Origin of the sequence: Pseudomonas sp. LAIL14HWK12:I7 (genome assembly GCF_000483465.1) — a bacterium.
In the GTDB taxonomy this organism is placed as follows: Bacteria; Pseudomonadota; Gammaproteobacteria; order Pseudomonadales; family Pseudomonadaceae; genus Aquipseudomonas; species Aquipseudomonas kermanshahensis.
On record NZ_AXYZ01000005.1, the window covers coordinates 285,093 to 400,435 of the forward strand.

The following is a 115,343-nucleotide window of genomic DNA, read 5'->3' on the forward strand; positions in this document are numbered from 1 at the left end:
ACTCGGTAACGCCGGGCCACGCGCTGCTGGTGTATCGGGCCAGCGACGGCGACCGCGGCGCGATCACTACCGTCGATGGCGACCACTTGCTCACGGCACTGCGCCTGATCGGCCCGGACGAGACGCTGCAGATCCGCGTCGGTAACGATTGGATGGGCAAGGACGGTGCTGTTCACGAAGGCTCGCCGCCCACGGCAGCGACTGCCGCGGTGACGTTGAGCTCGACCCGCTACCCGTTCAGCGTGTACGGCGGCTATGGCGCCGACAAGCAAGGCCAACTGCTGCTCAGCCACTACCCCGCCTTGCTCAGCCTGCTGCTGATACTCGGTGCGGTGGCCGGGGCGGTGTGCCACTGGCAGGTCCGCCGCGCCACTTCGCCGCGTGCCGAACTGCAGCGCGCCCTGGAGGCCGACGAGTTTCTGCCGTACTTCCAGCCGGTGGTACGCAAGGGTGATTACCAGTGGGCCGGTGCCGAAGTGCTGATGCGCTGGAACCACCCCCGCGAAGGCCTGGTGCGCCCCGACCTGTTCATCCCCTACGCCGAGCACACCGGCCAGATCGTCGCCATGACCCGCGCATTGATGCTGCACACTGCGCAGAGCCTGGCACCGTATGCCGCGCTGCTGGAGGATGGCTTCCACATTGGCATCAACATCACCGCTGACCATTGCCGCGACCTGAGCCTGCTCGACGATTGCCGGACCTTTCTTCAGCACTTCCCGCCAGGCCGTGTGGCGCTGACCCTGGAACTGACCGAGCGCAAGCTGATCGAAGCCACGCCGGTGACCCTGGACCTGTTCGAGAAGCTGCATGAAATGGGCGTGATGATTGCGTTGGACGATTTCGGCACGGGCCAGTCGAGCCTCAACTACCTGCGCCAGTTCAAGGTCGATTACCTGAAGATCGACCAAAGCTTCGTTGCCATGGTCGGGGGTGACGCACTGTCGTTGCACATCCTCGACACCATTATCGAGCTGTCGGGCAAGCTGGGCCTGGGGATCGTCGCCGAAGGCGTCGAAACCGAGACCCAGCGCGACTACCTGGCCCGGCATAACGTCGACTTCCAGCAAGGCTACCTGTTCGCCAAGCCCATGCCGGCCGAGGCGTTCCTCGAAGCGCTGGCCGCTCGCCAAGGCGTCTCGCGGTTGCCGCAGGACGCGCCCCCTGAGATCATGCGCGGCTGATCCAGCCGCCCAACTCTCCCATTCGAGGCATTCGTGTCAAAAGGCATCCTTTCATCAGTCATGGCGTCGTGCTTGTTCGCCGTGATGTACTTCTATACCTCCCTGCTCACGCCGCTCGATGGTGAGGAAATCTTTGGCTGGCGTACGCTGCTGACGCTGCCTTGCCTGACGCTCTTCATGCTGGTTTCCAAGGACTGGCAGCGTGTTGGTGAGCTGCTGGGGCGGGTAAGGCGTACCCCGGTGCTGCTGCTGGGGATGGTCGGTACGTCCTGGCTGATGGGGGTGCAACTGTGGCTGTTCCTCTGGGCGCCGTTGCACGGGCGTAGCCTGGAGGTGTCGATGGGCTACTTCCTGCTGCCACTGACCATGGTCTTGACCGGGCGCCTGGTCTACGGCGAGCGCCTGTCGCACTTGCAGAAAATCGCCGTGTGCTGCGCTGCGCTGGGTGTCGGGCACGAGCTGTACCAACATGGCAGCTTCGCCTGGGAAACCTTGGTGGTGATGATCGGTTACCCGATCTACTTCGTGCTGCGCCGACGCTGCCGCACCGACCACCTGGGCGGTTTGTGGTGCGACATGTGCCTACTGTTGCCGTGGGCCCTGTACTTCGTGATCCAGGGGCCGTTGTCACCTGCGGACCTGCAGGCGCACCCCGGCCTTTACGCCTTGATCCCGGTGCTGGGGGCGATCAGCGCTTCGGCCCTGATCGCCTACGTGTTGGCCAGCCGTCTGTTGCCGTTCAGCCTGTTCGGCTTGCTCAGCTACGTCGAGCCGGTATTGCTGGTGGGCGTGGCCCTGCTGCTGGGTGAGAGCATCGGCCCGGATCAGTGGCTGACCTACCTGCCGATCTGGGCCGCAGTGCTGGTGCTGGTGCTCGAAGGCTTCAAGCACCTGCTGCGTCAGCGTCGCCGCTCGGTATAAGCCGCACCTGGCGCACACGCCGCTCCTCAACCGCCTCCACAGTCAGCGTCCAGCCATTCCAGGCCAAGCGATCCCCCACCATCGGCAGGCGGTCCAGCAAGCTCATCACCAGGCCCGCGAGGGTCTGGTAGTCCTCGGTGGCACGCGCGCTGAAACCGGTACGCGCCTGCACCTGGCTGAGGTTGAGGGCGCCACTGACGACAAAGCCATCCCCTTCTTCGACGATACCCGGCCCTTCTACCTCACTCGCATCCGGCAGTTCACCGGCGATCGACTCGAGAATATCGGTCATGGTCAGCAGGCCGGTGAAGTCACCGAATTCGTTGACCACGAAGGCAATATGGGTCGATTGACCGCGCATCTGCTCAAGGGCGTTGAGGATGCTGAAGCTTTCCAGCAGGTTCAACGGCGCCCGGGCCATGCGCTCCAGGTCTGGCTGGCTGCCTGACAGCAGTTCCTTGAGCAACTCCTTCTTGTGCACGAAGCCCAGCGGTTCATCGATGCGGCCGTCGCGGATCAGCGGCAGGCGCGAGTACGGCGAATTGGCCAAGGCTTCGGTAATGGCTGCGGCCGGCAGCGCCAGGTCAATCACATCGACCTCGGTGCGAGCGGTCATCACCGTGCGGATCGGCCGCTCGGCAAGGTTCAGCACACCGCTGATCATCACCCGCTCACGGCGGTCGAACAGCACCTCTTCGCCACCGCCCTCGACCAGGTCGGCGATTTCTTCCCCGACCTCGTCAGCCTCGACCCGACGGCCGCCCAACAGGCGCAATACCGCATGGGCCGTGCGCTCACGCAGTGGCTTGTGCTGCTGCAGGCTGCGCTTGCGGCGCGCACGGGCCAGCTGGTTGAACACTTCGATAAGGATCGAGAAGCCGATGGCCGCATACAGGTAGCCTTTCGGGATATGGAAGCCCAGGCCTTCGGCGGTCAGGCTGAAACCGATCATCATCAGGAAGCCCAGGCACAGCATGATCACCGTCGGGTGGGCGTTGACGAAGCGGGTCAGCGGCTTGCTGGCGACAATCATGATGCCGATCGAGAAGATCACCGCGATCATCATGATCGACAACTGCTCGACCATGCCCACGGCCGTGATCACAGCGTCCAGCGAGAACACCGCATCGAGCACCACGATCTGCGCGACGATCGGCCAGAACGCCGCGTGGCGGACCGCACCGCTGGCCTGGGTAACATGCCCTTCAAGCCGTTCGTGCAGTTCCATGGTGGCCTTGAACAGCAGGAACACACCGCCGAACAGCATGATCAGGTCACGGCCCGAGAAGCTCTTGCCGAATACCTCGAACAGCGGCGCGGTCAGCGTCACCATCCACGAGATACTCGCCAACAGGCCCAGGCGCATGATCAGCGCCAGGCTCAAACCGATGATCCGCGCACGGTCACGCTGATGCGGCGGCAGTTTGTCGGCCAGGATGGCGATGAACACGAGGTTGTCGATACCCAGCACCAGCTCGAGGACGATAAGCGTCAACAGGCCTAGCCAGGCCGTGGGGTCGGCTAGCCATTCCATTTGCGGGTACTCACGAGGGAAGCGTCACAAGGACAGGTAAGAGGTGGCCGAGAAGGCCAAGGACAGGGGGGTTCCGCGAAGGTGCTCATAGGTACCTGAATAGAAATTGGGTAAGAGATCCTACAATCACAGCCGGTTTTTCTGACAGTGAGAAACTATTACAAAACCTGTAACGGGGGACTTTTATTCAATACAGCTGACGCCCTGCGCCTGAAGAATAGCGTCAACTTCCACCACTTGGATTACCCCCATGAGCCTGTCTTTGTCCATGGCCGCCTTTGCGCTGGCCGCCTCGATTTCCCCTGGCCCAGTCAACATTGTCGCGCTGGGCAGCGGTGCCCGGCATGGCTTGCGCGCAAGCCTGGCCCACGTGGCCGGGGCCACGCTGGGGTTCTGCCTGTTGCTGGTACTGGTTGGGCTGGGCCTGCATGAACTGCTGTTGCGCTGGCCGCTTTTGGGTTTGCTGCTGCACGGGGGAGGTGTCGCGTTTTTGCTGTACATGGCGTGGAAGCTGGCCCGCGACGATGGCCGCTTGGGCAGCGATCATGCACAGCGCGCCCCGTCTGCCTGGCAGGGCGCGGCCATGCAGTGGCTCAACCCCAAGGCATGGTTGGCGGCGGTGGCAGGTGTCGGCGCCTACACAGGGGGCGACCAGCAACTGTTGTGGGTGTTCACCTGGATCTATGGGCCGATCTGTTTCGCCTCGGTGGCCAGTTGGGCATGGGCTGGCAGTGTGATTCGCCAATGCCTGGGCAACCCGGGGCGCATGCGTTTGTTGAACCGGGGGCTGGCCTTATTGCTGGTGGGCAGCGCGGTTTACCTGGTCATTTGATGCGGGTTCAAGCCTGTCAGTCAGGGCCAAAGGGGCCGCTGCGCGACCCATCGCCGGCAAGCCAGCTCCCACAGGTGTGAGTGAATCTCAAGAAATGCGCTACCTCTGTAGGAGCTGGCTTGCCGGCGATGGGTCGCGCAGCGGCCCTAAGTTATCGCTTGCGATAATGCCCCGGCGTCGCAGCCAAATGGCGCTTGAAGGCACGCTGCAGGTGCGCCTGGTCGGCGAAGCCCGCTGCCAGGGCTGCGTCGGCAATCGAGCTGCCCTGGCGCAGTTGCGCGCGCGCGCACTGCACACGCTGGTCAAGCAGGTAATCGTGGGGCGTTAGCCCAAAACGCTGGCGAAACGCGCGGATCAGGTAGGCGCGGGACAAGCCGCAGGCTTGGCAGATGTCTTCAAGGTCTAGCGGGTCGGTACGGTGTGCGCGGATGAAGGCCGCAGCGGCTTCCAGCCGAGGATGATCCGGCTTGGGTGCCCCAGGCTCGCCACCCACCACGCTCGACAGCCTCTGGAAGAACGCCGCAAGCCGCGCTTCGCGATCACCCGGGTTTTCGTCGAACAGGTCGGCAAACACCTGCAGCAAGGCGCTGTAGAGGGCCGGCGAGGTGCTGACAACCTGCGCGGGCAACTGGAACCCAAGCCTCTGCAACCACGCTACGTCAACGAACAGCATCAGGTAAGACCAGGCCTCGCCCTCGATGGGGTTGCACGTGTGCACCACCCCTGGGTTCATCAGCACCGTGGTGCCGGCGCTGACTTCGATCCGGCTGTCACCGCTCAGATAGGTGCTGCGCCCACCGGTGATGGCCCCGATGGAAAAGCTCTCATGGGAATGGGCGGCATAACACACCTGGCGCCCGTCCCCGACCCGCCGAGCCTCGACGAAGGGCAATGCCGGATCGCGCCAGAACCGCGACACCTCGATCATCGCCCTGCCCTCATTCGCCGTTGTCGTGTACCACCACCAGCAACTGCGCCGGGCGCGGCCCGACCGAACGCAAGCGGTGAGGTGTCTGGGCGTTGAAATGCAAGGCGTCGCCCTGCTCCAGCAGCACCCGTTCATTCACGAAATCGACCTCAACCTGCCCGGCATGGACGAACAGAAACTCCTCGCCCTGGTGCTCCTTGAACGTCGGGTCACTGAACTCGGTGGGCGGCTGAATCAGAAACGGCAGCAGGCTGCGCTGCCCTACCTGGCTGGTCAGCGCCGCATAGCCCGGCCCTTCGCCGTCGCCCACCAGCGCCTGGCGTTCCGCGTGGCGCACCAGGCTGTAACGGCTCTGCGCAGTGTGTTCTTCAGCGAACAGCTCTTCGACATTGACGTTCAGCGCCCGCGCCAGTTTCAGCGCGGCAGCGATCGACGGCGTGTTCAAGCCGCGCTCGACCTTGGACAGGTAGCTTTTGGTCATGCCGGTCTTGTCGGCCAGCACTTCCAGGGTGATACCCAGTTTCTTTCTCAGCAGTTTCAATCGGATCGACATGTGAAGCAGTTTCCCAGGCGAAGGCAGATGCAAGGCTCGCGCACACCGATGATACGTGGAGTGCGCGCGAAATGCTGGCCTTGACCGGGCAAATTCTCAAGGCATCACGGGCGGCACGTACTGCAAGGTTGTGCCCAGTGCCCACAGCAGCACCAGCACCAGGGGCGCATGCACCAGCAACTGCACGAACGAGAAGCCGATCAGGTCGCGCGCCTTGAGGCCCAGTACCCCCAACAACGGCAGCATGTAAAACGGGTTGATCAGGTTCGGCAGCGCCTCGGCGGCGTTGTAGATCTGCACTGCCCAGCCCAGGTGGTATTGCAGGTCGTTAGCCACCAGCATCACGTAGGGCGCCTCGATGATCCACTTGCCACCGCCCGAAGGGATGAAGAAGCCGAGCACAGCCGAGTACACCCCCATCAGCACCGCGTAGGTGTCGTGGGAGGCGATCTGCACGAAGAAGGTGGAGATGTGATGGGCCAGCGTCTGTTCGTCCACCCCTTTGACCTGGGTAAGGACCGCCGCAATCGAGCCATACAGCGGGAACTGGATCAGCACCCCGGTGGTGGTCGGCACCGCGCGGGCCACAGCATCAAGGAAGCTGCGCGGGCGCCAGTGCAACAAGGCACCCAGCATGATGAACAGGAAGTTGTAGGTGTTCAGCCCGGAGATGGCCGTGATGGCGGGCTTGGTGGCGAACTCCTGATACAGCCAGCCACCGGCCAGGGCCACCAGCAGCAAGGTCAGGATGGGGCTGTACTCCAGCCACTCACCGGGCCGGCTGCGCTGGGCCGGTGGCGGCGCGGTAAAGCTTGGGTCGACACCGCATTGTTGCGCGGTACGGGCACTGCTAGGGCCTGGCGCGGTGGCATAGGCCACCACCAGCGACACGACCACCAACGCCGCCAGCAGGACGCCGGACTGCCAGAGGAAGATGGTCTCGGTGAACGGAATCACCCCGGTGATCGACAGAATCGACGGTGGCAAACTGGCCGGGTTGGCCTGCAATTGCGCCGCCGAAGACGACAGGCCCAATGCCCATACCGCGCCAAGGCCCAGGTATGCCGCAGCACCGGCTGCACGGTAGTCCATGTTCAGGTCGCTGCGCCGAGCCAGGGCGCGCACCAGCAAGCCACCGAACACCAGCGACAGGCCCCAGTTGAGCAACGAGGCCAGCATCGAGATCAGCGCCACCCAGCACACGGCCGAGCGGCCGTTCTTGGGAATGCGTGCCAAACGGTCGATCAGCCGCGCGGCAGGCGGTGAGCTGGCCACCACGTAGCCACCGATGACCACGAATGCCATCTGCATGGTGAACGGGATCAAGCTCCAGAAGCCATCACCAAAGGCCTTGGCGGTGTCGGTCGGTTTGGCGCCCATGGCCAGGGCCCCCACGCACACCAGTACGACGGCCAGGGCAGCGAATACCCAGGAGTCAGGGAACCAGCGTTCGGCCCAGTTGGAGCAGCGCAGGGCAAAGCGGGCGGAGCGGCTGTCTTGGATTTCAGCGGCCACGATCAACTTCCTTTTATTGGTTTTATCGGACATTTCTACAGCAACGCAAAAAACCTGTAGGCGCAGCCTTGTGCTGCGACGAGACCAGTGGCAGCAGCGAAGAATCACTGTGTTGTCACTGGCCTCTTCGCAGCACAAGGCTGCTCCTACAGGTTGAATGACCCGCTTGCGGGTTAGAAGGTCATTTCTTTCACATCATCCGGCACGATCAGCTTGCCGGCGGTCTTCTCGATGATTTCTTCAACGCTCACCCCCGGCGCTGTCTCGCGCAGGATGAAGGCGCCATTGTCGATTTCCAGGTAGGCCAGGTCGGTCAGCACCTTGCGGATGCAACCGGCACCGGTCAGCGGCAGGCTGCAGCGCGGCAGCAGCTTGGACTCGCCGTCCTTGGACGCGTGGGTCATGGTCACGATGATGTTGTCGGCACCGGCCACCAGGTCCATGGCGCCGCCCATGCCCTTGACCAGCTTGCCGGGGATCATCCACGACGCGATGTTGCCTTGCACATCCACTTCGAAGGCGCCGAGCACGGTGAGGTCGACGTGGCCACCGCGGATCATGGCGAACGATTGCGCCGAATCGAAGATCGACGCGCCACGGCGGGCGGTGACGGTTTGCTTGCCGGCGTTGATCATGTCGGCATCGATCGTGCTCTCGGTAGGGAATTCGCCCATGCCGAGCAAGCCGTTTTCCGACTGCAACATCACATCCATGTCAGCGGGTACATAGTTGGCCACCAAGGTCGGGATGCCGATGCCGAGGTTGACGTAGTAGCCGTCCTTCAGTTCACGGGCGACGCGTTGCGCCATCTGTTCGCGGGTCAGTGCCATGGTCAGGATCTCTTTGTTGTTCTGAAGGATGGCGCTCAGGCCTTGACGGTGCGCTTTTCGATACGCTTTTCGAAGGTGCCGACAATCACGCGGTCAACGAAAATACCCGGGGTGTGGATCTCGCTGGGCAGCAGCACGCCTGGTTCGACGATCTCTTCCACTTCGACCACGGTGATCTTGCCGGCCGTGGCCGCCAGCGGGTTGAAGTTTTGCGCGGTGTTGCGGTACACCACGTTGCCGTAGTGGTCGGCCTTCCAGCCCTTGACGATGGCGAAGTCGCCGGTGATGGACTCTTCGAGAATGTAGTGGCGGCCCTTGAATTCACGCACCTCTTTGCCATCGGCGACCGGGGTGCCGTAGCCAGTGGCGGTGTAGAACGCCGGGATGCCAGCGCCACCGGCGCGCATTTTTTCGGCCAGGGTGCCTTGTGGGGTCAGTTCGACTTCCAGCTCACCACTGAGCAGTTGGCGTTCGAATTCCGCGTTTTCGCCGACATAGGAGGCGATCATCTTGCGGATCTGCCGGTCTTGCAGCAATACGCCGAGGCCGAAACCGTCGACACCGCAGTTGTTCGACACCACGGTCAGGCCCTTGACGCCACGGCGCTTGATCTCGTTGATAAGGTTTTCCGGGATGCCACACAGGCCAAAACCACCGGCCAATACCGTCATGTTGTCGGTCAGGCCGTCGAGGGCCTCTTCATACGTTGCTACGCGCTTGTCCAGTCCGGCCATGTTGATCCGCCTTTTGTAGTTGTTGAACCGACGAGGCTGTCGGTGAGCGTGTGCCCCCATCTTCACCTTAGTCGACTGATTTGTTAATTTTGTTTTCATCATCGATTGATAACTTTTTCAAAACAACGATCAGGGCCGTCATGAACGTCAAGCAACTCCGCGCCTTCGTCGCCGTGGCCAAGTACCAGAGCTTCGCCCAGGCCGGTGAACACCTGCATGTATCGCAACCGGCGTTGAGCCTGACCATCAAGGCGCTTGAGGAAAACCTCGGCGGCGCCCTGCTCAGCCGGACCACCCGCAGTGTCAGCCTGACTGCCGAAGGTGAGGTGCTGCTGCCGCTGGCCCGGCGCCTGCTGGCCGACTGGGACGACACCGAAGAAATGCTGCGCCAGCGTTTCACCCTGCAACTGGGGCGGGTTTCGGTGGCGGCCATACCAGCCTTCGCCGGTAACCTGCTGCCGCACGCGCTCAAGGTGTTTCGCCAGCGCTACCCGAAAGTCAACGTCACCGTGCATGACGTGATCAACGAGCAGGTACAGGAACTGGTGCGCCACCGTCGCGTCGAACTGGGCATCGGCTTCGAACCGGACAACACCGATGGCCTGGACTTCTACCCCCTGTACATGGACCGTTTCGTCGCCGTGGTGCCCGCCGACTCGCCACTGGCCGGGCTGCCCCAGGTCAGTTGGACGCAACTGCTGGCCGAAGACTTCATCGCCTTGCAGCGCCCGTCGGCGGTCCGCCTGTTGATGGAACAGAACGTCGCGGCCAGCCATGGCAAGCTGGCGGTGGCATTCGAGAGCCATCAACTGTCGACCGTTGGCCGCATGGTTGCCAGCGGCCTGGGCGTCAGCGCGGTGCCGGCGCTGTGCATCAACCAGATGCAGGAGCTCGGTGCCCGCTGCGTGCCGCTGGTCGAGCCCGCCGTGGAGCGGCGCATGGGGGTCATCGCGCTCAGTGAGCACAAACTGTCCACCGCAGCGCAAGCGCTGCTCGAGGTACTGCTTTCCCATACCCAGATCCCGGAGGTGACATGCGATACGTGAAACTGGCAGGTTCGAAGGTGCCGGCCATTGGCCAGGGCACGTGGTACATGGGTGAAGACCCTGGCCGCCGGGCCGCCGAAGTGGCAGCCCTGCAACAAGGTATCGAGCTGGGCCTGAGCCTGATCGATACGGCTGAAATGTATGCCGAGGGCGGCGCGGAGCAGGTGGTTGGCCACGCCATCGCCGGGCGCCGCGACCAGGTGTTTCTGGTCAGCAAGGTCTACCCGCACAATGCCAGCCAGCGCGGCATGCCTGCCGCCTGCGAGCGTAGCCTCAAACGCCTGGGCACTGACTGCATCGACCTGTACCTGCTGCACTGGCGTGGCCAGCATCCCTTGGAGGAAACCGTCGAAGCGTTCGAGCGTTTGCGCGAACAAGGCAAGATCAAACGCTGGGGGGTGTCCAATTTCGATGTCGATGACTTGCGCGAACTGCACAACCCCGATTGCGCCACTAACCAAGTGCTGTACAACCCAATGCAACGCGGCATCGAATTCGACCTGCTGCCGTGGAGCCAGAAGCGCGCCTTGCCGACCATGGCGTATTGCCCATTGGCCCAGGCCGGGCAGTTGTTGCAGCACCCCGTGCTGGCCGAAATTGCCGAGCGCCACGGTGCGACACCGGCCCAGGTCAGCCTGGCCTGGGTGACCCGTGATGAGGGGGTGATTGCCATTCCCAAGGCGGTAGACCCAAAGCATGTGCGACTGAATGCGGCGGCCGGCTTGCTGACCCTGAGCAGCGAAGACCTGCGAGCGATTGACCGGGCATTCCCAGCACCGACCCGCAAGCAACGCTTGGCGATGGTCTGAAGCCTTTGCCCGACCCTTGTAGGAGCAGCCTTGCGCTGCGAAGAGGCCGGCGATACCAGAGAAGATCTGCTGAGTTGTCACCGGCCTCTTCGCAGCGCAAGGCTGCTCCTACAACAGTTAACGCAACAGGCAACGCTGGCAGGCTAATGAAAATCGCGGCTGCGCACATCCAGCCCCTGCAGCAAGGGGCTGATATCCTCCAGCCGTTTTGCAATCAGGTGACGCACCCCGTTCTCCTGCTCCAGCCGCCCGCTCACCTTGAGCAATTGCGACCCCACCAACGCCCGCCTCTGCCGCTCGGCCAAGTCACGCCAGACCACCACGTTGACCATGCCGTACTCATCCTCCAGCGTCACGAACGTCACCCCACTGGCCGTCTGCGGGCGTTGCCTGCCCACCACCAGCCCGGCCACGGCAATGTTGTCGCCATGCTCGACAGCTGACAGCTCGTGCGAACTGCGGCAACCCAACGCTCGCAAACGAGGGCGCAGCAGCCGCAACGGGTGGGGCCCAAGCGTGGTGCCCAGGGTCTGGTAGTCGGCAACCAGGTCCTCGCCGACAGTCGGTGCAGGCAGCGCTACTACGGCCTCAGGCAACGCTTCGACCTCGGCGAACAAGGGCAACTGTGGCTGCACCGCCGCTACCTGCCAACGCGCCTGATGACGGTCACGTGCCAAAGCCCTCAGGGCCCCGGCGTCAGCCAGGCGGGCACGGGCGCGGTGGTCGAGGCCTGCACGCAGGCACAAATCTTCAACATCGCGCCAAGGCCGTTGCGCCCTCGCCTGCTCCAGGCGCCGGGCGTCAGCTTCAGCAAAACCACGGACCTGCCGCAGCCCCAAGCGTATGGCCAGCGCGTGTTCACCCACCGGTTCAAGCGTGCAATCCCATTCGCTGTGAAACACATCCACCGGCCGCACCTCGACGCCTTGGCGACGGGCGTCCTGCAGCAACTGGTCGGGGCTGTAAAAGCCCATCGGCCAACTGTTGACCAGCGCGCAGGTGAAAATGGCCGGCTCATGGCATTTGAGCCAACTGCTCGCGTAACACAGCAAGGCGAAACTGGCCGCGTGGGACTCGGGGAAGCCATAGCTGCCGAACCCCTTGATCTGCTCGAAGATGCGCTCGGCGAACGACCGTTCGTAACCATTGCGCAACATGCCTTGAATCAGCCGTTCGCGGTGCGGCTCCAGCCCGCCGTGGCGCTTCCAGGCCGCCATGCTGCGGCGTAGCTGGTCGGCCTCGCCCGGGCTGTAATCGGCTGCCACCATCGCCAGCTCCATCACCTGCTCCTGAAACAACGGCACACCCAGGGTGCGCTCGAACACTTCCTGCAATTTTGGCGAGGGGTACGTCACGGGCTCCTGCTTCAGGCGGCGGCGCAAATACGGATGCACCATGTCACCCTGAATCGGCCCGGGGCGCACGATGGCCACCTCGATGACCAGATCGTAGAACGTGTTGGGCTTGAGCCGCGGCAACATGGCCATCTGCGCCCGAGATTCGATCTGGAACACGCCCATGGTTTCGGCTCGGCTGATCATCGCGTAGGTGGCCGGGTCTTCAGCTGGGATGCTTGCCAGCGTCAATTGCCGGCCCCGGTGGCGCTGCAGCAGGTCGAAGCAACGGCGCAAGGCACTGAGCATGCCCAGCGCTAGCACATCGACCTTGAGCAAACCGACCATGTCCAGGTCGTCCTTGTCCCACTGGATCACGGTGCGGTCTTGCATCGCGGCGTTTTCCACTGGCACCAGTTGATCCAGCGGCTGCTGCGAGATGACGAACCCGCCGGGGTGTTGCGACAGGTGCCGGGGAAAACCGATCAGTTCACCGGCCAGAATCAGCACCCGCCGCAGCGACGGGCTGCTGGCCTCGAAACCGGCCTCGGCCAGGCGTTGCGCATCGGGGATGCGATCACTCCAGCGGCCACAGCACTTGGCCAGCGCATCCACCTGGTCGGCCGGCAGCCCCAGTACCCGCGCCACATCACGCACCGCACCGGCAGCATGATAGGTGTTGACCACGGCGGTGAGTGCGGCCCGGTGCCGGCCATAGCGCCGGAACACATACTGGATCACCTCTTCGCGGCGGTCGTGCTCGAAGTCCACGTCGATGTCGGGCGGCTCATTGCGTTCGCGTGACAGAAAGCGCTCGAACAGCAAACGGTGCTCCATGGGGTCGAGTTCGGTGATCCCCAGCACGAAACACACCACCGAGTTGGCGGCCGAGCCTCGGCCCTGGCAGAGGATATGCTGGCTGCGGGCAAAGGCGACGATATCGTGCACGGTCAAAAAATAGCTTTCGTAGGCCAGTTCCTCGATCAGCGCCAGCTCCTTTGCCAGCACCTCGCGCACCTTGTCGCTCGGCCCACCCGGCCAGCGCATCGGCAAGCCGCGCTCGCACAGCTCGCGCAGCCAGCTCGCCGGGGTGTGGCTGTCTGGCACCAATTCACGCGGGTACTGGTACTTCAGTTCGCTCAAGTCGAAACGGCAGCGCTCGGCGATGACCAGGGTCTCGGCTAGTAGGTCGGCCGGGTACAGTTCCTGCAACTGCTCAGGGCTGCGCAGGTGACGCTCGCCATTGGCGTACAGGTAGCGACCCGCTTCGGCCACCTGGCAATGCTGGCGGATGGCGGTCATGCAATCCTGCAGGGCACGGCGACCGCGTGCATGCATGTGCACGTCACCGCAGGCCACTGCACGGATACCGACCTTGCTCGCCAACTGGCGCAGTTTACCAAGCCGCACCTCGTCATCACTGCCACGGTGCAGGTGCACGGCCAGCCACAGCCGCTCGGCGAACAGCGTGCGCAAACCCTCACCGGGTGCAGGGTCGTCGGCATCCTCGGCAACCCACAGCGCCAGCAAGCCTTGATGATGCTCGCGCAGGTCCTCGCTGAACAGTTGATAGGCGCCCTTTTCCGCCCGCCGTCGCGCACGGGTAATCAGCGCGCACAGGCTCTGGTAGCCGGTGAGGTTTTCCGCCAGCAGCACCAGTTTCGGGCCATCCTGCAGGCGGACTTCGCTGCCGATAATCAGCCGCAGCTGGTGCGCCTTGGCGGCCTGCCAGGCGCGGACGATACCGGCCAAGGTGCACTCATCGGTGATCGCCAGTGCGTCATAACCCTGCTCGCGCGCACGCTTGAACAACTCATCGGCACTCGACGCACCCCGCTGGAAGCTGAAGTTCGACAGGCAGTGCAATTCGGCATACCCGAACCGGCTCATGCAAACCAGCCTTGCAACCACAAAGGGCCTGGCTGGCTGAGGTCGCGGTAGGCCCAGCCGCGCAGGCCGTCGCGGGTTTCGATGCGGTAGTAGTCACGGCGCACGTCGCCCCCGTCCCACCAGCCCGACTCAATGCGCTCGGCATGCCCCAGCACACGGTGGCCGGCTGCCTCCAGCGCCACGGGCGCCGGTAACAGCCAGCCGGGGCGGCTACCCGGCAACACCGGCAGGCTGCCTTGTGCGCCCTGCTCTGCCGCTTGCCAGGCACATTCGGGGCGGTGATCGGCCTCGGCGCTCAGCCCCTTGACGGCCTCGTCGCCCAACCGTGCGCGCAAGCGTTCACGCAACTGCTCCCAGGGCTGCGACTGCTGGGCGCGGGGGTCGAACAGCGCCTGGTGCTGGGGCACGAAGGGTGGCAGGTCATCGGCGACCAAGCGCAAGTTGCGTACCGGGGCGGGGATTTGCAGCGGCTCCAGGCGCCCTTTTGCCAGTTCGAAGAGCATGGCAGGGTCACGTTCGGCCGCCAGCAGGCCAACCTTGAGCAACGTGTCCGGCCCTTCGGCATGCTCCAGGTGCAGGCAAAAACGCTGCACGCCACAATCGCGCCCAGCCAGGAACGCGCCGAGGTCGTTGAGCATTCTGCGCAGCGGGAACAGCAACGCCTGGTGCGACTCCACGTCGAAGTTCAGCTCCAGGCGCGACTCGAAGCGGTCCGGCGGCTGGTAGAAGCCCAGCCCCAGGGTGCGCAGGCCGAGCAGTTGGTCCAGGTGCAGCTGGACCTGCGCAGAAAAGCGCTTGGCCAGGGCGTCGCGCGGCAAGGCCAGCACCTGGCCCAATTGGCGCAACCCCATGCGGGCAAAGGCCTCGGCGGCCTCCAGCGGCAAGCCGACACGGTCGATGGGCATCTGTGCCAGCACGGCGCGGGTGGCGTCGGCACAGGTTACCGCCAGGCCATCGTGGCCGTTGGCAAGCATGCGGGCCGCCACCGGGTTGCTGGCCAGCACGATGCGCTGCCGCAAGCCCAACGCGCTGAGCTCCTGGCGCAGGCGTGCCTCGAACAACGGCCAGGGGCCAAACAGCTGCAGGCTGGAGCCGACCTCCAACAACAAAGCCCTTGGGTAATGCAGGCTCACCTGGGCGCTGAAGCGATAGGCCCAGGCTGCCAGCAGCTGTTGCAACTGCTCGATGCGTTTGTCATCGGCCTCTACGCAGGTGAAGCCATCGGCCAAGGCACGCGCCGTGGTCAGGGTTTGCCCGGCACGCAGGCCGAGGGCTGCGGCAGCGGGGTTGACCGCCTGTAGCACACGGCGCTGCGTCGGGCCGCCAATCACTACCAGGGGCGTTTCAGGGTCGTCACGCTCGCGCAGAACAGTGTCCAGCGCCAGCTGTGGCAGCAGAATGCAGGCCCAGAGCATGGTGCCTCAGCCTCAGCCGGGCAGCGCGATGGGCAGCGCTGGCGGCATGCCGCCCCGGCTCTTGAGCACACGCCACTGTGCCGGCCGAGTGTCGATGGCAATACGCAGAGCGGCCGGCGACGGGTTGTGTGCCGCCTGCTGTGGGCGACAGGCGAACGCCAGCGCCTGGCCGGTCTCGGCGGCCACCTGCAGGCGCCGCAGTGCCCGGTCATCGGCGCGCTCTGGCCAGCACAACACGGCGGCGCAACTGCCTGAGCGCAGGCATTGTTCAGCCGCCCACAGTGCGTCGGCAGGCGTGGCGCTAACCTGGGCCAGCCAACGTAGATCCACCCCCGCTGCCTGCCAGGCCGGGGCATAGGGAATGAACGGCGGCGCGACCAGCACCACGCGGCCACCTTCTGCAGTCAGGCGCGCCAGTGAGGGCCACAGCAGTTGCAGCTCACCGCACCCCGGGCTGGCCAGCAACAGTTCGCTGAGCGCCGCGGCCGGCCAGCCGCCCTCGGGCAGGCGTTGGTCAAGCGCGGCATGCCCGGTCGGCTGCAACCCCAGGGGCCGGGCCTGAACCTGCCGCCCGCGCCAGACCTGACGCTGGTCGAGCAGCCTGTCGAGATCGACCACCGCGCCCATCAGTCGCGCCTCAGCAGGCCACAGAACACGCCTTCAATGAAGAATTCCTGCTCAGGGCCCACATCGATCGGCGCATAGGCCGGGTTGCGCGGCAACAGCCGGTAACCGCCAGGCTGACGCTGCAAGCGCTTGATGGTCACCTCGCCATCCAGGCGGGCGACCACGACCTGCCCGTCACGGGCCTCGCCCTGTTGCCGAATGCCGACCAGGTCACCGTCGAAGATGCCGTCATCGACCATCGAGTCGCCGCGCACTTTCAACAGGTAATCGGGCGTGCGCCGGAACAGGCTGGGGTCGAGCAGCAACTGCTCGTGGATGTCGAGGTCCGGGCCGATCGGGGCACCTGCCGCGACCTGGCCCAGCACCGGCACTTCGAGGATTTCCGGGCGGCGCAGCGGTTGAGCCAGGCGAATACCTCGCGCCTGGTTCGGCGTGACGTCGATATAGCCGGCCTGACACAGGGCGGTGATGTGTTTACGCGCGACGCTGCGCGAGGCGAAGCCGAAGCGCGTGGCGATGTCGGCAAGGCTCGGTGGCTGGCCGTGGTCAGCAATGCGCTCACGAATGAATTCGAGAATGGCGCGGCGTTTGGGGGTCAGATTGTCCATGGAGTACATTTGTACTCTTTTCGCCACACACTGAACAGCCCCCTTCGTCGTCCGCTTTGGTTATGATCGTCGGGCTTGTGTTTTTTCATACCTGGATACCTGATGCTGACTGCCCTGCTGTTCGACCTCGACGGAACCCTCACCGACACCGATACCCTGCACCTGCAGGCTTTCCGCCAGTTGCTGCGCGAGCATGACGGCCGTGAACTGAGCCAGGCCCAGTTCGATGCACAGGTCAGTGGCCGGGCCAACGGCGAACTGTTCGCCGAGTTGTTTGCCGATGCCAGCCCGCAGCAATGCCTGGCCCTGGCGGATCGCAAAGAGGCGTTGTTTCGCTCGCTGGCGCCGTCGCTTGCGCCCATGCCCGGCCTGTTGCGCTTGCTGGAGCATGGCCAAGCCTGTGGCCTGGGGATGTGCGTGGTGACCAACGCCCCCCGGCTCAATGCCGAGCACATGTTGCAGGCCATGGGGCTGGAGGCCCGCTTCGAGCATGTGTTGGTGGCCGAGGAGCTTGAGCGAGCCAAGCCGGACCCGCTGCCCTACCTCACCGGGCTACAGCGGCTCGGGGCCGAGGCCGGGCAGGCGCTGGCCTTCGAGGACTCGTTGCCCGGGGTCAAGGCTGCCAGTGGTGCGGGGATCTTTACGGTTGGGGTTGCGACTACACAGACTGCCGAACGCCTGATGGACGCGGGGGCTGGGCTGGTGATCGAGGACTTTGATGATGCTCGGTTGTGGGCGTTGATTGAATCGATGGGGTGAGGTGTGCATGCCTTGAGATCAATGGCGCCTGTGAGATCGAGCGCCGCCCGCGCGGCGCTTCGCAGCACAAGGCTGCTCCTACATCTGTTTCGGGCCAGTGAGGCCTGTGATATTTGCGCACGACCGCCTCAGGAATAATTGGCCCGAAAAATTGTAGGAGCAGCCTTGTGCTGCGAAGCGCCGCGCAGGCGGCGCTCGATCTCACAATCGCCACAACACTCAACCCCTACACCTCAACGCTCTAACCTTCAACCGCTGCCCCACCCATCAGGCCGCCCATGCTCATCGACGAAGAACTGACCCTCAAAAAGCTGGAAACCTTCCTCGCCTTCATGCGCAGTGGCAACCTCGGCCGCGCCGCCGCCGAGCTGTCCACCAGTGCCGTCAGCGTGCACCGCGCCATCCACTCGCTGGAAAGCGCCTTGCGTTGCCCCCTGTTCAAGCACGAAGGCCGGCAACTGATCCCGCTGGAAAGCGCCTACGTGCTGGAGAAAAAAGCCCGCCAGCTGATCCAGGACGCCGAGCAGATGGTCCGCCAGACCCGTGAGGCTGCGGGGTTCTATGCCGAACGTTTCCGCTTGGGCGCCCTGTACTCGCTAACAGTAAAGACCGTGCCAAAGCTGGTCATGGGCCTGAAACTGCGCCGCAGCGCGCTCAATATCGACCTGACCCTGGGCTCGAACGTCGACCTGCTGCAACGCCTGAAAAACCACGAACTGGAGGCCATCCTGGTGTCGCTGGACGAAAGCGTCAGCGACCCCGCCTGCGAGCAATTGCCGCTGTTCTCCGACGACATTTTCCTTGCCGTCCCCACCGATTCGCCCTTTGCCGAACACGCCGAGGTGGACCTGGCCGACCTCGCCGACTCCACCTTCATCACCCTGACCCAAGGCTTTGCCACCCACCGTGATGGTGCGCGGGTATTCGAGCAGGCAGGGTTCGAACCGAAGGTGGCCATGCAGGTGAACGATATCTTCACCCTGCTGAGCATGGTCAGCTCCGGCGTTGGCTTTGCCCTGCTGCCAGGGCGAATCGCTGCGGTCTACGAGAACCGGGTGAAGTTGATTGCCCTGCAACCACGCTATCGCCTGCAACAGCACATTGGCGTGGTGTTTTTGAAGGCGCGGGAACGAGAGCCGAACCTGCTGGCGTTGCTGGCTGAATGCAGAATGTACAGCCGCGAAAACTGAACGAAGGCCTGCAGGTGTTCATGTTCCAGCGACATTTACACCGCTTGCCGGGCGGCGCGCCGGCCTGAACCTGCATGGCGCCCTTGCAACAACACCGCCAGCGCAGCCAATACCGCCGGGATCAGCAACGACGCGAACACCTGTGCAAAGCTCCAGCCCATGGCCAGCATCTGGGCGCCGGCAAACGCACTGAGAATCGCGCCGAAGCGGCCGATGCCGCTCATCCAGCTGGCACCGGTCGCCCGCGCTTCGGTGGGGTAGAACGCCGCCGCCAAAGCATTCATGCCCACACTCGCGCCATTGAGGCCAAAGCCCACGGCCCAGGCAATCGCGCACAGCCAGGCAAAATCCTCAGCCACCTGGCCAATGGCGAAGATCACCGCACCGCTGAACAAGAAGGTCAGCATCAGTACCCGTTGCGGGTTGCAGCGGTCCATGGCCCAGCCCACCGAGATCGCCCCCAGCGGCCCGCCGATCTGGAAACAGGCGGTGACGATGGCCGCTTCGGCTACCGAGAAGCCGCCCCCCTCCTTGACCAAGGTGGGCAACCAGCCGCTGAACAGGTAAACCAGAAACAGCGCCAGCACGTAGCCAGCCCAAAGCATCAAGGTGCCAAAGCGGTAGCGCGGCGAGAGAATGGTCGCAATCGCCCCACCACTGCTGGGCGCGCTGGCCGGTACGATGAAGGTGCTGTCGGCGTTGACACGCTCCGGTGCCAGGCGGCTGACGATGGCGTGGATGCGACGCTTGTCAGCACCCTTGCTGACCAGGAAGGTGACCGACTCGGGCAACCGCCAGCACAGCAACGGCACTGTCAGCAGCGGCAGCACGCCGCCCAGCACCAGCACGCTGCGCCAGCCCAGGTTGGGGATCATCCAGGCACTGACAAAGCCGCCTGCCGCCGCACCCAGTGAGAAACCACAGAAGGCCAAGGTGATCAACAGCGAGCGGCTGCGCGCCGGCGCGTATTCACTGACCAGGGTGCTGGCATTGGGCATGGCAGCGCCCAAGCCCAGGCCGGTCAGAAAACGCAGGGCAACAAGGGTCTCGAGGTCGGGCGAAAATGCCGAGGCCAAGGTCCACACACCAAACAGCAGGACACTGCCCAGCAAGACCGCCTTGCGCCCATAGCGGTCGGCCAAGGGGCCGGCGATCAGTGCACCGAGCGCCAGGCCGATAAGGGCCGCGCTCAACACCGGGCCCAGGCTTTGTGCGCCCAGGCCCCAATCGCTTTTCAGTTGCGGTGCGATGAAACCGATGAGGGCGACGTCCAGCCCATCCAGGGCGATGATCAGAAAGCCCAGGAAGACTACCCATTTCTGGTAGCGGCCGATGGGTTGCTGGTCGATCAGTTGGCGCACATCAATGGCGTTGCTCATGGGGTATCACCTGTTGTTGTTGTTATGAAGGTGCATCGGCAGTGGGCCGCCATGCGGCCCAGGCAGCATTACCGGTTAACAAGGCTGGGCAGCCGCACAGGCCGGATGATCCGGGTCTCTTGGGCCACGACCAGATCGCGGGTGGCCTGCAGGTAGGCTGCGAAGTCCGGGTCAGCGTCCCGCGCGGCGCTGCGTTTTTCGAAGTCATCGAGGCTGTCATAGCCCCACAAGTGCACCACCTGGTTGAGCGGGCCGATGCTGCTGGTGTAGAACGCCAGCGGCGCACCGAGATGGCGCAGCAAAATTGGCATCGCCAGCTGGTCGAAGGCTTCGAGAAAGGCCGCCATGCCACGGGGGCGGATGGTGTAGACCCTGTGATCGACGACAGGCTTGTCCATCATGCAACCTCCCGCGCGTTGCCCGCTGTCGCCAGGCCTTGTTCGACGCCCGCCAGGTGGCGCCCGGTGATGTAGCCAAAGGTCATGATTGGCCCCAGGGTGATGCCCGCACCGGGGTAATTGCCGCCCATGATGCTGGCGCGGTCGTTGCCGACGGCGTACAGGCCGTCGATGGCCTGCTGATCGGCGCCCAGCACTTCGCCGACCACGCTGGTGCGGATGCCGTCGAAGGTGCCCAGGTCACCCATGATCACCTTCACGGCAAAGTAAGGCCCCTCGGCCACTGGCGCCACGCACGGGTTGGGCGTGTGCTGCGGGTCGGCCAGGTAGCGATTGAAACGCGTGGTACCTCGCCCAAACTGGCGGTCCTCACCCTGAACGGCGCCCAGGTTGTACTCACGTACGGTCTGCTCCAGCCCGGCGGCATCGATCCCGGCCTTGCGCGCCAGCTCGGTGAGGCTGCTGCCCTTGAGCAAGTAGCCGTTACGCAACAGCGGCCCCAGCGGCATCGGCGAGGGCTTGGCGAAACCCAGGCCGTACTTGGCCAGGGTGCGCCGGTCACAGACCAGCCACATGGCGGTTTCCGGTTGCTCGGCACACGCCTCGATCAAGGCGGCGCCCACGTCGTGGTAGGAATTGGATTCGTTGGTAAAGCGCTTGCCCGAGCGCAGCACGCCGATCACACCGGGCTTGTAACGGTCGAGCAAATGGGGGAACGCGACGAATCGCCCTGCCCCCATCGGCACCTTGGACACCGGCATCCACGCCGCCGCCGCTTGCAGGCAGATATCGACCTTGGCGCCCATCGTTTCAGCCATGCGCGCACCATCACCCGTGTTGCCTGCTGGCACCGGCGAAAAGTGCTCGCCACCCCGACGCACATGCGGGTAGGCCTGCTTCAACCGCTGCACGTCATGGGAAAACCCACCACAGGCCAGCACCACGCCACGCCGCGCCTCGATGCGCAGTTCGCTGTCGCCTTGTTTCGCCAACACGCCAGTGACCCGATTGCCTTCACGCAACAGGTGCCTGGCCGGGGTCCCGGTCAAAATCGGAATGCCCAGGTCCAGTGCCGACTTCACCAGCCGCGCCGCCAGGGCATTGCCGCTGGTCACCTGAGTGCCGCGCCCGTACAGCGCCAACTCCTTGAGGTGGGTCAGCAAGCGCTTGGCCACATACACGAACGACGTCAGCGAGCGGGTGGCATTGAAGAAGTGCTTGAGGTCGGCATTCGACGAATTGAACATCATGCCGATGAAGGTGATGGTCTTGAGCGGTGGCCGCAGGCGTGCCATGTCGGGCCCAAGGCCGCGAATGTCGTAGGGCGCCGCCAGTATCGAGCGCCCGACATCGACGCCACCTTCCACGTGTGGGTGATAGTCGGGGTACAGCGTGGGGACGAATTTGACGGCGGTTTCGCGCTCGAAGAACTCGACCATGTCTGGCCCGTGACGCAGAAACGCCTTGACCGCCACTTCGTCGAAACAGTCGCCGGTTTCGTTGCGCAGGTAGGTCAGCGCCGCCTCATCGCTGTCGTTCATCCCATGCCGGTTGCCCGGCACCCACAGCACCCCACCGGAGAACGCCGTGGTGCCGCCGAAGCAATCGTCCTTTTCGATGACGACCACATCCAGGCCGTTTTTTTTCGCAGTGATCGCCGTCGCCAGGCCGCCGGCTCCCGCCCCCACCACCAGTACATCGCAGGTGCGTGTGTTCATGCGCGTACGCCCTCGAAACCGGGGCGCGGGATCAACGCCATGGGCATGCTCTCCAGCCCACCATCGACCGTCAGCTCGGCGCCGTTGATGTAGTCGGCACGCGGGCTGGCAAGAAACAGCACCGCCTCGGCGATGTCCTGCGGCTCGCCGATGCGCTGGTTGGCGGTCATGGCGCTGCGCTGGCGTTCGATGTGCGGGTCCGCGTAAAACGCTGCCGACAGCGGCGTGCGGATCAACCCCGGGCACACCGCGTTGCTGCGTACCCCGCGCGGCCCCCATTCCACGGCAATCTGCCGGGACAGCATGCTGACCCCGGCCTTGGCCGCGCTGTAGGCACCACTGTTGGGTTGAGGGTAATGGGCCGCGATCGACGCTACATGCACGATGCGCCCCTGGCCTCGGGCAAGCATCAAGCTGCCGAAGGCCTGCGAACACAGCAGGTAGCCGCTGAGGTTGACCGCCAACACCTGGTTCCATTGCTCCAGGGTCAGCACGTCGAGCGAACCCGGGCGCAGCACACTGGCGTTGTTGATCAGTACATCGCAGCAGCCGTGCAGCGCCTGCACCTGTGCGGCGGCCTGGCTCACGCTATCGGGGTCGGCGATGTCGCACCCCAGCGCGCTGACCTCGCCGACACTGTGCTCGCCCAAGGTGGCCGCCAGCTCACGGCACTTGCCCAGGTCGCGGTCCAGCAACACCACATGGGCTTGCTGTTCGACCAACGCGGCAGCCAGTGCCGCGCCAATGCCGCCGGCCGCGCCGGTCACTACACAAACGGCTGAATCCAGGCCCAGCCAGTGAGCGCTAATCTTGTTGTTATGCATGCTGCTCTCCAGAGTGTCGCTTCATCTGGCGAACAGCCTAGGGCTGACAGGCACCCGGGCAGAATGGACAAAACCTGCAACCAGCCCCACATTCCCGACAATTTGCTGCACCGCCCCTGAACCTGCTCAGCGGCTGTGGCACAGTAGCCGGGTACCGATCAAAACAATTACAACACCATGAACAAGATTCCCAATTACGCCCTGTACGGTGAGACTGCTCAGCCGGTGTGGCACGAGTCGCTGCATGTGGAGTCGATCTCCAAACGCTCCGGTGCCCACAACTGGGAGATCGCCGCGCACCGTCACGAAGGTTTACTGCAGTTGCTGTACCTGCAAATCGGCAGCGGTGAAGTGCTGTTCGACAGTGACCGCGTGCAGGCCCAGGCGCCCTGCGTGGTGTACGTGCCGGCGCAGGTGGTGCATGGCTTCCACTGGGCCGGTGCGGTCGAGGGCCAGGTGATCACGGCGGCGCAGCACCCGCTGGAAAGCATCACCCAGGTACTGGCGCCGAACCTGCTGGCAACGGTCCGCAAACCCCAGGTGATCGCCCTGCCCCACTGGGAAACCGACGAAGACCCCCTGTTGCCGTTGTGCCGCGCCCTGCACGAGGAATACCACAACCGCGCTCGCGAGCATGTGGCCAGCAGCATGTCGCTGTTGCTGGCGCTGCTGATCCAGGTGCTGCGCCACGAACCACAGGCCAGTGGTAACGGGCGTCGCCCACCGTCCAGGCGCAGCCAGCAACTGACCGGGTTCCGCGAGCTGGTGGACATGCACTTTCGCGAGCATTGGTCGTTGGGGGCTTATGCCGCTGAACTCGGGCTGACGTTGGCCACGCTGGGGCGGCTGTGCCAGGAACATCTGGGCATGACCCCGATGAATGTCATCAATGCCCGGTTGGTGCTGGAGGCCAAACGGGCGCTGGGGCATTCAAGCCTCAGCGTGAAAGAGATTGCCCATGACCTGGGGTTTGTCGATGTGGGGTATTTCAGCCGGTTTTTTCGCAAGCACTCGGGGGTGAGCCCGAGCGGGTTTCGCGACGCTGCGTTGGCCTCTTCGCGGGCCAGTACAAGGCTTTCTTCAAGCCTCTAGCGCCTGCTGCACCTGGCCCACTGTCGCCGCCAATCGGTCCAGGTGCAGGCTCAACACTCGCTCCACCGGCGCCTGGTCCACCGGCCAATGCAAGGCGATGCTGCCCGCCAGTTGCCCCTCGACCCGGACCGGCAAGGCGATCGCCCGGATCAGAAATGGCAACCGCACCGGGTATTCCCAATGCCCCTCGGTACGCTGGCCAAAGCCCTTGTGCGCATCCTCCTCGATATCGCGCAACAGGCTGTCATCACCCAACCGTTGATGGCTGGCCAAGCGCTGCACTTCGTCGCCGTCCAACTCCCCCAGGCACGCGCGCCCCATCGCCGAATGAAACAGGCTGGCATGGTGGCCGACGATCTGGCAGTTGTTCGGGTAGCGCTTGCGCAACACCTGAGGGATGGCGCTTTCCATCACCTCCAGCCGCTCGCCATCGAAGCACGACAGGTCTGCCACCAGCCCGGTGCGTTCGCTCAGCTCAAGCAGCCAAGGCGCCGCCTGCTCCACCAGGCGCCGCTTGAAGCGCAGCTGGCGGTCGCCGAACAGGCGCCGGGCACACAGACGATAGCGCCGGTCGCTCAAGCCCCGGTAAACCCACCCCTGCTCCTGCAAGGTGGCGAGCATGCGCGAGACCGTGGCCTTGGGCAGCGCCGTCAGGTAATGCAGTTCTTCAAGCCCCAATGCCTGGTGTTCGCCCAGCAAATCGACGATGGCCAGCGCCCGCTCCACCGAGCGTACGCCGCCACTGTCTGTCATGTTGCCCATGTGTCTGACCTCCCTGTCACTTGGCGGGTTGGTCATCATGCACAGCAAGAACCGCGCCTGCCCAGGGCCTTTACGCAAGTTGCAAGCACGGCGGCGGCCGCCGTTCGACCCAGCGGGTCAGTTGCTCATGGGCATGGGCCAGTTGCAACACCGCGTGGTCCGCCTGGGCTGGGCCAATGATTTGCAGGCCCATCGGCAACCCCGTGGTACTGAAGCCCACCGGTACACTGATGCTCGGCAGCCCTGCCAAGGTCGGCCCGATTACCACCTCCATCCAGCGGTGATACGTGTCCATCGTTCGCCCTGCGACCGCCTTCGGCCACGCCTGCTGTGCATCGAAAGGGAACACTTGGGCCGAAGGCAACAGCAGGAAATCGTAACGTTCGAACAACCTGCCGAGGGCCTGGTACCACGCACTGCGGTCTATCGAAGCCTGGTACACCTGCGCCGCGCTCAGGTGCAAACCGCCCTCGACTTCCCACTGCGCCTCAGGCTTGAGCAGGGCACGTTTGCCGGGGTCGGCATAGGCCGCGCCGAGGGTGCCGTGCACCAGGAAGTGGCGGTGGGTCAACCAGCATTGCCACAGGCGCGCCAAGTCAAAGGCCGGCTGGCAGGCCTCGACCTGGCAGCCCAGCTCGGCAAAATCCGCCAGGGCCGACTCGCACAAGCTCAGCACCCCGTCTTCCATCGGCAGGTAGCCGTCATAATCGCCCAGCCAGCACAGCCGCGCGCCCTTGAAGTCGCGCTGCAACCCTTCAGCGAAATCAACCTTGCCGCCACTCAGCGACAACGGCACCCGTGCATCGAAGCCTGCCTGGGTCGTCAACAACCGCGCGACATCGACCACGCTGCGCCCCATCGGCCCTTCGGTGGCCAGTTGCTGCAGGAACACCTCCGGCGCCGGTCCATGCGGCACCCGCCCCTGGGACGGGCGCAGGCCGAACACGTTGTTGAACGCCGCCGGGTTGCGCAGCGAGCCCATCATGTCGCTGCCATCGGCCACCGGCAGCAATCGCAGGGCCAAGGCCGCCGCGGCCCCGCCACTGCTGCCACCGGCCACCCGGCTTGGGTCGTAAGCATTGAGGGTGGTGCCGAACAAGGTGTTGTAGCTCTGCGAGCCCAGGCCGAACTCCGGCACGTTGCTCTTGCCGACGATGATCGCCCCACTGGCCCTGACCCGCGCCACGCTGACCGCATCGTACTTGGGCACCTGCTCGGCGAACAGCGGCGAGCCCAACGTGGTGCGCAGCCCGGCCGTGGCAGCCAGGTCCTTGATTGCCTGGGGCATGCCATGCATCCAGCCCCTTGACTGCCCCCGCGCCAGCTCACCGTCGCGCTCATCGGCTTCGGCCAGCAGCGCCTCGGCCGAACGCAGCGACACCAGCGCATTGACCTGCGGGTTGAAACGCTCGATATGGGCGAGGTACGCCAGCATCGCCTCACGGCACGATACTTGGCGGGCATGAATCGCGCGGGACAACGCCTCGGCATCCAGCGCTACGATTGGGTCGATGGCTAGCGGCTTCACGGTTTCACTCCAAGGTTGAACGCGACAGCTTTACCCGCACGTGGCGCTTCTTTCAGGCAGTAAGTGCCCAACAGCGTCAGCAGGCAAGCGAACAGTACATAGAACGACGGCGCCACCGGCGTGTTCAGGGCTTTGCTCAGCCAGGTGACGATCAGCGGCGCAAAGCCGCCGAACACCATCACCGCCACGTTGTAGGCCACCGATACCCCGGTCGAACGCACCTCGACCGGGAACTGCTCGGCCAGGGCAGTCGGCGCCGGGCCAAAGAACCCGCCGATGGCGGTGCACAGCAGCAGCTGCATCACCAGCAGGCGCTCGATCGACGGCGCCGCCGCCACCCACACATACAGCGGATAGACCATCACGAAGAAGGCCAGGGTGAAGGCCATCAGTACCGGGCGCCGGCCCAACCGGTCAGACAAGGCCCCCGCCAGCGGGATGACCACGGTCATCAGCCCCACCGCAAGCATCTGCACCAGCAACACCTGGTCCAGCGGCAACCCGAGGTTCTTGTGGGCGAAGGTCGGCATGTTCACCAGCACCACGTAGAACGATACCGTGGCGCCACACGCCAGGCCCATCGACACCAGCAGGCTGCGGCGGTGTTCACGCAGTACCTGCCACAGGCCCGGCGCCTGGCCCTTGGCCTGTTTACGCGCCTCGAGGAACTCTTCGGGTTCTTCCATGTGCTTGCGAATCCACAGCCCCACCGGGCCAATCAGCAGGCCAAGCACGAACGGGATTCGCCAGCCCCAGCTGTCTAGCGCCTCTGGCGTGCACAGGTGCGTCACCAACGCCACCATCGCCGCCCCCGAGAACACCGCCAGGCACTGCCCCACCAGTTGCCAGGAGCCATACAGGCCTTTGCGATGGGCGGGTGCGCTTTCTACCAGAAACGCCGTTGCGCTGGCGTATTCGCCCCCTGTAGCGAAGCCCTGGAGCATGCGCGCCACCACGATCAGCAACGGTGCGCCCATGCCGATGGCGAGGTAGTTGGGCGCAAAGGCGATCATGGCGATGGACACGGTCATCAGGCGGATGATCATCTGCATGGCCGCCTTGCGGCCTTTGCGGTCGGCGTACATGCCCAGCAGCACGCCGCCCACCGGGCGCATGAAAAAGCCCACGCCGAAAGTGGCCAGGGCCATCAGCAGCGAGGCGTATTCATCGTCGGAGGGGAAGAACTGCCGGGCGATGATGCTCGCCAGAAAGCCGTACACGATAAAGTCATACCACTCCAGCGCATTGCCGATGACGGCAGCGACCACCTGCCGGGTACGCGACACGCCTGTGCTCGAAGTCTGCATAGGGAACACTCCATTCATCTGTTGGGTGATGACCCAGGCACAGCCGCGCCCAGGTTCCAGCGGCAGTCGTCAAAGAAAGGTCAGGCGGGTTCGAGCCAGCGCTCGGCAAGCGCGCCCCAATAAGCGGCGCCGGTCAGCAGGATGTCGTCGTTGAAATCATAGGCCGGGTTGTGCACCATCGGCCGCGACAGGCCATTGCCGATGAACAGGTAGGCGCCTGGGCAACGTTGCAGCATCCAGGCGAAATCCTCGCTGCCCATCAATTTGCGGGTGTTGCCGTCCACCGCGTCGGCACCGAGCAGTTCCTCGCCCACTTGTTGGGCGAAGGCGTTCTCTGCGGCATGGTTGACCAGTACCGGGTACGCCGGCCGGTGTTCGATGCTGGCGCTGCAGCCAAAACTCTCGGCTTGGCTAACGATGATCGCGCGTACCCGCGCCAGGGTCTGCGCCCGCACTTCGGCATTCAACGCCCGCAGGCTGAGGCGCAGCACTGCCTGCTGCGGAATCACGTTGGCCGCCTCGCCCGCCTGCAGTGCCCCCACAGTGACCACCGCGGCTTCCTGGGCATCGATATTGCGCGCCACCACCGTCTGCAACGCCATCACCACACTGGCCGCTGCCACCAGCGGGTCGACGGTCAGGTGCGGCATCGAGCCATGCCCGCCTACGCCTTCAAGGGTTACGCTGAGCAAATCCTGCGAGGCCATCATCGGCCCCTCGCGAAAGCCCAGGTGCCCTGCCGGCAGCCCCGGCATGTTGTGCATGCCGAACAGGGCATCACAGGGGAAGCGCTCCAGCAAGCCGTCGGCGAGCATCGCCTCGGCGCCGCCCTGGCCCTCTTCGGCGGGTTGGAAGATCAGCGTCAGCGTGCCATCGAACTGCCGGGTCGCCGCCAGGTAACGCGCAGCGCCCAGCAGCATGGTGGTGTGGCCGTCATGGCCGCAGGCGTGCATGCAGCCTTGGTGCCGGCTGCTGTAGGCCGCGCCGGTGGCCTCATGGATCGGCAGCGCGTCCATGTCGGCGCGCAGCCCCAGCTTGCGTGGGCTGCTGCCGTTGCGCAGCACCCCCACCACGCCGGTCTTGCCGATACCGGTGTGAACCTCGTAGCCCCAGGCTTGCAGCAGCCGGGCCACCAGCGCTGAGGTGCGGTTTTCTTCAAAACCCAGTTCCGGGTGTGCATGGATGTCGTGACGGATGGCGTGCAGGTCGCTGGCCACGTCGTTGAGCCAGGCCAGGATGTGTTGATGTCGGGACATGCGGAATCTCCTTGCGCGGGTAATTCCCGTTCTTGTTGTTCGCGTTGAGATCACGACGGGGAAGGCAGGTCGTGTTGGCTGACAGATAAACGCGAGTGATGGGGGGAGCACAATCGAATGTGGTTCCGCAGGGTGGAACTGGGCATGGGGGATTGCATGAGGGCCGCCAGGGGTACGGGTTGAGATCTTTAGCGCCTAGGCGATCGAGCGCCGCCCGCGCGGCGCTCGATCTGCCAGGCGCTGAAAACCTCAAGGCAAGCACCTACAAATCCCAAAACACTGCTACCGTGCCCCCTCCCCAGCCAAGGAGTGCCCAATGCCACAACGTCACCCAAGCCCTGCCGGTTTCGTCCGCGTCCGTGGCGCCCGCGAGCACAACCTCAAGAACATCGATGTCGATATCCCCCGCGACGCGCTGGTGGTGTTCACCGGCGTATCGGGCTCTGGCAAGTCTTCGCTGGCCTTCTCCACCCTGTATGCCGAAGCCCAGCGCCGCTACTTCGAATCCGTCGCGCCCTATGCCCGGCGCCTGATCGACCAGGTTGGCGTGCCCGATGTGGACGCCATCGAAGGCCTGCCGCCAGCGGTGGCCCTGCAACAGCAACGCGGCACGCCCAGCGCGCGGTCCTCAGTGGGCAGCGTGACGACGCTGTCCAGCTCGATCCGCATGCTTTACTCGCGCGCCGGCCATTACCCGGCCGGGCACGCGATGCTGTATGCCGAAGACTTCTCGCCCAACACCCCCCAGGGCGCCTGCCCCGAATGCCACGGCCTGGGCCGCGTCTATGAAGTGACCGAGGCAACCCTGGTCCCGGACCCTTCACTGACCATCCGCGAGCGCGCGGTGGCGGCCTGGCCCATGGCCTGGCAGGGCCAGAACCTGCGCGACATCCTGGTAACCCTGGGCTATGACGTCGATATTCCCTGGCGCGACTTGCCACAAGCGCAGCGCGACTGGATCTTGTTCACCGAAGAAACCCCCACCGCCCCGGTGTACGCCGGCCTGACCCCGGCGCAAACCCGCGCCGCTCTCAAGCGCAAGCAGGAACCCAGCTACCAGGGCACGTTCAGCGGCGCCCGGCGCTACGTACTGCACACCTTCATGCACTCGCAAAGCGCGCAGATGCGCAAGCGCGTGTCGCAGTTCATGCGGCCAAGCCCCTGCCCGCTGTGCGCGGGCAAACGCCTCAAGCGCGAAGCGCTGAGCGTAACCTTCGCAGGCCTGGACATCGCCGAGCTGTCGCACCTCTCGTTGCAGGCGCTGGCCGAGGTGTTCCGCACGGTGGCGGCGCCGGCCTACCTGAAGCAGCACCAGGACGACCTGACCCTGGAAAAACGCCTGGCCGCCCAACGTATCGCCCATGAGTTGCTGGCGCGCATCGACACCCTGCTCGACCTCGGGCTGGGCTACCTGGCCCTGGAGCGCAGTACCCCAAGCCTGTCCTCAGGTGAGCTGCAGCGGCTGCGCCTGGCCACCCAGCTCAACTCACAACTGTTCGGCGTGATCTATGTGCTCGACGAGCCTTCGGCCGGCTTGCATCCTGCCGACAGCGAGGCCTTGTTCGAGGCCTTGCAGCGCCTGAAACAGGCCGGCAACTCGGTCTATGTGGTGGAGCACGACCTCGACACCATGCGCCGCGCCGACTGGTTGGTGGATGTTGGCCCTGCCGCCGGCGAACACGGCGGCACCATCCTTTACAGCGGCCCGCCCGAGGGGCTCGCCCGGGTCGAGCAATCGTGCACACGCGCCTACCTGTTCGGCGAGCACGCCCAGGCCGTTCGCACACCGCGCCAGGCGCAGGATTGGCTAGCGCTGGAAGGCATCACCCGTAACAACCTCGACAACCTCAGCGCTCAGTTCCCGTTGGGGTGCTTCACCGCCGTGACGGGTATTTCCGGTTCGGGCAAATCCAGCCTGGTCAGCCAGGCGCTGCTGGAGCTGGTCGGCGCGCACCTGGGCCATGCCCAACAGCCTGCCGAGCGCGAAGAACAGAGCCTGGAGGACGACCCCGAACAAACCAGCAGCGGCCGGGTAAATGCAGGGCTGGGCAGCATCAAGCGCCTGGTGCAGGTCGATCAGAAACCTATCGGCCGTACACCCCGCTCCAACCTGGCCACCTACACCGGGCTGTTCGACGCCGTGCGCAAACTGTTTGCTGCCACCGACCACGCCAAGGCGCAAGGCTTCGATGCCGGGCGTTTCTCCTTCAACGTCGCCAAGGGCCGCTGTGCAACCTGCGAGGGCGAAGGGTTTGTCAGCGTCGAGCTGTTGTTCATGCCCAGTGTCTACGCGCCCTGCCCGACCTGCCACGGTGCCCGCTACAACCCCGAGACACTGGCGGTGACCTGGCAAGGGATGAACATCGCCCAGGTGCTGCAACTGACCGTTGAACACGCCCTGGCGGTGTTCGCCGAACAGCCGTCGGTACGGCGCAGCCTGCAAGTGCTGCAGGATATCGGCCTGGGTTACCTGCGCCTGGGCCAACCGGCTACGGAGCTGTCTGGCGGTGAAGCGCAACGCATCAAGCTGGCCACCGAGTTGCAGCGCACGGCGCGCGGGGCGACGTTGTATGTACTGGATGAACCCACTAACGGGCTGCATCCCCAGGATATCGACCGGTTCTTGGTACAACTCAACCGTCTGGTGGATGCCGGGCATAGCGTGGTGGTGGTCGAACATGACATGCGCGTGGTGGCGCAAAGCGACTGGGTGATCGATATCGGGCCGGGGGCTGGGGATGCGGGGGGCAAGGTCGTGGCCAGTGGCACACCGCAGGCCGTCGCCGGGTGCGTTGAAAGCCGTACCGCCAGCTTCCTGGCCAAGGCGTTGTAGCGGTGCTGGGCACCGGCCTCGCCGGTGCCCATGCCATTAGCCCGCCGACAGTTCCGCAATGCTGATCTCGCGCATGCGAAACTTCTGCACCTTGCCGGTCACCGTCATCGGGAACTCATCGACGAAGCGGAAATAGCGCGGCACCTTGAAGTGCGCAATCCGCGCCCGCGCCCAGTCACGCAGCTCGTCTTCGGTGGCTGCATGCCCCGGGTGCAAGCGCACCCAGGCGACGATCTCCTCGCCATACTTGCTGCAGGGCACACCAATCACCTGCACATCGGCCACCGCTGGATGGGTGAAGAAGAACTCTTCCAGCTCACGTGGGTAGATGTTCTCGCCGCCCCGAATGATCATGTCCTTGCTGCGCCCGACGATGCGCACATAACCCTGCTCGTCCATTACCGCCAGGTCACCGGTGTGCATCCAGCCCTCGGCATCGATGCTTTCGGCCGTGGCCTTGGGGTTGTTCCAGTACCCCAGCATTACGCTGTAGCCGCGGGTGCACAGTTCGCCGATTTCACCACGCGGCACTGTGCGGCCATCGGCATCGATGAGTTTGTTCTCCAACCGTGGCTGGGTGCGGCCGACGCTGGTCACGCGGCGCTCCAGGTCGTCATTGGCCCCGGTTTGCAAGGACACTGGGCTGGTTTCAGTCATGCCGTACGCGATCTGTACCTCGGCCATGTGCATCTCGTCGATGACCCGTCGCATCACTTCGATCGGGCAGGTGGCGCCGGCCATGATGCCGGTGCGCAGGCTCGACAGGTCGAAGGCACTGCGTTGCGGGTGGTCCAGTTCGGCGATGAACATGGTGGGCACGCCGTACAGCGCGGTGGCCTTTTCCTCGGCCACTGCGCGCAACGTGGCGAGTGGGTCGAAGGCGTCGTTGGGGTAAATCAACGTGCTGCCGTGAGTCATGCAACCCAGGTTGGCCATGACCATGCCGAAACAGTGGTACAGCGGCACCGGCACCACCAGCCGATCGTGCTCGGTCAAGCCCAGGCTTTCGCCCACCATGTAGCCGTTGTTGAGGATGTTGCTGTGGCTCAGCGTGGCGCCCTTGGGGAAGCCGGTGGTGCCGGAGGTGTACTGGATGTTGATCGGGTCATCGCTGTGCAGTTGCGCCTGGCGGGTGGCCAAGGCTTCGGCGCTGATGGCGTCGGCGCGGGCCTGCAGGGCATGCCAGGCGAGAAAACCCGGTGGCGGTGAGGCGGCCAGGCTCACGACCCCGCGCAATTCGGGGAACCGCTCACAGGCCAGCGCGCCCGGGTGGCCCTCGGCAAGGCCCGGGATCAGGCCCAGCAGCATGGCATGGTAGTCGGAGGTTTTGAAGGCATCTGCGCAGATCACCCAGCGGCAACCCGCCTGACCCAGGGCGTAGTCCAGCTCGCTTGCGCGGTAGGCTGGGTTGATGTTGACCAGGATCGCACCGACTTTGGCGCTGGCGAACTGGGTGATGCACCACTCGGCACAGTTGGGCGCCCAGATGCCCAGGCGGTCGCCGGCTTGCACGCCCAATGCCATGAGGGCGCGCGCGTGCTGGTCGACCGCCTCGGCCAGTTGCCGCCAGGTGTAGCGCAAGGCCTGGTGGCGGACCACCAGGGCTTCGCGGTCGGGAAAGCGGGCCACGGTGGTGTCGAAGGCGTCGCCGATGCAGTGGGTCAGCAGGGGTTTGTCCTGGTTGCCCTGGGAATAGCTTGGCTGGGGCATGGGCGTTCTCTTGTTGTTCTTGTGTTGTTTGAACCGGCCTCTTCGCAGCACAAGACTGCTCCTACAATGGAACGCGGTGGCCTGTAGGAGCAGCCTTGTGCTGCGAAGAGGCCGGTAAGTCCACCTTGTATCTAGCGGATAAACACCTGCGGCGTAGTGGTCGACATGTCCCCACCTGGCAGCTTGATGTTCTTCACCTTCTGCAGCGTTTCGGGGTCGAACACCGCCAGGTCATTGAAGGTGCCGCCCAGGTACAGCTTGTCGCCCTTCTTGTCGAAGGTCACGCAGTAGTAGGTGTGTTCAAGGTTAGCCGCCTTGATCAGCTTGCGTTCCTTGATGTCATACCGCGCCAGGCGGTTGAGCACGCCGTAGATCTGGTTCGGGTCCTTCGGCGAGCGCAACCCGGTGAAGTACAGCTCGGTCAGGTCGGCGAATTCCTGGGTGTGTGTCTTGCCGGTTTTCAGGTCGACACTCAGGTAACCGTAAAGCAGTTCGGCGGTATTCGGGTCCTGCTTTTCGTCCTTGAACTTGGCAATGGTGTAGAGCATCGAGAACTCGTGCCGAGGGCTCTGATGCGGCCAGAAATACAGCACATCCGGGGCGCTGTAGCCGGGCCGGTTCCAAGTACGCAGCGGCAATGCCACCTCGTACTTGCCGGTTTGCACGTCCATCTTGTAGATGTCCGGGCCCGCCACGAACAAGCTGCCATCGTCAGCAGCGCGCATCAGGTACACCTGGCGCGGCATCGGGAAGGTACGCGCCGGTTTCGCATCAAGGCCATCGGCCGTGCGGAACACCTCCAGGCGCGGCGGCTTGACCACATAGTGATCGTTCAGGCGCTGGGTCGGGTTGACGGTGGCATACACCTCTTTGCCATCAGGGCTGATGGCAAACGAATACATCGACTTGCCGACTTCCCCAGGCACGCTGGACAAGTTGGCGTGGAAGGTGGTCTTGCAGGTGTCCAGGTCGATGCCGTAGATGTCGGCGTAGTGGTTGTTGAGGATGTAGGCGGTACGGTTATCCGGCGCCATCATCGCGGTGCCGGGGCCGAACGCATCGGGCATGCGGCAGCTCTTGTACAGCGCATCGCTGGCCACATCCACCACATGCAGGTTGTTCGGGTAGTTGGTCACGATCAGGTATTCATGGCCAGCCTTCAAGGCCGGCCCGGTGTCGTCAGCCTGTACCGCCCAGGCGCTGGCCGTGGCGGCGACGGTGAGCGCGAGCTGCGCGCAGAGTCCAGGTTTCATGCGGTTTCCCCTTGTCATTCTTGTTGGGCCGGTCACTTGTCTTTCGGGAACACGGTGCCGAGGTTGCGCCAGTCGTCCTGTGAGTTGGTCGCCTGGGCGTTCCAGTCCTGGTAGGTGCTCATCATGTCCGGCACCTGCGCTGGCCACCAGCAAGGGTCGGAACAGCCGTAAAGGTCGGCTTCCATAGGCTGGCACAGCGAGCTCACGCCACCAAAGGCGTCCACTTCCCAACCCGGGTCGGTGGTGGCGGTACAGCCTGCCACCGCGCTCATCGCCATGACTTCTTCGACACGGTCTTCGGCAGCGGCCTGCTCAAGGATGCGCGCCTTGTTGTTCAGGGGCTTCAAGTGCTTCATGTCAGTGCGCCTTCCGCGGGGTGATGTAGCGGTCGATGAAGGCCGGGTTGGCGGCCATGATGCGGCTGTAGACCTCGATGCCGAAGTCGACCCAGTCGCGCATCAGCTCGCAGTAGTGGTAGGTCGGGTGCTGCGGGTCGCCGTAGCGGGCATAGCTCTCGTGGTAGCAGCCTCCGGAGCACAGGTTGCGAATACGGCAGCTCTCGCAGCCGGTGTTGCTGCGGTCCAGGCGTTGCGACAGGAAGTCATTGAGCTGGGCCTGTTTCACCCCTTGGTGCACGTTGCCGAACGTCGGCAGGCTGGAGCCGGTGAAGCGGTGGCACAGGTTCAATTCACCTTCATGGTCTACCGCCAGCATTTTCAGCCCGGCGCCGCACGGCAGGGCCTTCTTGTGGCCCTCGTGGATGTCGGTGATCAATTGGTGCAGGTTGGAAAAGCCGATGTTGCGGTGCTCGAGCGCGGCTTCCAGGTAGCGACGGCCCAGGGCCTTCATGTTGGCGAACACCTGCACCAGTTCGTCGCTGGTGAGGTTGAATGCCGACAGGTCGCCCGAGGTCACCGGGGCGAAGCCGACTTCGGCAAAGCCCATCTCGTTGAACAGGTGATTCCAGATGGTCTCGACATCGGTGATGCCACGGGTCAGGGTGACCCGTGCCCCCACCGGGCGACTAGTATAGCGTGACAGCAGCATCTCGGCCTTGCGCCGCACCACGTCATAGGTGCCCTGCCCGCCCACGGTGATGCGGTTGCGGTCGTGCACGGTCTTCGGCCCGTCGATGCTGATCGACAACCCGAAACGGTGGGCGTTGAGCCAGTCGATGATCTCTTCGGTGAGCAAGGTGGCGTTGGTGGTCATGATGAACTCCACCTGCTTGCCGGCCTCGGCGAAACGCCGCTCGCAGTAAGCGACCATGTGCTCGATCAAAGGCCGGTTGGACAACGGCTCGCCGCCGAAGAACACCACGCTGTAGCGTTGCTCGTCAGGGGACTCCTTGAGCAGCATCTCCACCGAGGCCTCGGCGGTAGCGGTGCTCATCTTCTTGCCGGCAGAGGGTTTGTCCAGGTCTTCCTTGTAGCAATAGGTGCAGCTGAGGTTGCAGCCGGTGTTGACGTTGAGCACCACCGTGTTCAAGGCCGTGCGCTCGACCTGCTTGAGGGCGATTTCCGGCGTCAGTGGTGAGCCGTCGCTGACCACTTCCAGGGCGATCAGCTCGCGCAGGGTGTCCTGGATGTCGGCGCCGGCAAACTGCTGACCGAGGCGCTGCATCAGCTCCTCGGCGGAGCAGCCTTGCTGGCGCAGGGTGTCGATGATGCCGCCGGTCACCGCGTCGGTGGCGAACAGCGAACTGCTAGGGATGTGAAACAGCATGCGGTCGGCATCCACCTGCACTTCATGCAGGTTGCGTTCGACCAGGTTCAATAGTGCGCCCATGGCGACCTCCGATAATCGATCCGTTGGAAAACGCGTTCACACCTGCCTTATGGCAAGGGCGGGTTGTTCCAGCGTTGGACGGTGACGATCATGTGGCCCTCGCCGGTCTGGCCGCCGTCAGCCAGGGTGGCGATGACTTTCAGGTTGCCAGCGTTGTTGGTCATCATCTTGCGTGCCGGGTTAGGCCCCGCACCGCCGGGTACGAAGACGCCGTCGGCCTGCATCTGCCCGGCGAACTTGACGTCCTCGTCCTCGACGGCACGCTCGTTGAACGGCTCGACCTTCCATTGGGCGGGCAGGTAACCGATGCGCAGCGGCTGGCCGCTGGCATCCTTGCCCCAGGCTTCGGCTTCGAAGCGCCCCTGCACCTTCGGCACGGACGCGCCGTTTTCGCCGATGCGGGCAATGGAGAACCCTGGCACCACCTTGACCTCGTCGACCTTGTCGTAAACCGCCAGGTTGACGCCCTTGAGTGCGCCCACTGCAACGTCTCGCTGGCCTGGCTTGGCGTCTGCCGCCGCGCGCGCCTTGACCCGCACCAGGGTCGGGGTGGCCTCCAGCACTTCTGTCACTTCAACACCTGCGCCCAGTTCCGGCTTGCCCGTCAGGCCGCTGCCGACCAGGGTGATCTCGCTTTCGCTGCCCACCTTGATGAAGGCCGGTTGCACTGCCAACAGGCGTGCCTTGCCGTCTTTCACCGCGCTGAAGTCCAGGCCGCGCTCGTCGTGATCGGCCTCGAACATGCGGCCTTTCATCTCGCCATCCAGCGCCGCGAATACCTGGCGCAGGTTGCTGTCGCCCACCTTCACGTTGCCGCGCCATTCATAGCCGTTGTAAAGGATCGCCGAGCCGCTGCCATTGAACGGCGTGCCGTCGGCGTAGCTGCCTTTGACCTCGACCTTGAAGGTGTCAGCCTCCCCTGCACTGACCGTCATCACCCCACGGACATCGCCTTTGGCCAGCATGTGACCGCTGAACGCCCACTGCCCTGGCAAGGCATCGGCCTTGGGCCTGGCCTGTTGCCATTCTGCCCAGGCCGGGCTGTCGAGCGGGAAGCGCTTGGCCAGGTCCGGCACCATTTGCTTGAGGGCGATTTCAAGCCAGTCACGGTCACGCGCCTGGGCCTGGTATTCGAGAGACGGCCATTGGCCGAGGTGGAAGTTGACCAGGTGTTCCCACTCCTGGGCCGGGCGACGCTGCAGGGCAACGCGGGCACCGGAGTGGCAACGGCCACAGGTTTCGCTGAGCTGTTGGTCGAAGTGTTCGACGGTGTTAAGCCGCCGCTCCATGGCGTAGCGCACGCCATCGGTCTCGCTGGGCGCCAGCCCCTGCTTGTCGGCCAGGTACTTGACCAGGGTACGCCGGTCATCGTCGCTGATCTGCAGGCCGTGCATGACCTGCATGCGGGCGATGCTCATCAGCCAGCCTTCCGGCGTTTTGCGCTGATGGCTGATACGGCTGTAGGTGTCGTTGCCTTCGGGGATATGGCACCCCATGCACTTGGTTTGCAACAGGTTAGGGCCCTGCTCGGCCGCCATGGCCTGGGTGCTCAGCAGCGCGGCGGCGACCAGCGCCAGTTTGCCCGCATGCCGGCGGAGTCGAGTCGTCTTCAAGGTCAGACCTCCACGGTTGTTGTTCTTATCGTTCTCGCACGCTTTGGTACAGCAGGTGTGCATGTGACAGTCGTGATACAGAAACTGTGCCACATGCTGAAAAGTTGTTGTATTTCAGCCTCTTAGTAGGTTTCGCGTGGTTGCGCAGGCACGCCGGGGTAGAGCCGAAGCGTGCCATTTCGCGACAGGGTGTTTCATCCTGAGACAGGGCCTGCTCTGCAGGCCATTCGCGGGGCAAGCCCGCTCCCACCGAAACGCCGCAGCGGCTGGGTTCGGCTCTATCCCTGTGGGAGCGGGCTTGCCCCGCGAAGAGGCCGGTATAGCCACTGTTTCACCACCGTCTCACACAGTCTCAATGTGCAACAGCGCAACCCTGCAATTACGCCCTTGCACTGTGGCAAACCCCAGTCGCCTCAAGGCCTTGCGGCCCATCAACGACCTTGGCACGCCCATTGCGCAAGCCTCGCTCACATTCCAATGACAAGAGGCACCGCCCCATGCTTTCCGAACTGCCCATCCTGCCCGCCACCCGCGCCTTCCTCGAACGCAAACTGAAAATGCGCATCGGCGCCGACTGGCAGGACGCCGCCAGCGGTCGCACCCTGTCGTTCCGCAACCCGGCCACCGGCGAGGTGCTGGGCGAAGTACCCGCCGCCGACGCCGACGATGTCGACCGCGCCGTGCGGGCCGCGCGCCAAGCCTTCGACGACTCGCCCTGGAGCCGCCTGCGCCCGCGTGAGCGGCAGAACATGCTGTGGCGCCTGGCCGACCTGATGGAGCGTGACGCGCAACAACTGGCGGAGCTTGAGTGCCTGAACAACGGCAAGAGCGCCGCAGTGGCCAAGGTCATGGACGTGCAATTGGCCATCGACTTCCTGCGCTACATGGCCGGCTGGGCCACCAAGATCGAGGGTAGCACCGTCGAAGCCTCGATGCCTTTGATGCCCAACGACCAGTTCCACGGCTTTGTCCGCCGCGAGGCGGTAGGCGTGGTAGGTGCCATTGTCGCCTGGAACTTCCCGCTGCTACTGGCCTGCTGGAAGCTGGGCCCAGCCTTGGCCACGGGCTGCACCGTGGTGCTCAAACCGGCCGACGAAACCCCTCTGACTGCACTGAAACTGGCCGAGCTGATCGAGGAAGCCGGCTACCCGGCAGGCGTGTTCAACGTGATCACCGGCACCGGCCTGAATGCCGGCGCAGCCCTGAGCCGCCACCCCGGCGTCGACAAGCTGACCTTCACCGGCTCTACCGAGGTCGGCAAGCTGATCGGCAAAGCGGCCATGGACAACATGACCCGCGTCACCCTGGAACTGGGCGGCAAGTCGCCGACCATCGTCATGCCCGACGCCAACCTGCAGGAAGCCGCTGCCGGCGCTGCCACAGCTATCTTCTTCAACCAGGGCCAAGTGTGCTGCGCAGGCTCCCGGCTGTATGTGCACCGCAAGCACTTCGACAACGTGATCGCCGACATCGCCGGTATCGCCAATGGCATGAAGCTGGGCAGCGGGCTGGACCCTTCGGTACAGATGGGCCCGTTGATCTCGGCCAAGCAGCAGGACCGTGTCACCGGCTACATCGAACTCGGCCGTGAGCTGGGCGCGACCATTGCCTGCGGCGGCGAAGGCTTCGGGCCGGGTTACTTCGTCAAGCCAACGGTGATCGTCGATGTCGACCAGCGTCATCGCCTGGTGCAGGAAGAAATCTTCGGGCCGGTGCTGGTGGCTATGCCCTTCGATGACCTCGACGAAGTGATTGGCATGGCCAACGACAACCCCTACGGGCTAGGGGCGAGTATCTGGTCGAACGACCTGGGGGCGGTGCACCGGATGATCCCGCGTATCAAGTCGGGCTCGGTGTGGGTCAACTGCCACAGCGCACTCGACCCGGCGTTGCCGTTTGGTGGCTACAAGATGTCAGGCGTCGGCCGCGAGATGGGCGCGTCGGCCATCGAGTATTACACCGAGCTGAAGTCAGTGTTGATCAAGCTCTGATCTTTTCCTAAACCGGCCTCCTCGCCGCACAAAGCTGCGCCTACAAAAGCACGCGGTCCCTGTAGGAGCAGCCTTGTGCTGCGAAAAGGCCGGCACAGGCAACCCAACACAACACAACACAACACAACACAACACAACACAACAACAAAAACATGGAGCACACCATGAAGCACACGCTCGCCTGCATGTTGGCACTTTTGTTCACCCCAACCCTCACCCAAGCCCACGAGCTCTACAACCAAAACGGCACCACCCTCAACGCCGACCTCGAAGCCCTGTTCGGCGTCTTCCACAGCGACGAAAGCTACAACCAGGCCGGCAACCGCCAACCCGGCAGCAGCAACTGGCGCGAGGGCTACGTCAAATACGGCCTAAGCGGCAGCCAGGCCCTGGCCGAGAGCGGCGCACTGTATGGCGCCGTCAACCTGCTCAGCTCCGCCACCTGGGGTGATGGCGACGCTGCAGGCCTGACCCTCGGCGACGAACGCCGCACCGCCCTCGAAGACCTGTACCTGGGCTGGCGCTCAGCCAACCTGTTCCCGGCCCTGGGCGAAGATGGCATCGACCTCTCCGGTGGCCGTCAGGTGGTGACCCTGGGCGATGGTTTCCTGATCCAGGGCGACCCGGTCAACCTGGGCAAGGTCGACCTGGGCGCCAACTTCGACCGCGGCGGCGCCTATTACCTGGCCGCACGCAAAGCTTTCGACCGCACCGCCGTGCTGCGCCTGGGCGGCAAGCAAGGCTGGCGTGGCGACCTGATGTGGCTCAAATCCGACAACCATTACCAGGCCGACACGTCGATGGCGGTGACCAACATCGAGCATGTCGCCGACGCTGGCACAGTCGGGCTCAGTTGGATCCGCGGCCTCGACGTCGACCAGCGCTACGCGCAGATCATGGGCCTGCAGCACCGCGACGGCATGGACACAGTCAGCCTGCGCGGGCGCGGTAACCTGGGGGTCAAGGACCTGGAACTGGCCGGCGAATACGTCACCCAAGACCGCACAGGCGGGCGCGAGAACGCTTGGTACCTGGAGGGTAACTGGACGTTTTCCGAACTGCCCTGGACGCCAACCGCCACCTACCGCTACAGCCGTTTTTCGGAAGACTTCGACCCGCTGTTCTATGGCCTGAGCCGCGGCTACGGCACCTGGTTTCAGGGCGAGGTGGCCGCCAACTATGCCGGGCCTTTCAACAAGAACAGCCAGGTGCACCACGTCGCGCTCAAAGGCAAGCCGCGTGACAACCTGACGGTGGGGGCGTTGTACTTCGACTTCGACACACTTGACACCGACCAGGGCAACCTGGGTGGGCGTGAGCTGGACCTGTATGTGGAATGGATGGTCAACGAGCACCTGCTGATCAGCCCGCTGGTGGGGTTCTACAAGCCGGAGCGCAGTGCGGCGAATGGCGGTACGCAGATGGGTAGCCGCGATACCGGGACGTATATGCAGTTGGTGGTCGGGACGTTCTTCTGACTGAGGATCTTGGGGCCGCTGTGCGGCCCCTGGGTCTCAGGGCCTGCCCTGCTCCGCCAGCCACCGCCGCAGCATCATCCGTTGCGCCTCGGAGTGGCTGCTCATGACCTCATCCAACGCCTGCCCAGCCAGCACCGCGCGCACCACCGGCGCCAGCTCCACCCCCTGCAAATGCCAAACCCCCAACGGCTGATCCGCCGTCACTACCACCTCGGCCTCATCCACAAAACCCTCACGCAACACCGGCCTGCGCGCTACCTGCACTGACTGCCAATCGGCCGCCAAATGCAGCGGCTGGGCATCGGGCCAACCCCGCCGACGCGCCCAGAACGGCAGCCCGGCGCGTGTCTGCTCCTGACCATAAAAATCCCGCCCAATACGGGCAAAGCGCATGAACAACTGCTCAACCCGCTGTTGATGAAATTGGCGCGCCAGCGCAGCCCGCTCGGGCCGTCGCAACAGGGTATTGATCACCACAGGCGCCTGCAGCGCCGACGACAGCGACTGGAAAATCCCGTTCCCCGAGAGTGGGTCAACCGCCATTGCAGCATCCCCCACCCGTATCCAGTCATCCCCCACACATTCGCCGGCCAGTATCGCGGTACTGCTACGGGCATGTACCTGTGCAGGTTCCATCGCCTGCGCCCCGAACAATTCGGCCACTAACGCCGAGTCACGGCGCCGTGTGGCGCAGTACTCAGGCAGGGCGGCCTTGGTCGGCACCCCTTGGGCATCGAGGGTAATCTGCCAATAACAGCGCCCATCGGCCAACCTGGCCATCCAGGCCCAACCGTCATCCAGGCTTTCCACCGCCGAAGCCGGTGCGCCAGGGGCGTCATGCCAGAGGTTGAGCAAACTGATCGTCTCAGGTCCGCGCATGCGGTCAGCTGCCAACGGTGCCTGGCGCCCACGCGCCTCAACCAGGAATTCAGCCTGCAGCGTTTGCCCGTCGTCCAGGCGCACCTGATGACCCTCGGCACGCGCCACCTCACGGATGCGCCCTTCAACCAGCGTCACTCCCGCCCGTGCAAGGTCAGCACGCAAGGCACGGTCGAAGCGTTGCCGGTCGAGCAGAAACTCCTGGTTCATCTGCAGGTGCTCGCCATTCCAGCGCACCTGACGTGTCGCTGGCATCGCCGCCTCGCTCAGGGCCCCGCCCAGGCCCGCGTGGCGCAGACCTTCCAGCACCCGCTGCGAAACGCCTTCCACGGCAGCAAAGCGGCGCCAGTCAGACACCACCGTGACCGGGTAGCCCAGGCGGCGCAGGCCGATTGCCGTGGCGGCCCCCGCAGGCCCGGCACCCAGCACCACGATGTGCGGCTCACTCATCCTCGGCACCTCGCCGCTCAGGGCCGCTGAATGCGGCATGGGCACGCAGCCAGTCGAACACCTGCTGCCGCCCCAGGCCGGGCCGCTCACGCAATAACGCTGCAACGCGCCCGCTCAGCGCAGCACAACCCAGGCTTGCCCCTGCCAGGCCACCGGCGCCGACATGGCCACCGAAGTCCGCCTGTGCAGTGCCCAGCCAGGACCACTGCCCCGGTGCACAACGCGCATCGCCGGTCATGCGAATCACGCCCGGGTAACTGGCCGGGTACACCGCCCCACCCTGCGCCGGGCTGGAGGCGCACAGCAGCACGCCAGCCGCCTGGGCCTCGGCGCAGGCCTGGTGCAGCACGGGCCGGTCCTGCAGCAGGCCGAGGCTAAGGTTGATCAGCGTCGCCCCCTCTTCCACCAGCCATAACAATGCGGCGGCCACCTGCAACGCACTGGTGCTCGCCTGCGCAGAAAACACCTGGGCCAGCAACAGCGGCACCGGGCCAGACTCACGCAGCAGGCCTGCAACAATGGCACTGCCGTGGCCTAGTTGGTCGGGCAACGCTTCGCCTTCGCGCAGCTGGCCGTCCTCAAGCCAGAAACGCCGTGCGCCCAGCAAATCCAGTGCTTGGTCCGACGAGCAACCGCTGTCGATGACCCCGACACGCAACTCATTGCCCATGCTTGATGGCCTCCTGGGGCAACACCTTCAGTTGCCCATCATGCAGGTGCAAATGCAAGTCGGCATCGGCGAGGGTCGAGGCTCGGTGGCTGATCAGAATGCGCGTGCGCCCGGCAAACAGCTGGTCGATGGCCGCGATCACTTCGCGCTCGGTCGCTTCGTCTACCGCCGACGTGGCCTCGTCCAGCACCAGGATCGCAGGGGCCTGCAACACCGCGCGGGCAATGGCGATACGTTGCTTCTGCCCGCCAGACAGCTGCTGGCCACGCTCGCCCAACAGCCCGTCCAGCCCCAAGGGCAGGCTTTCGACCAGGCTGTCCAGGCGCGCCAGGCGCACCACCCGCTCAAGCTCGGCACGGCTGGCTTCGGGCACCCCGTAGGCAAGGTTCTGCGCCAGGGTGCCACGGAACAGCACGATGTCCTGGCTGACCACGGCAATGCGCCGACGCAGCGCCGCCAGGTCGAGTTCGCGCAGGTCGGTGCCATCCAGCAGGATGCGCCCGGCGTCCGGGTCGTAGAACCGTTGCAACAGATCGATCAAGGTCGACTTGCCGACCCCAGAGGCGCCGCTGATGGCGACCTTCAGGCCACCCGGCACGCAGATATTCACGTCGCTCAGCACCGCGCCTTGGCGCCCGTCATGGGCGAAGTGCAAGGCCTCCAGGCGCAATTCACCTGGCCCGTCTGGTATCGGCTGCGGCGTGTCCGCCTGGCGCACGGCAACGGCTTCTTGCTTAAGCTCCATTACCCGGCCCAAGCTCACGGCCATGCGCTGCACCGCCACATACAAGCCCAACAGGCTTTGCACCGGCCCGACTGCCATGCCCATGTACGTGGAAAACGCGATCAGCGCGCCCAGTTGCCAGGTACCTTGAATCACCCACCAGCCGCCTACCAAAAAGGCGCAGGCGCGGCACCAGGAGGTCAGCGTGCCGGGTATCGCCTGGGTAAAGAACTCGGTCACCTGCACCTTGAGCAACTGGCTCATGTAGCCCTGACCCAACTGGTCCAGGCGCCCGGCTTCGCGCCCCTGCTGGCCCGCGGCCTGAATGAACTTCATGGCCGGCAGTGTCTCGACCAGAAACGACGACACATCGGCCGAGCGCTCACGCAGGCTGCGCACCTCGCGCTCGACCTTGCGCCGCATCCAGCGCAACCACAGCACCTCGATCGGGATCAGCAGCGCCAGCAACAGCGACAGCTGCCAAGACAACATCAGCATCAAGGCCACCGCCCCCATCAGCCCGATCACGGCAGACACCGCTGAAAACAGCGAGTCCACGGCAAAGCGCTGGATTTCGGCGACGTCGCCATCCAGCCGCGAAAGGATATCGCCGATGCGCCGCCGCCCGTAAAAAGTGGGCGACAACTGTTGCAGGTGGCGGTAAAGGTCATCACGCAGCGCGAACAGAATGCGCCCGGACAATCGCGTATGCAGGTAGCGGTTGACCCCGGCCAGCACGGTGCCCAGCAGGCCCGCAGTGATCATGATCGCCGCCATGTGCCAGAGGGTCTGGTAGTCCTTGGCCAACAGGCCTTCGTCGATCAGTGTCTTGACCAGCCAGGGTTGCGCCAGGGCCAGCAGTGACGCGCCCAAGGACAAGCCCAGCAGCACACCGATGGCGCGTCGATGGGGGCGGACGAAACCATACAGCCAGGCCAACGCCTGACGCATGAGGACAGGGTCGCTGGTCTCTACCAGCCTTGCGAACAAACCACCCATGTCAGCTACGCAACTGCTTGAGCTTGCGGTACAGCGTCGCCCGGCTGATACCCAGGGCCTCGGCGGCGGCCGAGACGTTGCCCTGGTGGCGGCCCAGGGCGCTGCGAATCAGCTCCAGTTCATTGTCCTTGAGGCTGCCGGACGGCGTCGTGCCGCTGGCCAGTTCATCGAGCAGGCAATCGGTGAGGTGATCGAGGGTCAGCACCTGCTCACCGTCCTCGCGCATGGCCAGCGCGGTGCGCACGACCATCTCCAGCTGGCGGATGTTGCCTGGCCAGTCGAAGCCTTCGAGCAAGGCGCTGAGCGCCGGGTCCAGGCTCACGCCCTTGGCACCGGACTTGTCCAGCAGCCCTTGGATGATCCCGGCCAGGTCGTCACGCTCGCGCAGGGCCGGCAGGCGCAGCGAGACGCCATTGACCCGGTAATAGAGGTCTTCGCGAAAATGCTGTTCAAGCACCAGGCGTTTGAGGTCGCGGTGGGTGGCGCAGATCAGCGCCACGTCGATGTCCTGCTCGTCACCCGCGCCCAGCGGCGCCACGCGGCGCTCTTGCAGCACCCGCAACAGCCTGGCCTGCAGGGCCAGCGGCATGTCGCCGATCTCGTCGAGGAACAGCGTGCCGCCATGGGCCTGCATCAGCCGCCCGACCATGCCGCCACGGCGTGAGCCGGTGAACGCCCCTTCGCGGTAGCCAAACAGTTCGGATTCGATCAGCCCTTCGGGAATGGCCGCGCAGTTAACCGCCACGAACGGCTTGTCGGCCCGCGGGCTGGCCTGGTGCAAGGCCCGGGCGACGACTTCCTTGCCGGTGCCGGTCTCACCCAGCAGCAGCACCGGCAGGCCGTTGCCCAGACCTTGGCGGGCCATGCGCAGGTTGCGCGCCAGGCGTGGGTCGCCACCGGCCAGTGCATCGAGCGCGGGTGACGTGTTGGCCAGCGTCGGCTTGCTCACCGCCACGCTGCCGTTCAGCTGGCCGTGACGTGGCAGTTGCAACGCGCGGAAGAAGAACTCGCCCTTGGCCGTCTGCACACTGCTGACACCGCCCTGCCACAGCCGGGCGATGAAGGCCGGCGAGCGCTCGCCGAGCAGGTCGCTGCTACGCCGGCCAATGAGGTCCTGGCGCGGCACCTGCAACAATTGGCAGGCACTGTCGTTGGCCGCCAGCACTTCGCCGTCCAGGCTCAATGCCAATAGACCGTGCCAGGCACTGTTGAGGTACTGCGGGCGGCTATGGAAGGCCAGCACCAGTTGCTCGGGATGGCACAGGCCGAACAGCCGGCCTTCGATGTTGCCGGCTGCCAGCATCAGCGTCGACAGGCTGTCCTGCGGCTGCGCCATCACGCCTTCGCGGGTGATGTCGAGCACACCGATCACCTCGCCCCGCGGGTCACGCAGCGGCACCGAGGTGCAAGAGAACGGGCTGAGGCGATCGAGGTAGTGTTCACCGCAGTTGATCAAGGTCGGCCGCCCTTCTACCACGGCCGTGCCGATGGCATTGGTGCCACGTAGGGATTCGCTCCAGCAACTGCCTGGGTGCAGGTCACGCAGGCCTTCGCGGCTGAGCACGTGGGTTTGGCCTTCGATGGCCAGCACGTTGGCCTGGGCATCACCGAGGATGATGATGCCCGCCTTGCCCTGGCGCGAGACCAGGTAATCCAGCTCGGGGGTGACGGCATCGACCAGCAAGCGGTTGCGCTCCAGCAGCATGCGCAGGTCATGGCCTTGCTCCAGGCCCAGGCCGACCTGCTCGCCTTGCAGGCAATCCAGGCCATGGCCCAGGCTGCGGCGCCAGGACGCGTCGATTTCATCGCGCAGCATGCCCAGTGGCAGCTCGCCTTCGCTGGCCAGCTTGAGCCGGGCCTGGCGGGATTCGTGTAGCGGGTCTTGGGCGTTTGTTATTAGTTGTCGCGCCATTTTCTACTCCGGCTGCGCCCCGCACGGTAGAGGGGAACGGGCTTGGGAATTTTGCGCAGTGTGCGGGAGAAATGGCCTGGCGTCATCAGGCTGCTGTCGGGAGAGTTTGGTTGGGCGTCCTCGTGGAGGGAGGTCTTCGCTTTGTAGAGCAGGCTGCGTTTGTTCAGCTTGGAACCGAGCCGCGATGGGGTTTCAGGGGGCTCGCACTGTGTCTACAGACTCGGCAACTGAATGTATTTCTATTAAAAATTTGGCAACACGATCGACGCTTTGCTCAAGCGATCTTCTAGCCGAGTATTTATTACCATACTGTCCAGATTCAACAAGCTCATTCCAACCCGACCAGCCATACAAACTATGGATTTTACTTTCAATTTTATACTGAACAGCGCTCACCAATACCTCGTGGGGGATGCCTCTTTCACGGTTTGCAACTCCAGCCTTGTACATATCTACCATATATTCCGCAATATGGGCTGTCGTCGCCTCCTTTGTTCCCCTCAGAGCTTCCCAAAATTCTGGCTCTGTGCTAAACGATGCATCCGCTTTTTTACGCACCTTCGATGAACCTGAGGTTTTTTTATTACGGCGATCAATCGCCTTGTTTTGTAGGGGCGAACGCTTTCCCCCGTTTTGACTGCCCCCATTGACGTGCCCTTTTTCTCGCGCAGTAGTTCCCCCTCATCATCGCACTCGGATCTGAGTAGTTGACGGGGTCTGCGCCGCAGTACATATAAGCATTCAAACCACCTTCAGCGAACGGGCTCAAGGTGTCAGGCGAGATGAAACGCATCAATACGGGGCTATAAGCCCGCCTGCCACGCCCTAGTAAATCGCACCCAGAAGCACCATCACGGTGCTCACCATTGAAACCAATCAACGACGCTTTCGATGTCAGATCTTCGAACCCATACGTGCTGTAGGAGTGCGTCACCGTTCCTTTCAGTACAGAGTTTTTCCCATCCACCGCCAGCAATAACGCACGCATCGGCATCTCCTTTCTACCTCATTCACTCAACACTCAGTCTCAGCGCGCAGCATGCTGCGCTGCCTGCGCTTCAGCGAGCTGTAGCGTCACTTACTTACCCTGTAATAATATTTGCGCACACCCCTTCTCGAATAAGCCTGAGTGCATTAGACAATTGAATTACTACTCCCTGGCACGTTACGTCAGGCTGAAACTTCCGACTACTGGCAAAAATGTCAGGTGACAAAACTCAAATTCGCGAGAGAGCTTAGGCCGCAAAACGCCTTTGCCTAATGTTTACCGCAACTGGGACTGACTCGATTAATTGCCAACACTGGACCTCCCCCTAATCCTGCAATGACCGCTGATTCAAGCAGGGACTTGTGAGAGCTGGCTTTCCAGCGATCACCGGCAAAGCCGGTGCCATGAACCGCGTCGCCTGCATCGCCGGCAAGCCGGCTCCCACAGAGTCAGCAAATCGCTTGCGATACTAGCTCTGTGAGCGAAAGCGCTGCCCAAAGGGCTGGCTGATATCCCACAGGGATAGCGTGATTTCAAGAGCGACGCAGTACCTGTGGGAGCGGGTTCACCCGCGAAGAGGCCCTCAAGGTCGATCACGGCTGCTGATACTGACTCAGGTACTTGTCCACCGTTGCCTTGCCATCCCCCGCATCCCCCGCCACCTGCCACAACCGCCGCTCGATCCCCTGCGCCAGCAAATGCCCCACCGCCGCCTCGATCGCCGACAGCACGCACAGCTGCGCCGGCTCATTGGTAGTATACCCCACCTCCGCCTCCAGCAACTTCTTGAACTCGATGAACTTGAACACCCCGGCACTGCGCCCAACCGAGTAGATGGTCTTGCTGGTCATGACGTTGGCCAGCACCTGCCCGGTGCGCACATCGACTGCGCGCAGGTTCACGGTCACCTGGTCGACGCGGTACTCGCGGGAGATGTCTATGCCTAAGTAACGCGCCCCTTCCCCGCCACTGCGCACGTTGGTGTCATAGGCGATGATGCCGCCTTCAAGCATCAGGTTGGCGGCCTGCAGCGGCGGCAGTTCGCCCATGATGTTCTCTGCAACATCCGGCTTCTTCTGCGAGGCGCGGATGATCTTGCGTTCGGTCAACAGGTTCTGCAGGCCTTCACGCTCCAGCACCACGAACCAGCCACTGGCGCTCAGGGCGTCCATCAGCATGCTCGCCGCGCCTTGGGTGACGCTGGTCGAGAACGAACTGGCCGGGGTGGGTTTGTACTGCCCGGTCTGGTCGCGGAAGCCATACACCACCGCCATCAGCCGGCCTTTAGGGCGTGGCATGTTGATCAGGTCGTAATAGGTCGAGGCGCGCGGGGTCAGGGTCGGGGTTTCCGAGTCCTGTTCGGCCGACATGGGTTCGCGCAGGCTGCAACCACTTTGCAGGCCAAGGGCGGTGAGGATTAGCAGCGTGCTCAGCAGACGTTTCATGGTGTTCTCTCCCCAACATAAATGCCTTTCCCTCTCAGGGGTTCAGGCCGCTGACCTCAATGATCGAAATTTCTCCTGTGGCGCGGTCGGTGACCTTGATGCTCAGCGCCCCTGAATCGTCGATAACGTCGATCAGGAAGGCATCGGTGGCCATGCTTCCGGTGCTGCCATTGCTGATGTTGTCCAGCAGCTGCGACAACATCCGCGACTCCAGCTGGTTGCTGAAGCGCTCCAGGGCCGAGGTGCCCGAGAAGGCAGACGCACGGTCCTTGAGGTCGGGGTCGTCGTAGTCGTTCTGCGCCTGGGCGTTGTTCAGCAACCAGGTGCCGTTGAGCGGGTTGCCGCCGAAGGCCGGGTTGACCGGGGTGTACACCAGCTCGGTGGCCTGGGCAGCACAGGCGCTGGCCAGCAGGCAGGCGGCGATGCAACGGGGAATGCGGGTTTTCATAGCTCGTCCCTCTCCAGATCGGTGGTGTCCTGCAGCAGGCGTTGCAACTTGCGTTGGATGATCTGCTGCTTGACCAGGTCGGCGGCCGCGACGGCCTCTTCTTTGAGTTCCGTGGTGTTGGGTGGCAGGAAGCGGCGGTACATCACGTCGCGCTCGAACTCCACGGTGATCAGGCTGCCCCAGCGGGCATCCGGGCGTTCGCGCACCACCAGGTTGAAGTCCAGGCGGCTGGTGGCACGCAGGCGGTCGGCGAAGTAGTAGTAAAAATCGTGGCCGATGTGCGAGATGGTGTTGTCGACGATAAAGCCCATCATCTCGTCCTCTTCAGCCGCCTTCAGCGCGCTGCTCAGCGTGCTCGCCAGCAACAGGCTCAGGCACAGCACAGCCAGGCGGTTCATGGCGTGTCTCCCGGGCCGGCATGGGGCTGGGCACCGTTGGGGCTGTCGGCGAACGCCTGCTCGGCGACGAACTGCCAGTCGCTGTAGTGCTCCAGCCCTTCGAAGCCCGACCACTCGGCGGCAAAGCCACTGCGTTTGAACGGGGTGGCGTCCGAGCGGCTGTGCACGCCGGTGATACGGCCGTCGATCGAGCGCAGCAGGCCCCAGTCGTCGCTGTTGGTGATCGGGTCCGGGTAGAGCCTGCGGATGTGCCGCTTGGCCTCGGGGAAGCGGTTGTCCTGCAACAGGTCGGCCAGGTCCTGGGGGTACTGGGCCAGCCCCGGCGATGCCCGGTAGTAGCTGCGCAGGGCCTGGGCGTACTGGCTGCCGACCCACAACAACTGGCGCTCGTGGTCGCGCTGGGCGGCACTCGACCAGACCGTCCCGGTGGCGGCCAGGGCCACGCTGCTGACCGCGATCAGCAGCAGCACGCCCAAGTAGGTGAAGCCGGCACAGGCCTTACCATTCAGCATAGAGGCTGCCATCACGCGCCCTCCCTGTAGCGCCGCTTTTGATGTCGGCCACGCCACCGGCCACACCTTCTGGCGGTGGCACCAGTTGCCAGGCATCGCTGCGTTCGATGATCGGATCCACCGGGGTGTTGCGCAGGTAGCGCAGCTCGACCAGTTGCTCAAGCGAATCGGGGTAGTGCCCGGTGTCGCCGTAGAAGTGGTCCAGCGACTCGCGCAGCACTGCCAGGCTCTGGCGCAGGGTGGCCTCGCGGGAGCTCTCCAGGCTGTTGAAGTAGCGCGGCATGGCGATGGTCATCAGCGTGGCGATAATCGCCATCACCACCAGCAGTTCGATCAGGGTGAAGCCTCGGCTGCGTTTCATGGCCGTCACCATTGCCCGTAGGGGATGTTGTTGAGGCCTTTGCCACGGGCCTTGGAATACACGTCGAAGACGTCTTCGCCTTCCCGTGGGCTGTCGGGACTGCTGTCGTAGGCACGCAGGCCCCAGGCCCCCTCATCGTCCTCCTTGGCCGCCAGCAGCGGGTCGTGGGGGATGCGCCGCAGGAAGTAGAACTTGGCCCCCTTGGCACTGCGCACATCACGCACCCCGTCGACCAACACCTGCAGGTTGGGCGGGTAGCCGCTGGCATCCAGGCGTTTTTCGATGTAGCCGGCGTCAAAGGCGCGCTTGTAGGCATCGATGGCATCGCGGATCTGGTACAGCGCCTCGCGCAGTTGCTGCTCCTTGCCGCGGCGCACCACGGTTTCGGTCAGCGGCGCGGCCATGCTGGCGAGCAGCCCGAGCAGTGCCAGGGTCAGCACCACCTCGATCAGGCTGAAGCCTTGCATGCGGCGTTTCATGGGCGTGGGCTCCCGTTGGCAGGCACCACGGCCATTTGGCTTTCTACTACCGGCGTGTCACCGGACGGCGTATTGCCCGGTACATCGGTTGGCGGCAGCGGTGCCATCTGGCGGACTTGCAGGCTCGACTCGGTGCCGGTGGCAAACTCCATGTCCGACGGGCTCTGGTACGGCAGGTTGCGCACGATGCGCGGGGTGATCGCCAGCACCAGTTCGGACTTGCTCATGTCGTCCTTGTTGCTGCCGAACAGCCGGCCCAGGCCGGGGATGTCGCCCAGGCCGGGGATCTTGTTGCCGCTGGCGTTGTGGTCGTTACGCACCAGCCCGGCCAGTACCTGGGTTTCGCCGTCGTGCAGGCGCAGGCTGGTCTGGGCGTTGCGGGTATCGACCTGAACCGGAATGGTGCCCTGGCGCGTGGCCTCCAGTGGGGTGGCGTTGCTGACCTCCAGCGCAATCTTGATCGCCACTTCGTTGTTCAGGTGCACGGTAGGCTGCACTTCAAGCTTCAGGCCCACGTCCAGGTAGGTGACGCTTTCGGTGATCACGGGGCCCTGGGTCGACGGCACCGAGGTGGCGCTGATAATCGGCACCCGCTGGCCGATGTGGATGCGTGCCTGCTCGCGGTTGCTGACGCGGATCACCGGGCTTGCCAGGGTGTTGATGTCCTTGTCCTGGGCGTTGATCTTGGCTTGTGGGGCCGGCGAGATACTGATGCGGCTGGAGTCGATGCCGCGCAACTGGTCCAGCACGCTGACCGGTTTGCCGTCGGAGGTCAGCACGCCGAAGGTGTTGGGCCATTGCAGGCCGAGGTCGAGGATGCGCGAGGTGGCCACCTCCATAACCTCCACTTCCAGTACCACTTCAGGGTTGGACTGGTCCTGGGACTGCAACAGCTTCTCGGCCATGCGCACTGCGTCGGGGCTGTCGCGCATGGTCAAGGTGTTGAGGCGCTCGTCGACGAACACATCGCGGGTCTTGAGCATGGTCTTGACCATGTTCAGCGCGGTGTTGGCGTCGATGCTGGTCAGGTAGAAGGTGCGCATGACCAGTTCCTGGTAGTCCTTGGCCTTTTGCGGCGAGTCGGGGTAGATCATCAGGGTGTTGTCGTTGACGATCTTCTGGCGCAACTGGTTCTGCTCCAGCAGCAGGGCCACGGCGTCCTCGATGCGGACGTCGCGGACGAAGATGGTGGCCTTCATGTCCGGGCGCAGGTCTTTGTCGAAGATGAAGTTGATGCCAGCGACCTGGGACAGCACTTCGAAGATGGTCTTCAGGTTGGCATCACGAAACTCTAGGGTGACCGGGCGCTCCAGCTTGCTGCGCAGCTGCGGGAAGGGCTGCGCAGTGCGTGCCTGGACGTTCTCGATGTCGCTGCGCAGGGTCATGCCCTTCTGGTTCTGCGGGTCCAGGCGCAGCACTTCGCGCATGTAGCGCTCGGCACCGAACAGGTCGCCCTGGCGCAGGGCCGCCTGGCCGAGGGCGACGCGTTCGTCGAGGGTGCGGATCAGCTCCAGTTGACGGATGCCTTCCTGGGCACGGCGGTTGTTGGGCTCGATGCTCAGCACCCGGCCGTAGCCCATGCGCGCACCGGCAAAGTCGTGGCGGATACGGTCGCTGTCGGCCTGGCTCAGCAGTGCCTCGACCGCCGCCTGGCGGCCATGGGCCAGGGCGATGTTCAGTTCGGTGTCGCGCGGGTCTTCACGCAGGGCCTCTTCCAGGCGCGCGATGCCGGCTTCGTACTGCCCCTCCTTCATCAGTTCTGCGCTGTCTTCGCGTACCGCACTGGAGCCGCAGCCGGCGATGGCCACGCACAGCGCCAACAGCAGGAACGGAGCAGGCTTGCACAGCTTCGATGACTTCATGGTGCGCTCCCGACAGACAAGGTCTGCGACTGATGCAAAGGCAGGTAGACCAGGCTCAGCTCGTTGGCCGAGACCCGGTCGAGGCGGTAGGTGTCTTCGATGACGTCGCCCTGGCGCACGACGTAGAGTTTTTCGCCGCTCTGCAGAAACACCTGCAGGTCGTCGCGATCGCCCAGGCGGCCGACGAACTGGAAGGGCAACGCCGGTGCCGTGGGTGCGGCAACCACCACGGGTGTGGCGATGATCGGTTGTTCGGTGACGGTGGCCAGGGCCTTGGGTTTGGTCCAGCGCTGGCTCGGGAACAGGTCGGTGGAGGCCTGTTCTGGCCTATTCGCGGGCAAGCCCGCTCCCACCGGTTCCATGGGCACCCCCGAACCTGTGGGAACCGGCTTGCCGGCGATTGGGGCGTCCTCGACTTGCTGGCCAAACCAATGCCCAGGCGCCCACGCCAGCGCGGCAGAAAGCCCAAGAAACCCGAGCCAGACCAACCCACGTTGAGTATTCATCACGACCTCGACAGGTAGAGGGTCATGCGCAGGCGGGCGTTGAGCTCGCTGTCGCCGATGCGTTTGCGTTGCAGCTCAAGGTCTTCCAGCACCAAGGTCGGCAGCTGGCCAAGCAGGCCCTTGAGGAAGCCGCGGATCTGCGGGTAACTGCCGCGGACCGGCAGCACGATCTGGTAGCGCGCCAACTGGGTTTTCGGGTCGATGCCCAGGGCGTACTCGCCGCGTGCCAGGCTGATGTGCTCGGCACTGGCCAGGTGATACAGCCGCTCGATCAGTTCGCTGGCCTGCGGCTGACCGGGCAGTTGCTGACGCAGGGTGTCGAGGGCCTGCTGCTCGGGCTTGACCGCGATTTTCAGCTCGCCGCGTTGCACCCTTCCCACTTGCACACTGGCGTCTGCCTCGCTGGCCCGCAGTTCGCGCACACTTTGCCATTGCGGCAATACACCGGCCACCGCCACGCCGACCACCAGCAGGCCAACGGCAACGGCGGCCAGGCCCACCGGGCCGATCCGGCGCAGGTGCTCCTGAATGATCAGGCTGCTAAGCGGTTCAGGGGCGCGCATGGCCGGTCTCCCAGGTGGCAGTGAGGGTGAAACGCACCGGGTGCTCCGGCTGGCTCACCATCACCTCGTGATTGAGCAACGAAACATCGCTGAGCTCGGCACTGGCCTCCAGGCGCTGGTGGTACTGCAGCATCGCCTCCAGGTTGCGCGCCTCGGCGGCAATGCGGACCTGGCCCTTGCGAGCGTCCGGGGTCAGGCCAAGCAGCGCCACATCGTCCTGCGGCAGTGCTTCGAGCATGGCGAACAGTTGCTGCCAGGGCCGTTGCAGCTGCTGCGAGACATTGCGCATCTGCGCCAGGCGCTCGGCCTGCTCGCGGCTGGCTGCACTGCTTTGCGGCGCAGCGGTGGCTGGGCGCCGGCCCAGTTGCAGCTCCAGGCTGTGCAGGCGGCCTTCGAGGTCGTCTTGCTCGCCCTGCAGGTGGTGTTGCAGCAGCACCAGTGCGGCCACCCCTGCACAGCCCAGGGCCAGCAGCGACCAAGCCAAGGCGCCATTGCGGCGGGGCTGGAATTCCAGGTCGAGGCGGCGCATGTCAGGCCACCGCCCGCCACATGGCACACAGGGGGTCGGCTTCGCTGGCCGGCTGGCACAGCTGCACCGCTGCCAGTTGCGGCACGTCGCCGCGGCCGGGCGCATGCAGGTAGACCCGTGGCAGATGCTCGCCGTACAGCTCGCAGGTACGCTCGATCAACGCTTGCAGGGCCTGGTCGGTATCGGCACAGCCTTGCGCCAGCACCTGCTGCCAGGCACCGCCAGCAGCCAGCAACAACACGCTGCGGCGCGGCTCGGCGAGGACGAACAGGAAGTCGCCTTGTGCCAGCTGCGCCGAACAACGGTTGTAGGCCGCCATCAGGTACGGCTGCACCGAGCGCAGGCTCAGGCGGCTTTCCCGGCCCAGCGCCTGCAGCCGTTGCAGCAAGGCCTCGGGCAACGCCGTGGCAATGCGTGCGGCACCTGCCGGCTCCGGCGAGAGGACGATGCGCCAGTCACCCAGCGACTGGCCGTAGAGGTTCTCGAAGCAGGCCCGCGCATAAGCATCCAGCTCGCGTGGATGGCCAATGGCATCGCTCCACGGCACCAGGCAGAAGCGGCTGTAGCGGGCCGACAGCAACACCCGCAATTGGGCGCCGCGTACGGCGTGCTCGGCCAGCAGTGCGCCCAGCGCCTCGACGGCAGCTTCCCAGGCCGGTTGGGCGGCGTCGCAGCTGAATTCGCGACTGCCCAGCCACTGGTGCTGATTGCCTTTCCAGCAACCCAGGCCAACACCCTCGGCGCCGAGCACGGCACAGTATTTATGAGCAGCACGATCACGCAATGAATGTGACACGGTTGATCTCCTCAAGGGTGGTGCGGCCGTCACGGACCAGGTCCAGGGCCGAGGCCCGCAGCAAGCGCAGGCCGCGCTGGCAGGCGAGTGTCTTGATCTGCGACAGGGGGCGGCGTTCGACGATCATCTGCCGCAGGTCATCGTCCAGGTGCAGCAGCTCGGCGATGGCGCTGCGGCCGCGATACCCGCTGCCACGGCACTGGCCACAGCCCTGGGCGCGGACGAATGTCCAGCCGGCCACGGCGGCGCGGGTCAGGCCCGAGGCCAGCAGGGTTTCATCGTCCACTTCGCAGGCGCTGGCGCAGTGCGGGCAGGCCAGGCGAATAAGGCGCTGAGCCAGGATGGCGTTGAGCGCCGAGACGAAGCTGTAGGGGTCGACCTGCATCTGGCTGAAGCGGCCGATCACATCGAAGACGTTGTTGGCGTGGATGGTGGTGAACACCAGGTGCCCGGTCAGGGCCGACTGCACGGCGATCTGTGCAGTGTCCGGGTCGCGGATCTCGCCGACCAGGATCTTGTCCGGGTCGTGGCGCAGGATCGAGCGCAGGCCGCGGGCAAAGGTCAGGCCCTTCTTCTCGTTGACTGGGATCTGCAACACGCCGGGCAGTTGATACTCGACCGGGTCTTCGATGGTGATGATCTTGTCAACGCCGTGGTTGATCTCGCTGATCATGGCGTACAGGGTGGTGGTCTTGCCGCTGCCGGTGGGGCCGGTGACCAGGATCATGCCGTAGGGTTCGGCGGCCAGCCGGCGCAAGGCACGCAGGGTTTCGTCGGCAAAGCCCAGGGCCTGCAACTGCACGCCGCTCACCTTGTCGGACAGGTCCTGTTTGTCGAGCACCCGCAGCACGGCGTCTTCGCCAAAGATGCTGGGCATGATCGAGACGCGGAAGTCGATCTGCCGCTCACCCACGGCGACCTTGAAGCGACCGTCCTGGGGCACGCGTTTCTCGCCGATGTCGAGCTCGGCCATGACCTTGATGCGCGAGATCACCTGATCGGCGAAGGCGCTGCCGCTGGCCTTGCCGGCGCCGTTGAGCACACCGTCGATACGGTACTTGATGGTCAGGCCCTGGCCGGTCATGCCCAGGTGAATGTCGCTGGCGTGCAGTTTGAGGGCGTCGTAGAGGGTCGAGTTGACCAGCTTGACCACGCGGCTCTGGTCTTCGCTGATGCTGGTCAGCGACAGGCGTTGCAGCGGGTCGCTTTCGCTGCTGGCTTCACTGTCGTGGTCAAGCGCATCGACCGCGTGGAAGCTTTCTTCATGACGGGCCAGAAACGTCGCCAGCTCGGCGGCGTGCGCCAGGTACAGCGGCGCGCCTTGCAGCACATCGTCGATCCAGGCCAGGCGCGCAGGGTCGAAGGGGTCGGAGAACACACCCATCAGTTCGCCGCCCTGCTCGATCAGCACGAACTCGCGTTTCAGGCACTGGGCCAGGCTGACCTTGTCGAAGCGGGGGGTGCTGGCCAGCAGCGCTTGGCTGTGCAGCACGGGGTAATGCAGGGTGATGCCGAGGCGGCGGGTGAAGGTGTCCGGGGTGTCGTTGGCCAGGCGCTCCAGGCAATTGAGCAGGCGTTCGTCACTGGCTTGCAAACGGGCCTGGGCCAGCAGCTCGCGTGTAAAACCGGCAATCTCGAGTACTTCGGGCATGGCCTGCGACTCCGCTCAGGGGGCGCGTCGCAGGCTGGCTCAGCCAGGGCAGCGGGCGCCGCTATTCCCCTGTGAGCAGTTGTTCGTCATCCGGACCTGGGGGCTTGGCGCCATTACGGCGGCGGTCGGCCAGTACCCAGCTACCATCGTACAACTGCAGGGGGAACGATTCGTTCCTGGTCTGGCGTCGTTCGACGAACCCTTCTGCCGGGTTGTCCGTGGCCCTGCGCCGGCGCTCGATGCCCATCAGGTCGAGGATCGCGCGCCCCAGTTCCGCTAACGGGAACGGTTTGAACAGGACATGGGTCACGCCAAGTTCGGCGGCTCGCTCACGGACCTCGGCGGTCGGGTGGGCGGTGATCAGCACGAAGTGGCACTGCCTGTTCTTGCGCACGGTCTCCAGTACCTGAAAACCCTCCATATCGGGCAAGCGGTAATCCAGCACAATCACTTGCGGTGCCAGGCGTTCAGCCTGCTCGATACCACTGGCACCGTCGTGGGCAACATGAACTTCCAGGCCTTGCGCCTGCAAATACGCCTGCAGGTTCTGCGCAAGAGTCTGTTCGTCATCGACTACCAATACTCTGTTCACCAAGGTCGACTCCCCAAAACTGCCCGGTTTCCCGGTCTGCGAAGTGCGGCCTTGATAAGGCTTGAGCAGGCTTCGTGCCAGGCGTGAATAGTCATGCTGCACCACTGTAAGTCGTTGATCTGGCAAGGGTGCCCGAAATCACCCCAGGCGCGGCGAGCAGGCGAGCTCGCCCGGTTCCCCACATCCGGGGAACCTGATGGCACTTTGCCAAGTCGTTATTCCCCAGCTTTGGGGAAACGCCATCGGGGCCTTCAGTCGGCGATTTCCACTTTAGCGGATTCGCGCAAACGTTGGCGCACAGCTTGCCGCGCTTGCGCCTGCAATTGCCCGATGAGCGAGGCCCTGGCCAAGACCAGGCCCTGTTCACGTATGACAGAAGGGTTATCACTTTGGTTCTGCGCTCCTTGCAGTCTTTGTCGATTGGCCATGTAGAAGGCCTCCACCTCGGCCTGGCTGGGCGCGTCGACCGCGCTGAGCTGGGCATACACCCGCTGGGCAGCCAGCTCGCGGCGGGTGTAATCAGCGTACTCTGCCCTATCGAAGCCTGCCTGCGCCAGACGCCGTTCAAACACTGTCGGGCTGCCAAACGCCGCCTCCACTTCACCAACCTGGGCAGACACCTGTTCATCACTGATGCCGATGCCCTGGCGTTGGGCCTCCTGCCACAGCAGCTCCTTGTCGATCAGCTCGTCCAAGGCCTGGTCGCGCAGGCGCTTGTACAGGGTCGGGTTGCGGATGCTGGCCACCGCGCGGCCCTGGGCTTCGAGGTACTCCGTGAAGTAGCGCTCAAGGCGCATCACATCAATCTCCACACCGTTTACCCGCGCGGCCGGCACATCGGCCCAACTCGCCTTGGCGACCAGCAGCAACAGGCACAGCAACAGGGTACGCATGGCAACCTCCGCTCAAGGGGTGTCCGGCACTGGCCGGTACGGGGTGACCGAGGTGAAGCGCGGCCCGGGCAAGGCCACCGCCACCACGTGGGCACCGGCCATGCCCTGCCGGCGACCGGGGCCGAAGCCCAGGGCTGGCGTGAGGCCGGTAGTGACGTCGTGCAGGCCCTCCAGGGCCGTGATCAGTTGCTCGCGGCTTGCATCTCGGCCGATCTGTTTAAGGGCCTCTGTCAGCAAGCGCAGGGCGCACAGGGTGTTGACCTGTAAGGACGCCTGACGCGGGTCCAGGCCCTGGCGTTGTTGCAGCCCGTCGAGGGTCGCCAGGCCTTGCTCGGTCCAGTCTTCGGGCACGAATGGGTAGGCAAGGTAGACGCGCTGCGACCACTGCGCAGGTAAGTTCGCCACGGCCCCGACCACCTGGCTGGACGCTGCAAACAGGTATGGCTGGCGGCCTGCCGCCTGCAACGCGGCAGCCAACTCGGCAAAGGCCTGGGCGCGGCCAACGAAGACGATGCCCTGGCCGTCCACCGCCTGGCCATCGAAGGGCTGCAGGGCGCCGGGGGCCCAGCCTTGCTGCACAAGCTGTTCACGCACCTGCTCGGCCAGCGGCGCTTGCTCGTCACCGGCATACACCACACGCAAGCCATCTGGGGCGAGACCCAAGGCGTCACGGGCGTGGCCGGCCAGGCTCAGCAGTTGCGCAGGCAAGCCCGGCAGCGGGTCGAAGATCTGCGCACTGCCGCCACTGCGCGGGGTGCTGCCGATCAGCGGCACGCTCTGCTGCGCCAGCACGGTGGTCAGTCGCTGATCGAGCATAGGTGCCAGCGGGGTTATCAGGCTGAACACCTGCTCCTTGTCCAGCAATTGGCGAAGGGCCTGCTCGGCGCTGTCGGCGTCGCTGCCAGGGTCGAGCACCACCAGTTCCAGGCGCCGCCCGTGCACACCGCCTTGCTGGTTGAGTTGCGCCAGGCCGTCTTCCAGTACTGCGCGCACCACGTGCCCTGCTTCGGCCAGCGGCCCGGAGCCCGGCAGCAAGGTGCCCAGGCGCAGCACGCCCTCCTCCACGCCCGGGTCGCGCTCATCGGCCAGGCGTTTGAGGTAGGCGGTGAGGTTGCGCTGGTCGGCCAGGGTCAAATCGAAACGCGGCATGGCGGCGTCCAGGCGATTGCCGGCAGGGTCCACCCCCTGCTGGATCGCCCTGGCCAGGCTGGCGTCGGTGTAACGCGGGTAACTGCGGCCATTGGTCTGCCGCTCGCCCTGGCCCAGGGCCAGGCGTTGCCAGTCGAGGCTCGGCGGGCGAACACCGCCTTCGGCGCGGCCGCGGCCGTCGGCGCCGTGGCAGCTTGCACAGGGTAAGACGCTGGCAGGGACGCTCATGTCGCTGGAGCCGACGCGCGCCAGCAATTGTGCGTCGCTGCTCGACTGGCCTTCGCGGTACAGGCGTTTGCCGGCCTGTTCGTGTTCGGTGAGGTCCAGGGCGAAGGCTGTGCTGCATAGGCTCATGGTGATGAGCAAGGTCAGGGACCTGATGAGGGCATTTCTTGCCTGCGCGGGCCCCATCGCCGGCAAGCCGGCTCCCACAGGGATAGCGGTGCCGCTGAAGGTTGTGCATACCCTGTGGGAGCCGGCTTGCCGGCGATGGGGCCAGCGCAATGCAGTCCTGGCATTCATGGCCGTCACCGCCCTGCCAGCGGCTGGGCCAGCAGCTGCATGCGCTGCGCGATCGCCATTGGGGGCGCATCGGGGCGGATCTTGCTCCAGCGCTTGCCTGCCACGTCACCGGCAATCAGCTGCGTGGAATGCTGTTCGGGGCTGGGCAGGAACTGGCCGATGCGGCCCAGTACCAGGTCGACACTGGCCTTGTCGCCAGTCAGGAACAGCCAGTTGGGGCCGTCCACGCCCTGCTTCTCGGCAAAGGCCTTGAGCGCCGCCGGGGTGTCGTTGAGCGGGTCGCTGCTGATCGAGACGAACGTCACCTGCCCGGCCAACGCCGGCCCCATGGCCTCGCGTACCTCCCGCAGCTTGCGGGTGATCAACGGGCAGGCGTCGGTGCAGTGGGTGAAGATGACGTTAAGCATCACCACCTTGTCCTTGAGCACATCGCTGTAGAAGCGCAGGTCGCGGCCATTCTGGTCCTTGAGCACGGTGTCGGTGAACCAGGTCTGGGCATCGCGGGTGCCGCCGCCGCTGGTCATCGCCTGGGGCGCTGCCTGTGGCTCGGGCGCCTGCTGGGCATGGCCTTCGTGGGCCAATGCGACCGAGGCAAGAATCCACAGGCAACCGCCCAGTACCAGCCAGTCGAGACCGCGCATACCGGCGCGGCGTGAGATCAGATGGCTCATGGTTGCACCTCGTTATGGTCGCCGGTGTGGTCGGCATGGTGTTCGGCGATGGCCGTGCTCTTGGCATGCACCCGGCGTGCGCTGAGGCGGTTGATTTCCGCGACCAGTACCGCCGGGTCGGTGAAGCCGTAGTAGCGCGTCCAGTGGCCGCTGCGGCCATCGCCCACCAGAATCAGCGGCGGGTGCTGGCTGAGGTCGGCACTGAAGCTGCCCAGGCCTTTGAGGGTTTCGGTGATGGCGTACGACGTACCGGTCAGCCAGCTCCAGCCCGGCCCTTTCTGGAAGGCCTTGGCGTAGCTCTGCAAGCGCTTGGAATCATCGCGCTGGGGGTCGACGCTGATCGACACCAGGTGGATTTCTTCACCCACACGGCCGCCCAACTGCTGCTGAACCTTGCCCATGATCGACGACACCACCGGGCACACCGTGGTGCAACTGGTGTAGATGAAGCCCATCACCACCAGGTGATCGCCGACCAGGTCCTTCTCCAGGCGCACAGGCATCCCGTCCTGGTCCAGCAGCGAGACATCGGCAAAGCGCACACTGGCTTTCTCCTGTCGCGCGGCGGGCGGTTGCTCGGCATGGCCGCTGTGGTCATGCCCGGCATGGGCCAGGGCCAGGTTGCTGGACAACAACAGGGGCAGCGCCAGGCTCAGGCCCAGCCGTGTAAAAGCATGCTTGGCGTTCATCGCACACTCCTGGTTTGCATCTGGGAAGCGTCCTCTTGGGACGCCGTGGAGGCCGAGGCCGGCAGGACACGCAGGCTGGTGTAATTCTCTTCGGCAAACTTGCGGCCCAGCGACGGTGACTGCACATGCAGGTACCAGGCGCCGGCTTCGGGCAGGGTCAAGGCCGCTTGGTAGACGCCCTCGCCCACTTCTTCGAGGCGCAGGTTGCGCGGCATCGACGACGGCGCCAGGAAGTAGCGCAGGCTCAGGTCGTTCAGGCCCAGGCGCGGTTCACCGTCGTCGCCGACGATGCGCACCCGTGCGGTGAAGGCGCTGTGCTGCGGCAAAGGCTGCTCTAGGCCAAGGAACTCGGCATGCGCGCCTTTGTGCTTGCGGGCATTCGGCGCCTCGCCCACATCGGTGCTGAAGCAGTGGATGATTTGCGGCTGGTTGAGCAGGAAGGCCACGTCGAACTTGCCGGCCGCCGGCAGCTTCACCGTCGAGCCGTACACCCCTGGGGCCACCTCGCGCAGGCTGCGGTCGACGACGATGGCCGCGCGGGCCTGGTGGCCGCGGTTGTTGTAGCCCGACATCGGCGCGTTCATGCCCTCGGCGTAGAAGTAGGTGGTGTTGTCCACCGGGTTGACCACGAACACCGAGTTGTCGTCACGCGACACCGACAACCCTTGTGCCAGCGGCAGATCACCGGCTTGGCGCGGCGCGGCAGGGCCGGCGTCGAAGCCCTGGACGATCGGCGAACGCCCTTCCCCAAGGCTGCTCAGGTTGATCATGCTGACCTTGGGCGAGGCCAGGCCGCGGACGTAGGCATAGCCCTTGGTGAAGGTCAGTTGGTAGGGTTCGGCCGCCACCGGGATGCGGTGGATGAGCGTGTCGGTACTGGCATCGATCACCAAGGCTTGGTTCTCCAGGGTGTTGAGCACGATGCCGTAGCGCCCGTCGCTGCTAAAACGCATCGGGCCCAGGCCCTGTTCCGCCGTGACGGTGTGGCGCAGTTGATGGCTGCGGGCGTCGATGACCCGCACCGTGCCTTCTTGGCCGTCGACCACGTAAACCGCCTGGGACAGCGCCGAGTAGCTCACCGACAGTGGGTGCGGCCCCACCTCCAGGGTCTTGGCCAGGCGCATTTCAGGGATGTCGATGATGCTCAGGGTGCCGCTGTCGCGGTTGCTGACAAAGGCGTAGCGCGAGTCGCTGCTGAAGGCGATCTCATGGTGCCCAGAGCCGGTGGCGAAGGACTTGAGGGTGCTGCGCCCGGGCACGTCGATCACCGTTACCCCGCCCTTGGCCGGGTCGCTGCTGTTGTTGCCCACCCACAGCCGATGCTGGTCCGGTTGCAGCGCCACCCGCGTCGGTTGGTCGCCGGCATCCAGGTCGGCCACGCGGGTGAAGGTCTCGGTATCGATCACCGACACCTTGCCGCGCTCCGGGATCGACACGAACACCTGCTTGTCGTCGCCGGTGGCCGCCCAGTCCATGGGCCTGCCTGGCAGTTCGATACGGGCCATGGTGCTGGTGACGCCCCCCACCGAAACCGTCGGGTCGATGACCGTCAGGCTGGCGTCCTTGTTCAGCATCAACAGGAAGTAGCTGTTGAGGTCGAGCAATGGCCGGGCACCAATGCTGCTTTTGAGAAACAGCGCCACGCGGGCCTTGCAGCTTTGGTCGCGGTCACCGACCGGTGCCGACTGGGCCGGGTCGATCCAGGCCCCCGGCGCCATGCCCGACAGCGGCTGGCCGCTGGCCTGGTCGCTGACCTTGAAGCGCACGTTGGCGAAGGCGCCTTCGCGCAGCTCGCCCCCGGCCAGCGGCCGCGCCTCGAACTCCACGGTCACCCCGTCCCGGCTGAGCCGGTGCAGGGCCTGCGGGTCGGCAGGCTCCTGCAGCAGTTCGCGTGGGTCGCACCAGAGCTGCTCATACGCTACGCCCAGGCCGATCAGTGCCACTCCCAGCAGTACCCCCAAGTAAGCAGGGCGAGTCTTCTTGTTCATGCTCGCACTCCCGTGTCGTTATTGTGGCGCAGCCGTTGCGGGCGGCGCTTCGTTGCTGACCCGCAAAATCCCCCACAGCCCCGAGAGGTTGCCGTAGGCGGCATAGTCGCGGAACAGGTAGTCCCCCGGCACCGCATTGGCACCACCCGCGCTGGGCAGCATGAAGCTGAAGTGCGCCGCTGGCAGTACGCTTTCCTGGGCACCAATGTAGATCGACATCGGGTTGAAACCGAAGCGCACCGAGCCGATGCCTGGCAGGTTCATCGGGTAACCATCGGCGTCGTTCTTCTCGGCCTGGTAGGCGTGCAGTGGCCACAGGTGCCCGTCCAGCTGGTAGGTGATACCGCGGCTGCCACCGCTGGGCATCAGCACATGGCTGCGTGCCGGCTGGCCGGGCTTGGCCCAGAGCACGGGCGTTTGCGGGTCGCCACCGACCAGGGCGTTGCTGTAGGCCATGTGGGCGTTTGGCACATCGGCGAAGCCATTGCCATCGGCATGGCCGAACGGTGCGTCCGGCGCCATGCCAAAGCGCAACCACAGCGGTTCGGTCTTGTAGTTCATGGCCATGTTGCCGTTGTCCTTCGGATCGCCCGGCACGCCATTGCCTTCAGTAGCGATACCTTCCACGGGGCGGCCGTCAGCCCAGCGCATGTTCATCGAGCGCTGCCACACCGTGACGAAGTCGCGGTAGTCCGGCTGCCCGCTGACTTTTACCGTGGCCTGGGCACGGCTGGCGGTGTCCTCGGTGAAGGTGGCGGTTTGCGGCAGGATGCTCATGGCGCCCACCAGGCCTTTTTGCGGTTGCTTGATGAAATCGGACGGGGTCAGGTTCAGGCCGCCGAATTCGATCGCCGTGGTGTTGATGTTGTCCACCGTGCGGCCCAGTTGCAGCACCGGCTTGCCTTCACGCTCCAGGTGCCCGGCGTAGTACTGGTACACCTTGCTTGGGTAGGCACCGCTGTTGCCGGCACGCGGCGGCACGGTCTGCACCGGGTTGAGGCCGACGTTGGCACCGTCGGACTTGGTGATGTCGTAGGCCAGCAGCTGTGCGTGCAGGCCAACATGGCTGGACGGCCGCATCAGGTTGTTGTTGAACGCCGTGGAGCCTTCGCTGCCATTACGGTCACGCTTGACCACGTTCTGCATCACGGCCGTGCTTGGCAGGTCGGGCATCACCAGCGGCAGGCGGTTTTCCAGGGTGATGCTGATGCAGTCGCCAGCGTTGGCGCGCAGCACCAGGGGCTCTACCGGCACGCCGGGTTTGAGCTTGCCTGTGGTCGCGTCCAGGTCTGCCTTGCGCACATACAGCACCGCGGTCGGGTCGTGCAGTGGTGCGCTGTGGCCGCCAACGGTGAAGGTGGTGCCGTCCTCCTCATCGACCACGGTCACCTGCGGGATGCTGGTCTTGCGGCTGTTGAACACCAGCGTGCCACCGCCAGGCTTGAGCGGCCCACCGACATGCTGGCCGACGCCGGCCGGGTCGGTGATGCTGACCCCGTGGCGGTTCTCCAGAATGTCGTTGGCCAGTGCGGCAACGATCTCGTAGCTGCGCTTGACCGTGGCGCGGGTACCAATGCCATTGGCGTTGGTGGTGGTTTTTGGGCAGATGCCGTCAAAGTTAACGGTGTTGCGCATGGCCACCGGCTGCGGGTTGTTCGACAGCGGGAACAGGTCCGGGCGCAAGGTGGTGTAGTTGCGCATGATGCCCCAGATGCCGTTCCAGTAGCCTTCCAGTGCCGCGTCCAGCGAGTACAAGTAGTCGCCATTGGTGGCCGCAGAGCTGGAAATCATCGACACCGGCGCCATGAAGCCCAGCTGCTCGGAGATGCCGATCATCTGCGATGCCTTCCACCCCGAGTTGGAGCTGCTGCCGAAGCCCGAGCCATTCTGCAGCCACTTGACGCCGTGCAGCGTGACGTTGTGCTCCTCTTCATGGCCACCGGCATGCATGCGCAAGCGCACGTTGTCACCCGAGTAGGTGCGCAGCAGCGGCGTGAACGGGTCACCGGGCTCGCTACCGGCGGTGTTGATGTGCGGCGGGAACACCGTGGTGCCACCGGTTGGGCCGACCGCCGAAGTGATCGCCGAGGGCGCCATGTTCATCGCTGGGATTGCACGGTCGGTGCGGCTCTGCAAGGCATAGCTCAGGTCACCGCCCAGGCCGTCGGCCTGCATGCCGCGCTTGCCGTCCGGGGCCACTTTGTTGGGGTCGAACACGCGCAGGGCCAGCGGTTCGTTTCGGTAGTTGACGACGAACATGCCTGGGTCATCCACCGAAATGGCTTGTGGGCACGGCCGGCTTGGGCAGCCAGGGCTCAGGCCACCGCGCGACTCGACCACCGATTCGAGCAGCGACGAGGCTTTCTGCCGTACCGGTGGGTTGATGGCGTAGCGGAAGCTGTCGGCCGTGGCCGGGTACGACTGGCCATTGGGAATACCGTCCGGCCCTGCGCCCACGTACACGCCGGCTTCATAGGCATGCTGGAAGTCGCTGTACTCGAGGAAGAACTCACGGTAGCTGTCGTTTTTGCCGTCGCCATCGTGGTCACCGGTCTTGATCACTGCTTGCCACGAGGTCGGCCCACCGTCCTGACGCGCAGCCGGGTTGTACAGCTGCTCGCCGGTTTCGGCGTGGTACCAGGTGGAGCCGGCAGGTTCGGCCAGCACCGTGGCGTACAGGCCCAGTTGCTGGTGGGTCGATGGGCCAAGGTGGTCGTGGGTGAAGATGGTGCCCAGGCCGCGGTCGACGTTGTGCACGTTGACCACAGGGTCGGCGAACCAACGCTGCATGGCGGTACGCGCGCCCAGCCAGTCGGCCCGGCCAAAGCGCCCGAAGTACGGGTGCTGCTTGGCGCTTGGGCAGGCGGCGGTGCCGTCTCGGCTATCGCCTTCGGTGCAACCGTTGTAGGCGCGAATGGCATGCACGCGCTCGACCACGCTGCCGGGCGAAAGAATGCCGTCCTCGTAGTTCCAGCCGTTGGCCGAACCGTCGGCCGCGGTGAGGTCCCACTTGGGCAGGTGGATGTGCTGGCCAATCACGTCGGTTGGGGTGCGCACCTGGTAGTCGTCCATCTCATAAATGGACGGGATCAGGTTGGTGTGCTGGTACATGGTGCAATCGAAGGTGTTCATGCGCATCACCAGCGGCTCGGGTGGGCGCTGCTTGGTGATCACTGGCCAGGCGTCTTCCCAGAGGGCAATGATGCGCGCCTGCGGGAAGTGGTAGCCCACTTTGTTGTAGACCGCATCGAACTGGATGTTGGCGCCTTTGTAGATGCGCGGGCGGTCGGCGGTAAAGGCAGACGCACCCCGGAAGCTCATGCCGGTCAGGCTTTCACCGCTGGCGAACTCGCCTATGCCCGAGGTCTGGGTAAGGCGCTTGCCGCGGTCGTCCATGCACGGCTCAAAGAACGGTGCCCCGGCCGTCGGCAAGGCGCCATTGGTGCGGAAGTTGCGCGCCACCGGCTGGCTGCCCGGCATCAGCGCATAGCTGGGGTGCTCAGCCTTGGCGTGAAACTTCATGGCCGCCTGTTCGACTTCGGTGCCCTCTTCCGGCAGGTAGATCGGCTTGGCTTTGTGCACCACCTTGGAGAAATCCAGCTTGGTGGTGGTGGTCAATGCTTCGCCACCTGCCGAGATGCCATCCAGCGCGTGCCGGCCCAGGCCACCATCCCAGCCATCGACCTGGTTGGGGTCCAGGTTGGCCCACAGGGCATTGCCGCTGTTTTTCAGTTGCTGGGCAAGCGCAGGGTCGAGCATGTCCAGCGGCGGGGTCGGTGGGCGCTGGCCGACGCTGCTTTCCATGCCACCGATCCAGAACGGGTAGCCTGGGTTTTTCAAGGTGCCGTCGGCGTTGCGGTTGGTTTCGCTACGGTCGACCAGGGCCAAGGAGCCGACAGCCTTGGGCGCACCTGCCCCGTGGCCATGGTCATCGTCGCCCTCTTCTTCGTCTTCATCATCGTCCTGCTCATTTGCGGCCACCCACTGCTCTGCAAGCTTAGGCACCACGACCACCTTGCCCGGCATCGGCGCCATGGCTTTGCCCGGCAGCGGGACGATGGCGGGGATCGGCGTACCGGCAATGATTTCACCGTCTGGCAATGCCCGTGCGCCGACGGCTGGCTTGCCACTGCGCAGGGCAAACGGCGTGCTGTGGAAGCCGTTTGCATCCTGGCCACTGACCTCCAGCCGGGTACCTTCCTCAAACACGTCGTGCACCCGCCACATAGCCCACATGCCTTGGGCGAAGTGCGGGTAGAAATGGCAGTGGTAGATGGCATCGCCCGCTACGCGGTTACGGTTGCCAGAGCCGCCGTTAGCGATCTCGTAGGTGTACCCGATGCCCGGGCCGATGCCTTGGGCGTCCACATAGTCGGAGTTGTCGTCGTTTGGGTTGAATAGCCACTGGTGGCCGTGCAAGTGGAAGATGTGCTGCTCATGACCATTGTGCGTATTACGAAACTTGGTGAAGTCGCCAATGTAGCTGTGGTGGACGTTGGCCGGCTCCGACGGGTACAGGGCCATGCTGGCCTTGACGCCCACGGCATTGGCCGGTGGGGTTTCGCCGGGGCGGATGTTCTCCAGGCCGACGTTGGCCGGCACGTCCACCAGCGTGCCGATATCGCCCACGGTGTGGGCGCTGAGGAAGAACTCCTCATAGGCGCACGACAGGCAGTCATGCATCGGGCCCACGCCCAGGCGGTTGGCCACCACCTCGGCGCCCATGCCGCCCGAGCCGTAGTTGATCATGAACGAATCGCGGGTCGGCTCCAGCACGTGGCCCATGATCGGGTCGGCCCAGTAGCCGGGGAAGGCCTGGGTGCCGGCCACTTCGTCGGCGAACTGCGAGGCGAAATCACGGAACGCATCCAGCCGGTTGGGCAGCGCCGGGTTGCGCTTGTTGACGCTCTCCAGTGGGTAGGTCGAACGGGGGAAGCTGCCGTCTGGGTTGGGGCCCATGACGATGGCATCGGTCTCGCTGTTGAGAATCTCGTTGCCATCGACCATGGCGATGATCGGCTTGCCGGCCTTGCCTTCGGTGATCCACGGCTCTGCCTGCGGGTAACGGGCCTGGTAATCGATGACAGGTTGGCCTGTGGGGGTGCGGCCGGTGGTGGCCAGGCGCATTTCTTCTTCGGTCAGGGTGTTGCGGAAGGTGCGCCCACCTTTGGGCACCACCACCACCTGGCCGAACAAGCCGTTGGCAACGTTGCCGGCTCCGCCCTGGCCGCCGAAGGTCGCGCCTTGGCTGGTGGCGGCGAAGGCCCCTTCGCGTTCGGCATACAGCGTGTAACTGCGGGTGTTGCCCGGCGACACCAGGAAGTTGCCGTTGCGGCCGGTGTTGGCGGCGATGTCGCCAATGCTGTTGACGGCTTGCATGCCATTGACCTGGAAACCTACGTGGCGGTCGCTGACTTGTTCATCCGCAACGAAGTGCTCACCGCCTTCATTCTCGAATTCGGTTTCCGGCCCTTCTTCTTCCTCACCTTCGGCCTCGTTCTCTTCGTGGTCGAAACCGTGCTTGTTGGGGTTGGCCTGGTAGGCCAGCAGGTTGGTCAGGTTGACGGTCAGGCAGTCACCGGCAGCGACCCGCAAGACGATTGGCCGTGGGCGTTTGTCCGGGCGCAAGGTGACTTTGCCAGGCACTGCGGCTCCGCCTTTGCCAAGCGGGACCTGGTGCTCGTCCACGACATCTTCGCGCAGGGCGAACATCATGCCATTGGCGTTCTGCGCGCCAAGGCGGTTGAACATCAGCGGCTGGTCCAGTGCGACCACATTGGCAACCAGGGTGCGCTGGCACTGCACAGCTGCCTCGCTGGTCGCTTCCCAGCCGAGTAGGGCCAGGACAAGGGATGACAGGACGGGGCCTTTGAGCGGGGTCGACATGCTGCACCTCCGGAACACAGGGTCTCTGCGTGGAGGTTGAGCAAGGTATATGCCAGATGAGAATTGTTATATTTTTTGGTGAGTTACAGGGCTAACCGAAACAGATTGGGGAGGATTCCCCAGCGCTTTTCCCCGATTCGGGGGATGGAGTTGCAGGTAGGAGCAGCCTTGTGCTGCGAAGAGGCCGGTGACAACACCGTAGATAGTCGCCGCTAGTACGGGCCTCTTCGCAGCGCAAGGCTGCTCCTACACAGAGGGCGTGAGGGGTGGGTCAGCCCATCAAGCCGCGCACGCAGAAATACAGTATCGAAGGGCCCATCAAGCAGCCCAAGCCGGTATGGAAGGTCGCGGTCAGCGCGCCGTACGGCACCAGCCGCCGGTCCGTGGCCGCCAAGCCTGCGGTCACCCCCGACACCGTCCCTGCCAAGCCACCGAACACCATGGCCGAACGCGGGTTGTCCAGGGCCAGCAGGCGGGCCGACACCGGGGTGAACACCATCACCAGGATGGCCTTGATCAACCCGGTAGCTATCGACAAGGCCATCACGTCCGAGCTCGCACCCAGCGCCGCCCCAGTCACCGGCCCGACGATATAGGTCACCGCGCCCGCGCCAATGGTGGTCATGCTTACGGCATCGCGATAGCCGAAAGCATAGGCCACCGCCGCACCGACGATAAACGGCAGCACCGTGCCCAGCAGCAACGCCACGGCGCCAATCATCCCGGCCTTGCGCGCCTCGGTGGCCTGCACTTCGAAGGCCGTGGCGACGATGGCGAAGTCGCGCAGCATCGCCCCACCCATCAGGCCGATGCCAGAGAACAGCGCCATGTCCGCCAGGCCCTTTTGCCCGCCGGTCACGGTACCGCCAACCCAGGCCAGCACCAGCCCAATGACGATGGCAATCGCCGAGCCGTGCACCCGGCCGAACGTCAGGTATTTCGACATCAGTACCGACAACCACATGATCGCCCCGACAACCGCGAACGCGGTGATCAGGCCGTTGTGTTCCAAGGCATTGTCAATGATCGGCCACATGATCAGCGCCCTCCTGCAGGGGCAACCTGCACAGGTGTTTCGGGTGTGGGCTCAAGTGCGGGCAAGGGTTCACCGCGGTGGCTGCGGCTGATCAGCGCGATGGTCGCGCCACACACCAGTACCGCGCCGACGGCCGCCAGCAGCGCCACCGGCCCGCCGTGCAGGGCCGTGACCACGTTCTGCTGGGCCGCCATGGCCACCACCACCGGAATGTACATCGCGCCCCAGAAGCCGACGCCGAACTCGCACTCCTTGCTCATGCCGCCATGGCGGTGCATGTACAGCCGCGCACAGATCAGCAGGATCATGGCGATACCGACCCCGCCCACGTTGGATTTGACGCCCAGCAGCACGCCCAGGAAGTCGCCGACGATAACGCCGGCAAGCGTGCACACCGCCAGCAGAGCCACACCATAAATAATCATTGTTGTTGTCCTCAGGTGTTGTCGAAGTTGCTTGTTGTTGTCCTTCGCGTTGCACAGCACGGTCATCGGTTGCCGGCCACCTCCTGACGCATTAAGGCGTCGACGCTGTCCAGCCGAGTGGACTCGATGGCTACCACGCGGCCGTTGGCGAACACCTGGCGGGCCAGGCCTCTGAGCACACTGCCCGGTGGTATTTCCAGGTGCAGGCGCACCCCGCGTTCATAGGCGTTGCGCAACGTGGCACGCCAGTCCACCACCCGCGCCATGTTGCCGGCCAGGTCGTCGCGCAAGCGTTGCGGGTCGTGGATCGGCCGTGCACTGCTGCCGCTCAGGTAGGTGATGATGGGCCTTCGCAGTTCGACCGCAGCAAAGGCCTGGGCCAGTTCCGCAGCCGGGGCGTCGAGCAGTGGGCAATGGGACGGCACGCTGACCGCCAGGCGCCGCGCGACGCCCTGGCCCAGGCTGCGCGCGCGTTGGGCCACCGCAGCCATGGCCGCCTCACTGCCGGCAATGACGATCTGGTTTTCGCTGTTGAGGTTGGCGATGTAGACCTCACCGCCCGCCTCCGCCAGCAAGCGCTCGACACTGGCCAGGTCCAGGCCGCTCAGCGCGGTCATGCCATACCCCTGCGGATAGGCGCGCTGCATCAACTCACCGCGCAGGGCAACCAGGCGCACGGCATCGGCGAACGCCAGCGCACCGGCCGTGACAGCGGCGGGATACGCCCCTATCGACAGCCCTGCCACATAGTCGGGGGCGGGACTTTGCTGCAGCAGTCGGCGCGCCCAGGCCACCCCGGTCAGCAACAGGCACAGCTGCACGGCCCGGGTGCTCTGCAATGCCTGCTCGCTGTCCAGGCCCAACACCTGATGACCCAGCGTATCGCTGGCCTCCTCCAGCAGTGGGCCGGCCCCCTCAGGCAAGCGGTGCAACATGCCTACCTGCTGGGCACCCTGGCCGGGGAACGCGAACAAACTGCTCATGCCGCACACGCCCAGGCTGCCCAGGGGTCGGCCACCAAGCGCGCGCCATGGGGCGACTTGAGCAGCACGCGGCGGGCAACACCGGCCCACTCACGCAGGGCGACGGCACCTGCCGGTGTTTCCAATTGCACATCGATACGGCATGGCGCGCAGTCCAGTATGTCCAGCAGTTCCCGCGCTTTTGCGCGTGCCAGGGGGTGCGGCGTGCGCACGACCACGTCCAGGTCACTGGCCAGGTGCAGCACGCCAGTCTCGGTGGCGAGTTGGTACCCCACCCCACCTGTCGGCCCCCAGGCCAGCCCGGTGGTATCGAGTACCGGGGCCACCGAGGCCAACGCCTGCAATGCAGGCCACGGGCTCGGAGCTTTCCAGCGCAGGGCCTCAGGGCTTTGCAGGCGTTGGATATCGGCCAGGCGCATCTGTGTGCCCAGCCGCTGATCCCGGCTCAGGCCGCGCAGGCCCACCGCCACCCAGCCGTCAGCGCAGGCGGCGCGGCGCACCACCACAGGCTGACCGCTTGCCACCACCTGATGCGCCCACTGCGGGGCATCTTCAGGCAGCGCGCAAAGGGGCAACCCCCACAACAGGTCGTGCGCGCGTGGGCTATTCATCTCAGGCCCCCTGCCACTGACGGCGCAAGTGTTCGCGCACCTCGCGGGAGGCACGCCGGTTTTCGCCCGCCAGCCGCGATGACAGGTCGGTCGAGTTGCCGATATCGCGCACCGCTTCGGCCAAGCAGGTACGTACCTTGGCCAGGTCGGCCGCACTTGGCGTCTCGGCGTTGTCCACGCCAAGACGTCGCCACAGCAAGCCCAGCGAGGCGTAGCTGTCGAGGTCATAAGCCATCGGCGGTACTTCGGCGGCCAGGGCCTCCAGCGCTTCGACGCTGCGCAATGTAATGCGCGCGGCAGCGGCCTTGCCCATGGCGTGCACCATCACCCCAGCGTCATCCAGCGCGATCAGGCGCTGGGCTTGATAGCCATGCGCGAGGAAGGCGCCAGACATCGCCTTGCCGACCAGCAGCCCAATCACCGGGTGCCCGGCCAAGCGCGCCTCGGCATACGCCTGCACCGCACCGGCCAGCGCCTGGTGAATGCCCAGCGCCTCTTCGCGGCGGCCATAGGCCTGGCTGGGCACATCGATGACGGCGACGATGGCCCGCTTCTCGCCGTCGCGGTCTGCCGCGACCGCTTCGCTCACCGCCTTGGCCAGCCCCCAGCCTTCCAGCAAGCCGACCTCGCCCGCACGCGCCCGGGGGAACGGGTTGTGCGCATCGGGCACCACGGCAATGAAGCGTGCCAGGCGGTTGTCCAGTTCGCCGTCGATCACCTGCAGCGACGCGGGGTAACCCGGCAGCACTTGCCCGCCGGCCAGGCCCGGCAGCCAGTTCATGGCTCGGTTCATTTGGCTTCTCCTTGGTAGAGGCTGCGTACAGCGGCGGCATCCAGTTGCGGGCAGTCATCGCCGAGGCGCGAGAGCCGCTCGAGGTACCAGGCGTGGCGGCGAGCACGGTCTGTGCCGGGGGTGTCGAGCAGGTGCAAAAGCTGCTGGCGTATTGCATCTGCATCATCGGCCACGTAGCCGTCGACCAGCCCACTGGCATGGCGCTGCTCGCCACCGGTCAGGCTCCAGATAAAGGGGCGGTCCTTGGCGTCGTATTCGGCGATGCCCGCTTCCTGCTCGATGACCTGCGGGCCATTGAGGCCCAGGCGCGCCTCACGGGTAACCAGCAGGTGGCTGCACAGGCCGGCAGCGATGGACATACCGCCGAAGCAGCCGACCGAGCCTGCGATCACGCCGATCACCGGCTGGTAGCTGCGCAGCTCGATGATCGCGGCCTGGATCTCGGCGATTGCCGCCAGGCCGAGGTTGGCTTCCTGCAGGCGCACGCCACCGGTTTCCAGCAGCAGCACGGCGCAGGTCGGGGTGCCGTTGCGGTTGTCTTCGATGGCCAATTCCAGTGCACCGGCGATCTTCGCCCCGCCCACCTCGCCCATGCTGCCGCCCTGGAAGCCACCCTCGATAGCGGCGACCACAGTATTGCGGCCATTCAGCCGGCCTTTGGCAATGACCACGCCATCATCGGCCTGGGGCACGATGCCCTGGCGCGGCAGCCAAGGTGACATGAGCCGGTCGAAGGGGCCCAGCAGCTCGCGGAACGTCCCTGGGTCAAGTAGTGCCCGGGCGCGCTGGCGGGCGCCCATTTCGACGAGGCTGCGGCTGTGCAGCAAACGTTCGGTGTCAGTCATGGGCGATCTCCTCGAAACCTTGCTCCAGGCGCAGGCGCACCACCCCTGGCGTGGCGCCAAAATCATGGATGTCGATATTCACCGCTGGCCATTGACGGCCTTCGAACAGGCGCTGGAACAGTTGCGTCCAGCGCGCGCCGCTGCCGCTGACCGACGTCACGACCTGGATCTGCAGGCTGCCGGCGATACCGGGTTCGATCAGCACTTCGAGGTCGCCGGAGCTGACGCAGCCGACCACGGTGCGCCCGCGCCCCGGTTCGGCGGCGGGAAATTGAAAGGTCAGGGTTTCCATGTCACAGGCTCCCGGCTTTGTCGAGGAACAGGCAGGCCGCCAACAGATCGGCAGCGCCACCCGGAGAGGCATTCAGTTGCAGCAAGTGTTCATCCAAAAGGCGCAGTTGCCGGCGCCCGTCCAGCGTGGCGCTGCCACCGGCGTCCAGGACGGCGCGGGCCCCCTGCTGGACCGTGGCCAGCCCTTGTGGCCCGGCGCGCCAAAGCACGCAGGTGTCGGCCAGCGCCGCCATGATCGCCAGCAAGGCATCGAGCCGCGCGTGGGGTTCGCTGGCACCTAAGGCACGGCTGCGCTGCAGCTGTGGCAGGCCATGCGCGATAACCGCTGGGAAGCCCAATTGCGCCTGTTCACGGGCACCGCCGCTGCCATACCGGCGCCTTACCTGGGCACCATGGCTGTCTTCCGAGGTTGCGCCCGGGTCGTCGATCAGCGCGATGCGCCCGGCGCGGGCCGCCACTGCGCACGGGTCAGCGTGGGGACCCAGGGCACGGGACGCCACCAGCAGCCCCAGGGCCCAGATCGCGCCTCGGTGGGTATTCACCCCGCCGGTGGTCGCCAGCATCGCGGCCTCGCCTTCGCGGCCAATGCGGCCTAGCGCAGTGCGCAAGGGCTGGCCGACGCCGCCAATGGCCTCGGCCGCTTCGGCCATCTGCCGCAGGCACGGCCACAGGGCCAGCGCCGACGCATGCATCAACGCTAACGTCATGTCGGTGTGCGCACCGTTGCTGCGGCGGTCTACCAGGCCCGGTTTGGGCGACAGATCGACTTCGTCGATCAGGGCTTCTACTGCCAAATCCGCCAGGTGATCGGCCAGAGGGATTTCGGTTGTCTGTTCAGCCCTCTTCGCGGGCAAGCCCGCTCCCACAGAGCCCCCACTGGCTTTAAGGCCCGTTACATACCGGTAGGAGCGAGCTTGCTCGCGAAGCAGCCCATGCGATTGCAGGTCGAGTACTTTCATCACCAGCTCCTGAACCGTGCGGGTGGGTTGTACAGGCCACCGGACCATTCCACCAGGTCGGCGATGCTGCGCGCAGCCAGCAGCTCACGGCTGGCATCGGTACGGCGGATGCCCAAGTCCTCGGGCAACGCCACCAGGCCCTGCTGGCGCAGGCGCTGGGTGTCTTTGGGGTCATGCCGCAGGCCAATGGCGGTGACACCGGCCACGGCTGCAATCATCTGCTGGCGTTCCTCCAGGCTGCGCGCTTTGTACAGGTAGGCGATGCCTTCTTCGGTGAGTAAGTGGGTAACGTCGTCGCCGTAGATCATCACCGGTGCCAGCGGCATGCCGGCTTTTTTCGCCACTTCGACCGCATCGAGGGTTTCGACGAAGGTGGGCTTGCCGCCCTCCTGGTAGGTCTCGACCATCTGCACCACCAGCTTGCGGCCGCGCTCGAGCATCGTTTCGGGCACGGTCATGTCGAGCCAGGCCGGTGTCGCGTGGCGGCGCCCACGGGGGTCGTGGCCCATGTTGGGCGCACCGCCAAAGCCCGCCAGGCGGCCGCGGGTCACGGTCGAAGAATGGCCGTCGCCATCCACTTGCAACGTGGCGCCGATAAACAGGTCGACGGCGTACTGCCCCGCCAGCTGGCACATCATGCGGTTGGAGCGCAGCGAGCCATCCCGGCCGGTGAAAAACACGTCCGGGCGCTGGGCGATGTAGTCCTCCATGCCCAGTTCAGTACCAAAACAATGCACGCTCTCGACCCAACCCGTTTCGATAGCGGGAATCAGCGTGGGGTGGGGGTTGAGCGTCCAGTTGCGGCAAATTTTGCCTTTCAGGCCCAGGGATTCGCCATAGGTCGGCAAGATCAGCTCGATGGCTGCGGTATTGAACCCGATGCCATGGTTCAGTGACTGCACCTGGTGTTTTTCATAGATGCCACGGATCGCCATCATCGCCATCAGCACATGCACGGGCTTGATGTGGCGTGGGTCGCGGGTGAACAGCGGCTCGATGTAGAACGGCTGGTCGGCGACCACCACGAAGTCGACCCAGGACGCGGGGATATCGACGCGCGGCAGGTCGTCGACCCGCTCCACCAATTGGTTGACCTGGGCAATGACGATGCCGTCACTGAAGGCGGCGGGTTCGACCAGGGCTGGGGTGTCTTCGGTGCTGGGGCCGGTATAGAGGTTGCCATCCCGGTCGGCCATGAAGCCCGCGACCAGAGTCACGTTGGGGATGAGGTCGACCAGCAGCCGGGAGTACAGCTCGATGTAGGTATGGATGGCGCCGACTTCGAGCAGGCCATCTTCCAGCAGTTGCCCGATACGCAGGCTCTGTGGCCCGGCGAACGAGAAGTCGAGCTTGCGGGCGATGCCCCGCTCGAACAGGTCGAGGTGTTCGGCACGGCTGACGCTGGGCATGATCATGTGCAAATCGTGCAGCCGCGCCGGGTCGACCTTGGCCAGTGAGCGGGAGAGAAAATCGGCCTGCTTCTGGTTGTTGCCTTCCAGCACCACCCGGTCGCCGGGGGCGAGTAACAGTTCCAGTGCCTCGACGATATGCGCGGTGGGCAGCACCACGCCGTCGGCGAGGTGGCGGACCCGGTCGAGGCGGCGCTGCTTCTCGGCGCGCCGCCGCGACCATTGCGGCGGTGGATTCTTGGTTGTTGTCATGGTGACTCCACGGGTTCGCTGTCGTGGAGCCACCTTAGGGCGAGGCGTGAGGGTGCATCAATCAAGCTGGTTGGGTGATCGTTACGCTCAGGTTAATGAATTGAGAGTGGCGTGGGCTTGGGGTGTATGGCGTGATATTAGTGGGGGGCGCAGATCGAGCGCTGCAAGGCTAAACCCACACACAGGGCAAAAATGCAAAACACCCCTGCAGATTTGCCGATTGTGCACGACAAACTCGCATGACAGGATCCAGTGATCCTCCAGCGAACTCCAGACTTCACTTGGAAAATCAATAACAAAGCAGGGAGAACGCGATGACCGCGCATGCTTACACTTCGGCAACGGATCATGTCTTGGCTGAAGTCCGCAACCAGATTGGCCACCTGACCCTGAACCGCCCCGCCGGCCTCAATGCCCTGACCCTGGATATGGTGCGCAGCCTGCGCCAGCACTTCGACCAATGGGCAGACGACCCGCAGGTGCGCGCAGTGGTACTGCGTGGTGCGGGCCCTAAAGGGTTTTGCGCCGGTGGCGATATCCGCTCGCTGCACGACAGCTACAAAAACGCAGAACGCCTGCATGAAGACTTTTTCGTCGAGGAATACGCGCTCGACCTGTGCATCCATCATTACCGCAAACCGGTGCTGGTGCTGATGGACGGCTTCACCCTCGGCGGCGGCATGGGCCTGGCTCAAGGCTGTGACCTGCGGGTGGTGACCGAACGCAGCCGGCTGGGCATGCCGGAAGTCGGCATCGGCTATTTCCCGGATGTGGGCGGCAGCTATTTCCTCTCACGCCTCCCTGGCGAGCTGGGCACTTACCTCGGTGTCACTGGCACCCAGATCCAGGCCGCCGACGCCCTGTATTGCGGGCTCGCCGACTGGCACGTGCCCTGCGATAAACTCACCGCACTCGACCAGGGCCTGGACCGCCTGACCTTTGGCGACCACCCGCTCAAGGACCTGCAAGGCCTGCTGGCCAAGCTCGGCACTCAGGTGCTGGATGACGCGCCGCTGGAGAAGCTGCGCCCGGTCATCGACCACTTTTTTGCCCTCCCCGACCTGCCAGCGATCATCGAGCAACTGCGCACCGTCAGCATCGGCGACAGCCACCCATGGGCCCTGGCAACCGCCGACCAGCTGGAAAGCCGCTCGCCACTGGCCATGGCGGTTACGCTGGAAATGCTGCGCCGCGGTCGCCACCTGGCACTTGAGGCGTGCTTTGCCATGGAGCTGCACCTGGACCGCCAGTGGTTCCAGTACGGCGACATCATCGAGGGCGTGCGTGCCCTGATCATCGACAAGGACAAGCAGCCCCGCTGGAACCCGCCCACCCTGGCCGAGCTTGAGCGCCAGCGGGTCGACCAATTCTTCGAAGGCCTGTGAGCCCGGGAGTACACAGATGCAAGACCTGGAACTGAGCGAAGAGCAGATCATGATCCGCGACATGGCCCGGGACTTTTCCCGTGGCGAAATCGCGCCCCATGCCCAGGCCTGGGAAAAAGCCGGCTGGATCGATGATGGCGTGGTCCGCAAGATGGGCGAGCTGGGGCTGCTCGGCATGGTGGTGCCTGAAGCCTTTGGCGGCAGCTACACCGATTACGTCGCCTACGCCCTGGCCGTGGAAGAAATCGCCGCTGGCTGCGGCGCCACCGGGGCGATGATGAGCATTCATAACTCGGTAGGCTGCGGTCCGTTGCTGGCGTATGGCACAGCCGAACAGCAACAGGCTTGGTTACCACGCCTGGCCACGGGCGAGGTGATTGGCTGCTTCTGCCTGACCGAACCCCAAGCCGGCTCCGAGGCGCACAACCTGCGCACCCGAGCCGAACGCGTGGGGGGCGAATGGGTGATCAATGGGTCCAAGCAGTTTGTCAGCAATGCTCGCCGAGCGGGCCTGGCGATCGTCTTCGCGGTGACCGACCCGGAACTGGGCAAGAAAGGCCTGTCGGCCTTCCTGGTACCCACTGACAACCCTGGCTTCAAGGTTGACCGCAGCGAGCACAAGATGGGCATTCGCGCCTCGGATACCTGCGCGGTGACCTTCGACAACTGCCGCATCCCGGCCGCCAATATGCTCGGTGAGCGCGGCAAGGGCTTGGCCATCGCCTTGTCCAACCTCGAAGGTGGGCGTATCGGCATTGCCGCGCAGGCATTGGGTATCGCCCGCGCCGCGTTCGAAGCCGCGCTGGTCTACTCCCGTGATCGGGTGCAATTCGGCAAGCCGATCAACGAACACCAGAGCATCGCCAACCTGCTGGCCGACATGCAGGTACAGGTGAATGCCGCACGCCTGCTGATCCTGCATGCGGCCCGCTTGCGCAGTGCCGGCAAGCCGTGCCTGTCGGAGGCTTCGCAGGCCAAGCTGTTCGCGTCGGAAATGGCCGAGCGGGTATGTTCCATGGCCATCCAGGTGCATGGTGGCTATGGCTACCTGGAGGATTACCCGGTGGAACGCTATTACCGCGACGCACGAATCACGCAGATCTACGAAGGCTCGAGCGAGATCCAGCGGATGCTGATTGCGCGGGAGTTCAAGCACTATCCGCTGTAGCGGGTCGCCAAACCTGTGGGCGCCGGCAAGCCAGTCCACAGGTTCCTGCTAAATCAGCCCGTTTCAGCGCCAATACCGCTCATCATCCACTATCCGCGCATGGGCCTCGAACAGCGCGGGTAGCTGTTCCTTGAGGTAGTCGATCCAGGTACGCACCTTGGCATCCAGGTAGTGCCGCGACGGGTAGATCGCGTACAGCGCACACTCGCGCAGGCGATACGGGGCCAGCAGCCGGCGCAAACGCCCCTGCTCGATGGCCTGGCTGGCGGTATAGAACGGCAACAGCCCGATGCCCATGCCCAACTCGCTGGCCAGCAGCATGGCGTCGGCCACGTTGGTCAGGAAGCTGTCTCGCGGCGCGATCACGCACTGATCGACGCCTTGCGGGAATACCCAGTCGCCTTCATACATCGGATACGCCATGCGCAGGCAACGATGATCATGCAGGTCTTCCGGCCGCTCGGGTACCCCAAAGGTTTCCAGGTAGCTGGGCGCGGCACAGGGGATGCTGAAGATGTCGCCCAAGGGCACTGCGATCAATTGCGAGTCCGGCAAGGCCCCGTCCACGGTGATCACCACGTCATGCCCTTCAGCCAGCGGGTCAGGGTTGCGTTGGGACAGGGTCAATTCGACCACCACCTCCGGGCACAGCGCGTTGTAGCCTGCCACCAGCGGCATCAGCAGCAAGCCCAGGCCGTGCGGGCAATGCAGGCGCAAGCGGCCACGGGGCGTGAGGTGCGCGCCGCGCGCTTCGCCGACGGCTTCTTCGGTCAACAACATGATTTGCCGGGCGCGCTCAAGAAAACGCTCGCCCGCCTCGCTCATGCGCAAACGGCGCGTGGTGCGGTGCAGCAGACGAGTCTGTAGCTGGTTTTCAAGCTCGGCAACGATGCGCGACACCTGCGCCGCTGAAATATCCAGGGCATTGGCAGCCGCCGCAAAGCTGCCGCACTCCACCACCCGGGTGAAGGTACGCATGGCATGCAGCATGTCCATGAGGAATGGGCTCCTTGTTCAATCTTATTCTTACGTTCAAGGCAGGAATCTATCACGGGTTAGCCCATTTATTGTGGATCACCAATGAATACATCATTGGTAAAACATCGAAAAAGGAACCTGCCATGAAACGTTCGATCGCTGTGCTTGCCGTTACCGCTGCCCTCGCCTCGTTCGGCGCCTTGGCTGACGCGGGCACTAACCAGCCTGTTGCCAGCAGCAACTACGAATACGGCATGCCGCTGGATGTGGCCAAAGTCATCTCCATCACCCCAGCCAGCAATGCAGCCGATTGCCAGGTTGGCACCGCGCACATGGTCTATGTCGACCATCAAGGCCACACCCGCGAAATCAACTACCGGGAAATGGGCAACTGCTCGCAGCAGTGAGTCAGGCCAATACCTGGTTGATCCAGGTGATTTGCCGGGCGAAATCGTCGCGCTTTTCCTGTGGGATTGCATCCCGGGCGCGTTCGAAGTTGGCCAACGTCTGCTGCTTCTGACGCAACATGCGCTGCCATTTGGTCATGAACGCTGGGCTTTTCTCGCGCATCAACAGTGGACCGAAGTACAGTTCTTCGGCGGTATACGCCACTGCCTCACACGGTTCGGCGACGATGATTTCGTAGTCGAAGCGGTTCTCCCGCAGCAACTCTTCGCTGACGATGCGATAGCCATTGGTCATTAGCCAGCCCCGTAGCGCGCACTCGCCGCCATTGGGTTGCAGGATCAGGCGCTCGGTGCCGTTCAAGCGATGCTTGCCGCGTTCCAGAATTTCGCACAGGGTGTCGCCGCCCATGCCGCAGAGGCTGACGGCAGAGATCCGGTCGTTTATTTCGATCGCCTCCAGCCCATCGGCCAGGCGAATGGTGATGCGTGCTTCCAAGCCATTGCGGCGCACATTGCGCTGAGCGGAGGCAAAGGGCGTCTGCGCCACTTCACCGGCCACGCCCGCTTCGATAGTGCCGCGCAGCATCAACGCTACCGGCAAGTAACCGTGGTCCGAGCCGATATCGGCCAGGCGCGCGCCGTGTGGCACATGCGCCGCCACGCGCTCCAGGCGCATGGAGAGTGTCTGTTCGTTCAACGTAAGCCCCTTGCTCGACAACCGGGCGCGATTCTGACGATCAGGGCGCGGCATTACAATGCGTAAAAGCCGAATGGCCCGGTTGCGGCAAGGGCAGCGGCTATTTACGCGCCTCCAGGATCAGGTTGAACGGTGTCTGCGTCGCACGCCGGAACCGGGTGAACCCCGCCTCTTCGAACACAGCCCGCAGCCGTGCCTCCCCGGCCTGGGCACCCAACCCCAACCCCACCTCCTGAGACAGCGAGTTCGGCGTGCAGATAAACGTCGACGCTGCGTAGAACAAGCGCCCAACCGGCGTCAGGTTGCCCTCCAGCGAGTCTTCGGCATACGGTTCCACCAGCATCACCGTGCCGTCAGCCTTCAAGGCACGGTAGGCATGGCGCGCCGCGCCCACTGGGTCACCCATGTCGTGCAGGCAATCGAAGAAACACACCAGGTCATGGTCGTGGCCGGGGTAGTCCTTAGCGGTAGCCTGCTGGAAATGCACCCGCGCGCCCAACCCCGCCTCTTCGGCGCGCTGGTTGGCGGTGGCGATGGATGGCCCGTGATAGTCGTAGCCGACAAAGGTCGATGCAGGAAACGCCTGGGCCATGACCAACGTCGAGGCGCCATGGCCACAGCCCACATCGGCCACCTTGGCGCCCGCTTGCAGTTTCGCCACTACCCCGTCCAGCGCCGGCAGCCACTCGGCCACCAGAAACGTCCGATAACCCGGCCGGAAGAACCGCTCGGTGCCGCTGAACATGCACGGGTGGTGGTCGCCCCACGCTAATCCGCCGTCGCCACGCATGGCCGCAACCAGCTTGTCTTTGTCGTGAAACAGCGCCGCCACCACTGCGGCGCCACCGGCCATGTAGGCCGGCGAGTCCTCCAGCGCCAGGGCCATGGCCTGTTCTTCGGGCAGCACGAAACTGCCCTTGTCATGCACCATGTAGCCCGACGCCGCCTGGGCATTGAGCCATTCGCGCACCAGGCGCGGGTGGCAACCGGTCTTGGCCGCGAGCGCGTCGGGGGTGGTCGGCAGGCTGTCGGCCATCGCCCGGTACAGCCCGAGCTCGTCGCCCAGAATGACATTGGCCAGGGTCGCCGCAGCGCCCATGTCACCCACCAGCTTGCCCATGAATTCGTGAAGCCGTGCCTCGTCCATGACCTGCCCTCCTCTGCAAGAAGGCCACCGTCGACGAGGGAAGTCCGGGTCCGAGGGGGCGGTGGTCCGGTGATTAATTCGCTCACCACGACATTCGCCGTGATGTGCTGTGTAAGTGTAGATGGACACCATTCAGCCAAGCGCAGCACTGCAGAGTGCGCGCGTTTTTTGTAGGAGCAGCCTTGTGCTGCGAAGAGGCCCGTGCGGCAACAACATCCTCAATAGCCAGACCGGCCCTTTCGCAGCACAAGGCTGCTCCTACAGCGCATTCGGCCTGTTTACGGTACTGACGGTGGATTCAGCTGCAGCACCTCATTGGTATACGTCCACTCCTGCTGCACCCTGTCCGGGTGCTCGTTCAGGCGAATGCCGTAAGACGGCACGATCTGCTTGATCTTCGCTTGCCACTGCGGCGAGGCCACCTTGTCCTTGAACACCTTGTTCAACACATCCAGCATGATCGGCGGCGCGGTCGAGGCACCCGGTGAGGCCCCAAGCAGGCCGGCGATGCTGCCGTCCTTGGACGTGACCACTTCGGTACCCAGCTTGAGCACCCCACCCTGGGCCTCGTCCTTCTTGATGATCTGCACCCGCTGGCCGGCTTGCCACAGGCGCCAGTCTTCCTTCTTGGCCTCGGGGAAGTAGGTGCGCAGCGCTTCGAAGCGGTCATCGTCCGACTGCAAAACCTGACCGACCAGGTATTGCACCAGATCGAACTCACGTACCCCTACCCTCACCATCGGCCAGGCGTTGTGAACACTGGCGCTGGCGAACAGGTCGAGCAACGAGCCCTGCTTGAGGAACTTGGTCGAGAAGGTTGCAAATGGCCCGAACAGGATCATGCGCTTGCCATCGAGGACACGGGTGTCCAGGTGCGGTACCGACATCGGCGGCGCGCCGGTCGCCGCAATGCCATAGGCCTTGGCCATGTGGCGCTGGGCAATGGCCGGGTTATCGGTGACCAGGAACGAACCACCGACCGGGAAGCCGGCATAGTCCTTGGCTTCATCGATGCCGGACTTCTGCAACAGGGGCAGCGCCGCGCCGCCGGCGCCGATGAACAGGAACTTGGCATCGGTGGCCGCCTGGCTGCCATCTTTCAGGTTCTTGTACTCGACATGCCAGGAGCCGTCGTCGTTGCGGGTGATGTCCTGTACCTCGCTCGACAGCTTGAGGTCGAAGTTAGGCCGAGTCTGCAGGTATCCCACATACTGCCGAGTGATCTCGCCAAAGTTGACGTCGGTACCGATCGGCGTCCAGGTCACGGCCAATTTCTGATTGGGGTCGCGGCCCTCCATCATCAAGGGCACCCATTTGCGGATCTGTTCGTGGTCTTCGGAATACTGCATGGGCTTGAACAGCGGGCTGGCTTGCAACGCCTCATAACGCTTCTTCAGGAAGCGAATGTTGTCGTCGCCCCAGACGAAGCTCATGTGCGGCGTGGTGTTGATAAAGGAATGGGGGTTCTTCAACACGCCCTGCTTGACCTGCCAGGCAAGGAATTGGCGGGTGATCTGGAAGGACTCGTTGATCTCCACGGCCTTGCTGATGTCGATCTTGCCATCTTTTTCTGGCGTGTAGTTCAGCTCTGCCAAGGCCGAGTGGCCGGTACCGGCGTTGTTCCAGCCGTTGGAGCTTTCTTCGGCCACCTTGTCCAGGCGCTCGACCATCTCCATCGACCAGCCGGGCTCCAGCTCGTTGAGCCAGATAGCCAGGGTCGAACTCATGATGCCGCCGCCCACCAGCAGTACATCGACCTTTTTGGTTTCAGCGGCCTGGGCGTTGAGCATGACTGCGCCCAACCCCATGGCCAGCGCCAGGCCGGCCAGCGCCCGCTTCGCTTCGATCGTGATTTTCATGTCCTCTCCCGCGCGCCTCGTTGCTGTCCGTAAGTCCAGCACAAGCTTAGCTGACGGATTTACTCGGGCATTGATCCACGGCCTTCATCGATGGGGCTTGCAATCAGGGCATTCTCAAAATACTGTATGAATATTCAGTATTTCGAGTCAGCCGCCATGCAACTCATCGCCAAACTCGGCATTCTTGCCGACGCCGCCAAGTACGATGCTTCTTGCGCCAGCAGCGGTGCACCCAAGCGTAGTTCGCGCGGCAGCGAAGGCCTGGGTGCCACCGATGGCATGGGCATTTGCCACAGCTATACCCCGGACGGGCGCTGCGTATCGCTGCTCAAGGTGCTGCTGACCAACTTCTGCCTCTACGATTGCCAGTACTGCGTCAACCGGCGCTCCAGCAACGTGCCGCGGGCGCGCTTTACTCCAGAAGAGGTGGTGCGCCTGACCCTCGACTTCTACCGGCGCAACTGCATCAGCGGCCTGTTTCTCAGTTCGGGCATCATCCGCTCGGCCGACTACACCATGGAGCAATTGATCCGCGTGGCACGCCTGCTGCGCGAGGAGCACAACTTCCGCGGCTACATCCACCTCAAGACCATCCCCGATGCCGACCCGCTGCTGATCGAAGAAGCCGGGCGCCTGGCCGACCGCCTGAGCGTCAACATCGAGTTACCGACCGACGCCAGCCTCAAGCGCCTGGCCCCTGAGAAACACGCGCACACCATCCGCCAGGCCATGGCGGTCATCCACCACGGCCAGCAAGCCGTGGCCAACGAACCCAAGGCGCCGCGCTTTACCCCGGCCGGGCAAAGCACCCAGGTCATCGTCGGCGCAGACGCCACCGACGACAGCACCCTGCTGCGCAATGCCGAGTCCTTGTACCAAGGCTACGGCCTCAAGCGGGTGTACTACTCGGCTTTCAGCCCGATCCCCGACAGCCCCGACAGTGTGCCCCTGGCAGCGCCGCCGCTGCTGCGGGAACACCGCCTGTACCAAGCCGACTTCCTGCTGCGTGGCTATGGCTACAAGGCCGGCGAACTGCTGGCGCAAAGCGGCAACCTGGCACTGGACATCGACCCGAAGCTTGCGTGGGCGCTGGCCAACCGTGAGGTCTTCCCGCTGGATGTGAACCGCGCCGAGCCAGCCCTGCTGGCACGCATCCCGGGCATCGGCCTGCGCAGCGTGCAGCGTTTGGTAGCGCTGCGACGAGAGCGGCGCATCCGCTACGACGACCTGATTCAACTGCGCTGCGTGCTGGACAAAGCGCGCCCATTCATCGTCACCAGTGACTACCGCCCAGCCCAGGCCGAGCTGCGCAGCGGCCTGCTGCGCGAACGCCTGCGCGAACCCCAGGCACCGGTGCAAATGGGGTTATGGGGATGATCGCGCTCGACTGCGATGACAGCTTCGCCACCTGGCGTGACCAAGCCCGAACGCTGCTCGGCCATGGCATTGACCCAGCCGACGTCACCTGGTCACAAGGCCCGATCGATGATCTGCTGGCCATCCCTGCACCGCTGCCCCAAGGCCCCGGCCCGTTTCGCGGCAAAGTGCCGGCAGCGCTACTGAGCCAGCTGGAGCAGGCAGCCTGCTACCGCGGCGAGCAACGCTGGAACCTGCTGTACGAAGTGCTCTGGCGCGTGGCCCATGGTGACCGCACCGCGATGCTGGCCGGCGATCGCCTGGGCAGCGAATTGCACCGGCGCATCAAACAGGTCAGCCGTGAAGCCCATCACCTGCATGCCTTTGTACGCTTCGTGCCGCTACCCGAAGCGTTGGCGCAGCAGCTGCAACTGGACCTGGTCGCCTACTACGAACCCGCCCACGATATCCTGCACAGGGCCAGTGCGCATTTCGCCGACCGCCTGGGCCGGCAACGCTGGTTGATCGCCACCCCTGCCGACGCTATCCGCTTCGACGGCCAGGCCTTCGACTACCGGCGCACCTGCCCTGACGAGTGGCGGCAATGGGCACGCAATGCCGACGACCCCGGCGCCGAGCTGTGGCGCACCTACTATCGCCACACCTTCAACCCCGCCCGCCTCAACCCGGACGCGTTGCGCCTGCACATGCCGGGGCGGTTCTGGCGGCATTTGCCGGAAGGGATGCTGATACCCCAGCTCGAAGGCCTGGCGCGCCAGGGTAAGCAGCGGGATGGGCAGGCGCTGGAGGTGGCTGCGCAGCGCGGTAAGCAAATAAACGAGAACGGCCAGAGAATACCGAAATCCTCTGACCGATAACGGGCAAGCAAGATCCCGCCCCAGCACTCAGCCAAACAGCCTGGCAACACACCCCAGCTTCTTCTTGTACGACCGCCGCGCCTCCAACGCCTGCTCCAGGCTCACCGGCAAAAACCGCGCCTGCTGATTAGGCTGCATCTGCCCGACCAGGTCCAGGTCGGCACTGATCACGGTGCCGATCATGGCATACCCGCCTCCGGACACCGCATCGCGGTGCAGAATGATCGGCTCCAGCCCCGCCGGCACCTGGATCGAGCCGATCGGGTAGCAGCTGTCGACGATGTTCGAGGGGTCCGAGCCGGCGCCAAACGGCTGCTCACGCGGCTGGAAACTCAATGGGCTGCCGCCTTTGTAGCGGTAGCCGATTCGGTCTGCCTCGGAGCCGACGGTCCACGCCTCGGTGAAAAAGCGCTGCGCTGCTGCGTCGGTCAGGCGATGGAAATACAAGCCTGGGACCACCCGCAACACCACTTCGCCACCCAGCGACTGTCGCAACGCCATCGGCAGGCTTGCGCCGGCGCGGGTCTTGCCGCTGGGCACACCGACTGGCAGCACATCGCCTGCCAGCAACTTTCGCCCATGGTGCCCACCCAAGGCCCCCAGCGCGTAGGTCGATCGGCTGCCGAGCACCTCGGGCACATCGATACCGCCGGCGACGGCCAGGTACGCCCGGGCACCCGCCGTGGGGAAACCGAAGCGCAACACCTGCCCTGCCCTGACCGCGAACGCGGTGTCGGGGCGCTGCTCACGGCCGTCGAGCAATGCCGGCATCTGCGCGCCGCACACTGCCACCAGCGCATCCTGCTGGAACTCAAGTTCTGGGCCCACCAGCGCGCATTCAAGCCCCGCGGCGCCTGCCGGGTTGCCGACCAGATGGTTGGCTGCGCTCAAAGCGTACTGGTCAAGCGCCCCGGAAGGCGGAATGCCCAGGTGGTAATACCCCTCGCGACCGAGGTCCTGTACCGAGGTTGCCAGGCCGGGTTTGAGTACCTTGATCATGCCAGCACCTCCTGCAGCGTCTTGGGGTAGCCGACTGGGTCGGCGAGGAAGGCATCCAGGGAGAACGCCACCGGACGAATGCGCAGGTTGAAGCAACCGTCTTCCACATCCGCCACCGCCTGGTCATAGGCGCGGCGGTCGATCGGCTTGAACTGCACGATGTCACCCGGGCGGAAGAACACCATGTGCGCCTTGAGGTAGGCCAGCGTCTGCTGCGGGTCGTAGATCGGTGCCGGGGTGACGCCAAACATCTGGTAGCCCCCCGCCCCGCGCACCGAGTAGATGCAACCGAAGCACCCGCCATGGCCGAGGGTCAGCTTGGGCGTGTCGGTGCGTGGGCGCAGGTACTTGGGCACCTGCAGTTGCCGCTCGCGCTCGACCATCTGGAACATGAACGGCAGGCCGGCGACGAAGCCGACCATCGACACGAACCAGGGTGCGCCGCTGTGGGCGGCGATGAACGCCTCGACATCGGCCAGGCCGTTGACCCGCGCCGCATATTCAAGGTCGGTGCTGCTCGGGTCCTGGTGGCGATCGCGAAAACGCATCAGGGTTTCGTGGGTCCAGGGGTCGTTGTACAGCACCGGGATTTCGATGATGCGGGTGTGCAACGAGCGCTCGGCCACCGCCTCTGCCTCGGCGCCGCGTACGGCTTCGAGCAGGGCCTCGGGGGCAATACGGTCAGGGTCGAAGCGGATCTGGAACGACGCGTTGGCCAGGCACACGTCGAGGACGCCCTCCAGGCCAAGCCGCTCCACCGCGCGGGTGACGGCCATGCCTTTGAAAAAGGCCTCCAGCGACATGCTGTCACTGACTTCGGCAAACAGGTGCTCGTCGGCACCGAAGCTGTAGCGGATCGGGGTAGAAGCAACCGGCTCGGCCATGACTGTTCCTTTTCTTGGAATCTTTATAGAAAGGCAGGCGAAATCAAATCGATGCAGCGGCCCCGGCCTAGGTGCGCCAGGTGCCGGTAAAACTCAGCGTGGCGCACGCACCTCGATACCGGCCTGATCCAGCGCCTTGCGCGTTGCCTCGACCAGGTCGAGTGCGCCGGGGGTATCGCTGTGCAGGCAGATGGAATCGAACGTGATGGCCAGGTCCTGCCCCTCGACCGTGCGCACCAGGCCTTGCTGGCAAGCGCGCAGCACGCGCTCGGCGACGGCCTCGGGTTGGTAGCCGCGCACGTTGCGGGTGAACACGATGGAGCCGCTCATATCGTACTCGCGGTCGGCATAGAACTCGCGCACCACCGGCTGGCCAAGTTCTTCGGCAATACGGCAGATCACCGAGCCTGGCATGCAGTACAACAACAATTGCGGCTCGACCACGCGCAGGTTCTGCACCAGCAGCCGGGCTGCCACCTCATCGCGCGCCAGGTGCATGTACAACGCGCCGTGGGGCTTGATGTGCTGCAAGGTCACACCTTGCGCACGGGCGATTTCACGCAGCGCACCCAGCTGGTAGAGGATGTCGTCGACCAACTCCTGGGCGGTGGCATTGATGTGCCGGCGGCCGAAACCGACCAGGTCACGAAAGCCTGGGTGTGCACCGACGCCCACGCCCAGCGCCTTGGCCCGCTCGACGGTGCGGCGCATGGTGCCGGGGTCGCCGGCATGGAAGCCGGTGGCGATGTTGGCCGAGCTGATAAAAGCCATCAGCTCGTTGTCGACGCCATCACCGATGGTCCACGGGCCGAAGCCCTCACCCATGTCCGAATTGAAATCCACCACCTGCATGAACGTATCTCCTGGCACTTGTGACTGCATGCAAGCCACGTTAGATTTTCCACACCCCCTTGGGAAGATCTATAAACAGATAGGGTGTCTTCTGAAAATCAGATACACCGGGAGCCAACCGTGTCATTGACCCTGCGCCAGGTCCGCTACTTCGTCGCCACTGCCGAGATCGGCCAGATTTCACAGGCGGCGATCCACCTGAACATTTCCCAGTCGGCGGTGACCACTGCAATCAAGGAACTCGAGGCGATGCTCGGCGTGCTGCTGTTCCAGCGCTCGGCCCAAGGCATGAGCCTGACCGAGGCGGGCCGGCACTTTCTGAACCGCGCCTACGTGATTTTGCGCAGCGTCGACGATGCGCTGAACAGCCCGCTGCCAGACGTGCGCGCCAGCGGCCTGCTGCGCCTGGCGGCGAGCTATACGGTGATTGGCTACTTCTTGCCACACCACCTGCAACGCCTCGAACACTGGCACCCGGACGTGACCTTGGAAGTGCATGAGCAGGAGCGCAGCGCGATCGAGCAAGGGCTGCTGGAGGGGCGCTTCGACATGGCCGTGGTGCTCACCGCCAACCTCACCCACCCGGATATCGTCTCGGAAACCCTGTTCAACTCCGAGCGCCGGCTGTGGCTGCCCGGTCACCACCCGCTGTGCGAGCGCTCGGCGGTGAGCCTGGCCGATGTGGCCAGCGAACCGTTCATTCTGCTGACCGTGGACGAAGCCGAACAAAGTGCCATGCGTTACTGGGAGCAGGCCGGGCAGCGGCCCAGCGTGCGCGTGCGGACCAGCTCGGTGGAGGCCGTGCGCAGCATGGTTGCCAATGGCAGCGGCGTGGCGATCCTCTCCGATCTGGTGCACAGGCCATGGTCGCTGGAAGGCAAGCGGATCGAGACAGTGACCATCAGCGACCCGGTCACGCCGATGAGCGTGGGCCTGGCCTGGCATCGCGAGCGGGCGTTCAGCCCGGCGATGCAGGCGTTGCGCAACTACTTTCATGGTGCATTTTTGGCACCGCAGCAGTTGTCGGCGCGGCGGTGAACCGCTGGGTTGCCGACCTCACGGAATACGCGTCCCCGGGGCTGCTTCGCAGCCCTTTCGCGACGCAAGGCCGCTCCTACACACAAAACGTGCAGGAGACGTAGACCTGATCCGAACGTTCCGCCTGCAACGTCGTCATAACTGTGGCCGGTGCCGACACGCAGAGAGGACGCGAGATGACCCAACCCGACCCGTCATACATCAAGTGGCTCGAGGACCGTTCCATGCTCAAGGCCTCCCAGGAACGGGCTCGCCTGTATTCGGGGCAATCGCGCCTGTGGCAGAACCCCTACGCCGAAGCCCAGCCCCGCCGCGCCACTGAAATCGCCTCGGTGTGGCTCACGGTCTACCCCGACGCCATTATTGCCCCGGAGGGCGGCTCGGTGCTGGCGGCCTTGGCCCACGAGGCGCTGTGGAAGCGTTTGTCGGAAATTGGCATACAAGGCGTGCACACTGGCCCGATCAAACAGTCCGGCGGCGTGCGTGGCCGCGAGTTCACCCCCAGCGTGGACGGTAACTTCGACCGCATCAGCTTCGACATCGACCCGCTCTACGGCAGCGAGCAGGACTTGATCCAGATGAGCCGCATGGCCGCTGCGCACAACGCTGTGACCATCGATGACCTGATCCCTTCGCACACCGGCAAAGGTGCCGACTTCCGCCTGGCTGAGCTGGCACACGGGGCCTACCCTGGGCTCTACCACATGGTCGAAGTGCGCGAGGAAGACTGGCCGCTGCTGCCCGAGGTGCCGGCAGGCCGTGATGCGGTCAACCTGTTGCCGGCTGTGTGCGACGAGCTCAAGGCCCGCCACTACATCGTCGGCCAGTTGCAGCGGGTGATCTTCTTCGAGCCTGGGGTCAAGGAGACCGACTGGAGCGTCACCCCGCCCATCACCGGCGTCGATGGCAAGACCCGGCGCTGGGTGTACCTGCACTACTTCAAGGAAGGGCAGCCGTCGCTCAATTGGCTCGACCCAACCTTCGCCGCCCAGCAGATGATCATCGGGGATGCCCTGCATGCGCTGGACTGCCTGGGCGCGCGTGGCCTGCGCCTGGATGCCAATGGTTTTCTCGGGGTGGAAACGCGGCTCCAGGGCACCGCTTGGTCCGAAAGCCACCCGCTGTCGATCGTCGGCAACCAGTTGATTGGCGGCATGATTCGCAAGGCGGGCGGGTTCAGCTTTCAGGAGCTTAACCTGACAATCGACGACATTGCCCAGATGTCCACGGGCGGCGCCGATCTGTCCTATGACTTCATCACCCGCCCCGCCTACCAGCATGCATTGCTGACCGGCGACACCGAGTTCCTGCGCCTGATGCTCAAGGAAATGCACGCGTTTGGCATCGACCCGGCTTCCTTGATCCACGCCCTGCAAAACCATGACGAGCTGACCGTCGAACTGGTGCACTTCTGGACCCTGCATGCCCACGACATGTACCTGTTCAAGGGCCAAACCTTGCCTGGCAATATCTTGCGCGAGCACATTCGCGAAGAAATCTATGAGCGTTTGTCTGGCGAACATGCCCCCTACAACTTGCGCTTCGTCACCAATGGCATCAGTTGCACCACCGCCAGCCTGATCACCGCCGCGCTGGGTATCCGCGACCTTGCGCAGATCGACGCAGCGGATATCGAGCGCATCCAGAAAATCCACCTGCTGCTGGTGATGTACAACGCCATGCAGCCCGGTGTGGTCGCACTGTCCGGCTGGGACCTGGTCGGCGCCCTGCCCTTGCCTGCCGAGGCGGTGGCCGAACGGATGCTCGATGGCGACACCCGCTGGATCCACCGTGGCGGCTACGACCTGGCCGGGCTCGCCCCCGACGCTGAGGCGTCGGTGCGCGGCATGCCCCGGGCGCGGGCGCTCTACGGCAGCCTCGACAGCCAGCTCGAGAACAGCGACTCGTTCGCCAGCAAGGTGAAAAAACTGCTGGCCGTGCGCCAGGCCTATGGCATCGCCACCAGCCGCCAAGTGCTGGTGCCCGAGGTCAGTAGCCCTGGTTTGCTGGTGATGGTGCACGAGCTGCCAGCGGGGCGCGGCATCCAGATCAGCGCACTGAACTTTGGCCAGACGGTCATTGCCGAGGAGCTGCTCTTGACCGGCTTCACACCGGGAACGGTGGTGGACATGATCAACGAGACGGTCGAGGGGGATTTGACCGAAGATGGGCGCTTGATGGTCAACCTGGAGCCGTACGAGGCGCTGTGCCTGCGCATCGTGAACAGCAGCGGGCATGTGTGAGGGGCAGCGGCCGCCTTGCTTTTACCGTTTCAGAGGCATAGCTTCCGGGGGACTTCATTTTCCCGTGCCCAGGAGCAATTTCCATGTACACCGGCATCGTCCAGGCCGTTCGCCCGCTGCTTGCTGTGACCCCTTACCCAGGCCACCGGCAGTTCACGGTCGACCTCACCCCTGAACTGCTCGACGACCTCAAGATCGGCGCCAGCGTCAGTGTCGAGGGCACGTGCCTGTCAGTCACCGAGATCGACGGCACCCAGGTGAAGTTCGACGCCATGAATGCCACCCTCGAACGCACCAACCTGCGCTGCCTGACGGCCGGCCAAAGCGTGAACATCGAGCGCTCGGCGAAGATGAACGCCGAGGTTGGCGGCCACCTGATGGCCGGGCACATCGCCACCACCGCCGAGATCGTCGAACAGGTGATCGAAGAGACCGGTGCGTTCATCCGTTTCCGCATGCCAGCGCAATGGGCTAAGTACGTATTCCCCCGCGGCTTCCTGGGGGTCAACGGTTGCAGCCTGACCGTCGCCGATGTCGATGACAACGTCATCACCATCAACCTGATCCCCGAAACCTTGCGCCAGACCACCTTCGCCCATTACAAGGCCGGCGAGCTGCTCAACATCGAAGTGGACCACCAGACCATGGTGCTGGTCGATGTGATCGAGCGAACGCTCAAGGGCACGCTGGCCCGCGAAACGCTGCTGCGCTGAGCATGCTGCCCAACGTACTGCCCGCCCGCAACGCACGACGGCTGAAGCTGCAGGCCCTGCGCGGTCGCGTGGGCCTGGGGCTGGTCGCCGCGCTGTCGGTACTGGCCGGCATGACGGATGCTATCGGCCTGCTGGCGCTGGGTGATTTCGTGTCGTTCATGAGTGGCAACACCACCCGTCTGGCAGTGGCCATCAGCGAGGCGGACCTGGCCATGGTGCTGCGCCTTAGTGGCGCGGTGCTCGGCTTTGTCGCAGGCAATGCCCTGGGCGTGATACTGGCCCGGGCCTGCCGACGCCGCGCCTGGCCGGTGCTGCTGGTGGTCGCCGTACTGCTTGGCATGGCGGCGGCCTGGCCCCTGCCCGCCACCTTTCCGGCGCTGCTGGCAGCGACGCTGGCGATGGGCATGATCAATGCCGTGGTTGAACAAGTGAATGGCCTGCCGATCGGCCTGACCTATGTGACCGGCGCCCTGTCCCGCTTCGGCCGCGGCTTGGGGCGCTGGTTGCTGGGCGAACGGCGCAATGGCTGGCGGGTACAGCTGGTGCCTTGGGCTGGCATGCTGCTGGGCGCCGCACTGGGCGCCTGGCTTGAGCACCAACTGGGCCTGCAGGCGCTGGCAGGCAGTTGCGCGCTGGCGTGCCTGCTGGCCCTGGTGACACGGTTCATTCCACGCTCTTGGCAACGCGGCTACATGCCGCGTTAATCAAACGCTGCGGGTAGCGCCGAAAAACCCTCGGCCCGCCCCTTAATCGATGCGCGGGTGTTGCTGCACCAGCAATTTGCGCTTGGCCTCAAGCTCGGCGATCTGCGTGTCGATGTCCTCGATCTTCTGCTCGATATTGTCGTGGTGCTCCTGCAACAGCTCGCGCGCTTCATCGATGTCCGACGCGGCAGGCGCTGCGCCGCGCAGCGGCTTGTTGGCGGTCTCTTTCATGGTCAAGCCCGTGATCAGGCCGATGGCCGCGATCACCATCAGGTAGTACGCCGGCATGTACAGGTTGCCGGTGCTTTCCACCAGCCAGGCCGCCAAGGTCGGGGTAAGCCCCGCGATCAGCACCGAGATGTTGAAGGCACTGGCCAACGCGCTGTAGCGGATATGCGTGGGGAACATCGCCGGCAATGTCGACGCCATCACGCCGATGAAGAAGTTCAGCAGCACGGCAATGATCAACAGCCCGGCAAAGATCAGCCCGAGCGCGCCGCTGTTGATCAGCATGAAGGCCGGGATGGCCAGCGCGAACAGGCCGACACTGCCGACCATGATGAAAGGCCGGCGGCCGAACTTGTCGCTGAGCAGGCCGATGATCGGTTGCACGAACAGCATGCCGACCATGATCGCGATGATGATCAGCACCCCGTGGTCTTCGCTGTAATGCAGGTTGTGCGACAGGTAGCTGGGCATGTAGGTGAGCAGCATGTAGTACGTGACGTTGGTGGCGATCACCACGCCAATGCAAGTCACCAGGCTGCGCCAGTGTTGGGTGGCGACTTCCTTGAACGACACCTTGGGGCCGGAGGCCAGGCCTTCGCGGTCGCCCTGCTCAAGCTTCTCGACGTGTTGCTGGAACGCCGGTGTTTCTTCCAGCGCATGGCGCAGGTACAGACCAATGATGCCCAGCGGCAGGGCCAGGAAGAACGGCAGGCGCCAGCCCCACTCAAGGAACTTCTCCTCGCCCAGCACGGTGGAAATCAACACCACCACGCCTGCGCCGAGCACAAAGCCTGCGATCGAGCCGAAATCCAGCCAGCTGCCGAGGAAGCCGCGTTTGCGGTCGGGTGCGTACTCGGCAACGAAAATCGACGCCCCGGTGTATTCACCGCCCACCGAAAAGCCCTGGGCCATCTTGGCCAGCAACAGCAGGATGGGCGCCCAGATGCCGATAGTGGCGTAAGACGGTATGAGGCCGATGGCAAAGGTGCTCAACGACATGATCACGATGGTCGCGGCGAGAATCTTCTGCCGGCCGAACTTGTCGCCCAGGGCACCGAAGAACAACCCACCCAGCGGGCGAATCAGAAACGGTACCGAGAACGTCGCCAGGGCGGCGATCATTTGCACACTGGGGTCGGCGTTGGGGAAGAACACCTTGCCGAGCGCGTAAGCGACGAAGCCATAAACGCCGAAGTCGAACCACTCCATGGCGTTGCCCAGTGCGGCAGCGGTGATCGCTTTGCGCATCTTGGCGTCGTCGACGATGGTGATATCTTTCAAGCCAATTGGCTTGACGCTTTTCTTGCGAGATTTCATGCCCATTTCCTTGTCACTGAATGCTCTATGGCATCAGAGACAAAGGGACACAAAATAATTCAGCGCTTAGTAAATTTTTTGTGGCTAGAGGCCATCTGCGGGTATTGGCGGCCCTTGGAGGGCCGCGAATACCTTTTACTGATCAGATGCCTTCGCGGGCCAGGTCCATGGCGAAGTAGGTCAGGATCAGGTCGGCACCGGCGCGCTTGATGGCACCGATGCTCTCACGCACCACACGCCCTTCATCGATGGCACCGGCGAGGCCGCCGAACTTGATCATCGCGTACTCGCCACTGACCTGATACGCCGCCAGCGGCAGGCGCGAGGCCGCGCGGATGTCGGCGATCACGTCCAGGTAGGCACCGGCCGGCTTGACCATCAGCACATCGGCCCCTTCCTGCTCGTCGAGCAACGATTCGCGCACGGCTTCGCGGCGGTTCATCGGGTTCATCTGGTAGCTCTTGCGGTCGCCTTTGAGCGCAGTGCCGCCCGCTTCGCGGAAGGGGCCATAGAGCGACGAGGCGAACTTGGTCGAGTAGGCCATGATGGCGGTGTCATGGAAGCCTGCGGCATCCAGGGCGCCGCGAATTGCCTGGACCTGGCCGTCCATCGCCGCCGATGGCGCGATGAAGTCAGCACCGGCTGCGGCCGCGACCACGGCCTGCTTGCCCAGGTTGGCCAGGGTGGCGTCGTTGTCCACGCCGTGGTCGTGCACCACGCCGCAATGGCCATGGCTGGTGTATTCGCAGAAGCAGGTGTCGGACATCACGATCATTTCCGGCACGGTGTCCTTGCAGATACGCGCCATGCGCGCCACCAGGCCGTTTTCGTTCCAGGTGTCACTGCCAACCTCGTCCAGATGGTGCGAGACACCAAAGGTCATCACCGACTTGATGCCGGCGCGGGCGTAGCGCTCGATTTCCTGCGCCAGCAGCTTTTCAGGGATGCGGTTTACGCCGGGCATGCTGGTGATCGGCACGAAATCGTCAATGCCTTCTTCGACGAAGATCGGCAGGATCAGGTCTTCAAGGCGAAACTCGGTTTCCTGGAAGATCGAGCGCAGGGATTCGTTCTGGCGCAGACGGCGCGGACGAACGGAGGGGAAACGGTTGGACATGACAGCTCCAGGGAATATGGACGGCGTACACCATATGCCTGTTGAGCTTCAGTGAAAAGGCTGAATGACGAGATTGTGTCTTGCGGTGGGGGTAATAGCGGGAGTTTGCAGCGCGTGTGCCGGCCCCTTCGCGGGTAAACCCGCTCCCACAGGGGGGGGCGCCCATCAGGTACAGCGCTTTGGGTAAAAGCGGCGCTGTACCTGTGGGTGACTGTTTACTGCAACCAGGGCGGTGGCGGCTCTTCGCCCTTGACCGGGCCGCGCTCAGCATCGGCCAGCGCCGCCCGGCGGCGGGCGTCGTCGAGCCGTGCGGCGTCGATTTCACGCAACACGCCATCCACATCGGCAGCCTCGTCATCCTCCTCGTACTCGCCGGTCAGCGGGCTGTCCGGTTTCAGTTCGCCGGCCTCGTACAACGCCCACATTTCCTGCGCGTAACGGGTGCTCTTGAGCTCGGGGGCGAAGCGGCCGAAGTACAGCGCCATGTTGCCCACGTCACGTTGCAACATGCTGAACGCATGGTTGTTACCGGCCGCATCCACCGCCTGCGGCAAGTCGATGATCACCGGGCCTTCAGGGCCAAGCAACACGTTGAACTCGGACAAGTCACCATGCACCAGCCCCGCACACAGCATCAACACGATCTGGCGGACGACGAATGCATGGAACTCGCGGGCCTCGTCGGCCTCCAGGTGCACGTCGTTAAGGCGTGGCGCGGCATCGCCATCGGCGTCCGTCACCAGCTCCATCAACAGTACGCCATCCTGGAAATCATAAGGCTTGGGCACCCGGACACCGGCACTGGCCAGGCGGAACAGGGCCGCCACTTCGGCGTTCTGCCAGGCATCCTCGGCCTCTTTGCGGCCGTATTTGGAGCCTTTGGCCATGGCCCGGGCCTGGCGGCTGTTGCGGACCTTGCGGCCTTCCTGGTACTCGGCGGCCTGGCGGAAGCTACGTTTGTTGGCTTCTTTGTAGACCTTGGCGCAGCGCACTTGGGTACCGCAACGCACCACGTAGACGGCTGCTTCCTTGCCGCTCATCAAAGGTCGCAGTACTTCGTCGACCAGGCCGTCTTCGATCAGGGGTTCGATTCTTTTTGGAGTCTTCATCAGGCTTGAGTTCTGGGGTCCTGTGGCCGAGCCGTGGAGGTGGCGGTCATCCTCTCACAGCCTGATGGATCTTGCTCGTCTGTGATGCAACGTTCGTCTGTTCGGGGTGTTTCGGGCGCCTAGGCGCCCTGCCCCACAGCACTGCCTTGCGCCACCCGCGCCCGTCGGCGCGTGATCAACAACCCCGAGCACACTACGAACACCGCCAGCACCATTGTCGAAACCACCTCGAGGCGATGATCCGGGCGGAACAGCATCAGCACCAGCACGCTGCTGATGAACAGGATCACGCCCCAGGTCAGCCACGGGAACAGCCACATGCGGTAGCTCAGCGTCTTGCCCTGGGCGGTCAGACGCTTGCGCAGGCGCAGCTGGGAAATGGCGATAACCAGATAAACCAGCAAGGCAATGGCGCCGGAGCTGGCCATCAGGAAGCCGAACACCTTGGCCGGCACCAGGTAGTTGGCGATCACCGCCAGGAACGCCGCCCCGGTAGACAACAGCACCGCGACAATCGGCGTACCGCTGCGGCTGGTCACCTGGGCACAGGCCGGCGCGTCACCCCGGCGGCTCAACGAATAGACCATGCGTGAGGCGGTGTACAACGACGAGTTGAGGCAGCTGGTCACCGAAGTCAGCACGACGAAGTCGATGATGGCCTTGGCATGCGGCACGCCGAGCGTATCCAGCACCGTGACATACGAGCCTTCAGTGGCCAGCCGTGGGTCGGTCCAGGGCACCAGCGCGATGACGATGAAGATCGACAGGATGTAGAACAGCGTAATCCGCCAGATCACCGAGTTGGTGGCCTTGGAGATGTGCTTGCCCGCCTCGTCGGACTCTGCAGCGGCAATGGTCACCACCTCGGCCCCAAGGAACGAGAACATGGTGATCAGCATGGCGCTGAGCACCGCGCCAAAGCCGTTGGGCATGAACCCACCGGTATCCCACAGGCGCGAAACACCGCTGACACCGGAGCTGGGCAGCAGGCCGAAAATGGCACAGGCACCCAGAATGATGAAGGCGACGATGGCAATGACCTTCACCAGCGCCAGCCAGAACTCGAATTCACCGTAGTTTTTCACGCTGAACAGGTTGGTGGCGGTCAGCAGCAGCGTGATCACCAACGACAATACCCAGATCTCCATCTGCGGCACGTAGGTGTTGATGATGGTGGCGGCAATGTTGGCTTCGATGGGGATGATCAGCACCCAGAACCACCAGTACAGCCAACCGATGGTGTAGCCGGCCCACTTGCCGATGGCGAGGTCGGCATAGGTGGAGAACGAGCCGGTGTCGGGCGAAGCGACTGCCATTTCCGCCAGCATGCGCATCACCAGCACCACCAACCCGCCGGCCAGGATATAGGCCAGGATGGTTGCAGGCCCGGCTTCGGCGATGGCCCGCCCAGAGCCAACGAACAGGCCGGCGCCGATCACCCCGGCAATGGACAGCATGGTGACATGCCGCGATTTCAATCCATGACTCAAATTGTTCTTGTCTGTTTGCATGGTCTTACCTTCTTATTCTTGTCATGCCCGCGCTAAGCCGTCAGCACGCATGGCTAGCGAACGCGGGCGCGAAAAAGCCCGCCCTGCCCTAAATGGTGAGTAGGGCAAGGACGGGTTGAGTAAAACGAAACGCAGATCCACCGGGGTTAGCTGCCGCCTCAGCTGGCAGCGCGCTGCTTGCCCGCCAAGTCAGGCTTGAGCGAGCCGCCCCCTTGGCGGCTGACTTGTTCGCAGACCTTCTCGACGATGTAGGCGCCGATCGGAATGGCAGAGGTGGCGGCAGGCGACGGCGCATTGCACACGTTCACGCTGCGTGCGGAGTTGACGAAGAGGAAGTCGTCGATGAGCTTGCCATCGCGTGACACCGCCTGTGCCCGCACACCCGCCGGGTATGGCGTGAGGTCGTCCTTGGTGATGCTCGGGCAGTACTTCTGCACCTGCTTGAGGTAGCCGCCCTTGAACAGCGAGTTTTTCATCTCGATCAGGCCCGGCCGCAGGTTCTTGGCCAGCACCTTGAGGATGCCGGGTGTGGTCAGGGTCTGGAACATGTCGCCAAGGCTGACGTCGGACTTGCGATAACCTTCGCGCTTCATCGCCAGTACCGCGTTTGGCCCGACGGTCACGGTACCGTCGATCATCCGCGTCAGGTGCACGCCCAGAAACGGCATGGACGGGTCCGGAATCGGGTAGATCAGGTGGTTGACGATCTGGTTGTGCTGCTTGGGCAGCAAGTAGTACTCGCCGCGGAACGGGCAAATCACGAAATTGGTCTGGATGCCCAGCATGCTCACCACGCGGTCGGCCATCAGCCCCGAGCAGGTGACCAGGAAGCGGCTGTGGAACTCATCGCTGCGGGTACGCACGATCACTTCACTGGCGCGCTCTTCCAGGCCAATCACCTCGGCGCTGTAGCGGATCTCGCCACCGGCACGCTGGAACTGACGGCCCATGGCCGCCGTGACCTCGGCGTAATTGACGATGCCGCTGGAGGGGACAAAGATCCCGCCCAGGCCGACGATGTTGGGCTCGCGCTCATGCAGCTCGGCAGCAGACAGCCATTCACGCTCCAGGCCATTGGCCGCGGTGCGCTCCCACAACGCCTTCATGCGTTGCATTTCCAGGTCGTTGGTGGCCACCAGCAGCTTGCCACACTCATCGAAGGCGATGCCGTGCTCGGTGCAAAAGGCCTTGGTCGCCTTGTTGCCTTCCAGGCAGAAGCGCGCCTTGAGGCTGCCAGGGGTGTAGTACACCCCGGCATGGATCACGCCGCTGTTGTGCCCGGTCTGGTGGCGGGCCGGGCCGGACTCTTTCTCCAACAGGAGAATCTTGGCGTCCGGGTACACCTTGATCAGGTGCATGGCAGTGGACATGCCCACAATGCCACCGCCGATGATGATGAAGTCGTACACAGTGTTACCTCCCGCGCCGTGTTTACTGGCCGCGCTGGTACAGCGGCTTGGGGAAGGCGACATAGCCGCGTTGGCGCATCAGCTCGCGGCGCAAGCCATCGTGCGGGGTGAAGCGGTCGCGGCCGTGGAGCCAGAACAGATTATTGATCAAGACGAAGCTGCCCACTGCCACCGGAACGGAAAGTTTCTTGTCGCTGCCCTCCAGCGATTCGGACAAGGCGTTCAGCCAGATACCTTCCTCGAAGTTTTCCGGCTGCACGAACTGGTCGATGTAGCGCATGGTCGGCCGGCCTTCGGTATCGGTATCGAACACCGAATGGAACACGTCCTCGGCCACTTTCTTGCTCGGTGGCGCGGTCCAGCGCATCTCACGGCGCGCCATCGGGTGGCGGAAGAACGCGTCGCAGTCTTCCCAGTCGTCCAGGTGCAGCAGCAGCGAATTACCGCCTTCCATGTTCTTTTCGTCGATCTTCAGCATCAGCACATAGTCGGTGATCTGGTTCACGAAGGTGCCGTCGTTGTGCAACTCCATGACGCGGTGTGGCTGGCGCAGGTAGCTGTCGGAGTTGTCGCTGTTCACGACCACGAAGCGGGCGTAGTACTGGCCGCTCATGGCGTCGTAGTTGGAGCGACCGATCAGGTGGGCGCAGGCGGTGGTGAACTTGACCATGTCCTCGGCCTGGCTCACGTCATCCAGCCCGACCGGGGTGATCAGCATGCCGCCGCTGGCGCGGTCGAGGATGGTGTTGAGCAATACCGGGCGCAGCGTGCCTTCGCACAGATCATCAAGGATTTCGCCCACCCGGAAACGCAGGAACGACTTGTACTCCAACGCCTGCACCGGCCACTCGGCCACGGCCTTGACGAACGCCTCCACGGTCTCGCGGGCAAAGGTCAGTTCAAGCAGACGCGGCGACTGCTTCGAAGGGGCGATGGTGTAACCCCGCGGTTCGAGTGGCAACGGCATGACAAGTTCGTCGATCTGCGTAAAAGCGTTCATGGCTAGGTCCTGGCAGAAAAAGTGAGTGGCGCCGCCCAGTGTGTGATCTGGATCAGTGCAGGCGAAGCAAAAATATCGCCACTCAACAAAAATGTCTACATTTTTATAAAACGAAGATAAAGAGCGCGTATGTCCATTGTTTTTCGTCCGCCAGTGGTTTCGGTATGATCGGCAAAACGTTTTGAGGAACAGGACCTTGGAAGCGCTCGCGCCCCGACAAAATTCAGCATTCAGCGGGTATGAGAGGCTCAAGAAAGACATCATCCGTGGCGTGTTCAAGCCGGGGGAAAAGCTCTTGATGAGCACCCTCAAAGACCGCTATGAACTGGGTGTAGGGCCCCTGCGCGAGGCGCTCTCGCAGTTGGTGGCCGAGCACCTGGTGAATGCCATCAGCCAGAAGGGCTACCGTGTCGCCCCCATGTCACTGGCGGAGATGAACGACATCTACGATGCCCGCGCCAACCTGGAAGCCATGATCATCAGCCTGGCCATCGAACGCGGCGACGACGCCTGGGAGGCCTCGGTGCTGGCCTGTTCGCATACCTTGGCCAAAGTGGTGGAGGTGAAAACCCGCGAGCAGCGCCTGGACGTCTGGGACGAGCGGCACAAGGCGTTTCACACCGCCATCGCCTCCGGCTGCGGCTCCAAGCACTTGCTGCAGGCACGCACCTACCTGTTCGACCAGGCCGAGCGTTATCGGCATCTGTGGCTGACGCAGACGGTGTTTTCCGAGCAGGCCCTTGAACTCAAGCGCCAGGAGCACGCAGCGTTGGTGGAGGCGATTCTGGCCCGCGACGCCAAGCGCGCCAGCGCCATGATGCACTCGCACCTGATGACCCCCGTGCCAATCATCGCGCAGATCATGCATGCCGAGGGCATCGGGCGCGGGGAGTAGGCCGTCAGGCGGCGGCCTGGCGCTGGACCACATAGTGCCGGGCTTTGTCGAACGCCCAGTTGTACACCACGGTGTAGGGCAGGATGATCACGAAGAAGCCCAACTCGACCATGAACGCCTGAAGCAGCGAAATATCCAGCATCCAGGCCGCCACGGGCAGGCACCACACCACCAGGCCTGCCTCGAAGCCCAGGCCATGGGCGACACGCGCCCAAGGCTTCCAGGCAACCCGTTCGGTCTGCACGACGCGGTCGATCAGTGCGTTATAGGCCACGTTCCAGGCCATGGCGATCACTGACAGGGTCACCGCCAGCCCCCCGGCCGTTGCCAACGACTTGCCCAGCACCCAGGACAACAGCGGTGCGCACAACAGCACAGCGAATACTTCATAACCTACGGCATGGACCATGCGTTCGGTGAAAGAGACCTTTTTCATCTTGAATTCCATCATTTGCTTGAGACGTGCTTCCTATTTTCTTTGATGGAACAGATACTCGCGATATAGCTCCTATCGTTTTTATCAATACCTATGCGCTACTCACCTGAAGCTTTGCTTGCCTTTGTCGAAGCCGCCGCGCTGGGCTCGTTCTCTGCGGCGGCCCGCAAACTGAAGAAAAGCCAGTCCACCGTCAGCATTGCGATAGCCAATTTCGAGGCGGATATCGGCTGCCCCCTGTTCGACCGCGGCGGGCGCCACCCTACGCTCAATGCTGCCGGGCGCCAGGTGTTGCCCCATGTCGAAGCGATCCTCGACGCCAGTGCCGGGCTCGACGCCCTGTCACTGAGGCTGGCTGAGCACGTTGAAGCGTTGGTCTCGGTGGTGATGTCGGACAGCTACAGCGTCACCTTCCAAAGCGCGGTCATGGCCGGCTTCGCACACAGCTACCCGCATACCGAGCTGCGCTGTGGGCCCTCGGAAGACGCTGACGTGATCGAGTTGGTGCAGCAGGACATGGCCCAGATCGGCATTCTTGCCGCGCAGCGCCAATACCCCGCCGATGTCGCCGTGGCGCGCCTGCCTGAGCAGGCGGAGTTTTGTGTGTACGTGAGCGCCGAGCACCCGCTGGCGGCGCTGAGCACGGTGCAGCGCCAGCACTTGGAGACCGTACGCCAGCTGTACATCAAGACCTACGCCCCCAGCCTGCACCACGACCGCGGCCAGGCCTGGTCGGCGCCGGACTACCTGACCTTGCTGGAGTTCGCCGCCCGTGGCTTTGGCTGGGCAGAACTGCCCAAGGCCCTGGTCACGCGCTTTGGCAGCGGCCTGGTGGAATTGCAGGTGGCCGGTTATCCGCGCCGCGTCGACATGGACATCGCCTGGTCCCGCCGCCGCGCCCTCGGCCCAGCCGGGCAATGGCTGGTGCAGCGGTTGCTGGGTAAGCAGGCAGATACCTGACCCCTGATTTTGAGGGGGGCCTTGTAGGAGCTGGCTTGCCAGCGATCACCGGCAAAGCCGGTGCCATGCACCGCGTCGCCTGCATCGCCGGCAAGCCGGCTCCCACAGTGGGCTAGCGATCGCATACAACAGTGCACCCAAGCGCAACAAGCAGTACACCCACCGACAAGTCAGCCACCCCGCTCGCCCCGTAGCCTGTCACCACGCGCCGATTACTGCGGCACGCACCCAAAAGCACAAGAACAAACGTTGGTGACCTATGAAAACAGTAGATCCGATCACCCTTGCGGTGGTCCGGGGTGCGCTGGAAACAGCGCAGCGCGAAATGACCTTGACGTTGGAAAAGACCGGCCGCTCCAGTGTGTTCAACCTGGCCCATGATTACTCGAACTCGTTATTCGACCACCTCCCCGAAATGATCCTGCAAGGCCAGGACATCCCCATCCACCTGGGTTCACTGATCCCCGCCATGAAGTGTGTGGCCGAGTTTTTCGGTGACGATATCGCCGAAGGTGACGTGATCTACCACAACGACCCGGCGTACAAGGGCAGCCATATCCTCGACTGCTGCATGTACAAGCCGGTGTACTACCAGGGCGAACTGGTGTTCTGGACTGTATGCAAAGGCCACCTCACCGACATCGGCGGCCCGGTACCGGCCGGCTACAACCCGGACGCCAAGGAAATCTACGCCGAAGGCCTGCGCATCCCGCCCGTGAAGCTGTGGGAAAAGGGCAAGCGCCGCGAAGACGTGATCAACTTCATGCTCACCAACATGCGCGCCCGCCCCTATCAGGAGGGCGACCTCAACGCCCAGTACGGCGCCTGCAAAGTCGGTGAGCGGCACCTGCTCGACCTGCTCGACAAGTACGGCGTGGAGCAGGTGCGTGCCTGCATCGCCGAGCTGAAGAACATGGCCGACCGCCATATGCGCGCCTTGCTGCGTGACGTGCCGGACGGCCACTACCGCGGCACCGCCGTGCTCGAAGACGCCGGCCACGGCCTGGGCGAACTGGCCATCACCGCGCATGTCGAGATACGCGGCGAGCAAGCCCATGTGCGTATCGAAAGCCCGCCGCAGGTGCCCTACTTCATCAACTCCTACGAGGGCAATTCGGTGTCGGGTGTGTACCTTGGCCTGATGATGTTCGCTCAGGTCGCACCGCCCTACAACGAAGGCCTGTATCGCTGCGTCACGGTCGATGTCGGCGCCAAGGGCACGCTGTGCAACGCCCAGGAGCCAGCCCCCCACGTCAACTGCACCACGACTCCGATGGAAACCTTGGCCGATGCCGTGCGCACGGCACTGGAGCAAGCTTCGCCGCAGCGGGTCACGGCCTCCTGGGGGCATACCAGCGGTATCAACATCGCCGGCCACGACCCACGCAACGGCAACAGCGAGTACGTGACCATGGTCCTGGCCTCGATCATTGCCGGCGCGGGGGCCAACAAAGTCATGGATGGCTGGCATGCCTGTGGGCCGCTGTGCTGCTTCGGTGCCTTGATGAGCGGTGACATCGAGCTGCTGGAGCACGCCTACCCGATACTCATCCACCGCTACAGCCTGATGGCCGACAGTGGCGGCGCCGGTGAATTTCGCGGCGGCTCCGGCACCCGCCTGGAGATCGAGCCCCTGCAACACGCAATGACCGTGGTCGGCTTCGGCGAGGGCCGCCAACTGCCCACCGCCGGCGCCGCCGGGGCCCGCAATGCCCTGCTGGAGCCCAAACTCGGCCGCCTGATCCACCGTCATGCCGATGGCTCGGAAGACCACTACACCCAGAACCCCATGCTCACCCTCCAGCCCGGCGAGCGGATCATCAACATCAACCCGGGGGGCGGCGGTTATGGCGACCCCCTGCGCCGCCCGGTAGCCGCCGTGCTGCAAGACCTGCGCAACGGCCTGGTCTCGCCCCACGGCGCCGCCCTGGAATACGGCGTGGTCGTCGATGCTGACGGCCACCTCGATGAAACCGCCACCCGCCTTGCCCGCGACCTGCACTGACCGGAGACCCATCATGCGCAATCAATATCGCCTGGGCATCGACGCCGGCGGCACCTTCACCGATTTCATCCTGGCTGACCGCGATGGCGGCGTGCAGCTGTTCAAAGCCCCTTCCACGCCGCAGGACGGCACCTTGGCCATCCGCGCGGGCCTGGCGCAAATCGCCGACGCCACCGGCCGCACGCCGGCCGAGATCATCGCCAACTGCGACCTGTGCATCAACGGCACCACGGTCGCCCTCAACGCCCTGATCGAGCGCACCGGGGTCAAGGTCGGCCTGCTGTGCACCGAGGGCCACGAAGACAGCCTGGAAATCCGCCTGGGCCACAAGGAAGAGGGCCACCGCTATGACGCCCACTACCCGCCGGCGCACATGCTCGCCCCGCGTCAACTGCGGCGCCCGATCGGTGGCCGGATCCTCGGCGATGGCCGCGAGCACAGCCCGCTGGACGAGCGCGCCGTGCATGAGGCTATCGACTACTTCCGCGCCGAAGGCGTGGAAGCGGTGGCCATTTCCTTCCTCTGGTCGGTGCGCAACCCCAGCCATGAGCAGCGTGCCGCCGAGCTGGTCAGGGCAGCGCTGCCCGGGGTGTTCGTTTGCACAGGCGTTGAAGTGTTCCCGCAAATCCGCGAATACACCCGCACTTCCACCACCGTGGTCAACGCCTACCTGAGCCCGGTGATGGCGCGCTACGTGGCGCGTATCGACAGCCTGTTCGAGGAGTTGGGCGCCCAGCAACCGGTGCGCTACTTCCAGTCCAACGGTGGCCTGGCGCCCGGCCACCTGATGCGTGAGCGCGCGGTCAATGCCATCAACTCCGGCCCGGCTTCGGCGCCCCAGGCGGGGCTCTCGGTCGCCCGCCCGTTTGGCATCGACAACGTCATCACCGTGGACATGGGGGGCACCTCGTTCGACATCACCCTGACCAATGCCGGGCGCACCAACTTCAGCAAGGATGTGGACTTCCTGCGCCAGCGCATCGGCGTGCCGATGATCCAGGTGGAGACACTGGGTGCCGGCGGTGGCTCCATCGCGCACCTCGACGAGTTCGGCATGCTGCAGGTCGGGCCCCGTAGTGCGGGCGCCAAGCCTGGCCCGGTGTGCTACGGCAAAGGCGGCAGTGAACCCACCGTGACCGACGCCAACCTGGCCCTGGGCTACCTGCCAGACCGTGCGTTGCTGGGCGGCAGTATTACGCTCAATCGCCAGGCTGCGCTGGAGGCCATCCGCAGCAAGATCGCCGAACCGCTGGGCATCAGTGTTGAGCGCGCCGCGTTTGGCGTTACCACCCTGGTCAACCTGAACATGGTCAACGGCATCCGCCGTGTCTCCATCGAACGCGGCCACGACCCGCGCGACTTCGCCCTGATCGGCGCGGGTGGCGCAGCGGGTATGCACGTGGTGCGCCTGGCCGAAGAAATTGGCATGCACACCGTGTTGATCCCCAAGGTGGCCTCTGGCTTGTGCGCCTTCGGCCAGATCCTTTCGGATGTGCGCTACGACCAGCTCACCAGCCTGTCGATGCGCCTGGACGCCGAACACGCCGACCTCGCGCAGCTCAACCAGGCCCTGGCCGAACTGCGCCAGCAAGGCTTGGCGAACCTACGTGAAGACGGCTTCGGCGACCAGGCCAGCAGCTGCCACTACACCCTGGAAATGCGCTACCGCGGGCAGATCCATGAGTGCAGCGTGGAGCTGGAGCGCCACAGCCTGGACAGCGACGGGCTGGCAGCGTTGATCGAGTCCTTCCACGCTCGCCACCAGACGCTGTACTCGTACAGTGAGCCCGAGAGCCCGGTAGAACTGGTCAACCTGGAGTGCTCGGTGATCGGTCACCTGCCGCGCCCACCACAGCCAGAACTGCAGGGGCCGGCCCAGCCACCTGCTGCAGTCCCAGCGGGCGAGCGCCCGATGCTGTTCAGTGCCGACGGCGAGTGGCAGCACACCCCGGTGTTCAACGGTAACCACCTGCTGCCCGGGCAGACGGTGCAAGGCCCCTGTGTGATCGAGGAGGACACCACCAACATCGTCGTGCCGCCAGGCTGGCAGGCCTGCCTGGAACCTTCGGCCACGTACCGGGTGACACGCGGGGCTTGATCAAAGGGTCGGCACGCGCCGATCATGGGCGTGACACCCGCCCGGCAGCGTTGCGCTGCCGGGCGTTTTTGCACAATAACAAGAGCTGCTTGAGTAGCTTGCCTGCAGTTCCTTTTTTCAATGCTGCCCTCTTTGAAAAAGGACAACCCATGCCCACAGAACTGTCGACCCATGGCTGGCCGCAACCCGAACGCCAGGCGCGCTGGGCCGAAGCCATCAGCGACACCTACTTCCCCTTGAGCTTGGAATTTGCCGCCGAGCAACCCTTCGATGGCCACCTGCAGCGCTGGAGCACCCCCAGCACGCCGCTGAGCCTGTCACGCCTGCGCTCCAGCCAGCTTGGCTATTCCCGCAGCAAGGCGCACATCGGCCAGGACACTGACGCGTTCTACCTGGTCACCGTGCCCAGCCGCAGCGAGGTGCACTTCGAGCAGGATGGCCACCCAGTGAGCTGCCGCCCGGGCGGTTTCATCGTCGAGCGCGGCGATGCGCCTTACCGCTTCCATTACCGGGCCGAGAACGACCTGTGGGTGCTGAAACTGCCTGAACGCGCGCTCAAGGCCAACTTGCTCGGGCACAAGCGCTACACCCGCCACTGCTTCGACGCCAGCCAAGGCCTTGGGCGCATCTTTGTCGAGCAACTGGACCTCTGCGCGCGCCACTTCGACGCCAGCCCCGCAGCCGCCCGCCACCTGCTGCTGGAGCAGGCCAGTGCTACCCTGCTGCTGGCCTTGCAGCAGGACGAACGGGTGCTGGGCAGTGAAGGCTCCAACCTCAGCACGCTGCACCTGACCCGTGTCGAGCACTACGTGCTGCAAAACCTCGGCGACCCCGACCTGTCACCGCAAGCCGTCGCCACGGCCTGCGGCCTGTCATTGCGCTACCTGCACAAGCTGTTCTCGATCACGCCCTATACCCTGGGCGAATGGGTGCGCCAACAGCGCCTGGAGGCAGTGCATCGCCAGCTGTGCGACCCGCACTGCCATCTGTCTATCGGCCAACTGGCGTTTCGCTGGGGTTTTGCCGACCAGGCGCAGTTCACCCGGGCCTTTCGCCAGCGCTATGGGTGTACCGCCCGCGAGGTGCGCGCGGCGCGCGCGCACTGAAGGCGGCGGCGCAGGGATGCGCCGTGCTCACTCGATCGCCGTGGTATCGACCTCTTTCCAGCTGTCATCCGGGTCGAAGCGTTTCATCTCCTTGGCTAGCCTGTCCCCGTGTGGCCCGAGGTCTTTCTCGAAGACCTGGCCGTCATGGCTGATCATGAAGCTCATCACCCCTGTGTCGTCATACTTCGCTGGCCAGGCAATCAGGGCAAAGCCGCGGCTCATCTGGTTGCCGATCAAGTAGCTGTAGGCGCCCCCGGGGGCCGACGGGCCTTGCGCATCGAGGATGCGGAAGTGGTAGCCATACCAGTCGTCACCCACCACATCCTGGCCGAACAGCGGCCCCAGCGGGCTGACCTGCCCATCACCTTCATCGTCCCAGTACAGGCCGTCATGCTTGCCAGGCTCGCTGAAAATTTTCTGCGCGTATTCCAGCGCGCCATTGCCGTTGCGGTCTTGTGAGGCGTAGTCCATCTGCGCGTCGTGGTACGCCAGCATCGACTGCACGGCGCCCAGTTCGTTGCGGCCAATGCGCCGGGCGCGGATTTCGGCACTGCCGGCCTTGAGGTCGAAACGCCAGCCCTGGCTGCTTTTGCTCAGAGGTATAGGCAACGTCCAGTGATCACTGCCCACCGCCAGTATGGCCTTGCCCTGGGCCGTCATGTCGATGCTGTGCTGCGCGCGATACTGCTCCAGGAACGTGTCCACATCGCTGCGTTGCACCCCCCCGCGCGGGATATAAGTACGCCAATCATCGCCCAACAACTGGGCCAGACGGGCTTCATCAGGTTGCTCCTGGCCCAGCGCCGCGACGAAGGCCTCCACGGCCTTCTCCGGTGTCGGAAAAGCGTCTTGCGCAGCGGCCAGGGATGACCAGGCCAGGCCTGCAGTGAGCAGCAATGCCCCGAGTAATGGACGGTTCATCGACGGCCACCTCCCCCGCGGCGTGCAGGCGCACTGGGCCGGGAGATCGGGTGCCCGGCGGCACGCGATGCGTTCGGCCGCTGGGCGAACGACTGGCTGGTGCGGCCGCGGCTGGCCTGCGCGCTGGTGCGCGACGGCGAGCGCACGCCATCGAAGGCATTGTTACGCGCCCGGCCTGCGGTATTGGCGGGGCGGTTCTGCGCCCCTTGCCGCGCCTGGCCTTCGCCTTGCCTGCGTGGGCTGACCTGGTTGTTCTGCTGCCGGCCTTGGGTATTACGTGTTTCCTGTCGGCGGTCGGCTGGCCGTGCCGCGTCGTTACGCGATTGCATGCGATTGCCGACCGAATTGCCCGCCTGCGCCTCGCGCACCTGCTGGCGGGCCTGGCGGTTGCTGGTGGCCGGCCGCTCGATGCCAGCCCGGTCCATTGAAGCCCTGGCTTTGTTGCGTGCCTGGGCACGCTGGGCGTCGTCGCCACGGAACGCGGTACGCTGGGTAGCACCGTCCAGCTGGCGACCATATTGCTGGCGGCTGCGGGCATCGCGGTAAGGCACACCCTCGCGGTTCGCGGCGTTATGCTGCCATTTGTTCTGGTTGTTGGTGATGCGGTTGTTGCCGTTGATGTTGTTGTAGCGGTTGACGTCGATGTCGATGTCATTGTTGCCCCAGTCACAGTCGCCCCACAGCGAACTGACAATCGCCACGCCCGTTCCGAAGGCCAGGCCCGCCACCAGCGCGGAACCGGCGTAGTACATCGGCGGTGGCGGGTAGTACACCGGCGGCGAGGCCGGGTAAGCCCAGGTGCCGTAGGTGGTGGTGGGGTTGTAGCTGGGCACGTACACCACTTGCGGGTCGGCCGGCTCGATAATGATGGTGGTGGGCGGGCTGCTGGCCGGCGCAGCCTGCTTGCTGCTACCACCGCTGGAAGCCGGCGCTGCCGCCGGAGCCGCCTGCACGGTCACGTTCTGGTACTGGTTGCTCTGAAGGTTGCCGGCCGCCTGCGCTTGATGACGCAAGCGCTGCACGCCGGCCATGACATCGTCGGGTTGCGCAAGAAAGGCGTCGCCCAGGCGTTGTACCCACACGGGGTCCTGGCCCAGGGTCGCCAGCAACTGCGGGAAGGCCACCAGCGCCTGCACGCTCGGGTCCCACGGTTGTTTCGCCACTTGCTTGACCGCATCGTCGCCAGAGGCCTTGGGGTTGGCCTTGGACCAGGTCACGGCTTCACTCACCTGCCCCGGGTAGGTGGCGGCCATCAGCACCTGGGCCAGCAACGCGTCGGGGTACAGCGCGATGGGTGCGAGCATCTGGTCCAGTTGCTCCTGGGTGAACACCGCCTCCTTGGCCGCGAGCGTGTCGGCTTGTGGGGCCGGGTCCGGCGCGGGTACATCTTGTGCCAGCACCCGGCCGGGTGCAGCGCTCAGGCACAGCACCGCCGAAAGGACGGCAATCAATGGCATGCGCATCGCTAATCCCCATGAGGTCAGACCGCGTGGGTTAAGGGTAGCAATGGCAATCCGTTTGACCAGCAGAGAGGGCGCTAACTTTTCGCACTGATGGTTGTATCGATAGTGACTATCGAACGAGGCAATTTCTACTGATCGGCCCGGCCCAATAACCTAGCGCCATTGATTCGAACTTGGCGAATCCCCGCACCCCGGAGCTACCCGATGAATACCCTGGCCCGCCTCTCGCTCACTGCCCTGGCCGCTACCGCCATCGCCCTGTTGGCCGGCTGTGCCAGCCACCCCGAACTGCGCCCGTACAGCGCCGAAGAAACCCGCCAACTGCAACTGGAAGCCTTGCAACGCCGTGGCCTGTCGCTGGACGACTATGAACAGCAACGGCGGGTGATCCAGCGTGCCAACGACCTGCCTGTAGTCACTGAAGCCGCCGACGCTGCCCCTTCGACCAAAGGCTGAAGGCCATAGCCAACGGTTCCCTCCTCCCGCCTGCGCAGGTATCCTTTACCGCTCAACCGCAAGCCTTCCAGGACGGAGACCATGACCAGGCCCCTTCTGTTGCTGAGTGCTGCACTGCTCTTCAGCCCCCTGCTGCTGGCCCAGCAAATGAAACGCGAACTGGGCGACATCGACTTCACGCTAGGCACCACACCCTCCCGCAGCATGGCCCAAGGGCTGATTTCGCCCAGCGCCATCGGCGCATTCCATGGTGGCCTCGACCTCAGCCACCGCAGTGGCTGGTACCTGGGCCAATACGCCCCGAGCATGGGCGTCACCCCGAACTCCACCCTGCGGTTGGACAGCTACCTGGGCTACAAGCACCACTTCGACAGCAGCCTGGGTTACGAGGTGGGTTTGATTCATTACAGCCAGCCGAATGTCGCAGGCCCCGACAGTTATGCACTGTACGGCGGCGTGTCGGTGCTGGGCAGCCGCTTTGGCGGGGCGCTGCGCGACAACCCCGACAACCGCACCGGCACCCTGTTCGCCGACTTCGGCCAATTGCCGCTGTTCGACGTCGACCTCACCGTCAAACTCGCCCATCACCGCTTGGGCACGCCGTTCACCATTGGCGATGGCAGCCAGGTGAATGCCTTTTCCGACTGGTCGCTGGAACTGTCGCGGCCTTGGCTGGGCATCGACCTGAACCTGATCTACAGCAACTCCAACCTCAGTGGCGGCGGTTGTGATGCGTATTCGGGGATCAACACGTATTGCGAAAGCGTCGTCACGCTCAAGGCGCAGCGCAGCTTCTTTTAACGGCGCGGTGCCAGGGCCAGCGCGATACCGCCCAGCACCACCGCACACGCCACCAGCAAGCGAATCGACAGCGGTTCACCAATCAGGCAAACCCCGCCCACTGCGGCAATCACCGGCACACTGAGCTGCATCGTTGCCGCCTGTTGTGCGCTGACCTGCCTGACCACGCCGTACCACACGGCATAACCCGCCCCCGAGGCCAGCACGCCCGAGGCAAGCGCATACAGTAAACCGGGTGCGGTCAACTGCGTGCCGCCACCGACCCACAACACGGGTGCCAGCAGCACCAGGCATGGCAGGCTTCGGGCAAAGTTGCCGGCGGTATCCGCCAACGGCCTGGGTGAGCCTTTGCCCAACAGCGAATAGACGCCCCACGCCACGCCCGAGGCGGCCATCAGCAAGGCGCTGGGCAAGGGTGGCGCCTCGGCACCGGGCAACAACAGCACCAACAGGCCAGCGAAGGCGATCAGCATGCCCAGCAGCATCCGCGGGGTGATGCGCTCGCCTTTGTACGCGGCAAAACCAAACATGGTGATCTGCACAGCGCCGAACAACAGCAACGCACCTGCGCCAGCGCTCAGTTGCAGGTACGCCGTAGAAAACAGGAATGCATAAAGGAACAGCGCCAGGCCGCCTCTCCAACTGCCGCCCTGGGGGACTGCGGGTTTGCGCAACCGTATCAGCAGCATGAGGATCAGCGCACCACTGGCCAGCCGCACCACCGTGAACGATGCGGGGTCGATGGCCCCGTCCCGCAGTGCCAACCGGCAAAACACCGAATTGGCAGCGAAGGCCACCAGGCTGAACAGTGCGGGCCAGAGCCAGGCCCTGGCCTTGCGGTCGGTAAGCGTGGTGGTGCCGGTGCTCATGGTGGGGTCACCTCTGAGAGGGTTATTGTTGTTATATCGGCCCTGCAGCTACCGATATACAACAGAGTGTTTCCCTGGCGCCACCCCCGAGTGGCAGCCGCTACAGCGCTGCCACCGCGTCGATCTCCACCAGCATGCCGCCCAGCGCTAGCCGAGGCACGGGTATCAGTGTGCAGGTCGGTTTCATGACCGGGCCCCAGGCCCTGTCAGCCTCGGCCACCCATTGCTGCAGACGCGCCTCGCTGTGATCGACGATCAGCAAGGTCAGCTTGAACACCTGTGCCAGGCTGGCGCCTTTGGAGGCCAGGGCCGTCTCGAGGTTGGCCAGGGCCTGTCGGGCCTGGTCGGCGAATGCCGGCGACAGATGCCCGCTGACGTCCTCGCCGCCCTGGCCGGCGATATACAGCAAACGGCTGCCGGCAGGCACTTCTGCGACATGGGAATAGGCATTGCCACTGGGGTCATACAGCCCTGCAGGGTTGGACAGCTGGAAAGGTGCTGAACGGGACACGGTGAATACTCGCACGGA

Annotated in this window: 102 protein-coding genes (1 of these 102 only partly in view); 27 read left to right on the forward strand and 75 right to left on the reverse strand. The window is 64.4% G+C overall.

The annotated features are described in order from the left end of the window. Positions 1-1,184: the 3' portion of an EAL domain-containing protein gene (locus D886_RS0108075; RefSeq protein ID WP_027593424.1), read on the forward strand. Its footprint begins 403 nt before the window's first position; 1,184 of the gene's 1,587 nt are visible here — the last part of the coding sequence; its start codon lies off the left edge, out of view; the stop codon is at positions 1,182-1,184. 33 nt (positions 1,185-1,217) lie between these two features. Continuing rightward, entirely contained in the window at positions 1,218-2,105 is an 888-nt protein-coding gene (gene rarD / locus D886_RS0108080; RefSeq protein WP_027593425.1) for an EamA family transporter RarD, read from the forward strand. On the opposite strand, the gene D886_RS0108085 is transcribed toward rarD, so the two are convergent. Beyond that, entirely contained in the window at positions 2,068-3,639 is a 1,572-nt protein-coding gene (locus tag D886_RS0108085; protein WP_027593426.1) for a TerC family protein, read from the reverse strand. The genes rarD and D886_RS0108085 overlap by 38 nt on opposite strands. A gap of 250 nt (positions 3,640-3,889) precedes the next feature. On the opposite strand from D886_RS0108085, the gene D886_RS0108090 reads away from it, so the two are divergent. Continuing rightward, positions 3,890-4,471 (forward strand): LysE family translocator, encoded by a 582-nt coding sequence (locus tag D886_RS0108090; RefSeq protein ID WP_027593427.1) that lies wholly within the window; start codon positions 3,890-3,892, stop codon positions 4,469-4,471. A gap of 151 nt (positions 4,472-4,622) precedes the next feature. Here the strand turns inward: D886_RS0108090 and D886_RS0108095 are convergent, their stop codons facing one another. From D886_RS0108095 to D886_RS0108115, 5 genes are all read right to left on the reverse strand, one after another. Continuing rightward, positions 4,623-5,399 carry an AraC family transcriptional regulator gene (locus D886_RS0108095; RefSeq protein WP_027593428.1) on the reverse strand — a complete coding sequence of 259 codons (777 nt, stop codon included), beginning with the start codon at positions 5,397-5,399 and terminating at the stop codon, positions 4,623-4,625. A gap of 10 nt (positions 5,400-5,409) precedes the next feature. After that, positions 5,410-5,952, reverse strand: a complete 543-nt coding sequence (locus D886_RS0108100) for a helix-turn-helix domain-containing protein (RefSeq protein WP_027593429.1) — start codon at positions 5,950-5,952, stop codon at positions 5,410-5,412. A 96-nt stretch (positions 5,953-6,048) separates the two neighbouring features. Then, the gene (locus D886_RS0108105) at positions 6,049-7,500 is read right to left on the reverse strand and encodes a short-chain fatty acid transporter (protein ID WP_177323883.1); all 1,452 of its coding nucleotides are present in this window, start codon (positions 7,498-7,500) and stop codon (positions 6,049-6,051) included. A 140-nt stretch (positions 7,501-7,640) separates the two neighbouring features. Then, the gene (locus tag D886_RS0108110) at positions 7,641-8,297 is read right to left on the reverse strand and encodes a CoA transferase subunit B (protein WP_027593431.1); all 657 of its coding nucleotides are present in this window, start codon (positions 8,295-8,297) and stop codon (positions 7,641-7,643) included. Between the two features lie 35 nt (positions 8,298-8,332). Continuing rightward, positions 8,333-9,031 carry a CoA transferase subunit A gene (locus D886_RS0108115; RefSeq protein ID WP_027593432.1) on the reverse strand — a complete coding sequence of 233 codons (699 nt, stop codon included), beginning with the start codon at positions 9,029-9,031 and terminating at the stop codon, positions 8,333-8,335. Between the two features lie 140 nt (positions 9,032-9,171). Here D886_RS0108115 and D886_RS0108120 point away from each other — a divergent pair, with 140 nt between their 5' ends. Both D886_RS0108120 and D886_RS0108125 read left to right on the forward strand, forming a co-directional pair. Next, positions 9,172-10,077: a LysR family transcriptional regulator gene (locus D886_RS0108120; protein WP_027593433.1), complete on the forward strand. Its 906-nt coding sequence runs from the start codon at positions 9,172-9,174 to the stop codon at positions 10,075-10,077. Further along, the gene (locus D886_RS0108125) at positions 10,065-10,886 is read left to right on the forward strand and encodes an aldo/keto reductase (RefSeq protein ID WP_027593434.1); all 822 of its coding nucleotides are present in this window, start codon (positions 10,065-10,067) and stop codon (positions 10,884-10,886) included. The genes D886_RS0108120 and D886_RS0108125 overlap by 13 nt, the downstream gene beginning before the upstream one ends. 143 nt (positions 10,887-11,029) lie before the next feature. Here the strand turns inward: D886_RS0108125 and D886_RS0108130 are convergent, their stop codons facing one another. From D886_RS0108130 to lexA, 4 genes are read right to left on the reverse strand one after another with little or no spacing between them, the layout of a single operon-like run. Then, the gene (locus D886_RS0108130) at positions 11,030-14,110 is read right to left on the reverse strand and encodes an error-prone DNA polymerase (protein WP_027593435.1); all 3,081 of its coding nucleotides are present in this window, start codon (positions 14,108-14,110) and stop codon (positions 11,030-11,032) included. Next, a complete protein-coding gene (locus D886_RS0108135; protein WP_027593436.1) occupies positions 14,107-15,525 on the reverse strand; it encodes a DNA polymerase Y family protein in 1,419 nt (472 codons plus the stop codon). Before D886_RS0108135 ends, D886_RS0108130 begins: the two co-directional genes overlap by 4 nt. Positions 15,526-15,537: 12 nt before the next feature. Next, the gene (gene imuA / locus D886_RS0108140; protein WP_027593437.1) at positions 15,538-16,152 is read right to left on the reverse strand and encodes a translesion DNA synthesis-associated protein ImuA; all 615 of its coding nucleotides are present in this window, start codon (positions 16,150-16,152) and stop codon (positions 15,538-15,540) included. After that, on the reverse strand, positions 16,152-16,769 hold the full coding sequence (gene lexA / locus D886_RS0108145; RefSeq protein ID WP_027593438.1) for a transcriptional repressor LexA: 618 nt from the start codon (positions 16,767-16,769) through the stop codon (positions 16,152-16,154). The genes imuA and lexA overlap by 1 nt, the downstream gene beginning before the upstream one ends. Positions 16,770-16,862: 93 nt before the next feature. Between lexA and D886_RS0108150 the strand changes: the two genes are divergently transcribed. Together D886_RS0108150 and D886_RS0108155 are read left to right on the forward strand one after the other, a co-directional pair. After that, positions 16,863-17,519: an HAD family phosphatase gene (locus D886_RS0108150; protein ID WP_027593439.1), complete on the forward strand. Its 657-nt coding sequence runs from the start codon at positions 16,863-16,865 to the stop codon at positions 17,517-17,519. A gap of 278 nt (positions 17,520-17,797) precedes the next feature. After that, the gene (locus D886_RS0108155; protein ID WP_027593440.1) at positions 17,798-18,709 is read left to right on the forward strand and encodes a LysR substrate-binding domain-containing protein; all 912 of its coding nucleotides are present in this window, start codon (positions 17,798-17,800) and stop codon (positions 18,707-18,709) included. A 35-nt stretch (positions 18,710-18,744) separates the two neighbouring features. Here the strand turns inward: D886_RS0108155 and D886_RS0108160 are convergent, their stop codons facing one another. The 4 genes from D886_RS0108160 to D886_RS0108175 form a co-directional block, all read right to left on the reverse strand. Continuing rightward, entirely contained in the window at positions 18,745-20,088 is a 1,344-nt protein-coding gene (locus tag D886_RS0108160; RefSeq protein ID WP_027593441.1) for an aromatic acid/H+ symport family MFS transporter, read from the reverse strand. A 68-nt stretch (positions 20,089-20,156) separates the two neighbouring features. Continuing rightward, positions 20,157-20,486, reverse strand: a complete 330-nt coding sequence (locus D886_RS0108165) for an NIPSNAP family protein (RefSeq protein WP_027593442.1) — start codon at positions 20,484-20,486, stop codon at positions 20,157-20,159. Next, positions 20,486-22,204 (reverse strand): FAD-dependent oxidoreductase, encoded by a 1,719-nt coding sequence (locus D886_RS0108170; protein ID WP_027593443.1) that lies wholly within the window; start codon positions 22,202-22,204, stop codon positions 20,486-20,488. Before D886_RS0108170 ends, D886_RS0108165 begins: the two co-directional genes overlap by 1 nt. Next, the gene (locus tag D886_RS0108175) at positions 22,201-23,028 is read right to left on the reverse strand and encodes an SDR family NAD(P)-dependent oxidoreductase (protein ID WP_027593444.1); all 828 of its coding nucleotides are present in this window, start codon (positions 23,026-23,028) and stop codon (positions 22,201-22,203) included. Before D886_RS0108175 ends, D886_RS0108170 begins: the two co-directional genes overlap by 4 nt. 177 nt (positions 23,029-23,205) lie before the next feature. Between D886_RS0108175 and D886_RS26825 the strand changes: the two genes are divergently transcribed. Beyond that, complete coding sequence (locus D886_RS26825; RefSeq protein ID WP_033694023.1) at positions 23,206-24,120, forward strand: helix-turn-helix domain-containing protein; 915 nt, start codon at positions 23,206-23,208, stop codon at positions 24,118-24,120. Here D886_RS26825 and D886_RS0108185 read toward each other — a convergent pair. From D886_RS0108185 to D886_RS0108200, 4 genes are all read right to left on the reverse strand, one after another. Further along, on the reverse strand, positions 24,109-24,882 hold the full coding sequence (locus D886_RS0108185) for an IclR family transcriptional regulator (protein WP_027593445.1): 774 nt from the start codon (positions 24,880-24,882) through the stop codon (positions 24,109-24,111). The two genes, D886_RS26825 and D886_RS0108185, sit on opposite strands and share 12 nt — an antisense overlap. 70 nt (positions 24,883-24,952) lie before the next feature. Beyond that, positions 24,953-26,410, reverse strand: a complete 1,458-nt coding sequence (locus tag D886_RS0108190; RefSeq protein ID WP_027593446.1) for an amidase — start codon at positions 26,408-26,410, stop codon at positions 24,953-24,955. Beyond that, complete coding sequence (locus D886_RS0108195; RefSeq protein WP_027593447.1) at positions 26,407-27,717, reverse strand: citrate-proton symporter; 1,311 nt, start codon at positions 27,715-27,717, stop codon at positions 26,407-26,409. The genes D886_RS0108190 and D886_RS0108195 overlap by 4 nt, the downstream gene beginning before the upstream one ends. 80 nt (positions 27,718-27,797) lie before the next feature. Continuing rightward, on the reverse strand, positions 27,798-28,973 hold the full coding sequence (locus D886_RS0108200) for a M20 aminoacylase family protein (RefSeq protein ID WP_027593448.1): 1,176 nt from the start codon (positions 28,971-28,973) through the stop codon (positions 27,798-27,800). A gap of 316 nt (positions 28,974-29,289) precedes the next feature. On the opposite strand from D886_RS0108200, the gene uvrA reads away from it, so the two are divergent. After that, entirely contained in the window at positions 29,290-31,806 is a 2,517-nt protein-coding gene (gene uvrA, locus D886_RS0108205) for an excinuclease ABC subunit UvrA (protein ID WP_027593449.1), read from the forward strand. Positions 31,807-31,842: 36 nt separating this feature from the next. Here uvrA and D886_RS0108210 read toward each other — a convergent pair whose 3' ends face one another. From D886_RS0108210 to peaA, 5 genes are all read right to left on the reverse strand, one after another. Next, positions 31,843-33,516 carry a fatty acid CoA ligase family protein gene (locus D886_RS0108210; protein WP_027593450.1) on the reverse strand — a complete coding sequence of 558 codons (1,674 nt, stop codon included), beginning with the start codon at positions 33,514-33,516 and terminating at the stop codon, positions 31,843-31,845. A gap of 131 nt (positions 33,517-33,647) precedes the next feature. After that, entirely contained in the window at positions 33,648-34,769 is a 1,122-nt protein-coding gene (peaD, locus tag D886_RS0108215) for a quinohemoprotein amine dehydrogenase subunit beta (protein WP_027593451.1), read from the reverse strand. Between the two features lie 32 nt (positions 34,770-34,801). Then, on the reverse strand, positions 34,802-35,125 hold the full coding sequence (gene qhpC / locus D886_RS0108220) for a quinohemoprotein amine dehydrogenase subunit gamma (RefSeq protein WP_008091708.1): 324 nt from the start codon (positions 35,123-35,125) through the stop codon (positions 34,802-34,804). Between the two features lies 1 nt (position 35,126). Continuing rightward, complete coding sequence (peaB, locus tag D886_RS0108225) at positions 35,127-36,557, reverse strand: quinohemoprotein amine dehydrogenase maturation protein (RefSeq protein ID WP_027593452.1); 1,431 nt, start codon at positions 36,555-36,557, stop codon at positions 35,127-35,129. 47 nt (positions 36,558-36,604) lie between these two features. After that, on the reverse strand, positions 36,605-38,170 hold the full coding sequence (gene peaA, locus D886_RS0108230) for a quinohemoprotein amine dehydrogenase subunit alpha (protein WP_027593453.1): 1,566 nt from the start codon (positions 38,168-38,170) through the stop codon (positions 36,605-36,607). Positions 38,171-38,667: 497 nt separating this feature from the next. On the opposite strand from peaA, the gene D886_RS0108235 reads away from it, so the two are divergent. Together D886_RS0108235 and D886_RS0108240 are read left to right on the forward strand one after the other, a co-directional pair. Then, positions 38,668-40,161 (forward strand): aldehyde dehydrogenase, encoded by a 1,494-nt coding sequence (locus D886_RS0108235; protein WP_027593454.1) that lies wholly within the window; start codon positions 38,668-38,670, stop codon positions 40,159-40,161. Between the two features lie 164 nt (positions 40,162-40,325). Next, positions 40,326-41,639 (forward strand): hypothetical protein, encoded by a 1,314-nt coding sequence (locus tag D886_RS0108240; RefSeq protein ID WP_027593455.1) that lies wholly within the window; start codon positions 40,326-40,328, stop codon positions 41,637-41,639. A 36-nt stretch (positions 41,640-41,675) separates the two neighbouring features. Here D886_RS0108240 and D886_RS0108245 read toward each other — a convergent pair whose 3' ends face one another. The 34 genes from D886_RS0108245 to mdcA all read right to left on the reverse strand — a co-directional run bounded on the left by D886_RS0108245 (position 41,676) and on the right by mdcA (position 77,805). Next, positions 41,676-42,968: an NAD(P)/FAD-dependent oxidoreductase gene (locus tag D886_RS0108245; RefSeq protein ID WP_027593456.1), complete on the reverse strand. Its 1,293-nt coding sequence runs from the start codon at positions 42,966-42,968 to the stop codon at positions 41,676-41,678. Next, the gene (locus D886_RS0108250) at positions 42,961-43,638 is read right to left on the reverse strand and encodes a peptidase S8 (protein ID WP_027593457.1); all 678 of its coding nucleotides are present in this window, start codon (positions 43,636-43,638) and stop codon (positions 42,961-42,963) included. Before D886_RS0108250 ends, D886_RS0108245 begins: the two co-directional genes overlap by 8 nt. Further along, on the reverse strand, positions 43,628-45,361 hold the full coding sequence (locus D886_RS0108255) for an ABC transporter ATP-binding protein (protein WP_027593458.1): 1,734 nt from the start codon (positions 45,359-45,361) through the stop codon (positions 43,628-43,630). The genes D886_RS0108250 and D886_RS0108255 overlap by 11 nt, the downstream gene beginning before the upstream one ends. Before the next feature lies 1 nt (position 45,362). Continuing rightward, positions 45,363-47,273 carry a sigma-54-dependent Fis family transcriptional regulator gene (locus tag D886_RS0108260; protein ID WP_027593459.1) on the reverse strand — a complete coding sequence of 637 codons (1,911 nt, stop codon included), beginning with the start codon at positions 47,271-47,273 and terminating at the stop codon, positions 45,363-45,365. 192 nt (positions 47,274-47,465) lie between these two features. After that, a complete protein-coding gene (locus D886_RS28190) occupies positions 47,466-47,831 on the reverse strand; it encodes a hypothetical protein (protein ID WP_155951411.1) in 366 nt (121 codons plus the stop codon). Positions 47,832-47,865: 34 nt separating this feature from the next. After that, complete coding sequence (locus tag D886_RS26830) at positions 47,866-48,261, reverse strand: RHS repeat-associated core domain-containing protein (protein ID WP_050580733.1); 396 nt, start codon at positions 48,259-48,261, stop codon at positions 47,866-47,868. A 593-nt stretch (positions 48,262-48,854) separates the two neighbouring features. Beyond that, on the reverse strand, positions 48,855-49,706 hold the full coding sequence (locus D886_RS0108270) for a CsgG/HfaB family protein (protein ID WP_027593460.1): 852 nt from the start codon (positions 49,704-49,706) through the stop codon (positions 48,855-48,857). 34 nt (positions 49,707-49,740) lie between these two features. Beyond that, entirely contained in the window at positions 49,741-50,154 is a 414-nt protein-coding gene (locus D886_RS0108275) for a curli assembly protein CsgF (protein ID WP_027593461.1), read from the reverse strand. Then, the gene (csgE, locus tag D886_RS0108280) at positions 50,151-50,552 is read right to left on the reverse strand and encodes a curli production assembly/transport protein CsgE (protein ID WP_027593462.1); all 402 of its coding nucleotides are present in this window, start codon (positions 50,550-50,552) and stop codon (positions 50,151-50,153) included. Before csgE ends, D886_RS0108275 begins: the two co-directional genes overlap by 4 nt. Further along, positions 50,549-51,076, reverse strand: coding sequence for a type II secretion system protein (locus tag D886_RS0108285; protein ID WP_027593463.1), 528 nt, complete (start codon positions 51,074-51,076; stop codon positions 50,549-50,551). The genes csgE and D886_RS0108285 overlap by 4 nt, the downstream gene beginning before the upstream one ends. After that, positions 51,051-51,425 carry a type II secretion system protein gene (locus D886_RS0108290; protein WP_027593464.1) on the reverse strand — a complete coding sequence of 125 codons (375 nt, stop codon included), beginning with the start codon at positions 51,423-51,425 and terminating at the stop codon, positions 51,051-51,053. The genes D886_RS0108285 and D886_RS0108290 overlap by 26 nt, the downstream gene beginning before the upstream one ends. 5 nt (positions 51,426-51,430) lie before the next feature. Then, positions 51,431-51,904, reverse strand: coding sequence for a type II secretion system protein (locus D886_RS0108295; RefSeq protein ID WP_033694024.1), 474 nt, complete (start codon positions 51,902-51,904; stop codon positions 51,431-51,433). Next, positions 51,901-53,766: a secretin N-terminal domain-containing protein gene (locus tag D886_RS0108300; protein WP_027593466.1), complete on the reverse strand. Its 1,866-nt coding sequence runs from the start codon at positions 53,764-53,766 to the stop codon at positions 51,901-51,903. The genes D886_RS0108295 and D886_RS0108300 overlap by 4 nt, the downstream gene beginning before the upstream one ends. Next, positions 53,763-54,272 (reverse strand): hypothetical protein, encoded by a 510-nt coding sequence (locus D886_RS0108305; protein WP_027593467.1) that lies wholly within the window; start codon positions 54,270-54,272, stop codon positions 53,763-53,765. The genes D886_RS0108300 and D886_RS0108305 overlap by 4 nt, the downstream gene beginning before the upstream one ends. Further along, positions 54,272-54,835, reverse strand: coding sequence for a type 4a pilus biogenesis protein PilO (gene pilO, locus D886_RS0108310; RefSeq protein ID WP_027593468.1), 564 nt, complete (start codon positions 54,833-54,835; stop codon positions 54,272-54,274). The genes D886_RS0108305 and pilO overlap by 1 nt, the downstream gene beginning before the upstream one ends. Continuing rightward, positions 54,822-55,364: a pilus assembly protein gene (locus D886_RS0108315; protein WP_027593469.1), complete on the reverse strand. Its 543-nt coding sequence runs from the start codon at positions 55,362-55,364 to the stop codon at positions 54,822-54,824. Before D886_RS0108315 ends, pilO begins: the two co-directional genes overlap by 14 nt. Before the next feature lies 1 nt (position 55,365). Then, positions 55,366-56,160 carry a hypothetical protein gene (locus D886_RS0108320; protein ID WP_027593470.1) on the reverse strand — a complete coding sequence of 265 codons (795 nt, stop codon included), beginning with the start codon at positions 56,158-56,160 and terminating at the stop codon, positions 55,366-55,368. Then, positions 56,141-57,811: a GspE/PulE family protein gene (locus tag D886_RS0108325; RefSeq protein ID WP_027593471.1), complete on the reverse strand. Its 1,671-nt coding sequence runs from the start codon at positions 57,809-57,811 to the stop codon at positions 56,141-56,143. Before D886_RS0108325 ends, D886_RS0108320 begins: the two co-directional genes overlap by 20 nt. A 61-nt stretch (positions 57,812-57,872) precedes the next feature. After that, a complete protein-coding gene (locus tag D886_RS0108330; protein ID WP_027593472.1) occupies positions 57,873-58,406 on the reverse strand; it encodes a response regulator in 534 nt (177 codons plus the stop codon). Positions 58,407-58,654: 248 nt separating this feature from the next. After that, complete coding sequence (locus D886_RS0108335; RefSeq protein ID WP_027593473.1) at positions 58,655-59,296, reverse strand: SurA N-terminal domain-containing protein; 642 nt, start codon at positions 59,294-59,296, stop codon at positions 58,655-58,657. Positions 59,297-59,308: 12 nt separating this feature from the next. Continuing rightward, the gene (locus D886_RS0108340) at positions 59,309-60,799 is read right to left on the reverse strand and encodes an ABC transporter substrate-binding protein (RefSeq protein ID WP_027593474.1); all 1,491 of its coding nucleotides are present in this window, start codon (positions 60,797-60,799) and stop codon (positions 59,309-59,311) included. Between the two features lie 173 nt (positions 60,800-60,972). Next, positions 60,973-61,638: an SCO family protein gene (locus D886_RS0108345; RefSeq protein ID WP_027593475.1), complete on the reverse strand. Its 666-nt coding sequence runs from the start codon at positions 61,636-61,638 to the stop codon at positions 60,973-60,975. Next, on the reverse strand, positions 61,635-62,327 hold the full coding sequence (locus tag D886_RS26835) for an SCO family protein (protein WP_050580734.1): 693 nt from the start codon (positions 62,325-62,327) through the stop codon (positions 61,635-61,637). Before D886_RS26835 ends, D886_RS0108345 begins: the two co-directional genes overlap by 4 nt. After that, positions 62,324-64,315, reverse strand: coding sequence for a cytochrome D1 domain-containing protein (locus tag D886_RS0108355; protein ID WP_027593476.1), 1,992 nt, complete (start codon positions 64,313-64,315; stop codon positions 62,324-62,326). The genes D886_RS26835 and D886_RS0108355 overlap by 4 nt, the downstream gene beginning before the upstream one ends. 18 nt (positions 64,316-64,333) lie before the next feature. After that, entirely contained in the window at positions 64,334-70,201 is a 5,868-nt protein-coding gene (gene mnxG / locus D886_RS0108360) for a manganese-oxidizing multicopper oxidase MnxG (RefSeq protein ID WP_027593477.1), read from the reverse strand. Positions 70,202-70,472: 271 nt separating this feature from the next. Beyond that, entirely contained in the window at positions 70,473-71,237 is a 765-nt protein-coding gene (gene madM / locus D886_RS0108365) for a malonate transporter subunit MadM (RefSeq protein WP_027593478.1), read from the reverse strand. A 2-nt stretch (positions 71,238-71,239) separates the two neighbouring features. After that, positions 71,240-71,662: a malonate transporter subunit MadL gene (madL, locus tag D886_RS0108370; protein WP_027593479.1), complete on the reverse strand. Its 423-nt coding sequence runs from the start codon at positions 71,660-71,662 to the stop codon at positions 71,240-71,242. 62 nt (positions 71,663-71,724) lie between these two features. After that, positions 71,725-72,645, reverse strand: coding sequence for a malonate decarboxylase subunit epsilon (gene mdcH, locus D886_RS0108375; protein ID WP_027593480.1), 921 nt, complete (start codon positions 72,643-72,645; stop codon positions 71,725-71,727). Further along, on the reverse strand, positions 72,642-73,256 hold the full coding sequence (locus D886_RS0108380; protein ID WP_027593481.1) for a malonate decarboxylase holo-ACP synthase: 615 nt from the start codon (positions 73,254-73,256) through the stop codon (positions 72,642-72,644). Before D886_RS0108380 ends, mdcH begins: the two co-directional genes overlap by 4 nt. A gap of 1 nt (position 73,257) precedes the next feature. Continuing rightward, a complete protein-coding gene (gene mdcE / locus D886_RS0108385; RefSeq protein ID WP_027593482.1) occupies positions 73,258-74,049 on the reverse strand; it encodes a biotin-independent malonate decarboxylase subunit gamma in 792 nt (263 codons plus the stop codon). Beyond that, positions 74,046-74,894, reverse strand: coding sequence for a biotin-independent malonate decarboxylase subunit beta (locus tag D886_RS0108390; RefSeq protein ID WP_027593483.1), 849 nt, complete (start codon positions 74,892-74,894; stop codon positions 74,046-74,048). The genes mdcE and D886_RS0108390 overlap by 4 nt, the downstream gene beginning before the upstream one ends. After that, positions 74,887-75,186 carry a malonate decarboxylase subunit delta gene (locus D886_RS0108395; protein WP_027593484.1) on the reverse strand — a complete coding sequence of 100 codons (300 nt, stop codon included), beginning with the start codon at positions 75,184-75,186 and terminating at the stop codon, positions 74,887-74,889. Before D886_RS0108395 ends, D886_RS0108390 begins: the two co-directional genes overlap by 8 nt. Before the next feature lies 1 nt (position 75,187). Beyond that, positions 75,188-76,144: a triphosphoribosyl-dephospho-CoA synthase gene (locus tag D886_RS0108400; RefSeq protein WP_027593485.1), complete on the reverse strand. Its 957-nt coding sequence runs from the start codon at positions 76,142-76,144 to the stop codon at positions 75,188-75,190. Then, positions 76,144-77,805 carry a malonate decarboxylase subunit alpha gene (gene mdcA / locus D886_RS0108405; protein WP_027593486.1) on the reverse strand — a complete coding sequence of 554 codons (1,662 nt, stop codon included), beginning with the start codon at positions 77,803-77,805 and terminating at the stop codon, positions 76,144-76,146. The genes D886_RS0108400 and mdcA overlap by 1 nt, the downstream gene beginning before the upstream one ends. 314 nt (positions 77,806-78,119) lie before the next feature. Here mdcA and D886_RS0108410 point away from each other — a divergent pair, with 314 nt between their 5' ends. Both D886_RS0108410 and D886_RS0108415 read left to right on the forward strand, forming a co-directional pair. Beyond that, positions 78,120-79,190 (forward strand): enoyl-CoA hydratase/isomerase family protein, encoded by a 1,071-nt coding sequence (locus tag D886_RS0108410; protein ID WP_027593487.1) that lies wholly within the window; start codon positions 78,120-78,122, stop codon positions 79,188-79,190. 16 nt (positions 79,191-79,206) lie between these two features. After that, positions 79,207-80,358: an acyl-CoA dehydrogenase family protein gene (locus D886_RS0108415; protein ID WP_027593488.1), complete on the forward strand. Its 1,152-nt coding sequence runs from the start codon at positions 79,207-79,209 to the stop codon at positions 80,356-80,358. Between the two features lie 63 nt (positions 80,359-80,421). Here the strand turns inward: D886_RS0108415 and D886_RS0108420 are convergent, their stop codons facing one another. Continuing rightward, complete coding sequence (locus tag D886_RS0108420) at positions 80,422-81,354, reverse strand: LysR family transcriptional regulator (RefSeq protein ID WP_027593489.1); 933 nt, start codon at positions 81,352-81,354, stop codon at positions 80,422-80,424. Positions 81,355-81,479: 125 nt separating this feature from the next. Here D886_RS0108420 and D886_RS0108425 point away from each other — a divergent pair, with 125 nt between their 5' ends. Beyond that, positions 81,480-81,743 (forward strand): DUF2790 domain-containing protein, encoded by a 264-nt coding sequence (locus D886_RS0108425; RefSeq protein WP_027593490.1) that lies wholly within the window; start codon positions 81,480-81,482, stop codon positions 81,741-81,743. A gap of 1 nt (position 81,744) precedes the next feature. Here the strand turns inward: D886_RS0108425 and D886_RS0108430 are convergent, their stop codons facing one another. From D886_RS0108430 to mqo, 3 genes are all read right to left on the reverse strand, one after another. Next, positions 81,745-82,440 (reverse strand): tRNA (adenine(22)-N(1))-methyltransferase TrmK, encoded by a 696-nt coding sequence (locus D886_RS0108430; protein ID WP_027593491.1) that lies wholly within the window; start codon positions 82,438-82,440, stop codon positions 81,745-81,747. A gap of 100 nt (positions 82,441-82,540) precedes the next feature. After that, entirely contained in the window at positions 82,541-83,587 is a 1,047-nt protein-coding gene (locus D886_RS0108435) for a class I SAM-dependent methyltransferase (RefSeq protein WP_027593492.1), read from the reverse strand. Between the two features lie 278 nt (positions 83,588-83,865). Then, positions 83,866-85,446, reverse strand: coding sequence for a malate dehydrogenase (quinone) (mqo, locus tag D886_RS0108440; protein ID WP_027593493.1), 1,581 nt, complete (start codon positions 85,444-85,446; stop codon positions 83,866-83,868). A 156-nt stretch (positions 85,447-85,602) separates the two neighbouring features. Here mqo and D886_RS0108445 point away from each other — a divergent pair, with 156 nt between their 5' ends. Together D886_RS0108445 and D886_RS0108450 are read left to right on the forward strand one after the other, a co-directional pair. After that, positions 85,603-86,823, forward strand: coding sequence for a putative DNA modification/repair radical SAM protein (locus D886_RS0108445; RefSeq protein WP_027593494.1), 1,221 nt, complete (start codon positions 85,603-85,605; stop codon positions 86,821-86,823). Then, positions 86,814-87,680 (forward strand): TIGR03915 family putative DNA repair protein, encoded by an 867-nt coding sequence (locus tag D886_RS0108450; protein ID WP_027593495.1) that lies wholly within the window; start codon positions 86,814-86,816, stop codon positions 87,678-87,680. Before D886_RS0108445 ends, D886_RS0108450 begins: the two co-directional genes overlap by 10 nt. A 27-nt stretch (positions 87,681-87,707) precedes the next feature. Here D886_RS0108450 and D886_RS0108455 read toward each other — a convergent pair whose 3' ends face one another. From D886_RS0108455 to D886_RS0108465, 3 genes are all read right to left on the reverse strand, one after another. Continuing rightward, complete coding sequence (locus tag D886_RS0108455; protein ID WP_027593496.1) at positions 87,708-88,679, reverse strand: biotin-dependent carboxyltransferase family protein; 972 nt, start codon at positions 88,677-88,679, stop codon at positions 87,708-87,710. Continuing rightward, complete coding sequence (locus D886_RS0108460; protein WP_027593497.1) at positions 88,676-89,563, reverse strand: allophanate hydrolase subunit 1; 888 nt, start codon at positions 89,561-89,563, stop codon at positions 88,676-88,678. Before D886_RS0108460 ends, D886_RS0108455 begins: the two co-directional genes overlap by 4 nt. Positions 89,564-89,656: 93 nt before the next feature. After that, on the reverse strand, positions 89,657-90,415 hold the full coding sequence (locus D886_RS0108465) for a 5-oxoprolinase subunit PxpA (protein ID WP_027593498.1): 759 nt from the start codon (positions 90,413-90,415) through the stop codon (positions 89,657-89,659). 120 nt (positions 90,416-90,535) lie between these two features. Here D886_RS0108465 and D886_RS0108470 point away from each other — a divergent pair, with 120 nt between their 5' ends. From D886_RS0108470 to D886_RS0108485, 4 genes are all read left to right on the forward strand, one after another. Further along, a complete protein-coding gene (locus D886_RS0108470; RefSeq protein WP_027593499.1) occupies positions 90,536-91,453 on the forward strand; it encodes a LysR family transcriptional regulator in 918 nt (305 codons plus the stop codon). A 176-nt stretch (positions 91,454-91,629) separates the two neighbouring features. Then, positions 91,630-93,696 (forward strand): maltose alpha-D-glucosyltransferase, encoded by a 2,067-nt coding sequence (gene treS / locus D886_RS0108475; RefSeq protein WP_027593500.1) that lies wholly within the window; start codon positions 91,630-91,632, stop codon positions 93,694-93,696. An 83-nt stretch (positions 93,697-93,779) separates the two neighbouring features. After that, a complete protein-coding gene (locus D886_RS0108480; protein WP_027593501.1) occupies positions 93,780-94,409 on the forward strand; it encodes a riboflavin synthase in 630 nt (209 codons plus the stop codon). A 2-nt stretch (positions 94,410-94,411) separates the two neighbouring features. Further along, complete coding sequence (locus tag D886_RS0108485) at positions 94,412-95,113, forward strand: YoaK family protein (protein WP_027593502.1); 702 nt, start codon at positions 94,412-94,414, stop codon at positions 95,111-95,113. A 42-nt stretch (positions 95,114-95,155) separates the two neighbouring features. Here D886_RS0108485 and proP read toward each other — a convergent pair whose 3' ends face one another. From proP to glaH, 6 genes are all read right to left on the reverse strand, one after another. Continuing rightward, positions 95,156-96,658 carry a glycine betaine/L-proline transporter ProP gene (proP, locus tag D886_RS0108490; RefSeq protein WP_027593503.1) on the reverse strand — a complete coding sequence of 501 codons (1,503 nt, stop codon included), beginning with the start codon at positions 96,656-96,658 and terminating at the stop codon, positions 95,156-95,158. Between the two features lie 142 nt (positions 96,659-96,800). Beyond that, the gene (gene hemB, locus D886_RS0108495) at positions 96,801-97,775 is read right to left on the reverse strand and encodes a porphobilinogen synthase (RefSeq protein ID WP_027593504.1); all 975 of its coding nucleotides are present in this window, start codon (positions 97,773-97,775) and stop codon (positions 96,801-96,803) included. Between the two features lie 215 nt (positions 97,776-97,990). Beyond that, a complete protein-coding gene (locus tag D886_RS0108500; RefSeq protein WP_027593505.1) occupies positions 97,991-98,884 on the reverse strand; it encodes a PA4780 family RIO1-like protein kinase in 894 nt (297 codons plus the stop codon). Between the two features lie 119 nt (positions 98,885-99,003). Next, positions 99,004-100,395 (reverse strand): GABA permease, encoded by a 1,392-nt coding sequence (gene gabP, locus D886_RS0108505; protein ID WP_027593506.1) that lies wholly within the window; start codon positions 100,393-100,395, stop codon positions 99,004-99,006. A gap of 158 nt (positions 100,396-100,553) precedes the next feature. Beyond that, positions 100,554-101,804, reverse strand: a complete 1,251-nt coding sequence (lhgO, locus tag D886_RS0108510) for an L-2-hydroxyglutarate oxidase (RefSeq protein ID WP_027593507.1) — start codon at positions 101,802-101,804, stop codon at positions 100,554-100,556. Between the two features lie 22 nt (positions 101,805-101,826). After that, positions 101,827-102,804, reverse strand: coding sequence for a glutarate dioxygenase GlaH (gene glaH / locus D886_RS0108515; protein ID WP_050580735.1), 978 nt, complete (start codon positions 102,802-102,804; stop codon positions 101,827-101,829). Positions 102,805-103,000: 196 nt separating this feature from the next. Here glaH and csiR point away from each other — a divergent pair, with 196 nt between their 5' ends. After that, positions 103,001-103,699, forward strand: a complete 699-nt coding sequence (gene csiR, locus D886_RS0108520) for a DNA-binding transcriptional regulator CsiR (protein ID WP_027593509.1) — start codon at positions 103,001-103,003, stop codon at positions 103,697-103,699. 4 nt (positions 103,700-103,703) lie between these two features. On the opposite strand, the gene D886_RS0108525 is transcribed toward csiR, so the two are convergent. Continuing rightward, positions 103,704-104,135 (reverse strand): multidrug/biocide efflux PACE transporter, encoded by a 432-nt coding sequence (locus tag D886_RS0108525; RefSeq protein ID WP_027593510.1) that lies wholly within the window; start codon positions 104,133-104,135, stop codon positions 103,704-103,706. Positions 104,136-104,228: 93 nt separating this feature from the next. On the opposite strand from D886_RS0108525, the gene D886_RS0108530 reads away from it, so the two are divergent. From D886_RS0108530 to D886_RS0108545, 4 genes are all read left to right on the forward strand, one after another. Further along, positions 104,229-105,095: a LysR family transcriptional regulator gene (locus D886_RS0108530; RefSeq protein WP_027593511.1), complete on the forward strand. Its 867-nt coding sequence runs from the start codon at positions 104,229-104,231 to the stop codon at positions 105,093-105,095. Positions 105,096-105,354: 259 nt separating this feature from the next. After that, on the forward strand, positions 105,355-107,100 hold the full coding sequence (locus tag D886_RS0108535) for a hydantoinase B/oxoprolinase family protein (RefSeq protein ID WP_027593512.1): 1,746 nt from the start codon (positions 105,355-105,357) through the stop codon (positions 107,098-107,100). 13 nt (positions 107,101-107,113) lie between these two features. After that, positions 107,114-109,198, forward strand: a complete 2,085-nt coding sequence (locus D886_RS0108540) for a hydantoinase/oxoprolinase family protein (RefSeq protein WP_027593513.1) — start codon at positions 107,114-107,116, stop codon at positions 109,196-109,198. 149 nt (positions 109,199-109,347) lie between these two features. Further along, on the forward strand, positions 109,348-110,304 hold the full coding sequence (locus tag D886_RS0108545; protein ID WP_027593514.1) for a helix-turn-helix domain-containing protein: 957 nt from the start codon (positions 109,348-109,350) through the stop codon (positions 110,302-110,304). 27 nt (positions 110,305-110,331) lie between these two features. Here the strand turns inward: D886_RS0108545 and D886_RS0108550 are convergent, their stop codons facing one another. Both D886_RS0108550 and D886_RS0108555 read right to left on the reverse strand, forming a co-directional pair. Further along, entirely contained in the window at positions 110,332-111,225 is an 894-nt protein-coding gene (locus tag D886_RS0108550; protein ID WP_027593515.1) for a DUF2950 domain-containing protein, read from the reverse strand. Then, on the reverse strand, positions 111,222-112,688 hold the full coding sequence (locus D886_RS0108555; protein WP_027593516.1) for a DUF3300 domain-containing protein: 1,467 nt from the start codon (positions 112,686-112,688) through the stop codon (positions 111,222-111,224). Before D886_RS0108555 ends, D886_RS0108550 begins: the two co-directional genes overlap by 4 nt. Before the next feature lie 204 nt (positions 112,689-112,892). On the opposite strand from D886_RS0108555, the gene D886_RS0108560 reads away from it, so the two are divergent. Both D886_RS0108560 and D886_RS0108565 read left to right on the forward strand, forming a co-directional pair. Then, a complete protein-coding gene (locus D886_RS0108560) occupies positions 112,893-113,144 on the forward strand; it encodes a hypothetical protein (protein WP_027593517.1) in 252 nt (83 codons plus the stop codon). An 81-nt stretch (positions 113,145-113,225) separates the two neighbouring features. Then, positions 113,226-113,945 carry a TorF family putative porin gene (locus tag D886_RS0108565; protein WP_027593518.1) on the forward strand — a complete coding sequence of 240 codons (720 nt, stop codon included), beginning with the start codon at positions 113,226-113,228 and terminating at the stop codon, positions 113,943-113,945. Here the strand turns inward: D886_RS0108565 and D886_RS0108570 are convergent. Beyond that, positions 113,942-114,814 (reverse strand): DMT family transporter, encoded by an 873-nt coding sequence (locus D886_RS0108570; protein WP_027593519.1) that lies wholly within the window; start codon positions 114,812-114,814, stop codon positions 113,942-113,944. The genes D886_RS0108565 and D886_RS0108570 overlap by 4 nt on opposite strands. A 100-nt stretch (positions 114,815-114,914) precedes the next feature. Further along, positions 114,915-115,325 carry a RidA family protein gene (locus D886_RS0108575; RefSeq protein WP_027593520.1) on the reverse strand — a complete coding sequence of 137 codons (411 nt, stop codon included), beginning with the start codon at positions 115,323-115,325 and terminating at the stop codon, positions 114,915-114,917. Positions 115,326-115,343 lie beyond the last annotated feature (18 nt).

Coding starts and splice junctions, on each gene's coding strand:
- D886_RS0108130 (WP_027593435.1), bottom strand. CDS start 14,110: ATGAGCCGGTTCGGGTATGCCGAATTGCACTGCCTGTCGAACTTCAGC.
- D886_RS0108100 (WP_027593429.1), bottom strand. CDS start 5,952: ATGTCGATCCGATTGAAACTGCTGAGAAAGAAACTGGGTATCACCCTG.
- peaD (WP_027593451.1), bottom strand. CDS start 34,769: ATGAAACCTGGACTCTGCGCGCAGCTCGCGCTCACCGTCGCCGCCACG.
- D886_RS0108545 (WP_027593514.1), top strand. CDS start 109,348: ATGCCCACAGAACTGTCGACCCATGGCTGGCCGCAACCCGAACGCCAG.
- D886_RS0108200 (WP_027593448.1), bottom strand. CDS start 28,973: ATGTCCCGACATCAACACATCCTGGCCTGGCTCAACGACGTGGCCAGC.
- pilO (WP_027593468.1), bottom strand. CDS start 54,835: ATGCGCGCCCCTGAACCGCTTAGCAGCCTGATCATTCAGGAGCACCTG.
- D886_RS0108315 (WP_027593469.1), bottom strand. CDS start 55,364: ATGCGCCGCCTCGACCTGGAATTCCAGCCCCGCCGCAATGGCGCCTTG.
- D886_RS0108105 (WP_177323883.1), bottom strand. CDS start 7,500: ATGTCCGATAAAACCAATAAAAGGAAGTTGATCGTGGCCGCTGAAATC.
- D886_RS0108125 (WP_027593434.1), top strand. CDS start 10,065: ATGCGATACGTGAAACTGGCAGGTTCGAAGGTGCCGGCCATTGGCCAG.
- D886_RS0108155 (WP_027593440.1), top strand. CDS start 17,798: ATGCTCATCGACGAAGAACTGACCCTCAAAAAGCTGGAAACCTTCCTC.
- D886_RS26835 (WP_050580734.1), bottom strand. CDS start 62,327: ATGAACGCCAAGCATGCTTTTACACGGCTGGGCCTGAGCCTGGCGCTG.
- D886_RS0108485 (WP_027593502.1), top strand. CDS start 94,412: ATGCTGCCCAACGTACTGCCCGCCCGCAACGCACGACGGCTGAAGCTG.
- mdcH (WP_027593480.1), bottom strand. CDS start 72,645: ATGAGCAGTTTGTTCGCGTTCCCCGGCCAGGGTGCCCAGCAGGTAGGC.
- D886_RS0108245 (WP_027593456.1), bottom strand. CDS start 42,968: ATGAGTGAGCCGCACATCGTGGTGCTGGGTGCCGGGCCTGCGGGGGCC.
- D886_RS0108415 (WP_027593488.1), top strand. CDS start 79,207: ATGCAAGACCTGGAACTGAGCGAAGAGCAGATCATGATCCGCGACATG.
- D886_RS0108345 (WP_027593475.1), bottom strand. CDS start 61,638: ATGAGCCATCTGATCTCACGCCGCGCCGGTATGCGCGGTCTCGACTGG.
- D886_RS0108550 (WP_027593515.1), bottom strand. CDS start 111,225: ATGAACCGTCCATTACTCGGGGCATTGCTGCTCACTGCAGGCCTGGCC.
- D886_RS0108085 (WP_027593426.1), bottom strand. CDS start 3,639: ATGGAATGGCTAGCCGACCCCACGGCCTGGCTAGGCCTGTTGACGCTT.
- D886_RS0108250 (WP_027593457.1), bottom strand. CDS start 43,638: ATGGGCAATGAGTTGCGTGTCGGGGTCATCGACAGCGGTTGCTCGTCG.
- D886_RS0108450 (WP_027593495.1), top strand. CDS start 86,814: ATGGGGATGATCGCGCTCGACTGCGATGACAGCTTCGCCACCTGGCGT.
- D886_RS0108090 (WP_027593427.1), top strand. CDS start 3,890: ATGAGCCTGTCTTTGTCCATGGCCGCCTTTGCGCTGGCCGCCTCGATT.
- D886_RS26830 (WP_050580733.1), bottom strand. CDS start 48,261: ATGCGTGCGTTATTGCTGGCGGTGGATGGGAAAAACTCTGTACTGAAA.
- D886_RS0108195 (WP_027593447.1), bottom strand. CDS start 27,717: ATGCAGACTTCGAGCACAGGCGTGTCGCGTACCCGGCAGGTGGTCGCT.
- D886_RS0108255 (WP_027593458.1), bottom strand. CDS start 45,361: ATGGGTGGTTTGTTCGCAAGGCTGGTAGAGACCAGCGACCCTGTCCTC.
- D886_RS0108530 (WP_027593511.1), top strand. CDS start 104,229: ATGCGCTACTCACCTGAAGCTTTGCTTGCCTTTGTCGAAGCCGCCGCG.
- D886_RS0108290 (WP_027593464.1), bottom strand. CDS start 51,425: ATGAAACGCAGCCGAGGCTTCACCCTGATCGAACTGCTGGTGGTGATG.
- D886_RS0108445 (WP_027593494.1), top strand. CDS start 85,603: ATGCAACTCATCGCCAAACTCGGCATTCTTGCCGACGCCGCCAAGTAC.
- D886_RS26825 (WP_033694023.1), top strand. CDS start 23,206: ATGAACAAGATTCCCAATTACGCCCTGTACGGTGAGACTGCTCAGCCG.
- madL (WP_027593479.1), bottom strand. CDS start 71,662: ATGATTATTTATGGTGTGGCTCTGCTGGCGGTGTGCACGCTTGCCGGC.
- imuA (WP_027593437.1), bottom strand. CDS start 16,152: ATGGGCGCGGTGGTCGATCTCGACAGGCTGCTCGACCAGCGTCAGGTC.
- D886_RS0108435 (WP_027593492.1), bottom strand. CDS start 83,587: ATGGACGAGGCACGGCTTCACGAATTCATGGGCAAGCTGGTGGGTGAC.
- D886_RS0108235 (WP_027593454.1), top strand. CDS start 38,668: ATGCTTTCCGAACTGCCCATCCTGCCCGCCACCCGCGCCTTCCTCGAA.
- D886_RS0108095 (WP_027593428.1), bottom strand. CDS start 5,399: ATGATCGAGGTGTCGCGGTTCTGGCGCGATCCGGCATTGCCCTTCGTC.
- D886_RS0108540 (WP_027593513.1), top strand. CDS start 107,114: ATGCGCAATCAATATCGCCTGGGCATCGACGCCGGCGGCACCTTCACC.
- D886_RS0108500 (WP_027593505.1), bottom strand. CDS start 98,884: ATGAAGACTCCAAAAAGAATCGAACCCCTGATCGAAGACGGCCTGGTC.
- D886_RS0108395 (WP_027593484.1), bottom strand. CDS start 75,186: ATGGAAACCCTGACCTTTCAATTTCCCGCCGCCGAACCGGGGCGCGGG.
- D886_RS0108480 (WP_027593501.1), top strand. CDS start 93,780: ATGTACACCGGCATCGTCCAGGCCGTTCGCCCGCTGCTTGCTGTGACC.
- peaB (WP_027593452.1), bottom strand. CDS start 36,557: ATGGGCGCACTATTGAACCTGGTCGAACGCAACCTGCATGAAGTGCAG.
- D886_RS0108400 (WP_027593485.1), bottom strand. CDS start 76,144: ATGAAAGTACTCGACCTGCAATCGCATGGGCTGCTTCGCGAGCAAGCT.
- D886_RS0108535 (WP_027593512.1), top strand. CDS start 105,355: ATGAAAACAGTAGATCCGATCACCCTTGCGGTGGTCCGGGGTGCGCTG.
- D886_RS0108275 (WP_027593461.1), bottom strand. CDS start 50,154: ATGAAAACCCGCATTCCCCGTTGCATCGCCGCCTGCCTGCTGGCCAGC.
- D886_RS0108565 (WP_027593518.1), top strand. CDS start 113,226: ATGACCAGGCCCCTTCTGTTGCTGAGTGCTGCACTGCTCTTCAGCCCC.
- D886_RS0108135 (WP_027593436.1), bottom strand. CDS start 15,525: ATGCTCTGGGCCTGCATTCTGCTGCCACAGCTGGCGCTGGACACTGTT.
- D886_RS0108150 (WP_027593439.1), top strand. CDS start 16,863: ATGCTGACTGCCCTGCTGTTCGACCTCGACGGAACCCTCACCGACACC.
- D886_RS0108270 (WP_027593460.1), bottom strand. CDS start 49,706: ATGAAACGTCTGCTGAGCACGCTGCTAATCCTCACCGCCCTTGGCCTG.
- D886_RS0108165 (WP_027593442.1), bottom strand. CDS start 20,486: ATGGACAAGCCTGTCGTCGATCACAGGGTCTACACCATCCGCCCCCGT.
- D886_RS0108175 (WP_027593444.1), bottom strand. CDS start 23,028: ATGCATAACAACAAGATTAGCGCTCACTGGCTGGGCCTGGATTCAGCC.
- mnxG (WP_027593477.1), bottom strand. CDS start 70,201: ATGTCGACCCCGCTCAAAGGCCCCGTCCTGTCATCCCTTGTCCTGGCC.
- csgE (WP_027593462.1), bottom strand. CDS start 50,552: ATGAACCGCCTGGCTGTGCTGTGCCTGAGCCTGTTGCTGGCGAGCACG.
- D886_RS0108260 (WP_027593459.1), bottom strand. CDS start 47,273: ATGGCGCGACAACTAATAACAAACGCCCAAGACCCGCTACACGAATCC.
- D886_RS0108115 (WP_027593432.1), bottom strand. CDS start 9,031: ATGGCCGGACTGGACAAGCGCGTAGCAACGTATGAAGAGGCCCTCGAC.
- D886_RS0108340 (WP_027593474.1), bottom strand. CDS start 60,799: ATGAGCCTATGCAGCACAGCCTTCGCCCTGGACCTCACCGAACACGAA.
- D886_RS0108335 (WP_027593473.1), bottom strand. CDS start 59,296: ATGCGTACCCTGTTGCTGTGCCTGTTGCTGCTGGTCGCCAAGGCGAGT.
- gabP (WP_027593506.1), bottom strand. CDS start 100,395: ATGCAAACAGACAAGAACAATTTGAGTCATGGATTGAAATCGCGGCAT.
- D886_RS0108240 (WP_027593455.1), top strand. CDS start 40,326: ATGAAGCACACGCTCGCCTGCATGTTGGCACTTTTGTTCACCCCAACC.
- D886_RS0108160 (WP_027593441.1), bottom strand. CDS start 20,088: ATGAGCAACGCCATTGATGTGCGCCAACTGATCGACCAGCAACCCATC.
- D886_RS0108570 (WP_027593519.1), bottom strand. CDS start 114,814: ATGAGCACCGGCACCACCACGCTTACCGACCGCAAGGCCAGGGCCTGG.
- D886_RS0108295 (WP_033694024.1), bottom strand. CDS start 51,904: ATGAAACGCCGCATGCAAGGCTTCAGCCTGATCGAGGTGGTGCTGACC.
- D886_RS0108210 (WP_027593450.1), bottom strand. CDS start 33,516: ATGCCCCAGCCAAGCTATTCCCAGGGCAACCAGGACAAACCCCTGCTG.
- D886_RS0108110 (WP_027593431.1), bottom strand. CDS start 8,297: ATGGCACTGACCCGCGAACAGATGGCGCAACGCGTCGCCCGTGAACTG.
- D886_RS0108285 (WP_027593463.1), bottom strand. CDS start 51,076: ATGGCAGCCTCTATGCTGAATGGTAAGGCCTGTGCCGGCTTCACCTAC.
- D886_RS0108185 (WP_027593445.1), bottom strand. CDS start 24,882: ATGGGCAACATGACAGACAGTGGCGGCGTACGCTCGGTGGAGCGGGCG.
- qhpC (WP_008091708.1), bottom strand. CDS start 35,125: ATGAAGCACTTGAAGCCCCTGAACAACAAGGCGCGCATCCTTGAGCAG.
- D886_RS0108425 (WP_027593490.1), top strand. CDS start 81,480: ATGAAACGTTCGATCGCTGTGCTTGCCGTTACCGCTGCCCTCGCCTCG.
- D886_RS0108305 (WP_027593467.1), bottom strand. CDS start 54,272: ATGAATACTCAACGTGGGTTGGTCTGGCTCGGGTTTCTTGGGCTTTCT.
- glaH (WP_050580735.1), bottom strand. CDS start 102,804: ATGAACGCTTTTACGCAGATCGACGAACTTGTCATGCCGTTGCCACTC.
- D886_RS0108560 (WP_027593517.1), top strand. CDS start 112,893: ATGAATACCCTGGCCCGCCTCTCGCTCACTGCCCTGGCCGCTACCGCC.
- proP (WP_027593503.1), bottom strand. CDS start 96,658: ATGAAATCTCGCAAGAAAAGCGTCAAGCCAATTGGCTTGAAAGATATC.
- D886_RS0108410 (WP_027593487.1), top strand. CDS start 78,120: ATGACCGCGCATGCTTACACTTCGGCAACGGATCATGTCTTGGCTGAA.
- D886_RS0108465 (WP_027593498.1), bottom strand. CDS start 90,415: ATGCAGGTGGTGGATTTCAATTCGGACATGGGTGAGGGCTTCGGCCCG.
- D886_RS0108355 (WP_027593476.1), bottom strand. CDS start 64,315: ATGAACAAGAAGACTCGCCCTGCTTACTTGGGGGTACTGCTGGGAGTG.
- D886_RS0108460 (WP_027593497.1), bottom strand. CDS start 89,563: ATGGCCGAGCCGGTTGCTTCTACCCCGATCCGCTACAGCTTCGGTGCC.
- treS (WP_027593500.1), top strand. CDS start 91,630: ATGACCCAACCCGACCCGTCATACATCAAGTGGCTCGAGGACCGTTCC.
- mdcE (WP_027593482.1), bottom strand. CDS start 74,049: ATGAACCGAGCCATGAACTGGCTGCCGGGCCTGGCCGGCGGGCAAGTG.
- D886_RS0108380 (WP_027593481.1), bottom strand. CDS start 73,256: ATGAATAGCCCACGCGCGCACGACCTGTTGTGGGGGTTGCCCCTTTGC.
- uvrA (WP_027593449.1), top strand. CDS start 29,290: ATGCCACAACGTCACCCAAGCCCTGCCGGTTTCGTCCGCGTCCGTGGC.
- mqo (WP_027593493.1), bottom strand. CDS start 85,446: ATGAAAATCACGATCGAAGCGAAGCGGGCGCTGGCCGGCCTGGCGCTG.
- D886_RS0108120 (WP_027593433.1), top strand. CDS start 9,172: ATGAACGTCAAGCAACTCCGCGCCTTCGTCGCCGTGGCCAAGTACCAG.
- D886_RS0108455 (WP_027593496.1), bottom strand. CDS start 88,679: ATGATCAAGGTACTCAAACCCGGCCTGGCAACCTCGGTACAGGACCTC.
- D886_RS0108525 (WP_027593510.1), bottom strand. CDS start 104,135: ATGAAAAAGGTCTCTTTCACCGAACGCATGGTCCATGCCGTAGGTTAT.
- D886_RS0108555 (WP_027593516.1), bottom strand. CDS start 112,688: ATGCGCATGCCATTGATTGCCGTCCTTTCGGCGGTGCTGTGCCTGAGC.
- lexA (WP_027593438.1), bottom strand. CDS start 16,769: ATGTACTCCATGGACAATCTGACCCCCAAACGCCGCGCCATTCTCGAA.
- D886_RS0108300 (WP_027593466.1), bottom strand. CDS start 53,766: ATGAAGTCATCGAAGCTGTGCAAGCCTGCTCCGTTCCTGCTGTTGGCG.
- D886_RS0108170 (WP_027593443.1), bottom strand. CDS start 22,204: ATGAACACACGCACCTGCGATGTACTGGTGGTGGGGGCGGGAGCCGGC.
- D886_RS0108420 (WP_027593489.1), bottom strand. CDS start 81,354: ATGGACATGCTGCATGCCATGCGTACCTTCACCCGGGTGGTGGAGTGC.
- hemB (WP_027593504.1), bottom strand. CDS start 97,775: ATGTCCAACCGTTTCCCCTCCGTTCGTCCGCGCCGTCTGCGCCAGAAC.
- madM (WP_027593478.1), bottom strand. CDS start 71,237: ATGTGGCCGATCATTGACAATGCCTTGGAACACAACGGCCTGATCACC.
- mdcA (WP_027593486.1), bottom strand. CDS start 77,805: ATGACAACAACCAAGAATCCACCGCCGCAATGGTCGCGGCGGCGCGCC.
- D886_RS0108325 (WP_027593471.1), bottom strand. CDS start 57,811: ATGCCCGAAGTACTCGAGATTGCCGGTTTTACACGCGAGCTGCTGGCC.
- D886_RS0108390 (WP_027593483.1), bottom strand. CDS start 74,894: ATGACTGACACCGAACGTTTGCTGCACAGCCGCAGCCTCGTCGAAATG.